111 protein-coding genes, 1 other RNA gene and 1 pseudogene are annotated in these 110817 nt (G+C 67.6%); 58 read left to right on the top strand and 55 right to left on the bottom strand.

Annotated features, from left to right (window positions below; all coding sequences use genetic code 11):
• Positions 1-57: 57 nt before the first annotated feature.
• Positions 58-1815: an ankyrin repeat domain-containing protein gene (locus tag BMZ69_RS23420; protein WP_092161338.1), complete on the bottom strand. Its 1758-nt coding sequence runs from the start codon at positions 1813-1815 to the stop codon at positions 58-60.
• A 299-nt stretch (positions 1816-2114) separates the two neighbouring features.
• Here BMZ69_RS23420 and BMZ69_RS23415 point away from each other — a divergent pair, with 299 nt between their 5' ends.
• Positions 2115-3179: a D-alanine--D-alanine ligase family protein gene (locus BMZ69_RS23415; RefSeq protein ID WP_092161337.1), complete on the top strand. Its 1065-nt coding sequence runs from the start codon at positions 2115-2117 to the stop codon at positions 3177-3179.
• A 134-nt stretch (positions 3180-3313) separates the two neighbouring features.
• On the opposite strand, the gene BMZ69_RS23410 is transcribed toward BMZ69_RS23415, so the two are convergent.
• Complete coding sequence (locus tag BMZ69_RS23410; protein ID WP_092161335.1) at positions 3314-4285, bottom strand: carbon-nitrogen hydrolase family protein; 972 nt, start codon at positions 4283-4285, stop codon at positions 3314-3316.
• Positions 4286-4401: 116 nt separating this feature from the next.
• Here BMZ69_RS23410 and BMZ69_RS23405 point away from each other — a divergent pair, with 116 nt between their 5' ends.
• The 11 genes from BMZ69_RS23405 (at position 4402) to BMZ69_RS23360 (ending at position 13904) form a co-directional block, all read left to right on the top strand.
• Positions 4402-5256, top strand: a complete 855-nt coding sequence (locus tag BMZ69_RS23405) for a LysR substrate-binding domain-containing protein (protein WP_092161334.1) — start codon at positions 4402-4404, stop codon at positions 5254-5256.
• A gap of 73 nt (positions 5257-5329) precedes the next feature.
• A non-coding RNA gene (gene ssrS, locus BMZ69_RS23400) (6S RNA) lies at positions 5330-5485 on the top strand.
• Between the two features lie 4 nt (positions 5486-5489).
• Positions 5490-6065 carry a 5-formyltetrahydrofolate cyclo-ligase gene (locus BMZ69_RS23395; RefSeq protein ID WP_092161333.1) on the top strand — a complete coding sequence of 192 codons (576 nt, stop codon included), beginning with the start codon at positions 5490-5492 and terminating at the stop codon, positions 6063-6065.
• A 179-nt stretch (positions 6066-6244) separates the two neighbouring features.
• Complete coding sequence (locus tag BMZ69_RS23390; RefSeq protein WP_092161332.1) at positions 6245-7069, top strand: TIGR00282 family metallophosphoesterase; 825 nt, start codon at positions 6245-6247, stop codon at positions 7067-7069.
• An 8-nt stretch (positions 7070-7077) separates the two neighbouring features.
• A complete protein-coding gene (locus BMZ69_RS23385) occupies positions 7078-8232 on the top strand; it encodes a benzoate/H(+) symporter BenE family transporter (protein ID WP_092161331.1) in 1155 nt (384 codons plus the stop codon).
• 2 nt (positions 8233-8234) lie between these two features.
• On the top strand, positions 8235-8882 hold the full coding sequence (locus BMZ69_RS23380) for a thiamine phosphate synthase (RefSeq protein ID WP_092161330.1): 648 nt from the start codon (positions 8235-8237) through the stop codon (positions 8880-8882).
• 139 nt (positions 8883-9021) lie between these two features.
• Positions 9022-9954: a tetratricopeptide repeat protein gene (locus BMZ69_RS23375; RefSeq protein ID WP_244543498.1), complete on the top strand. Its 933-nt coding sequence runs from the start codon at positions 9022-9024 to the stop codon at positions 9952-9954.
• An 88-nt stretch (positions 9955-10042) separates the two neighbouring features.
• Positions 10043-10831: an inositol monophosphatase family protein gene (locus BMZ69_RS23370; protein WP_092161328.1), complete on the top strand. Its 789-nt coding sequence runs from the start codon at positions 10043-10045 to the stop codon at positions 10829-10831.
• Between the two features lie 97 nt (positions 10832-10928).
• Positions 10929-11498, top strand: coding sequence for a hypothetical protein (locus BMZ69_RS31295; RefSeq protein ID WP_139219154.1), 570 nt, complete (start codon positions 10929-10931; stop codon positions 11496-11498).
• A gap of 290 nt (positions 11499-11788) precedes the next feature.
• Positions 11789-12832: a hypothetical protein gene (locus tag BMZ69_RS23365; protein WP_092161327.1), complete on the top strand. Its 1044-nt coding sequence runs from the start codon at positions 11789-11791 to the stop codon at positions 12830-12832.
• Positions 12833-12884: 52 nt separating this feature from the next.
• Positions 12885-13904 carry a peptidoglycan -binding protein gene (locus BMZ69_RS23360; protein WP_092161325.1) on the top strand — a complete coding sequence of 340 codons (1020 nt, stop codon included), beginning with the start codon at positions 12885-12887 and terminating at the stop codon, positions 13902-13904.
• Positions 13905-13928: 24 nt separating this feature from the next.
• Here the strand turns inward: BMZ69_RS23360 and BMZ69_RS23355 are convergent, their stop codons facing one another.
• Together BMZ69_RS23355 and BMZ69_RS23350 are read right to left on the bottom strand one after the other, a co-directional pair.
• Positions 13929-14321 (bottom strand): VOC family protein, encoded by a 393-nt coding sequence (locus BMZ69_RS23355; RefSeq protein WP_280142127.1) that lies wholly within the window; start codon positions 14319-14321, stop codon positions 13929-13931.
• Positions 14281-14625 carry an ArsR/SmtB family transcription factor gene (locus BMZ69_RS23350; RefSeq protein WP_092161362.1) on the bottom strand — a complete coding sequence of 115 codons (345 nt, stop codon included), beginning with the start codon at positions 14623-14625 and terminating at the stop codon, positions 14281-14283. Before BMZ69_RS23350 ends, BMZ69_RS23355 begins: the two co-directional genes overlap by 41 nt.
• Positions 14626-14770: 145 nt before the next feature.
• On the opposite strand from BMZ69_RS23350, the gene BMZ69_RS23345 reads away from it, so the two are divergent.
• On the top strand, positions 14771-15301 hold the full coding sequence (locus BMZ69_RS23345; RefSeq protein WP_092161324.1) for a dihydrofolate reductase family protein: 531 nt from the start codon (positions 14771-14773) through the stop codon (positions 15299-15301).
• 376 nt (positions 15302-15677) lie between these two features.
• Here the strand turns inward: BMZ69_RS23345 and BMZ69_RS23340 are convergent, their stop codons facing one another.
• Positions 15678-17456, bottom strand: coding sequence for an ABC transporter transmembrane domain-containing protein (locus tag BMZ69_RS23340; RefSeq protein WP_244543497.1), 1779 nt, complete (start codon positions 17454-17456; stop codon positions 15678-15680).
• 144 nt (positions 17457-17600) lie between these two features.
• Between BMZ69_RS23340 and rpmE the strand changes: the two genes are divergently transcribed.
• On the top strand, positions 17601-17834 hold the full coding sequence (rpmE, locus tag BMZ69_RS23335; RefSeq protein WP_066471911.1) for a 50S ribosomal protein L31: 234 nt from the start codon (positions 17601-17603) through the stop codon (positions 17832-17834).
• A gap of 223 nt (positions 17835-18057) precedes the next feature.
• On the opposite strand, the gene BMZ69_RS23330 is transcribed toward rpmE, so the two are convergent.
• From BMZ69_RS23330 to BMZ69_RS23320, 3 genes are all read right to left on the bottom strand, one after another.
• Positions 18058-18585: a protease adaptor protein RcdA gene (locus BMZ69_RS23330; protein WP_175506940.1), complete on the bottom strand. Its 528-nt coding sequence runs from the start codon at positions 18583-18585 to the stop codon at positions 18058-18060.
• A 363-nt stretch (positions 18586-18948) separates the two neighbouring features.
• A complete protein-coding gene (locus tag BMZ69_RS23325) occupies positions 18949-19245 on the bottom strand; it encodes a hypothetical protein (RefSeq protein ID WP_092161322.1) in 297 nt (98 codons plus the stop codon).
• Positions 19246-19544: 299 nt separating this feature from the next.
• Entirely contained in the window at positions 19545-19742 is a 198-nt protein-coding gene (locus BMZ69_RS23320; RefSeq protein WP_092161348.1) for a DUF1192 domain-containing protein, read from the bottom strand.
• A gap of 78 nt (positions 19743-19820) precedes the next feature.
• Between BMZ69_RS23320 and BMZ69_RS23315 the strand changes: the two genes are divergently transcribed.
• From BMZ69_RS23315 to BMZ69_RS23305, 3 genes are all read left to right on the top strand, one after another.
• Positions 19821-20819 carry an NAD(P)H-quinone oxidoreductase gene (locus BMZ69_RS23315; protein ID WP_092161305.1) on the top strand — a complete coding sequence of 333 codons (999 nt, stop codon included), beginning with the start codon at positions 19821-19823 and terminating at the stop codon, positions 20817-20819.
• Between the two features lie 140 nt (positions 20820-20959).
• Positions 20960-21694, top strand: coding sequence for a DUF1013 domain-containing protein (locus tag BMZ69_RS23310; RefSeq protein ID WP_092161303.1), 735 nt, complete (start codon positions 20960-20962; stop codon positions 21692-21694).
• 38 nt (positions 21695-21732) lie between these two features.
• Entirely contained in the window at positions 21733-22617 is an 885-nt protein-coding gene (locus BMZ69_RS23305) for an MBL fold metallo-hydrolase (protein ID WP_092161300.1), read from the top strand.
• A gap of 1 nt (position 22618) precedes the next feature.
• On the opposite strand, the gene BMZ69_RS23300 is transcribed toward BMZ69_RS23305, so the two are convergent.
• Positions 22619-24535, bottom strand: coding sequence for a propionyl-CoA synthetase (locus tag BMZ69_RS23300; RefSeq protein ID WP_092161298.1), 1917 nt, complete (start codon positions 24533-24535; stop codon positions 22619-22621).
• Positions 24536-24714: 179 nt separating this feature from the next.
• Here BMZ69_RS23300 and BMZ69_RS23295 point away from each other — a divergent pair, with 179 nt between their 5' ends.
• Together BMZ69_RS23295 and BMZ69_RS23290 are read left to right on the top strand one after the other, a co-directional pair.
• On the top strand, positions 24715-25473 hold the full coding sequence (locus BMZ69_RS23295; protein ID WP_092161296.1) for a sulfite exporter TauE/SafE family protein: 759 nt from the start codon (positions 24715-24717) through the stop codon (positions 25471-25473).
• Positions 25474-25535: 62 nt separating this feature from the next.
• Positions 25536-27164, top strand: a complete 1629-nt coding sequence (locus BMZ69_RS23290; protein WP_092161294.1) for an acyl-CoA synthetase — start codon at positions 25536-25538, stop codon at positions 27162-27164.
• Positions 27165-27198: 34 nt separating this feature from the next.
• Here BMZ69_RS23290 and BMZ69_RS23285 read toward each other — a convergent pair whose 3' ends face one another.
• From BMZ69_RS23285 to BMZ69_RS23250, 8 genes are all read right to left on the bottom strand, one after another.
• Positions 27199-27561 carry a DUF4180 domain-containing protein gene (locus tag BMZ69_RS23285; RefSeq protein WP_092161291.1) on the bottom strand — a complete coding sequence of 121 codons (363 nt, stop codon included), beginning with the start codon at positions 27559-27561 and terminating at the stop codon, positions 27199-27201.
• Between the two features lie 4 nt (positions 27562-27565).
• A complete protein-coding gene (locus tag BMZ69_RS23280; protein WP_092161290.1) occupies positions 27566-28435 on the bottom strand; it encodes an alpha/beta fold hydrolase in 870 nt (289 codons plus the stop codon).
• Positions 28432-28845, bottom strand: coding sequence for a helix-turn-helix domain-containing protein (locus BMZ69_RS23275; RefSeq protein WP_092161288.1), 414 nt, complete (start codon positions 28843-28845; stop codon positions 28432-28434). Before BMZ69_RS23275 ends, BMZ69_RS23280 begins: the two co-directional genes overlap by 4 nt.
• A 93-nt stretch (positions 28846-28938) precedes the next feature.
• Positions 28939-30039: an acetylornithine deacetylase gene (gene argE, locus BMZ69_RS23270; RefSeq protein WP_092161286.1), complete on the bottom strand. Its 1101-nt coding sequence runs from the start codon at positions 30037-30039 to the stop codon at positions 28939-28941.
• Positions 30040-30046: 7 nt separating this feature from the next.
• On the bottom strand, positions 30047-30994 hold the full coding sequence (locus tag BMZ69_RS23265) for a DMT family transporter (RefSeq protein WP_092161284.1): 948 nt from the start codon (positions 30992-30994) through the stop codon (positions 30047-30049).
• 8 nt (positions 30995-31002) lie between these two features.
• The gene (locus BMZ69_RS23260) at positions 31003-31722 is read right to left on the bottom strand and encodes an alanyl-tRNA editing protein (protein ID WP_092161283.1); all 720 of its coding nucleotides are present in this window, start codon (positions 31720-31722) and stop codon (positions 31003-31005) included.
• 66 nt (positions 31723-31788) lie between these two features.
• On the bottom strand, positions 31789-32634 hold the full coding sequence (locus BMZ69_RS23255; protein WP_092161282.1) for a helix-turn-helix domain-containing protein: 846 nt from the start codon (positions 32632-32634) through the stop codon (positions 31789-31791).
• A gap of 190 nt (positions 32635-32824) precedes the next feature.
• Complete coding sequence (locus BMZ69_RS23250; RefSeq protein WP_091838802.1) at positions 32825-33013, bottom strand: YdcH family protein; 189 nt, start codon at positions 33011-33013, stop codon at positions 32825-32827.
• Between the two features lie 230 nt (positions 33014-33243).
• On the opposite strand from BMZ69_RS23250, the gene BMZ69_RS23245 reads away from it, so the two are divergent.
• From BMZ69_RS23245 to BMZ69_RS23225, 5 genes are all read left to right on the top strand, one after another.
• Positions 33244-33462, top strand: a complete 219-nt coding sequence (locus BMZ69_RS23245) for a YdcH family protein (RefSeq protein ID WP_092161281.1) — start codon at positions 33244-33246, stop codon at positions 33460-33462.
• Between the two features lie 249 nt (positions 33463-33711).
• Positions 33712-34209, top strand: a complete 498-nt coding sequence (gene purE, locus BMZ69_RS23240; RefSeq protein WP_092161280.1) for a 5-(carboxyamino)imidazole ribonucleotide mutase — start codon at positions 33712-33714, stop codon at positions 34207-34209.
• Positions 34206-35306 (top strand): 5-(carboxyamino)imidazole ribonucleotide synthase, encoded by a 1101-nt coding sequence (locus tag BMZ69_RS23235; RefSeq protein ID WP_092161279.1) that lies wholly within the window; start codon positions 34206-34208, stop codon positions 35304-35306. The genes purE and BMZ69_RS23235 overlap by 4 nt, the downstream gene beginning before the upstream one ends.
• A 262-nt stretch (positions 35307-35568) precedes the next feature.
• Positions 35569-35826 carry a 30S ribosomal protein S21 gene (rpsU, locus tag BMZ69_RS23230; RefSeq protein WP_092161278.1) on the top strand — a complete coding sequence of 86 codons (258 nt, stop codon included), beginning with the start codon at positions 35569-35571 and terminating at the stop codon, positions 35824-35826.
• Positions 35827-36017: 191 nt separating this feature from the next.
• Complete coding sequence (locus BMZ69_RS23225; RefSeq protein WP_244543495.1) at positions 36018-36866, top strand: tetratricopeptide repeat protein; 849 nt, start codon at positions 36018-36020, stop codon at positions 36864-36866.
• Between the two features lie 9 nt (positions 36867-36875).
• Here the strand turns inward: BMZ69_RS23225 and BMZ69_RS23220 are convergent, their stop codons facing one another.
• The 17 genes from BMZ69_RS23220 to argH all read right to left on the bottom strand — a co-directional run bounded on the left by BMZ69_RS23220 (position 36876) and on the right by argH (position 52046).
• Complete coding sequence (locus BMZ69_RS23220) at positions 36876-37730, bottom strand: alpha/beta hydrolase (protein ID WP_092161276.1); 855 nt, start codon at positions 37728-37730, stop codon at positions 36876-36878.
• 85 nt (positions 37731-37815) lie between these two features.
• A complete protein-coding gene (locus tag BMZ69_RS23215) occupies positions 37816-39222 on the bottom strand; it encodes an NAD(P)(+) transhydrogenase (Re/Si-specific) subunit beta (protein ID WP_092161275.1) in 1407 nt (468 codons plus the stop codon).
• 5 nt (positions 39223-39227) lie between these two features.
• Positions 39228-39659 (bottom strand): NAD(P) transhydrogenase subunit alpha part 2, encoded by a 432-nt coding sequence (locus tag BMZ69_RS23210; RefSeq protein ID WP_092161274.1) that lies wholly within the window; start codon positions 39657-39659, stop codon positions 39228-39230.
• A 26-nt stretch (positions 39660-39685) separates the two neighbouring features.
• A complete protein-coding gene (locus tag BMZ69_RS23205) occupies positions 39686-40825 on the bottom strand; it encodes a Re/Si-specific NAD(P)(+) transhydrogenase subunit alpha (RefSeq protein WP_092161273.1) in 1140 nt (379 codons plus the stop codon).
• A 20-nt stretch (positions 40826-40845) separates the two neighbouring features.
• Positions 40846-41130, bottom strand: coding sequence for an aa3-type cytochrome c oxidase subunit IV (locus BMZ69_RS23200; RefSeq protein WP_092161272.1), 285 nt, complete (start codon positions 41128-41130; stop codon positions 40846-40848).
• Positions 41131-41368: 238 nt separating this feature from the next.
• Positions 41369-42733: an ABC1 kinase family protein gene (locus BMZ69_RS23195; protein ID WP_092161271.1), complete on the bottom strand. Its 1365-nt coding sequence runs from the start codon at positions 42731-42733 to the stop codon at positions 41369-41371.
• Positions 42734-42807: 74 nt separating this feature from the next.
• A complete protein-coding gene (locus tag BMZ69_RS23190; protein ID WP_092161269.1) occupies positions 42808-43704 on the bottom strand; it encodes a 3-keto-5-aminohexanoate cleavage protein in 897 nt (298 codons plus the stop codon).
• Complete coding sequence (locus BMZ69_RS23185; RefSeq protein WP_092161268.1) at positions 43701-44096, bottom strand: type II toxin-antitoxin system death-on-curing family toxin; 396 nt, start codon at positions 44094-44096, stop codon at positions 43701-43703. The genes BMZ69_RS23190 and BMZ69_RS23185 overlap by 4 nt, the downstream gene beginning before the upstream one ends.
• Entirely contained in the window at positions 44093-44317 is a 225-nt protein-coding gene (locus tag BMZ69_RS23180) for an AbrB/MazE/SpoVT family DNA-binding domain-containing protein (RefSeq protein ID WP_092161346.1), read from the bottom strand. The genes BMZ69_RS23185 and BMZ69_RS23180 overlap by 4 nt, the downstream gene beginning before the upstream one ends.
• Positions 44318-44432: 115 nt before the next feature.
• Positions 44433-45044 carry a hypothetical protein gene (locus BMZ69_RS23175; RefSeq protein ID WP_092161267.1) on the bottom strand — a complete coding sequence of 204 codons (612 nt, stop codon included), beginning with the start codon at positions 45042-45044 and terminating at the stop codon, positions 44433-44435.
• Positions 45041-46045 (bottom strand): zinc-dependent alcohol dehydrogenase, encoded by a 1005-nt coding sequence (locus BMZ69_RS23170; RefSeq protein WP_092161266.1) that lies wholly within the window; start codon positions 46043-46045, stop codon positions 45041-45043. The genes BMZ69_RS23175 and BMZ69_RS23170 overlap by 4 nt, the downstream gene beginning before the upstream one ends.
• Before the next feature lie 13 nt (positions 46046-46058).
• Positions 46059-47036: a Bug family tripartite tricarboxylate transporter substrate binding protein gene (locus BMZ69_RS23165; protein WP_092161265.1), complete on the bottom strand. Its 978-nt coding sequence runs from the start codon at positions 47034-47036 to the stop codon at positions 46059-46061.
• Positions 47037-47123: 87 nt separating this feature from the next.
• On the bottom strand, positions 47124-48014 hold the full coding sequence (locus BMZ69_RS23160) for a LysR family transcriptional regulator (RefSeq protein WP_092161264.1): 891 nt from the start codon (positions 48012-48014) through the stop codon (positions 47124-47126).
• An 81-nt stretch (positions 48015-48095) separates the two neighbouring features.
• Positions 48096-48926, bottom strand: coding sequence for an ABC transporter substrate-binding protein (locus BMZ69_RS23155; RefSeq protein ID WP_092161263.1), 831 nt, complete (start codon positions 48924-48926; stop codon positions 48096-48098).
• A 44-nt stretch (positions 48927-48970) separates the two neighbouring features.
• The gene (locus BMZ69_RS23150; RefSeq protein WP_092161345.1) at positions 48971-49735 is read right to left on the bottom strand and encodes an amino acid ABC transporter ATP-binding protein; all 765 of its coding nucleotides are present in this window, start codon (positions 49733-49735) and stop codon (positions 48971-48973) included.
• 5 nt (positions 49736-49740) lie between these two features.
• Entirely contained in the window at positions 49741-50634 is an 894-nt protein-coding gene (locus BMZ69_RS23145; protein ID WP_092161262.1) for an amino acid ABC transporter permease, read from the bottom strand.
• Complete coding sequence (gene argH / locus BMZ69_RS23140) at positions 50631-52046, bottom strand: argininosuccinate lyase (RefSeq protein WP_092161261.1); 1416 nt, start codon at positions 52044-52046, stop codon at positions 50631-50633. Before argH ends, BMZ69_RS23145 begins: the two co-directional genes overlap by 4 nt.
• Before the next feature lie 93 nt (positions 52047-52139).
• On the opposite strand from argH, the gene BMZ69_RS23135 reads away from it, so the two are divergent.
• The 3 genes from BMZ69_RS23135 (at position 52140) to BMZ69_RS23125 (ending at position 55564) form a co-directional block, all read left to right on the top strand.
• The gene (locus BMZ69_RS23135) at positions 52140-53045 is read left to right on the top strand and encodes a LysR family transcriptional regulator (protein ID WP_092161259.1); all 906 of its coding nucleotides are present in this window, start codon (positions 52140-52142) and stop codon (positions 53043-53045) included.
• 141 nt (positions 53046-53186) lie between these two features.
• Positions 53187-54599 (top strand): FAD-binding oxidoreductase, encoded by a 1413-nt coding sequence (locus tag BMZ69_RS23130; protein WP_092161344.1) that lies wholly within the window; start codon positions 53187-53189, stop codon positions 54597-54599.
• A gap of 170 nt (positions 54600-54769) precedes the next feature.
• The gene (locus BMZ69_RS23125) at positions 54770-55564 is read left to right on the top strand and encodes an IclR family transcriptional regulator (RefSeq protein WP_092161247.1); all 795 of its coding nucleotides are present in this window, start codon (positions 54770-54772) and stop codon (positions 55562-55564) included.
• Here BMZ69_RS23125 and BMZ69_RS23120 read toward each other — a convergent pair.
• Together BMZ69_RS23120 and BMZ69_RS23115 are read right to left on the bottom strand one after the other, a co-directional pair.
• Complete coding sequence (locus BMZ69_RS23120; RefSeq protein ID WP_092161242.1) at positions 55561-56433, bottom strand: beta-keto acid cleavage family enzyme; 873 nt, start codon at positions 56431-56433, stop codon at positions 55561-55563. The two genes, BMZ69_RS23125 and BMZ69_RS23120, sit on opposite strands and share 4 nt — an antisense overlap.
• A gap of 12 nt (positions 56434-56445) precedes the next feature.
• Positions 56446-57819 carry an aspartate aminotransferase family protein gene (locus BMZ69_RS23115; protein ID WP_092161241.1) on the bottom strand — a complete coding sequence of 458 codons (1374 nt, stop codon included), beginning with the start codon at positions 57817-57819 and terminating at the stop codon, positions 56446-56448.
• 134 nt (positions 57820-57953) lie between these two features.
• On the opposite strand from BMZ69_RS23115, the gene BMZ69_RS23110 reads away from it, so the two are divergent.
• The 8 genes from BMZ69_RS23110 to BMZ69_RS23075 all read left to right on the top strand — a co-directional run bounded on the left by BMZ69_RS23110 (position 57954) and on the right by BMZ69_RS23075 (position 65161).
• On the top strand, positions 57954-59108 hold the full coding sequence (locus tag BMZ69_RS23110; protein WP_244543494.1) for a CaiB/BaiF CoA transferase family protein: 1155 nt from the start codon (positions 57954-57956) through the stop codon (positions 59106-59108).
• Complete coding sequence (locus tag BMZ69_RS23105) at positions 59105-60031, top strand: SMP-30/gluconolactonase/LRE family protein (RefSeq protein ID WP_092161239.1); 927 nt, start codon at positions 59105-59107, stop codon at positions 60029-60031. The genes BMZ69_RS23110 and BMZ69_RS23105 overlap by 4 nt, the downstream gene beginning before the upstream one ends.
• Positions 60028-60939 (top strand): dihydrodipicolinate synthase family protein, encoded by a 912-nt coding sequence (locus tag BMZ69_RS23100; RefSeq protein WP_244543493.1) that lies wholly within the window; start codon positions 60028-60030, stop codon positions 60937-60939. Before BMZ69_RS23105 ends, BMZ69_RS23100 begins: the two co-directional genes overlap by 4 nt.
• A gap of 1 nt (position 60940) precedes the next feature.
• Entirely contained in the window at positions 60941-61219 is a 279-nt protein-coding gene (locus BMZ69_RS23095; protein ID WP_092161238.1) for a (2Fe-2S)-binding protein, read from the top strand.
• Positions 61216-62640, top strand: coding sequence for an FAD/NAD(P)-dependent oxidoreductase (locus BMZ69_RS23090; RefSeq protein ID WP_092161237.1), 1425 nt, complete (start codon positions 61216-61218; stop codon positions 62638-62640). Before BMZ69_RS23095 ends, BMZ69_RS23090 begins: the two co-directional genes overlap by 4 nt.
• Positions 62637-63743 (top strand): NAD(P)/FAD-dependent oxidoreductase, encoded by a 1107-nt coding sequence (locus BMZ69_RS23085; RefSeq protein ID WP_092161236.1) that lies wholly within the window; start codon positions 62637-62639, stop codon positions 63741-63743. Before BMZ69_RS23090 ends, BMZ69_RS23085 begins: the two co-directional genes overlap by 4 nt.
• A 96-nt stretch (positions 63744-63839) precedes the next feature.
• Positions 63840-64469, top strand: a complete 630-nt coding sequence (pcaG, locus tag BMZ69_RS23080) for a protocatechuate 3,4-dioxygenase subunit alpha (protein WP_092161234.1) — start codon at positions 63840-63842, stop codon at positions 64467-64469.
• A gap of 14 nt (positions 64470-64483) precedes the next feature.
• Positions 64484-65161 carry a dioxygenase family protein gene (locus BMZ69_RS23075; protein ID WP_210188078.1) on the top strand — a complete coding sequence of 226 codons (678 nt, stop codon included), beginning with the start codon at positions 64484-64486 and terminating at the stop codon, positions 65159-65161.
• Between the two features lie 51 nt (positions 65162-65212).
• Here BMZ69_RS23075 and BMZ69_RS23070 read toward each other — a convergent pair whose 3' ends face one another.
• The 8 genes from BMZ69_RS23070 to BMZ69_RS23035 all read right to left on the bottom strand — a co-directional run bounded on the left by BMZ69_RS23070 (position 65213) and on the right by BMZ69_RS23035 (position 71515).
• Entirely contained in the window at positions 65213-66328 is a 1116-nt protein-coding gene (locus BMZ69_RS23070; protein ID WP_092161233.1) for an iron-containing alcohol dehydrogenase, read from the bottom strand.
• 37 nt (positions 66329-66365) lie between these two features.
• On the bottom strand, positions 66366-67121 hold the full coding sequence (locus BMZ69_RS23065) for an SDR family NAD(P)-dependent oxidoreductase (RefSeq protein ID WP_092161232.1): 756 nt from the start codon (positions 67119-67121) through the stop codon (positions 66366-66368).
• A 79-nt stretch (positions 67122-67200) separates the two neighbouring features.
• Positions 67201-68265 carry an ABC transporter substrate-binding protein gene (locus BMZ69_RS23060; protein WP_092161231.1) on the bottom strand — a complete coding sequence of 355 codons (1065 nt, stop codon included), beginning with the start codon at positions 68263-68265 and terminating at the stop codon, positions 67201-67203.
• A gap of 14 nt (positions 68266-68279) precedes the next feature.
• A complete protein-coding gene (locus BMZ69_RS23055; protein WP_175506938.1) occupies positions 68280-68603 on the bottom strand; it encodes a hypothetical protein in 324 nt (107 codons plus the stop codon).
• Positions 68600-69358 carry an ABC transporter ATP-binding protein gene (locus BMZ69_RS23050; protein ID WP_092161230.1) on the bottom strand — a complete coding sequence of 253 codons (759 nt, stop codon included), beginning with the start codon at positions 69356-69358 and terminating at the stop codon, positions 68600-68602. Before BMZ69_RS23050 ends, BMZ69_RS23055 begins: the two co-directional genes overlap by 4 nt.
• A complete protein-coding gene (locus BMZ69_RS23045; protein ID WP_092161229.1) occupies positions 69355-70164 on the bottom strand; it encodes an ABC transporter permease in 810 nt (269 codons plus the stop codon). Before BMZ69_RS23045 ends, BMZ69_RS23050 begins: the two co-directional genes overlap by 4 nt.
• Positions 70161-70964 carry an ABC transporter permease gene (locus tag BMZ69_RS23040; protein ID WP_092161228.1) on the bottom strand — a complete coding sequence of 268 codons (804 nt, stop codon included), beginning with the start codon at positions 70962-70964 and terminating at the stop codon, positions 70161-70163. Before BMZ69_RS23040 ends, BMZ69_RS23045 begins: the two co-directional genes overlap by 4 nt.
• Positions 70965-70975: 11 nt before the next feature.
• Entirely contained in the window at positions 70976-71515 is a 540-nt protein-coding gene (locus tag BMZ69_RS23035; protein ID WP_092161227.1) for a 2,4'-dihydroxyacetophenone dioxygenase family protein, read from the bottom strand.
• 188 nt (positions 71516-71703) lie between these two features.
• On the opposite strand from BMZ69_RS23035, the gene BMZ69_RS23030 reads away from it, so the two are divergent.
• Positions 71704-72495 carry an IclR family transcriptional regulator gene (locus BMZ69_RS23030; RefSeq protein ID WP_210188077.1) on the top strand — a complete coding sequence of 264 codons (792 nt, stop codon included), beginning with the start codon at positions 71704-71706 and terminating at the stop codon, positions 72493-72495.
• A gap of 256 nt (positions 72496-72751) precedes the next feature.
• Positions 72752-72961, top strand: a complete 210-nt coding sequence (locus tag BMZ69_RS23025) for a hypothetical protein (protein ID WP_092161224.1) — start codon at positions 72752-72754, stop codon at positions 72959-72961.
• Between the two features lie 368 nt (positions 72962-73329).
• On the opposite strand, the gene BMZ69_RS23020 is transcribed toward BMZ69_RS23025, so the two are convergent.
• Positions 73330-74076 (bottom strand): SDR family oxidoreductase, encoded by a 747-nt coding sequence (locus tag BMZ69_RS23020; protein ID WP_092161222.1) that lies wholly within the window; start codon positions 74074-74076, stop codon positions 73330-73332.
• Between the two features lie 180 nt (positions 74077-74256).
• Between BMZ69_RS23020 and hemC the strand changes: the two genes are divergently transcribed.
• Positions 74257-75201, top strand: coding sequence for a hydroxymethylbilane synthase (gene hemC, locus BMZ69_RS23015; RefSeq protein WP_092161220.1), 945 nt, complete (start codon positions 74257-74259; stop codon positions 75199-75201).
• A 150-nt stretch (positions 75202-75351) separates the two neighbouring features.
• Here the strand turns inward: hemC and BMZ69_RS23010 are convergent, their stop codons facing one another.
• Positions 75352-76656 (bottom strand): aspartate aminotransferase family protein, encoded by a 1305-nt coding sequence (locus BMZ69_RS23010; RefSeq protein ID WP_092161218.1) that lies wholly within the window; start codon positions 76654-76656, stop codon positions 75352-75354.
• Between the two features lie 157 nt (positions 76657-76813).
• Between BMZ69_RS23010 and BMZ69_RS23005 the strand changes: the two genes are divergently transcribed.
• Positions 76814-77626 carry a GntR family transcriptional regulator gene (locus tag BMZ69_RS23005; RefSeq protein WP_092161217.1) on the top strand — a complete coding sequence of 271 codons (813 nt, stop codon included), beginning with the start codon at positions 76814-76816 and terminating at the stop codon, positions 77624-77626.
• Between the two features lie 25 nt (positions 77627-77651).
• On the opposite strand, the gene BMZ69_RS23000 is transcribed toward BMZ69_RS23005, so the two are convergent.
• Positions 77652-79202: an aldehyde dehydrogenase gene (locus BMZ69_RS23000; RefSeq protein ID WP_092161216.1), complete on the bottom strand. Its 1551-nt coding sequence runs from the start codon at positions 79200-79202 to the stop codon at positions 77652-77654.
• 176 nt (positions 79203-79378) lie between these two features.
• Here BMZ69_RS23000 and BMZ69_RS22995 point away from each other — a divergent pair, with 176 nt between their 5' ends.
• The 6 genes from BMZ69_RS22995 to BMZ69_RS22970 all read left to right on the top strand — a co-directional run bounded on the left by BMZ69_RS22995 (position 79379) and on the right by BMZ69_RS22970 (position 85586).
• Positions 79379-80416, top strand: coding sequence for an extracellular solute-binding protein (locus BMZ69_RS22995; RefSeq protein ID WP_175506937.1), 1038 nt, complete (start codon positions 79379-79381; stop codon positions 80414-80416).
• A 27-nt stretch (positions 80417-80443) separates the two neighbouring features.
• Positions 80444-81622: an ABC transporter permease gene (locus BMZ69_RS22990; RefSeq protein ID WP_092161214.1), complete on the top strand. Its 1179-nt coding sequence runs from the start codon at positions 80444-80446 to the stop codon at positions 81620-81622.
• 3 nt (positions 81623-81625) lie between these two features.
• Positions 81626-82471 carry an ABC transporter permease gene (locus BMZ69_RS22985; protein WP_092161213.1) on the top strand — a complete coding sequence of 282 codons (846 nt, stop codon included), beginning with the start codon at positions 81626-81628 and terminating at the stop codon, positions 82469-82471.
• An 8-nt stretch (positions 82472-82479) separates the two neighbouring features.
• Entirely contained in the window at positions 82480-83568 is a 1089-nt protein-coding gene (locus BMZ69_RS22980) for an ABC transporter ATP-binding protein (protein WP_092161211.1), read from the top strand.
• A 93-nt stretch (positions 83569-83661) separates the two neighbouring features.
• Positions 83662-84840 carry an FAD-dependent monooxygenase gene (locus BMZ69_RS22975; protein WP_175506936.1) on the top strand — a complete coding sequence of 393 codons (1179 nt, stop codon included), beginning with the start codon at positions 83662-83664 and terminating at the stop codon, positions 84838-84840.
• Positions 84841-84848: 8 nt separating this feature from the next.
• Complete coding sequence (locus tag BMZ69_RS22970) at positions 84849-85586, top strand: maleate cis-trans isomerase family protein (protein WP_092161194.1); 738 nt, start codon at positions 84849-84851, stop codon at positions 85584-85586.
• 12 nt (positions 85587-85598) lie between these two features.
• On the opposite strand, the gene BMZ69_RS22965 is transcribed toward BMZ69_RS22970, so the two are convergent.
• From BMZ69_RS22965 to acnA, 4 genes are all read right to left on the bottom strand, one after another.
• Positions 85599-85997, bottom strand: a complete 399-nt coding sequence (locus tag BMZ69_RS22965; protein ID WP_092161193.1) for a RidA family protein — start codon at positions 85995-85997, stop codon at positions 85599-85601.
• Between the two features lie 161 nt (positions 85998-86158).
• A complete protein-coding gene (locus BMZ69_RS22960; protein ID WP_092161191.1) occupies positions 86159-86890 on the bottom strand; it encodes an isochorismatase family protein in 732 nt (243 codons plus the stop codon).
• A gap of 18 nt (positions 86891-86908) precedes the next feature.
• Entirely contained in the window at positions 86909-88270 is a 1362-nt protein-coding gene (locus tag BMZ69_RS22955) for a dihydroorotase (protein WP_092161189.1), read from the bottom strand.
• Positions 88267-90975 (bottom strand): aconitate hydratase AcnA, encoded by a 2709-nt coding sequence (gene acnA / locus BMZ69_RS22950; protein WP_092161340.1) that lies wholly within the window; start codon positions 90973-90975, stop codon positions 88267-88269. Before acnA ends, BMZ69_RS22955 begins: the two co-directional genes overlap by 4 nt.
• A 241-nt stretch (positions 90976-91216) precedes the next feature.
• On the opposite strand from acnA, the gene BMZ69_RS22945 reads away from it, so the two are divergent.
• The 4 genes from BMZ69_RS22945 to BMZ69_RS22930 are packed head-to-tail and all read left to right on the top strand — an operon-like array spanning position 91217 to position 95203.
• Positions 91217-91915, top strand: a complete 699-nt coding sequence (locus BMZ69_RS22945; protein WP_092161187.1) for a GntR family transcriptional regulator — start codon at positions 91217-91219, stop codon at positions 91913-91915.
• Entirely contained in the window at positions 91912-92862 is a 951-nt protein-coding gene (locus BMZ69_RS22940) for an isocitrate lyase/PEP mutase family protein (RefSeq protein WP_092161185.1), read from the top strand. Before BMZ69_RS22945 ends, BMZ69_RS22940 begins: the two co-directional genes overlap by 4 nt.
• A 15-nt stretch (positions 92863-92877) precedes the next feature.
• Positions 92878-94260 (top strand): FAD-dependent oxidoreductase, encoded by a 1383-nt coding sequence (locus tag BMZ69_RS22935; protein WP_092161183.1) that lies wholly within the window; start codon positions 92878-92880, stop codon positions 94258-94260.
• A gap of 16 nt (positions 94261-94276) precedes the next feature.
• Entirely contained in the window at positions 94277-95203 is a 927-nt protein-coding gene (locus tag BMZ69_RS22930) for a LysR family transcriptional regulator (RefSeq protein ID WP_092161181.1), read from the top strand.
• Between the two features lie 6 nt (positions 95204-95209).
• Here BMZ69_RS22930 and BMZ69_RS22925 read toward each other — a convergent pair whose 3' ends face one another.
• From BMZ69_RS22925 to BMZ69_RS22915, 3 genes are read right to left on the bottom strand one after another with little or no spacing between them, the layout of a single operon-like run.
• Positions 95210-95929, bottom strand: a complete 720-nt coding sequence (locus BMZ69_RS22925; protein WP_092161179.1) for an SDR family NAD(P)-dependent oxidoreductase — start codon at positions 95927-95929, stop codon at positions 95210-95212.
• Positions 95922-96983 carry an LLM class flavin-dependent oxidoreductase gene (locus BMZ69_RS22920; protein ID WP_092161176.1) on the bottom strand — a complete coding sequence of 354 codons (1062 nt, stop codon included), beginning with the start codon at positions 96981-96983 and terminating at the stop codon, positions 95922-95924. Before BMZ69_RS22920 ends, BMZ69_RS22925 begins: the two co-directional genes overlap by 8 nt.
• Positions 96980-97606, bottom strand: a complete 627-nt coding sequence (locus BMZ69_RS22915) for an NADPH-dependent FMN reductase (protein WP_210188076.1) — start codon at positions 97604-97606, stop codon at positions 96980-96982. Before BMZ69_RS22915 ends, BMZ69_RS22920 begins: the two co-directional genes overlap by 4 nt.
• Before the next feature lie 423 nt (positions 97607-98029).
• On the opposite strand from BMZ69_RS22915, the gene BMZ69_RS22910 reads away from it, so the two are divergent.
• The 9 genes from BMZ69_RS22910 (at position 98030) to BMZ69_RS22870 (ending at position 110618) form a co-directional block, all read left to right on the top strand.
• The gene (locus BMZ69_RS22910; protein WP_175506935.1) at positions 98030-99013 is read left to right on the top strand and encodes a Bug family tripartite tricarboxylate transporter substrate binding protein; all 984 of its coding nucleotides are present in this window, start codon (positions 98030-98032) and stop codon (positions 99011-99013) included.
• Entirely contained in the window at positions 99010-99495 is a 486-nt protein-coding gene (locus tag BMZ69_RS22905) for a tripartite tricarboxylate transporter TctB family protein (RefSeq protein ID WP_092161170.1), read from the top strand. Before BMZ69_RS22910 ends, BMZ69_RS22905 begins: the two co-directional genes overlap by 4 nt.
• Positions 99495-100994: a tripartite tricarboxylate transporter permease gene (locus BMZ69_RS22900; protein ID WP_092161168.1), complete on the top strand. Its 1500-nt coding sequence runs from the start codon at positions 99495-99497 to the stop codon at positions 100992-100994. Before BMZ69_RS22905 ends, BMZ69_RS22900 begins: the two co-directional genes overlap by 1 nt.
• Positions 100984-101421 (top strand): nuclear transport factor 2 family protein, encoded by a 438-nt coding sequence (locus BMZ69_RS22895; RefSeq protein ID WP_092161166.1) that lies wholly within the window; start codon positions 100984-100986, stop codon positions 101419-101421. The genes BMZ69_RS22900 and BMZ69_RS22895 overlap by 11 nt, the downstream gene beginning before the upstream one ends.
• A 545-nt stretch (positions 101422-101966) precedes the next feature.
• On the top strand, positions 101967-102806 hold the full coding sequence (gene bcsN, locus BMZ69_RS22890) for a cellulose biosynthesis protein BcsN (protein ID WP_175506934.1): 840 nt from the start codon (positions 101967-101969) through the stop codon (positions 102804-102806).
• Positions 102807-102830: 24 nt separating this feature from the next.
• Positions 102831-105014 (top strand): UDP-forming cellulose synthase catalytic subunit, encoded by a 2184-nt coding sequence (bcsA, locus tag BMZ69_RS22885; RefSeq protein WP_092161162.1) that lies wholly within the window; start codon positions 102831-102833, stop codon positions 105012-105014.
• Positions 105011-107437 carry a cellulose biosynthesis cyclic di-GMP-binding regulatory protein BcsB gene (locus tag BMZ69_RS22880; RefSeq protein ID WP_092161160.1) on the top strand — a complete coding sequence of 809 codons (2427 nt, stop codon included), beginning with the start codon at positions 105011-105013 and terminating at the stop codon, positions 107435-107437. Before bcsA ends, BMZ69_RS22880 begins: the two co-directional genes overlap by 4 nt.
• Positions 107434-108453: a family 8 glycosyl hydrolase gene (locus tag BMZ69_RS22875; protein WP_244543492.1), complete on the top strand. Its 1020-nt coding sequence runs from the start codon at positions 107434-107436 to the stop codon at positions 108451-108453. The genes BMZ69_RS22880 and BMZ69_RS22875 overlap by 4 nt, the downstream gene beginning before the upstream one ends.
• On the top strand, positions 108444-110618 hold the full coding sequence (locus BMZ69_RS22870) for a tetratricopeptide repeat protein (protein ID WP_092161158.1): 2175 nt from the start codon (positions 108444-108446) through the stop codon (positions 110616-110618). Before BMZ69_RS22875 ends, BMZ69_RS22870 begins: the two co-directional genes overlap by 10 nt.
• A gap of 117 nt (positions 110619-110735) precedes the next feature.
• Here the strand turns inward: BMZ69_RS22870 and BMZ69_RS31290 are convergent.
• Positions 110736-110817: pseudogene (locus tag BMZ69_RS31290) on the bottom strand (IS5/IS1182 family transposase); the annotation flags it as partial.

Genomic DNA, 110817 nt, shown 5'->3' with positions numbered 1-110817 from the left:
GACATCTGATCCGACATGCCGATCATCCCGCTCCGATCAGGCCAACTGAATCAGCAATCAAACCTCAAAGCCAGAACCCTTTCGCAGAGAAATCCGCAAGGGGAGAAGGGACGCTTCCAGCAGCGCCGCGGCATCCAGCAGCCCCCGCTTGCGCGCAACCTGCACCGGCGTCAGTCCTTCGGCGCTGCGCTTGGCCGGATCAGCCCCTGCCGTCAGCAGGACCTCGACGAGATCGCAGGCGCTGGTGTCGTCGTCGGGGAGGCAGAACAGCGGCGCCTCGCCGGAGCGGGCCGGCGCATTGGCCAGCGCTGCATCCTCCGCGAAGAGCGCTTCCAGCCGCTCGATCTCGGCGGCCTGGCACAGGGCTTCGATGTCACGACTGCGCGAGGCCAGGTAGATCTGCGCGGCATTGGCGCCCTGATGCCGCGCCCAGCCGAGCGGGGTCGAGCCATAGCGGCGCTCGATCGGGTCGATCTCTGCGCCCGCCTCGACCAGGAGCGCGACCATCTCGATCGCATCGCTGCCTGCCGCCTCGTGCAAAGCGCGAACGCCGTCGCGGGTCTCAGCATCCAACGAGACACCGAGCCTGAGCGCGAGTGCCGCAATCTCCGGCTTGCCCTGCCGGATTGCGACGAAGAGCGGCGCCGGATCGCGCAGGAACTCGGGATTGCCGTCGAGCAAACGGCGCGCCTCGGCCTCGTCACCTCGCGCGACTGCTGCAGTGAAAGCCTCCTGCCGGCTGAGCTCGACCGGGCTCGCGCCATTGTCGAGGAGCAGGCGGACCAAATCGCTGCGGCCGTCGAGCATGGCCTGCCTGACCAGGCTCTGCTTCGAATAGGCGTTGAGCGCCTGTGCGTTGGCGCCATGAGCGAGCAGCCAGGCCGCCCGCTTCGGCTGGCGCGGCACGGCATTGCCGAGCAGATAGTCGAGCGGCGGCGCCGGCAGTTCCCGTACAGGCTCGCGCCAACGCCTGCTCTGCCCGCGCTTCTCCGTCTCGCTAAAGAGCAGATCGAGCCAGGTGACGTCGTCGGCGCCGAGCGAGGTGTTGTAGAGCGCCTGGCCGTTGAGCGGATCAGCGCCGCGGGCGATCAAGAGCCGCGCCAGCGCTTCGGCCTGCGGATGCGGCGGCTGGCTGCTTTCGCCGCCGCCGATGACGCCCGTCAACGGCGTGAAGTGATTGCTGCCGTCGCTGAAGAGCGCATTCGGATCGGCGCCATGGTCGAGCAGGAGCCGCGCGATCGCGATAGCGTTGCGTGACAGGGCCTCGTTCGGCAATCGGGTGAAGGCGAGCCGGACGAGGGGCGTCCAGCCGTCGAACTCGCTCGGCTTGTTTGCGAGTGCTGCATCCCGGCGCAGGAACGCATTGACAGCATCGAGATCATGCGCGGCGACGGCGCTGTGGATGCTGTCGCGAGCAATCTCGGGGTGGCGGTCGAGCAGGCGCTGAGCCAGCGCGCCGCGCGCCGGCCGGTCGGCCTCGTACTCGCCCCAGCTCCGCGTGCCCGGCCTGACGCCATAGCGCAGCGCCGATTTCTCCAGGAACAACGCGACGAGCGCGGCATGGCCACGCGCCGCGGCCTCGCGCGTGGCGAGTTCCTGCTTCAGGGCCGCCCAGTTGGCGAGCCCGTAATCGCGGGCGAGGGCGTGCTGGACCTCGCGCAGCTTCGGCGCGCCGGCATGGCCGGGCATCAGCTTGCGGAAGCGGGCAAGGGCCTCGGGGTCGCCGGCCTCGATCTCCTTCAGCCAACGCTTGGCCTGGCGGCGGATCGTTTCGAGATTGGAGCGAGGCGTGAGGTCGCGGGTGGGATCAGACATGGGTCTTCCTTCCGAGGAAAGCCTGATGTCCGCTCGACAGGCCGGAAGAAAGCGATGATGCGATGTCGTCGCTCAGATATGGGTGGGAGCAGGCTCCCTTGCCGCGGACTGGTGGCGCCCCATGCGCTCTAATGGCGATGAAAAGCGCATGGCGGCGGCGAAGTCAATCGCTGCCCCAGGCCCTGAGCCGATCGCGTTCAGGTCCAAACGGAAGGCGGATCGTCGCTCCGCCTTTGCAATTCCTCAATCATGCCCGACTGACGCTTTGCAGGCGAAGCGAATCGATGAGGGCAGCGGCGATGGGCGACAGGGTTCGGGTGGCGATTCTCCTCGGCGGCAAGTCCTCGGAGCACGAGGTTTCGCTGATGTCCGCCGCCAATGTGGTCAAGGCGATCGACAAGGCGAGATACGACGTCGTGCCGATCCTGATCACCAAGGCCGGCGCGTGGCGCGAGCTCGAACTGCAGAACGGCGTCCTGCCCGACCCGATCCCACAGGACGGCGCCGAGCTCTGCCTGCTGCCTGGCGGAAAGGGGTGTCTTTTGCGCCTGCAGGACGGCGCCGCGCCGCAGGCGCTGCCGAAGATCGACGTGCTCTTCCCGGTGCTGCATGGGCTCGATGGCGAAGACGGCTCGGTCCAGGGGCTGGCCCAGGTCGCCGGCATTCCGCTGGCGGGCTGCGGCATCGTCGGCTCGGCCAATGCGCTCGACAAGGACATCGCCAAGCGGCTGCTGCGCGAGGCTGGCCTCGGCGTCGCCCGCTCGCTCACCGTCCGGAGCGGCGAGACGCTGAGCTTCGAAGAGGCCAGCGCCGCGCTCGGCCTGCCGCTCTTCGTCAAGCCGGCGCGGCAGGGTTCGTCGGTCGGCGTCAGCAAGGCGACCGATGCCGGGAGCTTTGCAGCGGCCCTCGCCGAGGCGTTCCGGCACGACCGCGTCGTCCTGGTCGAGGAATTCATCGAAGGCCGCGAGATCGAGCTCAGCGTGCTGGAGCAGGCCGATGGCGAGACGATCGTCTCGCTGCCCGGCGAAATCGTCGCCGCCGCGAGCCATGGCTTCTACACCTATGAGGCCAAATATCTCGACGAGGACGGCGCCCGCGTCGAGGTGCCGGCCGAGTTGCCCGAGGAGACGATCGCCAAGCTGCAGGTGCTGGCGAAGCGCGCCTTCCATGCGCTCGGCTGCGACGGCATGGCCCGCGTCGACTTCTTCCTGCGGCCGGACGGCAGCGCGCTGGTCAACGAGATCAACACCATCCCCGGCTTCACCGACATCAGCATGTTCCCGAAGGCACTCGCCGCCAGCGGCATCGCCTATCCCGACCTGATCGACCGGGTGATCCGGCACGGGATGGCGCGGGGCGCGTGAGGCGGACTGGCGGCTGGCGCTAGAGCGTTTTCGAGCGAAGTGGACACCGGCTCGCGTGAAGAAAATGCGATAAAACAAAGACATGGAGTAGTTCCGCGATTCGGAAAATCGCGGAACTACTCTGGGACCCTGCGCTACGCCGTGGGCTGCGCCGGCGCGGGTGAAAAACTCAGCCCGCATGGTGTCGCGCGGTCGATCACCAGCCGCAGCAGATCGGGCCGCGAATAGTGTCCGGCGGCGTCGACGGCCGATTTGGCCGCCAGTACGGCCTCCATGCTGCCTTCCGCGAGCAGAATCGTCTCGCCTCGCGCCGGCCCGGCGATGACCTCGCCGCGCGGGTCGATGATGTAGCTCTCGCCGGTATGCTCATAGGTCGACAGTTCGCGATACCGGTCCGGCACGTGCTCGGTCAGCCTGATCCCGGCTGCTGCGATCACATAACAGGCAGCTTGCGACGCAAAGGCCCGTGACAACAGGAGCTGCCGCGGCCAGACGCTGTCGGGATGGGCCGGCGCCGGATCGACCTCTCGCCCGGGCCAGGCGGCGACATGCACCTGTGTTCCCTGTGCGGCGAGCGCGTAGGTCGGCAGGATGATGTTGTGCTCCCAGCAGTTCAGGCCGCTGATCCGGGCATAGGGCCGCTGATAGGCTCGCAGGCCGTGAGCATCGCCGTCGCCCCAGACGGCCCGCTCGACATGCGTCGGTTTGAGCTTGCGGTGCCGACCAAGAATCGCGCCGTCCCGGCCAATGAAGAGAAGCGTGCAATAGACGGTGCCGAGCGTCGCGGTATCGCGCTCGACGACCCCAATTACAACGTCGACCCTGCCCTTCTTCGCGGCGGTGCACAGCTTGTCCGTGGTCGGGCTCGGCACCTCGACGGCGCTGGCATGGTATTCCGCCATGGCCTGCCAGCTCAGCGGCTGGAACGTGGCGTCGACGAAGAACGGGTAGCCGGGAAGCCAGCTCTCGCCGAATGCAACGATCGTCGCACCGGCGGCTGCGGCCTCGCCGATCAGCCGGCATGCCTTGCGGGTGGCTCCGTCACGATCGAACAGCACGTGAGCGGCCTGGACCGCGGCGAGCGTGAAGCGTCCTTCGACCGGCATTGCCTTCATCCCGACAGCGGCATCTGCGCCATGGGCGGCATCATGGAAACATGCTTTGCATAAGGAAAGCTTGGAATTATTATGCAGGACATAAATGATTTTTATTCAGGCATCGCATGCCGCGAAACCTCGACATCGCGCTCCTGCGGACCTTCGACGCCATCGTCGATGCGGGCAGCATCACCGGCGCAGCGCGCCTCCTGCACCTGACGCAGGCTGCGGCGAGTCTGCAGTTGAAGCGGCTCGAAAGCGTGTTCCGCTGCCAGCTGATCGGACGCGACCGCCGGCCGCTGCGCCTGACGCCGCAGGGCGAAAGATTGCTGGCACAGGCGAGAAGGCTGCTGCGCAGCAATGACGACGTCTGGGCAGTGATGAACGCGCCGGAATTCGCAGGAGACGTCCGGTTCGGCATGCCTTCGGATCTTGTGCGCCCCTATGGCACGCCAGTTCTGCGTCGCTTCGGCCGAGCCCATCCACGCGTGCGGGTCTCGATCGTCTGCGACACGACCGGCCGCCTACTCGACATGCTCGATCGCGGCGAGATCGATCTGACCATGGCCGTCCAGACCGACTGCGCTCAGCATGGCGAGACCTTGCGGACCGATCCACTCGTTTGGGCCGGCTCGCGGGATGGCGATGCCTTCCGGCGTGATCCTTTGCCGATTGCGACGGGCGACGACACCTGCCCGCACCGTCCCGTGGCCCTCAAGGCGTTGGCCGAGGCCGGCCGCGACTGGCGTTTTATCTGCGAAGTCAGCAGCTTCGAGCCGATCTGTGCCACGGTCGAAGCCGACATGGCGGTCTCGCCCATGCTGGCCTCCACTGTGCCGGACAGCCTGCGCATTCTCGACGATGCCAGCGGCCTGCCGCGCCTCAGCGCTTTTTCGATCAATCTGTATTGCCGCAGATCGGCCATGTCCGAAGTTGCCGAGGAGCTGGCCCGTCATGTTCGCGCACAGCTTTCGGCATGATCGGCGCCGGCGCCGATCATGCCGCGCTTGAAGGCCACTGGCACTTTGCCGGCGCGTATCCTACATTGCTGCGGCGGGGCTGCCTGGTGCGTGCGAGTCATGTATTCCCGGGCCCATACGACTCCCTAGGGAGCTGTCCCTGACCGGGTCCCTGGACCCGGACACACGGCGCCCACCTACTTTGTAGGTGTCCCGGGATCGAAATCTCCACGGCCGAGGTGGCTCCGCACCCCATGACCGATACCGTCTCCCTCGTCCCCTCTCCGCGCAAGGCGGCGCTGCGAGCCGAGGCGCTGGCCCGGCGCGACACCCTCGAACTCGACGACCGCCTGCTCTGGGACGAGGCGATCGTCACCCGTGTCCTGGCGTTGCCGGTCCTCACACAGGGACCGGTCTCGGCCTATTGGCCGATGCGCTCCGAGGCCGATCCGCGCCCGGTCCTGGAAGCCCTTCACGAGCGCGGCCTGCCGCTCTGCCTGCCGGCCATCGCCGGGAAGCGCATGCATTTCCGGCGCTGGGCGCCCTGGGAGCCGATCGTGCCCGGCGGCTTCGGCACGCTGGTGCCGGCTCCCGAGCAGCCCGAGGTCAGGCCGACGATCCTGATCGTCCCGCTCGCCGCCTTCGACCGGCGCGGCTACCGCATCGGCTATGGCAAGGGCTATTACGACCGCGCCATCACCGAGCTTGAACCGGTCGCCACTGTCGGCATCGCCTATGCGGCGCAGGAGATCGCCGAAGTGCCCGCCGAGGCGCATGACCGCCGCCTGGACTGGGTGGTGACGCAGGACGAGACGATCCGCTGCGGTTGATTTCGCCGCGGCGATCACGTCATTAGCGGGCGCGCCTTTCCTTCAAGACGCAGCAGTCCCGACATGTTTTCTCAGACCGCATAATCGCACCGCGCGGCCTGGGAGCGCCGGGACGGCTGTCTTGCGCGGAGATACGAAATTACGGGCTGCGATGCGCAGCCCAAGCGTTGGATCGTGACATGCGTCTGCTCTTTCTCGGTGACATTGTCGGGCGCGCCGGCCGCCTCGCCGTCCAGGATCGTCTCCCCGCCCTGCGCGAGCGCTGGAAGCTCGACTGCGTCGTGATCAACGGCGAGAACTCGGCAGGCGGCTTCGGCATCACCGAGGCGATCTGTGACGAGACGCTGGCCGCCGGCGCCGATGTCGTCACGCTCGGCAACCATTCCTGGGACCAGCGCGAGGCGATGGTCTTCATCGAGCGCCAGCCGCGCCTGATCCGGCCGGCGAACTATCCGCCCGGCACTCCTGGCCGCGGCGCGACCGTGATCGAGGCCCGCAACGGCGCCCGCGTCCTCGTCGTCAACGTCATGGGCCGGCTGTTCATGGACGCGCTCGACGATCCCTTCGCGGCGCTGGAGCGCGAGCTCGCCGCCTGCCCGCTGGGAGATGCCGCCGACGCCGTCATCGTCGACGTCCACGCCGAGGCGACCAGCGAGAAGCTCGCCATGGCCTATTATCTCGACGGCCGCGCCAGCCTCGTCGTCGGCACCCACACCCATGTCCCGACCTCGGATACGCGCGTGTTGCCGGCCGGCACCGCCTACCAGACCGATGCCGGCATGTGCGGCGACTACGAATCGATCCTCGGCATGCAGAAGGAGGAGGCGATCCGCCGCTTCCTGCAGAAGACGCCGGGCTCGCGGCTGGAGCCGGCTCTCGGCGAGGGCACGCTGTCGGGCGTCGCGGTCGAGACCGACGACCGGACCGGCCTCGCCAAGGCGGTCTGGCCGGTACGCCTCGGTGCGACGCTCGCCGAGACCTGGCCGACCGCCTGGGATCGATAGGGCGGCCGATGTCCCAGCTCTTTTCCGCGCTCGTCGCCGTCTTCGTCGGCTACGCGGCTTCGGTCGCGGTGATCCTCTCGGCCGCGCAGGCGCTCGGCGCGACGCCGGGACAGACCGTCTCCCTGCTCGCGGGGCTCGCCATCGCCACCGGGCTGTCCAGCCTCATCCTGTCCTGGCGGCACCGCATGCCGATGATCTGCGCCTGGTCGACGCCGGGCGCGGCGCTGATCGCGGCCGTCAGCGGCGTCGATATGGCCTCGGCCGTCGGTGCCTTCCTGGCGGCGGCCGCGCTGATCATGGCGACCGCCGCCTTCCGCCCGCTCGGCGCATTGGTCGAATGCATCCCGATGAGCATCGCCTCGGCCATGCTCGCCGGCGTGATCTTCCGTTTCGTCGTCGCCGTCTTCGACGAGATGCGCCTGCAGCCGGCCTTGGTGCTGACGCTGCTCATCGTCTTCCTGCTGGCGCGATTGTGGAATCCCTTCCTCGGCGTCATCGCGGCGCTGGGCGCTGGCCTCGCGCTCGCCTTCGCCACCGGCGCCGCGACGCTGCCGGCCGGGCCCGTTGCGCTGACCCATATCGAGCTGATCGTCCCGCAGCTCGATCTCACCGCGATCATCGGCATCGGCATCCCGCTCTATCTCGTTACCATGGCGGCGCAGAACCTGCCGGGCTTTGCGGTGATGCGCGCCTCCGGCTACCAACCGCCGACGGCGTCCTGCCTGCTCGTCACCGGGTTGATCTCGTTCCTGACCGCGCCGACCGGCGCGCATATGGTCAACATGGCGGCGATCAGCGCCTCGATCTGCACCGGCGCCGACACCCATCCCGATCCGAAAGAGCGCTGGAAGGCAGGGATCTGGTATGGCTTCCTCTGGCTCGCCGTTGCGGCGACCGCCGGCGTGCTGCTGGCGCTGATCCTCGCCATGCCGAAGGCGCTGATCGTCGCGGTCGCCGGCCTCGGCCTCGTCGGCTCGCTGACCGGGGCGCTGGGGCAGGCGATGGGCAGCGACAAGGACCGCTTCGCCGCTGTCGTCACCTTCGCGGTCGCAGCCTCCAGCCTGTCGCTGTTCGGGGTCGGCTCCGCCTTCTGGAGCCTTGTCGCCGGGCTCATGGTCTTGACATTGGACCACGCTGCGGGGCGTTTGCGCAGTCGATCATGAATATGTCCGCGCCCCGCACCCGCCTGATGCTCGTCACGCCGCCGGTCTCCGATGCCGGTGCGCTCTCCTTTCGCCTGATGCAGGCCTTTGCCGGCGGCGACGTCGCCGCCGTGTTGCTGCGGCTCGCGCCCGGCGACGAGCGCAGCCTGACCGAGCGCGTGAAAGCCCTGGCTCCGCCGGTGCAGGCGCAGAACGTCGCGCTGCTGGTCGAGGCTTCGGCCCAGGTCGCCAGCCGCGGCGGCGCCGACGGCGTCCACCTGACACGCGGCGTCGAGGGAATCGCCGAGGCGCGCTCCAGCCTGAAGCAGGAGCGCATCATCGGGGCAGGGGGCCTGCGCTCGCGCCATGACGCCATGGATGTCGGCGAGGCCGGTGTCGACTACGTCATGTTCGGCGAGCCGCGGCCTGACGGTTCCTTGCCGCCGCTGCCGGCGGTGATCGAGCGAGCCTCGTGGTGGGCCGAGATCTTCGAGACGCCCTGCATCGCCTACTGCCCGGATGCGGAGTCGGTTCCGGCCCTGATCGAGACCGGGGCCGAGTTCGTCGCGCTCGGCGAGTGGGTCTTTGCCGACGGCGTCGACATCCGCGCCGCCGTGACTGCGGCCGATGCCGCGATCACGGCCCAGCACGCCCGCAGGACGGCGCGATGAGGCTCGACCTGCTCTCTCCCCCCTTGTGGGGGAGAGCTGGAGAGGGGGGTAGACAGCCGTGAGGCCGATCGCAGGCGATTCAGCGCTCGCCCAGTCCTCCCCCCAACCCTCCCCCACAAGGGGGGAGGGTTCCCGCGCCTTGCGACATTGGCCGGCGATGGTCCTCGTCGCGCTGATGCCTTCCTTCGCCCTGCCCGCCGCCGCGGCGGAGCCTGACCTCGCCTATGGCGCCTATCAGGCGGGGCATTATCGCCGCGCCCAGTCGGAAGCGCTGCAGCGGCTCGAGGCCGATCCGAAGGACGCCGCCGCAATGACGCTGCTCGGCGAGATCTATCGGCAGGGGCTCGGGGTCCGCATCGACCCGAAGGCGGCGGTCGACTGGTACCGCCTGGCAGCCGACAAGGGCGACATCAACGCGATCTTCGCCCTCGGCATGGCGATGCTGGAAGGCCGCGGCGTTCCGCGCGATGCGAAGGCGGGCGGCGCCCTGCTGGAGAGGGCGGCGGCGGCTGGCCATCCCGCCGCCAACTACAACCTCGCCATCACCTTGCTCGCGACAGGGCGGCCGCAGGACGACCAGCGCGCGATCGGCTGCCTCAGGATCGCCGCGTCCGCCGGTCTCGGCGATGCCCAGCATGCACTCGCCGTGCTCTACAAGATGGGCCGCGGCCTGCCGCAGGATGACGGCATGGCCGCCGAATGGATGGGCAAGGCGGCTGCCAACGGGCTGATCGCCGGCGAGGTCGAATACGCGATCATGCTGTTCAACGGCGACGGCGTCGCCAAGGACGAGCGGGCGGCCGCCAGGCTCTTCATCCGCGCCGCCAACAAGGGCAACGCCATCGCCCAGAACCGGCTGGCCAAGCTCTACCAGTTCGGCCGCGCCGTTCCGCCCGACCTGTCGGAGGCGGCCGCCTGGCACCTCGCCGCACGTGCGCAGGGCCTCGCCGACGCCACGCTCGACCAGGTCGTGGAGCGGCTTTCGCCCGAGCAGCGCGCCCGCGCGGCACGCCTCGCCGCCGACCGGATCGAAGCCACGGCCTTGACGACGCCGAGCCAACCGAGCAAGTGACGGCCGAACCGGTGGCCGCACGGACCACCGCCGCTCTTTGATAGTCCGCTCCGTTCTGCCGCGCGCCACCGCGCACCGAGGTTTTGACATGATCCGCTCCCCCCTGATGACCGTGATGACCGATGCCGTGATGAAGGCTTCGCGTTCGCTGAAGCGCGATTTCGGCGAGGTCGAGAACCTGCAGGTCCTCGCCAAGGGCCCGGGCGACTTCGTCTCCAAGGCCGACCACAAGGCCGAGGAGATCCTGCGCGCTTCGCTGGAGAAGGCGCGCCCAGGCTACGGCTTCGTCATGGAGGAAAGCGGCGTCGTCCAGGGCACCGACGAGAGCAATCGCTGGCATATCGACCCGCTCGACGGCACCCACAACTTCCTGCGCGGCATCCCGCACTGGAACATCTCCGTGGCGCTGGAGCGCGACAACCAGTTCATCGCCGGCGTGATCTACGACGCCGCCAAGGATGAGCTCTTCATCGCCGAGAAGGGCAAGGGCGCCTATGTCAACAACCGCCGCCTGCGCGTCTCCGGCCGGCGCGAATCGTCGGACATGCTGATCGGCATGGGCGTGCCGCATATCGGCAAGGGCGGCCACCCGCTCTTCCTCAAGGAGCTCGGCGCGGTGATGAGCCGCTTCGCCAATGTCCGCCGCATGGGTTCGGCCGCGCTCGACATCGCCTATGTCGCCGCCGGCCGCATGGACGCCTATTGGGAACGTGGCCTCAACACCTGGGATTTCGGCGCCGGCGCGGTGATGGTGCGTGAGGCGGGCGGCACCTTCGGCACGCTCGACGGCAAGCAGCCGACCTCGGCCAAGGACGTGATCTGCGGCAACGAAGCTGGCGAGCCGGCGTTGCGCGCGGCATTGAAGGCTGTGCTTTAAGCGGATCGCAACGAGTCTCTGCTCAATCCTGAGTTGCGCAGCCAGCCCGAGGAGAATTTTCCGGGCTGGCCACCTCGGATGATCGGAAGGCCCGTAAATGCTGGAGAAATTGATTGCATTCTACAGCAGAAACAACAAAAATCAGCAGTTTTATGAGTATATAACAATATTCTTTATTGTAAATCAACTTACGATAATAAGCAACCTTGCTGCTATACTTGATACTCATCCAATACCGATTTTTGACATAGCGCTTAATGCGACGCTGCTCGCTTTTGCAGTGCTCCCAATCCTGGCATCACGAAAATTGTGGGAAATCAACAGAGCCGCTCGCTTCTTGTCGTCGGCAGCGCCAGGGCGCGCCCCTAAGCGCGCGCGGACAGATCGCATTGAGAACGCGCTCCTCAAAGAGTTCGAAGCGATCAATGAGATGTCATCACAGAAAGATATGATAACACTCATAAACAGCAAAATTAATATATTAATTCAAAAATACACTGCAATTTCGTTTCTCTATATGGTTCCATTTTTCGTCATATCTTTTATTTGGCTATTAATAATACTTAATTATCACGATTCAGTATTTGAATTGATTCAGAAAGAACCATCCGCGAGTGGCAGAGAAGGGTCAAGCTGTCCGAAATCCACAGCTCGAAAACAAATTTAATGACGAATTTGCTCTGGGCTACTGTTGCGCTACAGATCGCGTCAGGACTTGCGGTAAAAGCAGCCTATAGCGACCTGCGCAACGCCGTCGAGGGGTGGCTGACGAGCGAACCGATCGAGAGCGGATCCGAAGCTATCTCGTCCTCGGCATCGCCCTGACTCACCCTCGCCTGACGGCGAATTGTCATCGCCTTGAGGAACTTGATCTGCAAAAGCCGCTTTCCTGCTTGATCCCGGCGTGGCGGGAGGCGACAGTCGCCCCCGCGACGAAACCGGATCGGATGAGCAGGCATGGCCAATGACGAGGCGGCCCCGGAGGTCCCGCCGCTGGAGCCCCCAGCGACGGCGCCCAGTCGGCCGCAGACGTTCCGCTTCTCCCGCCCGCTGCGCTATGTCCTCCGCGCGCTGGTCTTCCTCGCGCTGATCGGCTTCCTGATCTTCATCCTGCAGGACGGTCTGCGCACCGCCTTCATGACTAATCCTGGCCTCAACGGCCTGATCGTCGGCGCGCTCGCGGTCGGCGTGCTCCTGTCGCTGCGCGAGCTCTGGCGCGTCGACAGCGAGGCGCGCGCCGCGACCCGCCTCGCCGCCGACCCCGCCGGCGCGACGCTGCGGCGGGCACAGGTGATCAGCCCGCTCGCCCCCGTGTTGCCGGCGCTGGAGCAGCGCAACCTCGCTCCGAGCCAGGCGACGAGCCTGCTCGAATCGGTCGCGGTTCGGCTCGACGACGGCCGCGAGGTGCTGCGCTATCTCGCCGGACTGCTCGTCTTCCTTGGCCTGCTCGGCACCTTCTGGGGCCTGCTCGAGACCGTCTCCTCGGTCGGCAACGTCATCAAGAGCCTGCGCACCGGCGCGGAGGCCGGCGTGCTCTTCGACGAGCTCAAGGCCGGCCTCGCCGCTCCGCTCGCCGGCATGGGCCTGTCCTTCTCGTCCTCGCTGTTCGGCATCGCCGGCTCGCTGATCCTCGGCTTCCTCGACCTGCAGGTCGGCCAGAGTCAGCGCCGCTTCCGCAACGAGGTCGAGGGCTATCTTGGCACCGCCACCGCGCATTCCGCGACGCTCCCCTTGGCTATACCGCTTACGGGGCCGGCTCCGGCGGGCGATGTCGTGGTCGAGCGCCTCGACAAGCTCCAGGCCGCGATGCAGGACGGCTCCAACAACCGCGCGGCGACGCAGGCGCTGGCCAATCTGGCCGAGGGCATCCAGGGCCTCGTGCAGCACATGCGCTCCGAGCAGCAACTGATCCGCGACTGGGTCGAGGCGCAGGCGGCGCGCGAAAAGGATCTGAAGCGCCTGATCGAGCGCCTCGCCGCCGAGCGGGTGAGCGAGTCATGAGCCTGCCATGGTGCTGCGGCATCGCAGGCGCTGATCGCTGGAAAGGCTGAGCATGGCCCTGTCGCGCTCGCATCGCCGGGAAGAGGTCAATTTCTGGCCGGGCTTCGTCGACGCGCTCTCGACGATGCTGATCGGCATCGTCTTCCTGCTCTCGGTCTTCGTCCTCGGCCAGTTCTTCCTGTCGCAGGAGATCTCCGGCCGCGACACGGTGCTCGATCGGCTCAACCGCCAGATCTCCGAGCTCACAGACCTGCTCGCCCTCGAGCGTGCGACCGGCAAGGAGGCGAAGGATTCGCTCGCCTTGCTGCAGTCTTCGCTCGCCAGCGAGCAGGCCGAGCGCACCCGCGTGCAGGGCCTGCTCGACGGCGCCGCCAGCAACAATGCTGTGGGCCAGTTGGCCGACACACAGAAGGCGCTCGACGCCGAAAAACAGCTCTCCGCCAAGGCGCAAGCCACCGTCGAATTGGTCAACCAGCAGATCGTCGCCATGCGCCGCCAGCTCGCCGCGCTGGAGGAGGCGATCGCCGCCTCCGAGGCCAAGGATAAGGAATCGCAGGCGCGCATCTCCGAACTCGGCTCGCGCCTCAATGTCGCGCTGGCCCAGCGCGTGCAGGAGCTGGCACGCTACCGCTCCGACTTCTTCGGCCGCCTGCGCCAGGTGCTCGGCACTAGGCCCGACATCCGTGTCGTCGGCGACCGCTTCGTTTTCCAGTCCGAGGTGTTCTTCGATGCCGGCCAGGCCGTGCTGAAGCCGGAAGGTCGCGGCGAGCTCGACAAGCTCGGAGCGATCATCGCCGATCTCGCCCGCGAGATGCCGCCGGACCTTCCCTGGATCCTGCGCGTCGATGGCCACACCGACAACCGGCCGATCCGTTCGCCGCAATTCCCGTCGAACTGGAGCCTGTCGACGGCGCGCGCCGTCGCCGTGGTCGAGTACCTGGTCAGCAAGGGGATTCCCGCCGACCGCATCGCAGCGACCGGCTTCGGCGAGTTCCAGCCCCTCGACGTCGCCAACAATGACGACGCCTGGCGCCGCAACCGCCGCATCGAGTTCAAGATCACCGAGCGGTGAGAGAACTTTTCCTGGCGGCGCGCCTCAATGCCGCTGGGCGATCTGGATCAGGTTGCCGCAAGTGTCGTCGAACACCGCTGTCGTGACCGGGCCGAGATGGACCGGCGGCTGGGTGAAGGCGACGCCGAGCGCAGAAAGCCTCTTGTGCTCGGCATGGACATCCTCGACCCCGAAGGAGGTCGCCGGGATGCCGTCGGCGACGAGCGCGGTCTTCCACGGCTTCGCCGCCGGATGCTCGTCCGGCTCGAGCAGCAGCTCGACGCCGTCGGGATCGCCTGCTGAGGTCAGGGTGAGCCAGCGATGCTGGCCCATCGGGATGTCGTGCTTCAGCTCGAAGCCGAGAATGTCGCGGTAGAAGCGCAGCGCCTTCTCCTGGTCATCGACCAGCACGCTCGTCACGACGATCTTGATCGGCATCGCCCGTCTCCTTCTCCGGCGGCTCGGCCAGTGGCCGCATCCAGACATCCCACATCCGGCGCAGCGGCGAGCGTTCCAAGAAATGATGCTTGCTGCGCCAGCGCCATTCGGTTCGCAGCAGGCCGGCCTCCTCCAGCACCTGCAGATGCTTCGACAGCGCCTGCCGCGACAGGCTCGCCCCGTGCCAGCTGACCAGGCGGACATGCAATTCGAACAGCGTCTGGCCGTCACGCTCGGCGAGCTCGTCCAGCATGCGCCGGCGCGTCGGATCAGCCAGCGCCCGGAACAGAAGGTCGAGATCCATGGGACGTTGCTAGCACGTCGGCTCTTGTCATGCAATAATACGGTTGCATGATGAGGGCGTCGGCGTCACTGGCAGCTGATCTTGCCTCCTGTCACATCCGCGGAGCGTTAGCGCTATCCTGACGCTGCACTGGAGATTTTGCAGCATGGCGAAGCTCGTCTTCGGAATGAATCTGTCGCTGGACGGCTATGTCGACCTCCAGGCATCAGAGCCCGATACCGCGCTTTTCCGCCACTGGACTGAGCACGTGCGCTGTTTGGCCGGCAGCGTGTATGGCCGCCGCATGTACGAGACCATGCGCTATTGGGACGAAGACCGCCCCGAATGGACCAAGGAGCAGCGCGAATTCGCGGCGGCCTGGCGGCGCCTGCCAAAATGGGTGGCGTCACGCTCGCTGAAGTCGGTCGGACCGGATGTCGCGCTCGTTGCCGAAGACGTCGAAACCGTAGTCCGTGGCCTGAAAACCCGACTCACTGGGGAGATCAGCGTTTCCGGGCCGGAACTGGCGCAGAGCCTCACCGACGCGGGTCTCATCGACGAGTATCGGCTCTATCTCCACCCGATCGTGCTCGGGCGCGGCATGCCGTTCTTCGCCGGCCCACGTCCGCAGCTCCGCCTCGTCGCCGACGATCGGATCGGCAAGGACGTGATCAGGTTGACCTACGTCCCGGCCTAAAGCCTTGTCAGTCATTGCGAGCGCAGCGAAGCGATCCAGGAGGATTGAGCTGACGCGTACCACCCAGTCCTTCTAGATTGGTTCGTCGCTTTGCTCCTCGTAATGACGGGTTCGTCAGGTTGAAATCTGCTTTAAGCCCTCGTGGATTCCTCTGCGAAACCGGGAGAGGCGCAGAGAACCCCTACCCTTGCGGGGAGGGGCAGGGGTGGGGGGAAAGTCGGAGCGAATTCGCCGCAAACCAGGCCGATCCGCTTCTACAAGTCTCCGCTCGCTCAGTCGCTCGCCCCCCACCCCCCATCCCCTTCCCTCCCCACAGGGGGGAAGGGAGGAGCACATGCGAGCCGCGTTTCGCAGCGGCATCCCCGGGGAGATGAGCCTACGCCGCCTCCAGCCCGAACTGCAGCGCCGCGAGGCGCGCATAGAGCCCGCCCTTGGCGACCAGGGCGGCGTGGGTGCCCTCCTCGACCACCCGGCCGTCCTCCATCACCAGGATGCGGTCGGCGGAGAGAATGGTGGCAAGGCGGTGCGCGACGACCAGCGTGGTCCGCCCCTGCATCAACCGGTCGAGCGCGTCCTGCACGGCGCGCTCGCTCTCCGAATCGAGCGCTGAGGTCGCTTCGTCCAGCAGCAGGATCGGCGCGTCCTTCAGCACGGCCCGGGCGATGGCGAGGCGCTGGCGCTGGCCGCCCGACAAGGTGACGCCGCGCTCGCCGATGATGGTGTCGTAGCCATCGGGCAGAGCCCGGATGAAGCCGTCGGCGGCGGCGAGCTGAGCAGCGTCCTCGATCTGCGCGCGGCTCGCCCCGGGGCGGCCATAGGCGATGTTGTCGGCGACCGAAACGCCGAACACGGTCGGCTCCTGCGGCACCAGCGCGAAGCGGCTGCGCCACTCGGTCGGATCGGCCTCCGGCCCGGCGACGCCGTCGACGACGACACGCCCGGCGAAGGGGTCGTAGAAGCGCAGCGCCAATTGCAGCACCGTGCTCTTGCCGGCGCCTGACGGGCCGACCAGCGCGACCCGCTCGCCCGGTCTGATCGCAAGGTCGAGATCGGCGAGCGCGAGATTGCTTCGCCCGGGATAGCGGAAGGAGACGCCCTCGAAGGCGAGCGCGCCGACCGGCGGTGTCGGCAGCGCCTTCGGATGCGGCGGCGCGGCGATCGCCGGTTTCGTCGCGAGGATCTCACCGAGCCGTCCGGCGGCGCCGGCCGCCGCCGAGATGTCGCCATAGACCTCGGATAGCTGGCCGAGCGAGCTTGCCGCCAGCACCGCGTAGAGCACGAATTGCGACAGGCGTCCGCCGCTCATCCGCCCGGCGAAAACCTCGGTCGCGCCGACCCAGAGCACCAGCACGACGCTGGCCGAGACCAGGAAGATCGCGATGCCGGAGAGCCAGGCGCGCGAGCGCGTCGCATCGCGCGAGGCGTCATAGGCGCCGTCCGAGGCGCCCTGGAAGCGCGCTGCCGTCGCGCGCTCCGCACCGAAGGATTGCATCGTCCGGATCGCGCCGATCGCCTCGGAGGCGAAGGCGGAGGCGTCGGCGAGCCGGTCCTGCGCCGCGCGGGCGCGCTTGCGGACGCTGCGGCCGGAGAAGACCAGCGGCAGCACGACCAGCGGGATCGCGCCGATCACGATCGCCGAGAGCTGCGGGCTGGTCGCGATCATCAGCGCCAGCGCGCCGAGGAACATGATGCCGTTGCGCAGCGCGATCGAGGCGGTCGAGGCGAAGGTCGACTTGATCTGGGTGGTGTCGGCGGTCAGGCGCGAGACCAGGTCCCCGGCCCGGCTGGCATCGAAGAAGGCGGGCTCGAGCTTGGTCAGATGCGCGAAGACGTCGGCCCGCAATTGCGAGACGACGCGCTCGCCGACCGTCATCACCAGGTAGAAGCGGAACGAGCTCGCCAGCGCCAGCACGGCGACGACGCCGATCAGCAGGGCGAAATAGGAGTTGGCCAGCTGCTGCTCGCCGCCGGAGAAGCCGACATCGATGACGCGCCTGACCGCCATCGGCAGCGCCAGCGTCGCGAGCGAAGCAACGATAAGGGCGACGAGCGCGAAGGCGATCCGCTGCTTCTGGGCCATAGCATAGGGCCAGAACGAGCGCAGTGCCGTGAAATCCGGCCGCGCCTTTTGGTCTTCTTTGTTCTCGTTTGCCACGCTCACTCGTCCTGAAAAGCTTGCACCGCCGCCGCGGCTGCGCTATGGGCACCCGACTTCACGACAGGCTCATACGAATTGTTCGAAGAGCCGGCGATGTGCGCCCAGTTCCGGCCACCCGCTTTTCGAATTGAGGATTTCGCCATGAAGACCGGCATTCATCCCGACTACCACACCATCAAGGTCGTCATGACCGATGGCACCGAATACTTCACGCGTTCGACGCTGGGCAAGGAGGGTGACACCCTCAACCTCGACATCGACCCGAAGACCCACCCGGCCTGGACCGGCGGCACCCAGCACATGCTGGACCGCGGCGGCCGCGTCTCGCGCTTCAACTCGCGTTTCGGCGCGCTGGGCGCCCTCGGCAAGAAGTAATTCTTGGGTTTCGCGGCCCTTTCGGGCCTGCGAGCACGACAGAAAAGCCCGGCCTCGCGGCCGGGCTTTTTGCATTGGTGGCGACGATACGCCGCGGTCGGGCTTCTCGTCATTCTCGGGCGAAGCGAAGCGCAGACCCGAGAATCTCATGACGAAGAGGCGCTTTGAGAGCCTCATTCGGCCTGAGATGCTCGCGCCAGGCCCGAGCATCGCGCCAAGTCGATCAGCGCAGCAGGCCGAGCCGGGCCTGCAGGCTCTCGATCTGGCCTCGCACCGGATTCGCCGCGGCGGGCCGGATAGCGCCCGACATCTGCGCGTCGAGATTGCGGATGCGTTCCTGCAGGCGGATCGAGTGGCCGATCAGGTCGCGCAGGCGCTGCGGCAGGCGCGCCGCCTCGACGCTCGTCGGCTGCAGCATCGGCTCGGCGATGCGGACCTTGTTGTGCTCGTTGCGCGCCTGCTCGGCGCTCATCTCGCCCTCGGCGACGGCGCGCTGAACCAGCAGCCAGGAGGCGATCTGCATCAGCCGCGTCGTCAGGCGCATGCTCTCCGTCGCATAGGTCAGCGAGACCTCGCGCGGTAGCGCCGCCGATTCGGCTCGGCCGTCCCCGTCGAGATAGGAAGCGGTCGCCTCGACCAGCCCCATCCCCTCGCGGAACAGCTGCATGAACGCGTCCGACTTGACGAAGCCGCGCGCGAACGAGATCGCGCCGTCCTCGGCCTCGGGCCTCAGCATCGTCAGATCGGTCATCCCATGTCTCCAATCGGTACAGCGGCGTGCGATCGAGAGACGCGACGCCGAACTGGCCGGGACATCGCAAGGATAACGCCATGAGCTTGTCGGCGCCGTGGTAACGTGTCGTTAAGGTTAACGGTGCGATGGTCCGCTCCGGCGACGCCCCGCTCGGGCGGATGAACCGGGCACCAGACCAAAAAAAGAGCCGCCCCGAAGGCGGCTCGAAGGTCAACAGGGAGGCGTCAAACAGAGTGGGCAGGAGCCACTCGACATCCAGACAAACTGGATGATGCGATTCATACTTTGGAATCGTTAAGCGGCCGTTAACGCCGCCCGAAAATGCGACAAATTCGAACGATCCTGACGCAGTCGATTTCGTCAGCGCGTCACCGTCAGCTTCAGGCCGAAGCGCTCGCTGAGGAAACGCTCGCCGAGCGAATAGCGATAGGTGCCGCCGAGGCTGACACTGGGGGCGATCTCGCGCCTGATCTCGATACTGTGGCCGCCGAGCAGGGTGACCGGCGCCTGCATGATCACGACGGTCTGCGGCCAGCGGAACTGGAAGGCGGCGAGCGGCTTGCCGCCGTCCTCGCGCAGCCCGATCCGGGCGGTATCCTCTACGGCGATGGCCGGCGTGACCGCGAGCAAGGCCATGGCGAGCGCGATGAAGCGCATCGTCTTGTCTCCTATCTCAGGAGCAGGCGTGCAGCCGCGGACAGCGTCCCGCTGTCGCTCGGCCTCGTTTCCACCTGCTGTCATTGTCGGAAGCGGCCCCGGCCGAGACGTTGCGTCGGCGCGGGCGGGCGGCATTCGGCCGCCTTCTGTCCACGGCCTCAGGATAGGCGCATCGGCCCGCAATGCGAAGATGAATATCCGTTCATCTACTGGCGCATCTTGTCGCGTGGCGGGAAGGACTCAGTCGTTCCAAAATTGCCGCGGCACCCGCGACACCTGTTGACGGCCGCGATGTCGCCTCAGGCCTTCTTGAAAAAGGCGTCGGCAGCCGAGCGTGAGGCCGACTTCTTCTCACGGGCTTCCTTCAAGCGTTCGATCTCCGCTTCCAGCAGCACGATCCGTTCGCTGAGTTCGGCAACCGAGAGCTGAGACAGATCCTGCCCGATCTCATGGGCCCGCTTCGGTGCCGGGCGGTCGTCGTCGAGAAATCCAGCCATCATAGCCTCGCCTTGCATCCTCCGGACGTGCGAGCTTAATCGCAGCACAACGCCAGCACCACAGGCGAGGAGACGCCCATGACTGCCCTGCCCCAGACCATGACCGCCATCGGCTTCGAGGCCCCCGGCGGCCCGGATGTGCTGAAACCCCAGCAGCGTCCGGTGCCGCAGCCCGGCCCCGGCCAACTCCTGGCCCATGTCGCGGTCGCCGGCGTCAACCGGCCCGACGTCTTGCAGCGCATGGGCGGGTACGCTCCCCCGCCAGGCGCTTCCGACATTCCCGGCCTCGAATTCGCCGGCCGCATCGTCGCGCTTGGCGAGGGCGTCTCGCGCTATGAGGTCGGCGATCAGGTCTGCGCCCTCGTCGCCGGCGGTGGCTATGCGCAATATGCCGTGGTTCATGAAGACAACGCCCTGCCGATCCCGTCCGGACTGTCGCTTGAGGAGGCCGGCGCGCTCCCCGAGACCTTTTTCACCGTCTGGACCAATGTCTTCCAGCGCGGCGGCCTGAAAAAGGGCGAGAGCTTCATGGTGCATGGCGGCACCTCGGGCATCGGCACCACCGCGATCCAGCTCGCCAAGGCTTTTGGCGCGACCGTGCTGGCAACCGCCGGATCAGATGACAAATGCGCCGCCTGCCGCGAGCTCGGCGCCGACCACGCCGTCAACTACCGCACCGAGGATTTCGTCGCCGCGGCCAAGACCGCGACCGGCGGGCGCGGCGTCGACCTGATCCTCGACATGGTCGGCGGCGACTACATCAACCGCAATTACGAGGCCGCTGCCGAGAGCGGCCGCATCGTCCAGATCGCCTTCCTCAACGGCCCGAAGGCCGAGGTCAATTTCAGCCGCCTGATGCTGAAGCGGCTGACCCATACCGGCTCGACCCTGCGCCCGCGCACGATCGCCGAGAAGGCGGGAATCGCACGCGAGCTCGAGGAGAAGGTCTGGCCGCTATTGACCGAGGGGCGCTGCAAGCCGGTGATCCATGCCCGCTTCCCGCTGGCGCAAGCGGCACAAGCGCACGCGCTGATGGAGAGCAACGCCCACATCGGCAAGATCGTGCTGACGATCTGATCCTTCGGATTGATTGGACAGCCTTCCCGGCTTTGCCTATAAGGCGGCCCATCCTGCTCATCGTCGATGATTTGGATGACCGGCCGGGCGGCCGGTCGGCGCCTGAGAGCTATTGCCCGCGACATTCCAGGAGACGGCCCGTGTCACAAACGCCGCTGATGCCCAAGGCCACTGCGGTCTGGCTGGTCGAGAACACCTCGCTGACCTTCGAGCAGATCGCCGAGTTCTGCAAACTGCACCCGCTCGAGGTGCGCGGCATCGCCGATGGCGAGGTTGCGGCCGGCATCAAGGGCCTCGACCCGATCACCTCCGGCCAGCTTACCCGCGAGGAGCTCGAGCGCGCCGCCAAGAACCCGTCGCACCAGCTCAAGCTGGCCGAGCGCAAGGTCAAGGTGCCGGAGATCAAGCGCACCAAGGGCCCGCGCTATACCCCGGTCTCGAAGCGCCAGGACCGCCCGAATGCGATCCTCTGGCTGCTGCGCAACCACCCCGAGCTCAAGGACGCGCAGATCATCCGCCTGATCGGCACGACCAAGACGACGATCGCCCAGATTCGAGACCGCACGCACTGGAACACCCAGCAGCTGCAGCCGATCGACCCGGTCAGCCTCGGCCTGACCTCGCAGATCGACCTCGACTTCGAGGTGGCCCGCGCCGCCAAGGAGCGCCCGGCCATGGTCTTGCAGGATACCGGCTCGACCCTGCTCCCGGCCGAGGAGACCACTGCGCCGGAGCCGGCGCCGTCCTCGCAGCCCTTCGCCGACATGAGCCGGCCCAAGCGGCAGGACGAGGAGAAGATCGACGTCGATTCGGTCTTCGCCAAGCTGAAGCAGCTCAAGCGCCCGGCCGACGAGGACGACGACGGCGGCTACTGAGCCCAACTGGTCGAAAGCATGGCTGGAGGCGAGCGACGATGACAACGGACCTCGCCTTCACCGTCCTGGGCAGCGGCGCGCCGCCCGTCAGCCTGCGCCGCGCCGGCCCCGCCCATCTCGCCGAGGCCGGCGGCAGCAAGCTGCTCATCGATTGCGGTTCCGGCGTCAGCCAGCGCCTCGTCGCCGCCGGCCATGCCGGGGCGCAGATCGACGCGCTCATCGTCACCCATGAGCACTCCGACCATCTGGTCGATTTCTACCAGCTCGTCGTCTCGTCCTGGCATCAGGGCCGCAACCGCCCCTGGCGCGTGCTCGCGCCTGCGCCGGCCCTCGCCAATATGCGCGGCCAATACGAAGCCTTCGCCCGCGAGCGCGCCTTGCGCATCGCCTTCGAGAAGCGCCCGGATGCGACCGGCCTGGAGGTTCTGTTCGAAGAGCTGCGCGAAGGCCCGATCGCCGGGCTCGGCGCTCTCCGCATCGAAGCCTTCCTCGTCGACCACAAGCCGGTCGAGCCCGCCTTCGGGCTCATCCTCTCAGCCAATGGCAGCCGCATCGTCTTCTCGGGCGATACCCGCCTGACGCCCTCGCTCGAACAGGCCGCTCAGGGCTGCGACCTGCTGGTCTGCGAGGTCTTCATCGAAAGCCAGATGCCGGTCACCGCCGGCGTGCGCTCGGCGCAGACGGTCGCCTCGGTCCAGAGCTATCACATGACGCCGGCGGTGGTGGCCGGCCTGACGAGACGCGCTGGCGTCAAGACGCTGGCGCTGACCCATCTCGTCCCGCCGGGAGCCGATACTGCGGCGCTCTTCGCCGAGATCCGGGCTGGCGGCTATGCCGGGCCGCTGATCGTCGGCGAGGACCTGATGCGGCTGGAATTGCCGGCGCGACTATTGCGCTGGAACGGCGCCGCGGTGGGATTCTAAGTCAGCCCAGCCCCCTGCCCTTCAGCGCGGTGCCGATCTCGCCCAGCACGGCCGGGTCCTCGATCGTCGCCGGCATGGCGTAGTCCTCGCCGTCGGCGATCTTCTTCATCGTGGCGCGCAGGATCTTGCCCGAGCGCGTCTTCGGCAGCCGCGCCACAGTGATCGCCAGCTTGAAGGCGGCGACGGGGCCTATTCTGTCGCGCACCAGCCCGACCAGCTCCTTCTCGACCTCGGCCGGCGATTGCGTCACCCCGGCCTTCATCACGACGAAACCGCAGGGCTGCTCGCCCTTGAGCGCGTCCTTGACCCCGACCACGGCGCATTCGGCAACGGCCGGGTGCGAGGCCAGCACCTCCTCCATGCCCCCTGTCGAGAGCCGGTGGCCGGCGACATTGATGATGTCGTCGGTCCGGCCCATGATGAAGACATAGCCGTCCTCGTCGATGAAACCGGCATCCGAGGTGTTGTAGAAGCCGGGATAGGTCTCGAGATAGGCGCTGCGGAAGCGGTCATCGTCGTGCCACAGCGTCGGCAGCGCGCCGGGCGGCAGCGGCAGCTTGGCGACGATCGCGCCCATCGTCCCGGCCGGCACCGGCCTGCCGCCCTCGTCGAGGCACTGGATGTCGTAGCCCGGCAGCGGCACGCTCGGCGAGCCGTGCTTGATCGGCAGCAGGCCGAGGCCCACCGGGTTGCCGACCATGCAGGCGCCGGTCTCGGTCTGCCACCAATGGTCGACCACCGGCACCTTGAGCACGTCCTCGGCCCATTTCAGCGTATCGGGATCGGCCCGCTCGCCGGCGAGGAAGAGCGTGCGGAACTGCGAGAGATCGTAATTCTTGAGATAGGTCGCCTGCGGGTCTTCCTTGCGGATCGCCCGGAAGGCGGTCGGCGCGGTGAACATCGCCACCGCCTTGTGCTCGGCGATCACCCGCCAATAGGCGCCGGGATCGGGCGTGCCGACCGGCTTGCCCTCGTAGAGGATCGAGGTCGCGCCCTGGATCAGCGGGCCGTAGACGATGTAGCTGTGGCCGACAACCCAGCCGACATCGGAGGCGGTGAACATCACCTCGCCGGGCCGGACGTCGTAGAGCTGCGTCATGGTGGCGATCAGCATGACCATGTGCCCGCCATTGTCGCGCACCACGCCCTTGGGCCGCCCCGTCGTGCCGGAGGTGTAGAGCACATAGAGCGGGTCGGTCGCGGCGACCTCGACGCACTCGGCCTTGCGCCGGTTTGCGCGCGCGGCGGCGACGAGCGTGCGCCAGTTCTTGTCGCGGCTGACATGCATGGAGGCATCGACCTGCGGCCGCTGCAGCACGATGCAGGCATCGGGCTTGTGCTTGGCGAGATCGATCGCGGCGTCGAGCAGCGGCTTGTATTCGACCACGCGCGTCGGCTCGATGCCGCAGGTCGCGGTCATGATCAACTTCGGCGTGGCGTCGTCGATCCGGGTCGCCAGTTCCTTAGCCGCAAAGCCGCCGAACACCACCGAATGCACCGCGCCGATCCGCGCGCAGGCCAGCATCGCGAAGGCGGCTTCCGGGATCATCGGCATGTAGAGGATGACGCGGTCGCCCTTGCCGACGCCCTGGTCCTGCAGCACGGCCGCGAGGGTCGAAACCTCGTCGAGCATCTGCGCATAGGTGAAGCTCGCCTTGGTGCCGGTGACCGGGCTGTCATAGATCAGGGCCGTCTGCTCGGCCCTTCCGTCGCGGACATGCCGATCGAGCGCGTTGAAGCAGGTATTGCAGCTCGCATCCGGAAACCAGCGGCCATAGATGCCGGCCTCCGCATCGAAGATCTGCTGCGGCGGCTTGATCCACTCGATCCCCTTGGCGATCTCGGCCCAGTAAGCTTCAGGATCCCGCTGCCAGGCGGCATAGGTCTCAGCATAGCGGCTTGCATGGCTGGCAGTCATGAAAAGCGTTCCTCTTCGCCTGGTATTGGGCCTAGAGCTGAACTCAGGGCTGGCCGTCTGCGGGCCGGATTTGGCGCGGGATCGTGCCCATGTCCGCCGCTTGCGTGCAAGCACCGCGATCTCAGACTTTCAGCGCAACCGGATGGGCTGCGCTGCACATCCCGCGCATCCCCGAGGCCATGACCTTCGACCTCACCTTCTTCGCCGTCATGGTCCCGGCCGTCATCCTGATGGGGCTGTCCAAGGGCGGCTTCGCGGGCCTGAGCCTGCTCTCGCTGCCGCTGATGGCGCTGATCGTCTCGCCGGTGCAGGCGGCGGCGATCATGCTGCCGATCCTCATCATCCAGGACGTCGTCTCGGTCTGGTCCTATCGCCGCGACTTCGACCGCCGGAACCTCGCGACCCTCATCCCCGGCATGCTGCTCGGCGTGCTCGCCGGCTATCTCCTGGCGGCGAAGGTCTCCGACGCCGTCGTCGGCCTCGCCGTCGGGGTGATTTCGATCGGCTTCGCCCTGCGCCGCCTCCTCGCCGGCAAGACGGTGGCCCAGCCGGTAACGAAGGCGAACTACGCGGCCGGCACGGTCTGGGGCGCGATCTGCGGCTTCACCAGCATGATCGCCCATGCCGGCGGCCCGCCCTTCCAGATCTATGTGATGCCGCAGCGCTTGCCGCCGGCCGTCTTCGTCGGCACCGGCGCGCTGTTCTTCGCGCTGATGAACTGGATCAAGGTGCTGCCCTATTTCATCCTCGGCCAGTTCAGCCACCAGAACCTGCTGGCCTCGGCGGCGCTGGCCCCGGTGGCGATCCTCTCGACCATGGCCGGCGTCTGGCTGGTCAGGCGCGTCCCGGCCGAGCGCTTCTACACCATCATCTACTGGCTGCTGATCGCGGTCGGCCTGAAACTGGTCTTCGACGGCCTGCGTCCGCTCTTCGGCTGATTGCGGGAGGCGAAGCGCGCTTCTAGGCTGTCCGGCAACAACCGCCGGGAACGCCGAACGCCATGCCGCTCTCACCCTACGACACCGACCTCGACCGCAACCCGGCGAACTTCCAGCCGCTCTCGCCGCTGCCCTTCCTGGAGCGCGCCGCCAGCGTCTTCCCAAACCATGTCGCCGTCATCCACGGCCCGCTGAAGCGATCTTACGCCGAGCTCTACGCCCGCACCCGCCGGCTCGCCTCGGCGCTGAAACAGCACGGCATCGGCAAGAACGACACGGTCGCGGCGATGCTGCCCAATACCCCGGCCATGCTCGAATGCCATTACGGCGTGCCGATGTGCGGCGCCGTCCTCAACACGCTCAACACCCGCCTCGACGCCGCGATCATCGCCTTCTCGCTCGACCATGGCGAGGCCAAGGTGCTGATCGCCGACCGCGAGTTCTCGAAGACGGTCAAGGAGGCGCTGGCGCTCTGCAAGGTGAAGCCACTGGTCATTGACTATGACGACCCGGTCTATGACGGCCCGGGCGAGCGCCTCGGCAGCGTCGAATACGAGGATTTCCTCGCGCAGGGCGATCCCGATTTCGACTGGGTCATGCCGTCGGACGAATGGGATGCGATCGCACTTAACTACACCTCGGGCACGACGGGCGATCCCAAGGGCGTGGTCTACCATCATCGCGGTGCGAACCTGCTGGCGACCTCCAACGTGCTCACCGGCGGCATGGGTCGGCACCCGGTCTATCTCTGGACCCTGCCGATGTTCCACTGCAACGGCTGGTGCTTCCCCTGGACGATCTCGCTGCTCGCCGGCACCCATGTCTGCCTGCGTCAGGTTCGGGCCAAGGCCATGTATGACGCCCTCGCCGACCATGGCGTCAGCCATATGTGCGGCGCGCCGATCGTCATGTCGACGCTGCTCAACGCGCCCGATGCCGAGCGCCGCAGCTTCCCCCAGAAGGTCAATTTCTTCACCGCCGCCGCGCCCCCGCCGGAGGCCGTGCTCGCCGGCATGGCGCAGGCCGGCTTCAACGTCGTCCATCTCTACGGTTTGACCGAGGTCTACGGCCCCGCCGTGGTCAACGAGTGGAACGGCGCCTGGGATGCCCTGCCCGGCGGCGAGCAGGCGGCGTTGAAGGCGCGCCAGGGGGTACGCTATCCGGCGCTGGAAGGGCTCGACGTGCTCGATCCCGAAACGATGGAGCGCGTGCCGCGCGACGGCACGAGCCTCGGCGAGGTGATGTTCCGCGGCAATGTCGTGATGAAGGGCTATCTCAAGAACCCGAAATCGACCAAAGCAGCCTTCGCCGGCGGCTGGTTCCATTCCGGCGATCTCGGCGTGATGCATCCCGACGGCTACATTCAGCTCAAGGACCGCTCCAAGGACATCATCATCTCCGGTGGCGAGAACATCTCATCGATCGAGGTCGAGGATGCGCTCTACAAGCACCCGGCGGTGCAGGCCGCCGCCGTCGTCGCCCGCCCGGACGAGAAATGGGGCGAGACGCCCTGCGCCTTCGTCGAATTGAAGCCGGGGCAATCAGCCACGCAGGACGAGATCATCGCCTGGTGCAAGACGCTGCTCGCCTCGTTCAAATGCCCGCGGACCGTGGTCTTCGTCGAGGTGCCCAAGACCTCGACGGGGAAGATCCAGAAATTCAAGCTGAGGGAAATGGCGCGGGCGCTGTAGCGCCGCGCGCCATCGCCCCCGGACTGCGCCGGGATCAGTTGCGTCGGGCAGAGACCTTCGCGACCAGCTCGGCGCAGTCGGCCACGAACCAGAGGCTGCTTCCCGCATTGGCTTCGCGAACATAGTCGCGAAAGGCGCAGCTCCTGGCGGTCCATTGCGCAAGGTCGCCGATGATCGCAAGCGGCATCCGATAGTTCGCGAATTTCTGGCCGACCTCGCCGGCAAGGCCGCTCCGCAGGTCGAAAAAATCCTCGCCGAGGCGCTCGGACGGAATGGCGAGCATGTCGGCCTCCTGCGCCCAGGCCTCCGCCAGGAAGTCGTTGGCGTCGCCCGGCTTGGCCAGCACTGTTCCGGCCGAGGCGCAGATCAGGACACGGCGCCCCGCAATCTCCAGCATCGCGCTATCCATGGCGAGCCTGCCTATCAGCGAGGAAACGCAAGACTGGCTCCGACTGCCCCGGGATGAAATGCCGGGCCTGGGGCAGGAAGTCGATCTCGGCATGCGGCGCGAACGCCTGCAGCCGGCGGCGGGTCTCGTCCGAATTGATCAGTACATCCCGCCCGCCCATGATCGCCAGAATGGGCATCTTCAGCCTTGCCAGCTCGGCGTCGCTCAAGCGGGGTATCATCCCGAGGCGAAGCCGAATCGAGCGCCCGATCGCTTCCATCAGGGCGATGACGGGCTTCAGGTCCTCAGGCGGCTCGCTCAGCGCGGGTCCGAGGACGAGCTCGCGCATTCGGCGCTTTCCCCATGAGCCGAGGAGCAGCAGGGGCGCCGCCCGCAGCAGGAAGTTCTTCTGCCGGCCGATCCCGGCCGGGCAGATCAGAGCGAGGCGCTCGACGAAATCCGGCCGGCGGTTGGCATAGTCCAGCGCCAGCCAGCCGCCGAGCGAGACGCCGACCACCGCCGCCCGCGACAGGCCGAGCCCGGACATGACGTCGTCGAGCCAGAGCGCGTGCGCGTCCGAAGCCAGCGGCGGGCGAACAGGTGCGCTGAAGCCTGCCTCCCCGATCATGTCGACGGCATAGAGCCTGAAATGCTCGGCCCAGGGCATCGCATCGAGAATCCAGGCCGCGGCATTGGCCTGCGCGCCGTGGAGAAGGACGACGGGCGGCCCATCCTCCCGGCCGAACGCCAGCACGAAGGTCTCGCCCTGGTGCGTGGGCAGGCGCAATTCGCAGGCCGGCACCGGCCAGCCGTCCAGCACCTTGCGATAGAGACGCCGCACGGTCTCGGCTCCCTCGGCCGAGCGGAAGGCTTGCGTCGTCATCGCAGATTTTCCAGCTGGATCTGGGTGAGCTGGAGCAGCTGGGCGGTATCGGCCGGCGTGCCGATGATGACGACCTTCAAAAGTCTGGCCGCGTCGTCGAACGCGGTCGTCAGCTGGATCGGATTCGGCCTTGCCTGCGTGCTCATGATCGCCGTGCTCAGGAAGGTCGCGATTGTCTGCGCCCGGTCGAGATCGAGATCGCCCACTTCCAGGATCGACGTCACGCGAACGGAGTGCTTCGCGGCAGACGTGTCCACGCCGGCAAAGGCGTCCAGATCGGAGGCGATGATGCGATAGGACTTGCCGACCCGGGTCGCGCGAAGCCGGCCTTCACGAATGAAGCGGAGCACGGTCTTCGGATGCAGTCCGAGGCGCTCCGCGACCTGCTCGACGGTATGGAATACATTCATCGAAAAATCCCTATTGATCCCAATTATTCTTATATAACTCTTTTTAGGGAACAATAGAGACAAAAAGCACAGGCCACACCCGGAAAGCCAGTCTCAACGCTCGCCTGCCGCCCAACCGCCGATGCGAGCGAGAAATCGATCCGCTGCCTCCAGCCCGGCGCGCGCGATCCATTCGTCCGGCTGATGCGCCTGCGCAATCGAGCCGGGGCCGCAGACCAGAGCCGGGATACCGGCCTGCTGGAAGAAGCCGGCCTCGGTCCCGAACGGCATCGCGATCGGCGGCCACACGCCACCAAATCCGCGCACCGCCGCGACTGCCGGGCTGTCGGCCGCACAATCGAGCGGCAGCACGGACGCCAGCGGTGTCGTCTCGACACTCACACCAGGAGGTAATCCCGCCACGAAATCCTTCACCTCGGCGAGCAGGGCGCCGGCGGCAGCCTCGTCGGGCGGCCGGAACTCCCAGACGACCTCGCAGCATTCGGGAACGATGTTGATGGCGCTGCCGCCCGCGATCCTGCCGACATTGACAGTTATCGCCGTCTGACCGTCCTGCCTTCCTAGGCCTGAAAGAGCTCCGACGAATGCCGCAGCCGGCGCGATCGCACTGGCGCCGAGACGCGGGTTGCTCGAATGGGCGGCACGGCCATGAAAGACGCTGCGATAGCCATAGAAGCCGCGATGGCTGAGCCCGATGCGCATCTGCGTCGGCTCGCCGATGATGGCGAGCGCCGGACGCGGGCAATGCGCCAGCATGTCGGCGATCAGCAGCGGCACACCCAAGCAGCCGATCTCCTCGTCGTAGGACAGGGCCAGATGGATCGGCCGGCGCAGCTCGCGGGCGTGCCAGCCCGGAACGGCCGCAAGGCAGGCCGCGACGAAACCCTTCATGTCGACGGCGCCGCGGCCATGCAGACGCCCATCCCGGCTGGCGAGCACGAACGGATCGCTCGCCCAGTCCTGATCGTCGACCGGGACGACATCGGTATGCCCGGAGAGGACGATGCCACCCGGCTGATCGGGCCCGATCGTCGCCAGGATATTGGCCTTCTCGCCGGAGGCGTCGCGCGTCAGGCGGACCCGCGCCCCAGCCTGCTCGAGATAATCGGCGGCCCAATGAACCAGATCGAGGTTGGAGCGGTGCGAGGTCGTGTCGAAGGCGACGAGCCTGCGCAGGATCTCGATCGTATCCATTGTCTTCTCAGAGCCGGGACGCGCCGGGTTGCTGCGCTGGCCGCAGCCGAGAGCCCGCCCGGCTCCCGGTCGCAATGAAGAACCCGGCAAGGATCAGCGCCATGCCGACGAGGTGGAAGCCGCGGACCGGCTCTCCCAGCACCGCGACCGCGAGCAGCGCCGTGAACAGCGCCACCAGATGGAACGAGACGCCGGTGACGCTCGGCCCGAGCGTCGCCACGCAATGCCCCCAGAGGATGAAGGCGAGGAGCGAAGCGAAGACCCCGATATAGAGCACGGCTGCGACCGAGCCGGCATCTGTCGGAATGCGCGCGCCTTGCACCAGCTCGAAGGCCCAGAATGGTGCCAGGACCAGCAGGCCTGCCGCCATCGTGGCAGCCAGGAAGACGAGCGGGCTCAATGCTGCCGGCTTGCGCCGCAGCAGGATCGAATAGACCGCGTAGTTCGCGACGGCGATCAGCACGAGCAGCTCGCCGCCATCGGCCCGCAATCCCGCGAGCTGCTGCAGGTCGCCGCGCGAGACGATCCAGACCACGCCGGCGAAGGAGACCGCGATGCCGGCGAGGGTGCGGCCGGAGACGCGCTCGACCCCGAGCGCGAAGGCCGCCAGCGGCACCATTAGCGGCAAGGTCGAGTTCAGGAAGGCGACGCTGGCGGCAGGGGTCGTCTGCAGCGCCAGGTAGCCGAGCGCATTGTAACCGGCGATGCCGAAGGCGCCGCAGGCGACGATGAGGGCAAGGTGCTGCCGCAGCAGCGCCCGCTCCCGCCAGGCCTGCCGGCCGATGAAGGGCGCAAGGCAGGCCAGCGCCACGAGCCAGCGCCCGACGGCGAGCGACACCGGTGGAAAGCTCGGCCCCAGCGCGCGGCCGAGGACAAGGTTCCCGGCCCAGAACAGCGGCGGCAGCCAGAGCAGCAGGAGCGGGCGTGCCCAGAGCCCTTTCAACGGAGCGGACATGGCCGGCCTCACGCGCCGTCGAGGCCGATGCGAAGGCGCCGGTTGTGCCGGCCCTTATTGTCGATCTTCAGGATGCGCAGCGGTCGAGACGCACCGGTCGACGCCAGATGCGTGCCGCCGCAGGCCTGGCGGTCGAGCCCGGCGATCTCGACGACCCTGATCTTGCCGTCGGCCGTTGGCGGCGGCGTGACCGAGCGCGACCGGATCAGGCCGGGCTCGTCGAAGGCCTCATCCGCGCCGACATGGGTCTCGCGGACCGGCAGGTCCTGCCTGATCACATCGTTGATGGCGCCTTCGAGGCTCTTCAGCCGCTCGTTGTCGGCCTCCGGCAGATCGAAATCGATCCGCGCCGTGCCGTCCTCGTTCATCTGGACGCCGGTGACGAGCGCGCCATCGAAGCCCTGATAGACCAGCGCATTGACGATGTGCAGATCGGTATGGAGCTCGCGCATGAGCTGCCGGAACGGGCGATCGACTGCAGCGATCACGGCATCCGAGGGCGTCACCGGCTCAGCCAGCACATGCCAGATGCCGCTCCCGTCGCTCTCGAAGCCCGTGATCGCGACCTCGCCACCCGACCACTGCAACCTGCCCCTGTCGGGAAGCTGTCCGCCGCCCCCCGGATAGAACGGCGATCGCTCCAGACGGACCCGTCCCGGCTCGGCCGCCACGACCGAGGTTTCGAGCTCGAACAGCTCCGGCTCGTCCAGACAGAAATAGCGCGTCACGAAAAGACTCCTTTTCGAGGGAGTCTGGCGATCGGGCTCGGCGCGGTATTGGCGGAAATTGAGCGATCAGCGGCCGGTGCCGGCAGCACCCGCTCTTTGGTATTGCAAGGGCGTGATCCCGAAAGATCGCTTGAAATGCCTGGTCAGCGCGCTCTGGTCGTAGAAGCCGCTGGCCAGAGCCGCCTCGGCGATCGGCGCGCCGGCCTTCAGCTCGCGGATCGCCGCCTTCAAGCGGAGCTGTGTCAGATAGGCGTGAGGCGTCAGCCCGACCGTGCGCTTGAACAGTCCGATGAGCTGGAACGGGGTCATGTCGACCCAAAGCCCCATTTCGTCGAGAGACAGCCCACTTTCGGCATGCTGCGAGGCCATCCGCTTCGCCACGATCGAAACTGCCGTCTCATCGCGCGGCGCCGTCGGGATCGCACGGGCGCCGTCGCCATGGCGCGCGAAGAGCTGGCCGAAACTGGCGACGAGGAGCTCGCGCTCTTCGAGCGGGTCATGGCCATCCTCCAGGCTCCGGTGCAGTCGGGCGAAGGCCGCGATCAGGTCTGGATCGCCAAGGACATTGCGCATGAAATAGGCCGGCCGAGCGATGCCGAGATCGGCGACCACTGTCTCGATGGCGGGCTGCGTCAGATAGAATGAGCGATAGCGCCAGCGATTGCTCCAGCCCATGCGGCCGGAATGGGGCTCAGCAGGATTGAAGACGAGCAACACGCTCTCGCGGGCCTCGTCGCTGCGGCCGCGGCTCTTGAATTCGGAGCCGCCGCTTTCCGTCACGGCGACGACGAACGCATCGTGCTGATGCGGCGCGTAGTCGTGCGTGGTGAAGTCGGCGTGGAGGCAGCTGAGCCCATCGACGCCGGTCGCGTTCCAGTAACGGGTGGTGTTGCGTGGATCGACACGGGCCAACGGTGCCTCCCTCGCGGCGCGCTCGAGTCTTGCACGTTCAATGCCGCGCGTCCAAGTCCGGCCTCGCCGACGACCGGGATACTGGTGGCGAGCCCAGTCCTCGGCCTCATGAAAAACCGGCCCCTTTCGGGGCCGGTCAAGCGCGCCTTGCGCGAATTCGTCGCGGGCCGCCGCGGCCCGCCTAGTCATCTCAGTGTAACGTCGGTGCCGGCATGGTCAGCCGCACGCGCTCGATCTCATCCTTCAGCAGCAGCTTCTTCCGCTTGAGCTCTGCTACGCCAAGATCGCTCGACGAGGGACTGGCGACCGCCTGGGCGATGGCTTCCTCGAGCTGGCGATGCTTGCGTTCGAGCTCGGCGAGATGTGTCTGCAGCGACATCTGGATCCTCCTGATGAGCGTTCTAGCAAGAGAAGTCTGACACAGAGCCGGCTTCACGTCTGCGGGGCAGACGTGCACTGCACCATGAGTTTCTGTGATCCCTTCCGGGACCTTTCCCGAGGCGCATGAATGCGAGCGAGCTCACTCCGTATCAGCGGGGCGACGCCCTTGCCGGGCCGCCCGCGCCTGCGCATAGTCGGCCGCGATCGCGGCGATGATGAGACGGCTTCATGGGATTCGAATTGAGCCCGGAGGAGATCGAGGTTCTGGAAGCGGAGCTGGCGCGACTGCGCGAGGAGCATCGCGACCTCGACAGCGCCATCGATGCGCTCGAACGGCTCGGTCCGGTCAACCAGATCCAGATCCAGCGCCTGAAGAAGCGCAAGCTCTATCTGCGCGACCGCATCTCCCATCTCGAGGACCAGCTGACGCCGGACATCATCGCCTGAGTATCCTCACACTCCGAGTCGTCCCGGGCGAGCACAGCTCGACCCGGGACCCATGCCTGAGCCTTTCCGAAAGAGGTTCGGGCATGGGTCGCGGATCGGCGCCGCTGGCGCGGCTTGTCCGGGACGACTCCGAAACCGATGGAATTTCAGCGCGAAACGTGGCGCGAAGACGATTCCGCCCTTGCCTGTGACGCTGCGGCCGGTCTAGATCGCGCGCTTCCTCCCTCCTGCCGGGAAGCATCTGATCTCATGGCCGAGCCGACCCCACCCGTCGCCATCATCATGGGCAGCCAGTCCGACTGGGCGACGATGCGCCACGCCGCTGACACGCTTCGCGAGCTCGGCATCGCCTTCGACGCCCGCATCGTCTCGGCTCATCGCACCCCCGACCGGATGGTCGATTTCGCCAAGGGCGCCAAGGCGGCTGGGTTCAAGGTCATCATCGCCGGCGCCGGCGGCGCGGCACATCTGCCGGGCATGACCGCTTCGCTCACGCCCCTCCCCGTCTTCGGCGTCCCCGTGGAATCCAAGGCGCTCTCCGGCCAGGACAGCCTGCTCTCGATCGTGCAGATGCCGGGCGGCATCCCGGTCGGCACGCTCGCCATCGGCAAGGCCGGCGCGATCAACGCCGCTCTGCTCGCCGCTGCGGTCCTTGCGCTCTCCGACGAAATTCTCGCCGAACGTCTCGACGCCTGGCGCGCCAAGCTGAGCGCCGCCGTCACTGAGCGCCCGAAGGACGAGGCATGACCCGGCCCGATCCACGCGGGCTCGGCCCCGGCGCCGTTCTCGGCATCCTTGGCGGCGGGCAGCTCGCCCGGATGCTGGCGCTGGCCGCGGCCGATCTCGGCGTGCGCGTCCACATCTTCGCGCCCGAGCCCGACAGCCCGGCCTATGAGGTCGCCGCCCGCCACACCATCGGTGCCTATGAGGACGAGGCGGCGCTCGCCAGCTTCGCCGACGCCGTCGATGTCGTGACCTATGAGTTCGAGAACGTCCCGGCCGCGACCGCCGCCTTCCTCGCCGCCCGCACTCCACTGCATCCGGGAGCGCGCGCGCTGGCGGTGACGCAGGACCGCCTGACCGAAAAGCGCTTCGTCGCCGACCTCAGCCTCGCCGTGGCGCCGTTCGAACCGGTCGACTCGCTCGCCGATCTGGAGAAAGCGGTCGCCAAACTCGGCCGCCCCGCCGTGCTGAAGACGCGCCGCTTCGGCTATGACGGCAAGGGCCAGGTCAAGATCGTCGACGGCGTCGACCTCGCCGAAGCCTGGGACGAGATCGGGCATTTCCCGGCGATCCTCGAAGGCTTCGTCACCTTCGCGCGCGAGGTCTCGGTCGTCGCCGCCCGCGCCGCCGACGGCTCCTTCGCCGCCTTCGACGTCTGCGAGAACGAGCACCGCGACCACATCCTGGCGCTGACGCAGGTGCCCGCCCGGATCGACACAGCCGCGGCCGACGCCGCCATCGAGGCCGCGCGACGCATCGGCGAGGCGCTCGCCTATGTCGGCGTCTTCGCCGTCGAGTTCTTCCTGGTCGAGGGCAAGAGCGGTGAGCAGGTCGTCGTCAACGAGATCGCCCCGCGCGTCCACAATTCCGGGCATTGGACCAGCGAGGGGGCGCAGACCTCGCAGTTCCACCAGCATGTCCGCGCCGTCTGCGGCTTCCCGCTCGGCGCGACCGCACGGCGCGGCCGCGTCACCATGCAGAACCTGATCGGCGACCAGGCGAACGACTGGCGCACGCTCTTGGCCGAGCCCGGCACGCATCTGCACCTCTACGGCAAGCGCGAGGCGCGGCCCGGCCGCAAGATGGGCCACGTCACGCGCGTGCTCCCCGAGGCCGGCTGAGAAAGACTCCGGAACTATCCGGAGCATTCCTTCGAGACGCGATCTGCGATCGCTCCTCAGGATGAGGGCTGAGGAATGTCGAACCACACCTGAGCCGACCTGTCCGCTCCTCTCCAAAACCCATGTGTTTTCACGGGTTTTGCCGCGCTGCAGCGTGGACAGGCGGCAGGAATTCTGGTATCCGCACGACCTTCGCGGCGATCTTCCGAGCGGGAGGTCGCCGCCCCGATTCCGGACCACCGACAACGACGGACTAAGAGACGTGCAGGTTCTCGTTCGCGACAACAATGTCGACCAGGCGCTGCGGGCGCTGAAGAAGAAGATGCAGCGCGAGGGCATCTTCCGTGAGATGAAGCTGCGCGGCCATTACGAGAAGCCGTCCGAGAAGAAGGCGCGCGAGAAGGCCGAGGCCGTCCGCCGCGCCCGCAAGCTGATCCGCAAGAAGCTGCAGCGCGAAGGCTTGCTGCCCGCGCCGGTCAAGCCGAAGCGCCCTGAGCGTCCCGCCCGGCCGGCGGTCTGACCGCGCCAGGGACCGGCAGCCAGCCAGCGCCACACTGATATCTGTTTGCGCCTGGAGCTTCTCCGGGCGCTGTTGTTTTTGTAGGCTCATTAACCAAACTTTGTCAGGGCTTGGGCGTTTTGGAGGATGGCGGCGCACCGGGGCGGTGGCGCCGCATGGCAGGCGAGAGTTGCAAGGCGATGGATAAGAGCATGCTCACAGGCAGGAACTGGCTGATCGCGACGGGCTTGGCGCTCGCGCTCGCAGGCTGCGACACGGTGAGCATGAGCTCCGGCGCCGGCGTCGCCGAGCTCCAGACCGAGAACACGGAGGCCGCCAGCGTCAACATCGGCTCGCTCAGCGAGGTGATCAACCGCAACCCGAACGACCCGCAGGCCTACAACACGCGCGGCGCCGCCTATGCCCGCATCGGGCGCTATTCGGACGCGATCTCCGACTTCACCAAGGCGGTCCAGATCGACGCCAATTTCGCGCCGGCCTACACCAATCGCGGCCTGGCGCTGCGTCAGAGCGGGCGCAACGACGCCGCCCTGCAGGACTTCAACCGCGCCACCACCGCCAATCCGAACTACGCCCCAGCCTATATCGCCCGCGCCAATCTGCTCCGCCTGCAGGGCAACAGCCAGCAAGCGCTGGCCGACCTCAACGCCGCGATCCGCCTCAACCCGGAATCGGCCGAGGCCTTCCACGCGCGCGGGCTGGTCTATCAGAAGGAAGGCCAGCACCAGCAGGCCGTCACCGATTTCGACTCGGTGATCGACCGCAACCCCTACACCGCCCCGCCCTATATCGCCCGCGGCGAGAGCCTGAACGCGCTCGGCAAATACGACTCGGCGCTGGAAGACTTCACCGCGGCGCTCAATGTCGACAACCGCAACGCCGCCGCCTGGGCCGGCCGTGGCTTCGCCTTCGAGAAGCAGGGCAAGAAGACCGAGGCGAGCGAGGCCTATCAGCGCGCCCTCGGCCTCGACGGCAACAACCAGATCGCCCGCGCCGGCGCCGCCCGTGTGGGCGGTGGCGGCGGCATGTTCCGCCTCTGAGGCTCCCGCCTACTGCCGCGCTGCGGTCATCGTCTCGCTGCCCGTCAGCCGGTTCGCGTCCAGATCGGCGAGGAAGCGCTGTACCTCCGTGATCGAGCCGTGGGTGCGCAGATCATTGTGGTCCCCTCGGGGAAAGCTGATGAAGCGCTTCGGCGGATTGGCCAAGGCGAACAGCGCCTCGCCCTGGCTGAAAGGGATGACGCTGTCGCGCTGGCCATGCAGGATAAGCAGCGGCACCCTGACCTCGCCGATCACCAGATCGGAGCGGAACCGGTCCTTCATCAACACGCCGACCGGCACATAGGGATAGCGTAGCTGCGCCACGGAGGCGGTGGACATATAGGGCGCTTCAAGGATCACAGCCTTGATCGGCGCCTCCGCCGCCAGCTTCAGCACCACGCCGGTGCCAAGCGACTCGCCGTAGCCGACCAGTCGACCCGCGCCGAAGCGCGCTGCAGCAGCGGCATAGGCCGCTCGCGCATCCAGCGCCAGCCCATCCTCGCTCGGCGAGCCGGTCGAGCCGCCATAGCCCCGGTAGCTCACTGCAAACAGGCCGGTTCCGTCCTCGGTCAATAGCCGGAACCGCGACTGCCTTCCCCGGCTGGCGAAGTTGCCGGCATTGCCATGGAAAAACAGCAGCACCGGCTTTCCATCGCGTGGTGGTACCACCCAGGCGATCAGCTTCTCGCCATCGCTCGTGGCCAGCTCCGTCTCCTCGGCTCTGGGCAAGTTCGCGCTCGCGATCTCGGCGCGGGCCGGATTGCGAGGGTACAGCAGTTGGCGCTGCTGGACGTAGAGCAGCACCAGCGCTGCGACATAGACACTCAACGCCCCGATGGCGAGAAGCTTCAGGATCCTGCGCATCAACCGCACCTTCGGCTGCCGCCCAAAACGACAGGGCCGGCATCGAGCCGGCCCTTTGCAACGTTCCGATGACGAGCGCCCCGCCTCAGTGCGCCATCGCCTTGACGATCTCGTCGGTGACCTTCTTGGCGTCGCCGAACAGCATCATCGTGTTGGGCCGGAAGAACAATTCGTTCTCGACGCCGGCATAGCCGGCCGCCATGCCGCGCTTGATGAACAGCACGGTCTTGGCCTTCTCGACGTCGAGGATCGGCATGCCGTAGATTGGCGAGGACTTGTCGGTCTTGGCGGCCGGATTGGTCACGTCGTTGGCGCCGATGACGAAGGCGACGTCGGCCTGGCCGAATTCCGAGTTGATGTCCTCGAGCTCGAAGACCTCGTCATAGGGCACATTGGCCTCGGCCAGCAGCACGTTCATATGGCCGGGCATGCGGCCCGCCACCGGGTGGATGGCGTACTTCACCTCGACGCCCTCCTTCTTGAGGAGATCGGCCATCTCGCGCAGCGCGTGCTGCGCCTGCGCCACCGCCATGCCGTAGCCCGGCACGATCAGGACCTTGCCGGCGTTCTTCATGATGTAGGCGGCATCGTCGGGCGAGCCCTGCTTGACCGGGCGCGCCTCGACCGCACCACCGGCGCCGGCAGCGGCATCGTCGCCGCCGAAGCCGCCGAGGATGACGGAGATGAAGCTCCGGTTCATCGCCTTGCACATGATGTAGGACAGGATCGCGCCGGACGAGCCCACGAGCGCGCCGGTGATGATCAGCGCCATGTTGCCGAGCGTGAAGCCGATGCCCGCCGCCGCCCAGCCCGAATAGGAGTTCAGCATCGAGACGACGACCGGCATGTCCGCGCCGCCGATCGGAATGATCAGCAGCACGCCGAGCGCGAAGGAGACCAGCACGATCAGCCAGAAGAGGACATGGCTTTCCGTCTTCAGGAAGATCAGCAGCATCACGAAGAGCGCGACGCCGAGGCCGATATTGATGGCGTGGCGCTGCGGCAGCATGATCGGCTTGCCGCTCATGCGCCCGTCGAGCTTGAGAAAGGCGATGATCGAGCCGGTGAAGGTGATCGCGCCGATGGCGACGCCCAGTCCCATCTCGAACAGGCTGGCGCCCTTGATCTTGCCGACCTGGCCGATGCCGAAGGCCTCTGGCGCATAGAGCGCCGCCGCCGCCACCAGCACCGCGGCGAGGCCGACCAGCGAGTGGAAGAAGGCGACGAGCTGCGGCATCTGCGTCATCTGCACACGCTTGGCCATGAAGGCGCCGAAGCCGCCGCCGATGGCGATGCCGAGCAGAACGAGCAGCCAGCCGGAGAAGCCGGCCGGCGGATAGAAGATCACCGTGGTCAGCACGGCGATCGTCATGCCGATCATGCCGTAGCGATTGCCCTGGCGCGAGCTCGTCGGGTGCGACAGCCCGCGCAGGGCCATGATGAACAGGACGCCGGAGACGACGTAGAGAAGGGCGGCGAGATTGGCGGCCATGCGCGTCAGCCCTTCTTCTTGTACATGGCGAGCATCCGCTCGGTGACGAGGAAGCCGCCGAAGATGTTCACCGAGGCCAGGATCAGCGCGATGAAGCCGAAGACCTTGGCCCAGAGCGGTCCGTCGCCCATGGCGGGCGCGGCCTGGACGCCGACCGCCAGCAAGGCGCCGACGACGATGACCGAGGAGATCGCGTTGGTGACCGACATCAGCGGCGTGTGCAGCGCCGGGGTCACCGACCAGACGACGTAATAGCCGACGAAGACCGCGAGCACGAAGATGGCGAGGCGATAGACCGTCGGGTCGACGCCGGTCGCGGCGCCGGCCGCCGCAGCGGCCTGCTCGGCATATTTCTCGGCGAGTTCGGCCGCCTGTTTCGCCAATGCCGCGGCGGAGCGGGCCTGTTCGAGCGCCTGTTCGGGTGCCGGATTAGCCATGACGTGACCCTCCCCTGTGCAGTGCTTTAGGCCTTGGCCGCGAAATTCGGATGGATGACGGCGCCGCCTTTGGTCAGGCAGGTCGCCTTGACCAGCTCGTCCTCCCAGTTCACCGCGAGCTTCTTCTCGGCCTTGTCGATCAGCGTCTCGACGAAGGCGAAGAGGTTCTTGGCGTAGAGGCTGGACGAGGTCGCCGGCAGCCGGCCGGGCACGTTGAGATGGCCGACGATCTTGACGCCGTTGGCCGTGGTCACGACCTCGCCCGGCTTGGCGAGCTCGCAATTGCCGCCGCGCTCGACCGCGAGGTCGACGATCACGGAACCGGGCTTCATGCTCTCGACCATCGCCGCCGAGATCAGCTTCGGCGCCGGGCGGCCGGGGATCAGCGCGGTGGTGATGACGATGTCCTGCTTGGCGATATGGCTCGCCGTCAGCTCGGCCTGCTTGGCCTGGTATTCCTTGGACATTTCCTTGGCGTAGCCGCCGGCGGTCTGCGCCTGCTTGAACTCCTCGTCCTCGACGGCGAGGAATTTGGCGCCGAGCGACTCGACCTGTTCCTTCGTGGCGGGCCGCACGTCCGTCGCGGTGACGATCGCGCCCATGCGGCGCGCGGTCGCGATCGCCTGCAGTCCGGCGACGCCGACGCCCATGATGAAGATCTTCGCTGCCGGCACGGTGCCCGCCGCGGTCATCATCATCGGCAGCGCCCGGCCGTATTCGGCGGCGCCGTCGACCACCGCCCGATAGCCGGCGAGATTGGCCTGCGAGGACAGCACGTCCATCACCTGCGCGCGGGTGATGCGCGGCATGAACTCCATGGCGAAGGCTGAGACATTGGCCTTGGCTAGCGCCTCGACCTGCGCCTCGCTGCCATAGGGGTCCATGATCCCGACGACGAGCGCACCGGCCGGCAGGCCGGCGATCTCGCCTTCGGCCGGGCGGCGCACCTTCAGCACGATGTCGGCGCCGGCCAGCGCCTCGGCCGCGCTGCCGGCCAGCTTGGCGCCGGCCGCTTCGTACTCGCCATCCGTAATGCCGGAGGCGAGGCCCGCCCCCTTCTCCACTGCGACATCGGCTCCGAGGCCAATGAACTTGCGGACGGTTTCCGGCGTCACGGCGACGCGGGTCTCCGCCCCTTGCGTTTCGGCTGGGACAGCGATGCGCATGGAGGCCAGGCCTTTCGGGCTTAGTAGAGGAGGAGCGCGAGCAGCATCAGAACGAAGGGGACGAGCGTGGCGCGCCAGCCGATCGACGGGGCGGCGATGCCGACGCCGGTGCCGACCAGGGTCAGCAGCGTGCCGATGATGGCTGTGCCCCAGGCATGCTTGGTGCCGCCGACGGCGAGCGCCGCGACGATGGCGAGGCAAGCAAGCGTGCCGACTTCGGCGAAGTGCACGAAGCCCACATAGGTGCGCTCATGCTCCGGATAATCCATCTCCGGAATGTCGGCGGCGTGTCCGTGGTCGGCCATGAAAAAAGTCCCGAGTTCAACCCTATCCTGAAGCCCTGTACCGCACCTGAAAAGGGTCTGGCAACGGAGTGTCGGGGCGGCTGCGCCCATTTTCTGCGCAGCCGCAACATGACGCTAAGGAAAAACCGTGAACCTTGTCAATTAAATCGATTTAAACCGCGTCGCCATCAGCGCGATTTATGGCAGCAGCTCCGGCAGGGCATGTGCCGCGGCACAACTGTATTGACGATTCTGATCGTCAGGAATGCCCGAGCCCGGCTGTAGCCAGAGCTGCGGCCTGTTCGCGCCTCACGCGCTCGACACTGAAATCCTCGATCTCCTGCTCAAACAGCCGGTGGAAATTCAGCTCGGCATCGAGATGCAGGAAGACGCCCCCCAGGCCGATCGCGGCCCGGTCCATGAAGACGAACTCGCGCGGCACCGTCACCGGCCCGCGCGCCTTCAGCGCCGAATGGACCTGGAAGGCCTGCTTGCGGCCATATTCGGCCGGGCTGACGCCTTCGGCGATCCGGCGGGTGCGATCCTCCAGCAGCGGCCCGTAGATGAACCGCGCCCAGATGTTGAGGATGTCGATGAGCTCCTTCGTCAGCCCCTTGAAGCCCCAGACCTCATAGGCATGGACGACGCGGGCCTCCTCTCCAGTGAGCAGGCCGCGGTAGAGATCGACCACGCCACCGACGAAGCTCGGCGGAAAGATGCGGATGCAGCCATAGTCGAGCAGGTTGATGCCGGCCGGCGTGTCATCCTCGGAAAACACGGTGTAGTTCCCGAGATGCGGATCGCCATGGATGACGCCGTGATGGCTGAACGGCCGCCACCAGGCCCGGAACATCGCGGTCGAGATCCGGTCGCGGACCTGCTGACTCGCCTGCTTGTGGTTCAGAATCTTGTCGCCGTCGAGCCAGCCCATGGTCAGGAGCCGGCGTGTCGACAGCTCCGGCACGACATCGGGCACGCGCACCTCCGGCGTCGCCGCGAGCATCTGCCGGTAAAGCGCGACATGCTTTGCTTCGCGGCGGTAGTCGAGTTCCTCGCGGACGCGGGCGCTGATCTCCTTGGCGATCTCGCTGGTGTCGATCACTGCGCCCATGCGCCGATGCAACCCGAACAGGATCTCGAGCTGGGAGATATCGGCCTCCACGGCCGATTCCATATCGGGATATTGCAGCTTGCAGGCCAGCGGGGCGCCATCCAGCGAGGTCGCCCGGTGCACCTGCCCGAGCGAGGCCGCCGCAGCCGGCTTCAGATCGAACTCGCCGAAGCGCCCGCGCCAGTTCGCGCCGAGCTCGGCCTGCATGCGGCGCTTGACGAAGGCTGCCCCCATCGGCGGCGCCTCCGACTGCAGCTTCTGCAATTCGGCGGCGTATTCGGGCGGCACCACGTCGGGAATGGTGGCGACGAGCTGCGCCACTTTCATCAGCGGGCCCTTCAGCCCGCCGAGCGCCTTGGCCAGCGCCTCGGCATTGGTGGCGTTGCGCCCCTCCAGCCCGAACAGCTTGGTGCCGGCGATCCGCGCGGCTACCCCGCCGACATTGGCGCCGACGCGGGCATAGCGCGCCGCGCGGGCGGAAAATCGATTGGCTTCGCTATCGCGTTCGGACATCGGGACTCGCGAGGCAGTGACGGGTTGTATCCGATGTAGGCGCTCCGCCGGGGAAAGCCAGCCGACACGCTGTCTCAGGAGCGCCGTGCTTGCGGAATCGCCGCCAGGCTCGCCCTGACGTCGGCCACGCTCGCCGGCCGCCCACCGGCAGCCTCGACCTTGCGGACCATGTCGGCGATCAGCTCTGCATTGCCGCGCGTCTCGCCGAAGGGCGCATCCTCCAGCCCGGCGCGGACATGGACGCCGCGCGCGACCGCAGGGGCGATGATCTCCGAGAGGTCCACGCCCAGCCCGGCGATCATCGCCGGCGCCTGCGGCGCGCACTCGGCCAGCAGTGCGAGATGGGCTTCCAGCGCATAGGGCTTCGGCGGAAAGCCCCAGGCGAAGGCGTCGGAGAACATCAGCCGGTAGATCGGCGTCGGCATGCCGGGATAGGCGCTGGCCAATGCAGCCCCGAGCCGGGTGAAGCCGGGCTCGTAGATCGCATAGCTCGGATGGATCCTGTGCTTCTCAGCCACCGCCATCCCCTCGCGGATATGCTCGCCGGGATTCTGGTAGATGAAGCCGGCCTCGCCTACTGGGATGCCGGCGAAGGTCGTCCAGTTGCACGAACCGGGATCGAGCACGCCCCATTCGACCAGGCCGCGCTTGGCGAGTTCCTCCAGATGCGTGTAGCGGCCCGAGCCGATCATGTCGCCAGCGTAAGCAGAGCCCAGGATCGGGATGGTCGGATAGACGATCGCATCGACCTTGGCCCTGATGCCTTCGATCGCCTGTGCATAGAGCTCCCAGTCGTCGCGCTGGCGGCCGGTCTCGAGATCGTAGACATGCAGATGAACGATGGCCGCGCCGGCCTCGACCGCGGCGATCCCGTCCGCGATGATGTCGGGGATCGCGATCGGGATGCCGGGCTGGCGCTCCTTGCCCCAAGGGCCGTTGATCGCGGCCTCGATCCAGATCGGGGTTTTCATGCAGGCGCATCCTTCGGCCAGTTGTCGCGGATCCAGCGCGTCAGACCCTCCTCCTCGACCTCGCCGGCGGCGAGCGCGAGGATGATCGCGGCGGCGTCGGCTTCCGGCACGATGAAGTCGACATCGTTGATGAAGAGGAATGCATAGAGAGCCAGCAGCGCGGTGCGCTTGTTGCCGTCGATGAAGGGATGGTTCTTTGCCAGCCCGAAGGCATAGGCCGCGGCCAGCTCTGGCAGCTCAGCGCCTTCATAAGCCCATTTGTTGATCGGTCGCTCCAGAGCAGAGGCCAGCATGCCGGCGTCGCGCAAGCCAGCGCCGCCGCCATGGATAGCGAGCTGCTCGTCGTGGATCGCGATGATGACCTCCTCCGAAAGCCAGGAGGGCTCGATCATTTGGCCAGCTCGGCCAGAGCGTTATGATAAATCTTCATGCCGCGGCGGGCCGCAGCCATGGCCCTGTCGAAATCGGGCGTCTGCTTCACAGCCTTGAAGCCATTGTTCGGCTGCTCGACCACCGTCAGCTTGTCGCCTTCCGCCAGCTTCAATCGCGCCAGCAATTCCTTCGGCAGGATGATGCCGACCGAATTGCCGATCTTGCGGACCTGCAGAACCATGGCCTGCTCGCCGGCAGGCTTTTCGGGCTTGTTCATGGCGGGCTCCTTGAACGGCGTTATACAAACCGTATAACACAGCTTCAGCCACTGCGCAGCTCGGAGCGAACCGGTAGGGTCAGGGAAAGCTCTCGATCCGCTCATAGATCAGGCCGGAGCCGGGAGCAGACAGAGCCTCGGCCTGCACTGCATCCCGCATGGCCTCGGCCATTGCCTGCGCAACATCGGGAGCGTCAGCGAAAACAAGTGCGACAGCCTCCTGCGGCATGCTTGCCTGCCCCATGATCGGGTGCCCGCCGGCATCGGGTGCGGTCCTGCCGAGCCTAGCCCTTGCCCTCGCAGTGAGCCCCTCAGCCACTGGTCCAGCACTCGCGTCCGGCATCCGAATCATGACGAGAAATCGGCCATGCGGACGGTCCGCGCCAGCCAGCGCGCGGCAGGCGAGCCGCAGCGGATTGCGCAGGGAAGGACGCATCGCCAGCGTGACCGCATCAGGCTGCTCGGCGAGCTGGCGATACTCCGGCGAATCGAGCACCGCGATATCGGCGAGATCATAGACCGTGAGATAGTCCGGCGAGCCGTCCCCGACGGCCTGATAGCGCGTGGCGCGCAGGATGCCCGGCACCGTCAGCCGCTGCGGCACATGATGGGCGCCATGCCAACGCTCATAGGCCTCGCGCTGCGCCGGATCGATGTCGTTGGCGAAGATCAGGAAGGCGCTGCTGTTCATGGCTGCAGCATCACCTTGATCGCGGTGCGGCTGCGCATCAGCGCGAAGCCCTCAAGCGCCTTGCTCAGCGGCAGGCGATGGCTGATCAGCTTGCGAAAGCGCTCGGGCTCGTCTGTGATCGCTGCGACGACCTCACTCCAGCGCGCCACCGGCGCGCGATAGGAGCCGACGACGCTCTGCTCCAGCCGCACCATCGCCGTCAGGTCGAAGCTGGCCGGCTTGGCATGGATGCCGCAAATCACGAGAGTGCCGCCGGACGCGAGCAAACGCTGCGCCGTGCTCGCGACCTCGGGCACGCCGGTCGCTTCGAAGATCACGTCGAAGCCGGCAGGCGCCAGCGGCTCATCGCCTGCAAGTGCATCCCTGGTATCGGCGAAGCCGAGTGCGCGGGCGCAGGCGAGCCTCGCCGCATCGTCGCGCCCGGCAATCGTCAGAGCCGCGGCTCCCCCCCGCTCGGCGAAGAGTGCGACGCCGAGCCCGATCGGTCCGGGGCCGAGCACGAGCACGCGCTTGCCTTCGACCGTGCCGGCGCGCGCCACGGCCTGCGCCGCGACGGTCATCGGTTCGGTCAGCGCCGCGAGTTCCGCATCGAGCCCCTCTGGCACGGCGACGCAATTGCGCGCCGGCACGCTCGCTAGCCGGGCAAAGCCACCATCGCGGCGGATGCCGATACCGGTTCGCGCGGTGCAGCCATCCTCGCCGCACTGCCGGCAGCCTTCGCAGCGTCCGCAGGTCACCGATGGCCTGACCACCACGCGCCGTCTGAGCCACTCGGGCGATCCGCGCTCGACCGTGCCGGCGAATTCATGGCCGAGCGTAACCGGCATGGCGCTCGCCATCGCCTCATAGCCCGCCGTCCAGTCGGCGATGTGCAGATCGGTGCCGCAGATGCCGGCGGCCTCGACCCGGATCAGCACCTCGTCGTTCCGGTCGATGCCCGGGGCCTCGACGTCATGACAGACGAGCCCCGGCTCCGGAGCGACCTTGCGGATGGCGAGCATTGTCACGGTCCGACTAGTCGACCTTGACGCCGGCGTCCTTGACGACCTTGCCCCAGATCTCGCTCTCGCGCTTGAGGAAGCCGTCGAAGTCGAAGCCCACCGCTGCCGGGATCGAGCCGCTGGCCGCGAGCTTGCGCTGCAATTCGGCATCGCCGAGCGCCGTCGCCAGCGCGGCGCGCAGCTTCTCCGTCACCGCGGGCGGTGTACCCCTCGGCGCCATCAGCCCGACCCAGGCCGAGACGTCGAAATCGGCATAGCCCTGCTCGGCAACGGTCGGCACCTTCGGCAGCAAGCCGGCGCGCTCGCTGGTGGTGACGCCGAGCGCCTTCAGCGAGCCGCCCTCGACCTGCCCGGCGACCGCGGCCAGTGTCGCGAAGGTGACGTCGAGAGATCCACCCGCGACATCGGCAAGCGAGGGCCCTTCGCCGCGATAGGGCACGTGCTGCATCTTGCTGCCGGTGCGCATGGCGAAGAGCTCGCCGGCGAGATGAGCGACCGTGCCTGTGCCACCCGAGGCGAACAGGACAGGCTCGGGCCGTTTCTTCGCCAGCGCCTCCAGATCCTTCATCGTATTTACAGGCGAGTTCGGCCGGGTCACCACCACGAAGGGCAGCTTGGCCATCAGCCCGACCGGAACAAGGTCGCTGCGCCAGTCGAACGGCATGCTCGTCCGCAGCGCCGGGTTGATCACCATCGTCGTCGGCGCCGCAAGCAGCATGTAGCCGTCGGGATCGGCCTTGGTCACGGCCTGCGTGCCGGTCATCGTCGCGCCGCCGCCGCGATTGTCGATGATGACGCGCTGGCCGAGGATGTTGCTGAGCGATTCAGCGATCAGACGCGCGGTGACGTCGACGCCGCCGCCGGCCGCGAAGGTGACGATCAGGGTGACGGGCTTGGCGGGATAGGATTGCGCAAGCGCCGGGCAGGCCAGCATGGCCACCATGCCGGACAGGACGAACCGCCGGCTCACGGACGGTTGACGCTTCTGCATGCTGCAATCCTCCCTGGATTTTTCTGCGCGCACTCAAACGGAGCCGGCCCGCCGTTTCAAGCGACGTTGCATGCGGCAGCTATAGCCTCAAGGCATAGATCCCGCCTGCAGCTCATCCTTCAGGCACTGCTCAAACTGCTCGGTCACCTCGCCACGCGCGGCGAGTGGGCGGTGCAGATAGGCTTCGTAACGCCGGCTGGTCGGCACGGGCAGGCAGCGCAGACGCGCCATGTCGGCGGCACGCGCCGTGAACTCGTCGACGATGCAGACGCCGATTCCGGCCTCGACCAGAGCGACCGCCGTTTCGGCGAAGCGCACCAGATGCGTCCGCGCCGGCCTCAAGCCATGATCGGAGAGGATGCCGGCTGCCATGTCGCCATGAACGGAGCGCGGCTGGAAGACGACCCAGGCCTGGTCGGCAAGGCTGGCGAGATCGGCCTCGCCCGAGGGCACTTCCATGGCGGCAGGTGTCAGCAATACCGGCCGGCCACTGCCGACGGCCGTGCTGACCACCTCGTGATGCATGATGGGAAACAACGTCACCGCCGCATCGGCCGACCCATCCAGCAGATAGGGCAGCACCTGGCTGACCGTCAGGATGTCGAGCTGCAATGAGACCGCCGGCATGCGCGCGACCAGCCGCGCCAGCGCCGCAGGGACCAGGCCGCGGCCAATGCTGGGCGAGGCGCCGCAGCGGAAGACCGAGCGCTCCGGCAGCGCCGCCTGCGCAGCGCGCTCGACGGCCGAGCGCATCTGCTCGAAGGCGCGGTCGATCTCGGCGAGGAAGCGCGCCGCCTCCTGCGTCGGCGTCAAGCGACCGCGGACCCGGTTGAACAGCCTGGCGCCGAGCTGATCCTCCATGCGCAGGATCATCCGCGTCACCGTCGGCTGCGCGATGCGCAACTCTCGCGCGGCGCCGGCAAGGCTGCCGGCCGCCATCACCGCCCTGAACACCTCGATCTGGCGGAAGGTCAGCACGCTATCCTCGCGAGGCGCGCCGGCGAGGAAGCCGCCGGTCTCGACGGCAGCGAAGCCGCCGAGGCCGGCAGGGTCAAGCGATCACTCGCCCTTGTTGACCGAGATCGGCTTCAGCGCGTTGCTCGGCTGAACATACTTGGCGATCAGCGCGTCATAGGTGCCGTTCGCTTGCAGCCGCTCGAGCGCGCCCTTGACCGCGTCGCGCAGCTGGCCGCCCTCGGCCGTCTTCGGGAACGGGATGCCGGTCAGCGAACGGGTGAAGGGCTCGCCGAGCGGGATATAAGTGTTCGGCTCGAGCTTCTGGAAATGGCTCATCGTCTCGCTGCCCTGGACGCCGCCCTGCAGGCGCTGCGTCTTGAGCTGGGTGCGGGCGTCGACCGAGCCTTCCGTGCCGACCACGGTGATCGCCGGCTTGCCCTTGGCGACGCAATTGGCCTCGCTCCACTCGCCGATCTGCTTCGGCCAGTTCGTCGAGCGGCTGGCGCCGACGCTCTTGCCGCAGAGATCCTCGACCGACTTGATCGTCGAGGCGAAGGCGGTGACCGTGTAGAACTGGGCGCCCGAGACCATGTAGTCGACGAAGTCGACGGTCTCGCGCCGGGCCGGCAGGTCGCTCATCCCGGCCATCACCATGTCGACGCGGCCGGTGGTCAGCGAGGGCAGCATCTGGGCGAAGGCGGTGTCCTGCCACTCGGCCTTGACGCCGAGTTCCTTGGCGATGGCTTCGCCGAGCTCGTAGTCGAAGCCGGCCATCTGGTTGGTCGCCGGGTCCTTGTAGACGATCGGCGCATAGTTCGGCTGGGTCGCGATGACGATCTTGCCGGCGGTCTTGATCCGGTCCGGCAGGGCCTGGGCCTGGGCGGCGAGCGCGGTGCCGGCGAGCAGCGCGGCGGCGAGCGAAAGGCGAAGCATGGTGATCTCCCTCTTGTCTTTGCTTGGGTTCACTGGGTCTCGGGTCACTTGAGGACGGCGGCGATGAAGTCGCGGGTGCGGGCTTGGCTCGGCGCGACCAGCACCTGCCGCGGCGGCCCCTGCTCGACGATCTCGCCCTTGTCCATGAAGACGACGTCGCTTGCGACCTCGCGGGCGAAGCCGAGCTCATGGGTGACGACGATCATGGTCATGCCGGAGGCGGCAAGGTCGCGCATCACGTTCAGCACTTCGCCGACGAGCTCCGGGTCGAGCGCCGAGGTCGGCTCGTCGAAGAGCATGACCTGCGGCTTCATCGCCAGCGCGCGGGCGATCGCGATGCGCTGCTGCTGGCCGCCCGAAAGCTCGATCGGATAGGAATCGCGCTTCTCGGAAAGGCCGACGCGCTCGAGCAGCGCCATGGCCTCGGCGACGATCTCGCGCCGCGGCCGCTTCAGCACCGTGAGCGGCCCCTCGATGATGTTCTGCAACACCGTCATGTGGTTGAACAGGTTGAAGCGCTGGAAGACCATGCCGGTCTTGAGGCGCTGGCGCGCGATCTCGGCGTCGCTGAGCTCGTGCAGCTCGTTGCCGATGCGGCGATAGCCGATCAGTTCGCCGGCGACGGTGATCGCGCCGGCGTCGATCTTCTCGAGCTGGTTGATGCAGCGCAGCAGCGTCGACTTGCCCGAGCCGGACGGACCGATGATGCATTGCACGGCGCCCGGCAGGACCGAGAGCGAGACATTGTTCAGCGCCTTCAGCGGGCCGAACTGCTTGGTGACACTGGCGGCGACGACGATCGGGGACAGGGAAGTCACGCTGCGGCCTCCTCGGCGATCTCAGGCTTGGCGCGGCGCTCACCCCGGCCCTTCGAGAACGCGCGTTCGAGGAAGAACTGCCCGATCTGCAAGAGAGTGACGACGAGCAGGTACCAGCCGGCCGCGACGATCAGCAATTCGATCACTCTTGCATTGGCATAATAGACGTTCTGCGCATTGCGCAGGATCTCCGAGAACTGGATGACGCTGGCGACCGAGGTCAGCTTGACCATGCTGATCACCTCGTTGCCGACCGGCGGGATGATCACGCGCATCGCCTGCGGCAGCACGATCCGGCGCAAGGTCGTCAGCCGCGTCATGCCGATCGCCTTGGCGGCCTCGGTCTGGCCGAGATCGACCGAGAGGATGCCGGAGCGGACGACCTCGGCGGTATAGGCGCCCTGGTTCATGCCGAGGCCGAGCAGCGTCGCCATGAACGGGCCGATGATGTCGATGGTGCGCCACTCGACCACGCCGGGAATGCCGATCGTCGGGAAGACCAGCGCCAGGTTGAACCAGAGCAGCAATTGCAGCAGCAGCGGCGTGCCGCGGAAGAACCAGATATAGAACAGCGCGACGCCGCGCAGCACCGGGTTCGGCGACATGTACATGATCGCGAAGACCACGCCGAGCACGATGCCGAGCCCCATGGCGCAGACGGTCATGATCAGCGTGTTGATGAGACCGGCGAGGATGGCCGGCGCGGTGAAGAACTGCGCCACCACCGGCCAGGCGATCTGCCCCTGCGCGAAAGCTTTCACGATCCAGGCGAGCACGAACAGGATCGCCGCCGCGGCGACCCAGCGCCCGTAGAAGCGCTTGGGCACGATGGTCAGGCCGGCGAGCTCGGCGAGGCCGCGATCCGGCATGGTCTGGGTTGCACTGCTCATGCCGCGCGCTCCCTCGTCCATTGCGCGAAGCCGGAGAGCCAGCCGCGGAAGCGGCCGATCTGCTCGGCGACCCTCGCTGGCGCCGTGCCGCCATGGCCGCTGCGCGCCGCCACCGCCGCATCGAGCGTCAGCACCCTGAGGACGCTCTCGTCGAGGCGCGGATCGATCGCGCGCAATTCCACCGGCTCCAGCCCCTCGAGCTCGCGGCCCATCTCCTCGCAATAGCGCACCAGCGCGCCGCTGATCTCGTGCGCCTCGGCGAAGGGCACGCCCTTGCGGGCGAGATGATCGGCAACTTCGGTCGCGAGCGCAAAGCCGGCGCCGGCCTGCGCCCGCATCACCTCGGGCCTGGCTTCCATCGTCTCGATCAGCCCGGCGAACGCCGGCAGCACTTCGCCGAGCACGTCGACCGCATCGAAGGCGGCGCGCTTGTCCTCGGCGAGGTCGCGGTTATAGGCGAGCGGCAGGCCTTTCAGCGCGCCGAGCATGGCGACGAGATCGCCGGTCAGGCGCGCCGCCCGGCCGCGGGAGATCTCGGCGATGTCCGGGTTCTTCTTCTGCGGCATGATCGAGGAACCGGTCGCGAAGGCATCGTCGAGCACGACCCAGCCGAACTGACGCGAGGTCCAGAGCGTGACCTCCTCGGCCAACCGCGACAGATTGGTCGCCAGCATCGCCGCGACGAACAGGAACTCCGCGACATGGTCGCGCGCCCCGACGGCGTCGACCGAGTTCTCGCAGGGGCCGTCATAGCCGAGCGCCCTGGCGCTGAGCTCCGGCGTCAGCGCGATTGCCGAGCCGGCGAGCGCCGCCGCGCCCAGTGGCGAGAGCGAGGAACGCTTCTCCCAGTCCTGCAGGCGGCTGGCGTCACGCGACAGCGCCTGGCCATGCGCCATCAGCCAGTGGCCGAAAGTCACGGGCTGGGCGCTCTGCAGATGGGTGAAGCCCGGGCAGACCGAGGCCGCATGCCGCTCGGCCTGGCCGGCGATCGCCTCGAGCAGTTCGGCGAGCATCGCGCCGATCGTCCGCGCCTCGGCGCGCAGATAGAGCTTGAGATTGTTCGCCGCCTGGTCGTTGCGCGAGCGTCCGGCCCTGAGCTTGGCCCCGGTCGCGCCAATGCGGGCGGTCAGCACACGCTCGATGAAGGTATGGACGTCCTCGTCGCTTTCGTCAGGGGCGAGCGTCCCGGCGGCGAGGTCGGCAGCAATCGCCTCGAGCGCTGCGACGATGGTCCTGAACTCGTCCTGGCTCAGCAGTCCGGCGCGCTCCAGCTCGGCCGCATGGGCCTTGCCGCCGGCGATGTCCTGCGGCGCGAGGCGGGCATGGGCGCCGGCCGCGCTCGACAGCTTCATCATGCGCGGATCGGGCGACTTGCGGAAACGGCCGCCCCATAGGCGCGCATTATGGTTCATGATGCTCTCCCCTTGCCTGAAACACTGCCCTCTTGACCGCGCAACCGGCAAACGAAACGATCTCCTCCGGGGTAGTCGCTGAGGGAATATCTATTGGCCGGCCGCAATCTCCCGCCGTCGACCACGGCGCTCCGGGTCTTTCTCGCCGTCGCCCGCCTCGGCTCGACGGCGAAGGCGGCCGGCGAGGTGCACCTGACCCAGAGCGCCGTCTCCAAGCAGATCCAGGCGCTGGAGGAGCATCTCGGCACGGAGCTGTTCGAGCGCAGCCCGGCCGGCCTGAAGCCGACCGAGGCCGGCACGATCTACCGCCCCTATGCCGAGGCGGCGATCGAGCAGATGGAGCGCGGCGCCCGCCGTCTCGCCGAGCGCGCCGCGATCGGCCGGCCGATCCGCCTGCACATGATCGCCATTGCCGGTGAGCGCTGGCTGATGGAGCGCTTTCCCGAATTCGCCCAGGCCCATCCCGAGATCGACGTCCAGTTCACCAATTTCGTCAGCGAGAACGAGATCGAGGAGGCCGATCTGGAGATCGTCCACGGCTTCGGCCCTTGGCCGGACCGCGAGTCGCACTACCTGTTCGGGCGCCAGGTCGCGTTGGTTGCCGCGCCTTCGGCGCTGGAGCGACTGGGCGGTTTCAATCGCGCCGCCGACATCCAGAAGATGACGCTGCTGCAGCATTTCCAGATGCCGGCCTTCTGGGCCGAGTTCACCGAGGCGCACGGCCTGCGCGGCGCGGTGCCCGCCCACACCGTGCGCTACGGCTATTACTCCGTGATCATCCGCGCCGCCGTCGCCGGGCTCGGCGTCGCGCTCGCGCCGCGCTGCTATGTCGCCGAGGAACTGGCCTCGGGCGCGCTGGTCAATCCGCTCGGCCTCAGCTTCGACAGCGCCACCGGCTGCTGGCTGACCGTCACACCGCAGAGCGAGCGCAGCCCGGCCCTCGACGCGCTGGTCGCCTGGCTCTGCGAGGAAGGGCGCCGCTTCGACGCAGCGGGTTGAGGCTCGGGCTTGGAGGCGGCCGGATCGCGCACTTCCCCTGGCGATGCAGAGCGCTCATGCTGCTACCGCCGTGGCCAAGGGCGACATCACGGTCGAGATTGCCTTATGAGCATGCCGGAAACGCCGGAAGTCGAGGACAGAATGAACGTTCCTGCCGCCACGTCGCAGACCACCCGGTATCCTGCCCTCGACGATCTCACCGCCTCCTTGCGGGATCTCCTCGGCCCGCGCTGCTCGACCTCGGACAGCGAGCGCGAGCATCACGGCCATGGCGAGTCCTATCACCCGACCAAGGCGCCCGACGTCGTCTGCTATCCGCAGACCACCGAAGAGGTCAGCAGCATCGTCAAGCTCTGCCATCAGGCGAAGGTGCCGGTCATCCCGTTCGGCGCCGGCACCTCGCTCGAAGGCCATGTCGTCGCGCTGCATGGCGGTGTCTGCATCGACCTTTCGCGCATGAACGCGATCACCGCCGTCAATGCCGAGGATCTCGACTGCACGGTCGAAGCCGGCGTCACCCGCAAGCAGCTCAACGAGCATCTGCGCGATACCGGCCTGTTCTTCCCGGTCGATCCCGGCGCCGACGCCACCCTCGGCGGCATGACCGCGACGCGCGCCTCGGGCACCAATGCGGTGCGCTACGGCACGATGAAGGACAATGTGCTGGCGCTCACCGTCGTGCTCGCCGACGGCACCGTCCTGAAGACCGGCGGGCGCGCCCGCAAATCCTCGGCCGGTTACGATCTGACCCGCCTGTTCGTCGGTTCCGAGGGCACGCTCGGCGTCATCACCGAGGTCACACTTCGCCTCTACGGCATCCCCGAGGCGAGCTCGGTCGCGGTCTGCTCCTTCCCGGACATCGCCAGCGCCGTCAATTGCGCCATCGAGACGATCCAGTGCGGCATCCAGGTCGCCCGCGTCGAACTGCTCGACGAGACCTGCATGCGCGCTATCAACCGCCACAACAATCTGAGCTATCCCGAGACGGTCGCGCTCTTCCTCGAATTCCACGGCACGGAGGCGGCCGTGGTCTCGCAGGCCGAAACCGTGCAGATGCTCGCGGAAGGCCATGGCGGCGAGGGCTGGCGCTTTGCCACCAGCGCCGAGGAGCGCAACAGGCTCTGGCAGGCAAGGCACAACATGCATTACGCGCTGCTCGCCTTGCGTCCCGGCGCCAGCAGCTGGGGCACCGACACCTGCGTGCCGATCTCCCAGCTCGCCGCCTGCATCACCGAGATCAAGGAGCACGCCAAGGATGCGCCCTTCCCGGTCACGGCGCTCGGCCATGTCGGCGACGGAAATTTCCACATGGGCTTCCTGATCAGAATGGATTCGCCCGAGGAGATCCGCGAGGCCGAGCGGCTGAACGGCCTGCTGGTCAACCGCGCCATCGAGCTCGGCGGGACCTGCACCGGCGAGCACGGCGTCGGCTACGGCAAGGCGAAGTTCCTGCGCAAGGAGCACGGCGACGCCGCCGTCGACGTGATGCGCACGCTGAAGGCGAGTCTCGATCCTGACAACATCATGAACCCGGGGAAAGTGCTGCCGGCCTGAAGGATGTGCGCAACGCGACAACCCCTCCCCCTTGTGGGGAGGGGAAGGGGTGGGGGGCGCAAAGTCGAAGCGTATTCGCAGGCCACATGCCCCTCGCCCGTACGTGACCGCAGCGCACAACTGTTTTACATGCAAATGGAACGGTGACCCCTGAGGCGGATAGGCAGCGTATGGACGACGCGGCGGATGCGGAAACGCAGCACAAGAACCACGCGGTCTATTTCGTGCCCGGCCTGCATCGCGGCCTGCGTGTCCTCGAGATCGTCGCGGCGGCGCGCCGGCCGCTGAGCATCACCGAGATCGCCTCGGAGCTCGGCCTGACGCGCTCTTCGGTCTTCCGTCTGATCTATACGCTCCGCCATATGGGCTTCCTCGAGGAGGAGCAGTCGAAGCAGTTCGCGCTCGGGCCGCGCGTCCTCAATATCGGCTTCGCTTTCCTGGCCTCGAAGGACATCATCGAGATCGCCCGCCCCGAATTGGAAGCGCTGCGCGACGAGACCCTGGTCTCGGCGCACCTCGCGATCCGCGACGAGCGCGACGTGCTCTATCTCAGCTGCGTGCAGACCCGCTCGGGCTTCCTCAGCAACATGAATGTCGGCTCGCGCGTGCCGGCCTATGCCTCGCCGATGGGCTGGCTGCTGCTCGCCGGCCTGCCGCAAGCGGAGCTGGAAGAGCTCTTCCGCAAGGAACGCTTCGTGCCGCTGACCAGCCAGACGCCGACCTCGACACAAGAGCTGATCGCCACGGTCGAGGCGGCGGCCGCGCGCGGCCATGTCGTCAGCCGCGGCGTGATGGAGGCGGCCGGCAGCTCGATCTCCGCCCCGATCATCGACCGGCGCGGCGCGGTCGTCGCCGCGATCGACATCTCCGGCCCGGACTCCGCCTTCGACCTCGACCAGATCGAAGGCCGCTACCTCGCCGCGGTCAGGGCCGCGGCCAAGCGGATCTCCGAACGGCTGGGCTAAAGGCCGAGGATCGCCCGCGCCTCGGCCGGCGTCGCCAGCGCGCCGCCCAAATTCTCGACGATCGTACCAGCCTTCTCGACCAGCTCGGCATTGTCGCGCGCCAGCACGCCCTTGCGGATGTAGACATTGTCTTCCAGCCCGACCCGGACATGGCCACCGAGCAGGAAAGCCTGCGCCAAGAGCGGGAATTCGTGCCGGCCGATGCCGAAGGCCGCCCAGATGCAGTCCGGCGGCAGCTGCGACGCGAAATAGACCAGCGTCTGCGGGTTCGGGATCGCGCCATAGCGCACCCCGAGCACGAGCTGGATCAGCAGCGGATTGCGCAGGACGCCATCCGCCTGCAGCGCCTTGGCGAGCTGCAAATCGCCACCGTCGAACAGCTCGAGCTCGGGCAGGACGCCGGCGGCATAGATGCGCCGCGCCATCTCGGTGACGTTGCGCGGCGTGTTGATCACCACCGCGGTCCCTGAGAACATCGTGTTGAGGTCGAGCGTGCAGATCTCCGGCTTCAGCGCCTCGACATGCGCGACGCGCCGCTCCGGCGTGGTCAACGTCGTGCCCGGCGCCGCGATCTTGGGATCGTCGATCCCCGGCACGAAGCGCCCGCCCTCCCCGGTCGAAAGATTGAGGATGACATCCGAGCCGGATTGCCGGATGCGGTCGACGATCTCGCTGAAGAGGGCAAGCTCCATGCTGCCCCTGGTCGTGGCAGGATCGCGGGCATGGAGATGCACCACCGCCGCGCCGGCCTTGCCGGCCTCGATGGCGGCGGCGGCGATCTCGGCCGGCGTCACCGGCAGGCCGGGATGCTGCTCGCGCAGCGTCAGATTGCCGGTGACGGCGCAGGTCAGGATGGTCTTGCGCGACAAGGCAATGGCTCCTCAGGCGGCACTGCGGGCGGCGGGCAGGGTCGCGGCCAGCGCCGCCCCGAGCGTCTCGACGATCTCGTCGACATGGCCGGCATCGATGGTGAAGGGCGGTGCCAGCAGGACATGGTCGCCATTGACGCCGTCGGCCGTGCCGCTCGACGGATAGCAGATCAGGCCGAGGCTCTGCGCCGTCTGCTTGATCCTGGCGGCGAGCCCATCCTTCGCTGCGAAGGGCTGCTTGCTGTCGCGGTCTGCGACGAGTTCGAGCGACTGCAGCAGGCCCCTGCCCCGGATGTCGCCGACATGCGGATGCTGGCCGAAGGCCTCGCCCAGCCGGCGCGACAGCAGCGCGCCCATAAGCCGGACATTGTCGAGCAGACCCTCCTCCTCGATCGTCTCGATCACCGCGATCGAGGCGGCGCAGGCGACGGCATGGCTCATATAGGTGTGGCCATTGGCGAGCAGGCCGGAGCCTGCCTCGATCGCCCCGGCGACGCGCTCGCTCGCCATGGTCGCGGCGATCGGCTGGTAGCCGGCCCCCAGCCCCTTGGCGATGGTGATGATATCCGGCCGCACGCCCTCCTGCGCGCTGACGAACATCGCCCCGGCCCGGCCCATGCCGCACATCACCTCGTCGGCGATGAAGAGGACACCATGCCGGTCACAGATCTCGCGGATGCGGGCAAAATAGCCGGGAACGGCGGTGGCGCTGCCAAGCGTCGCCCCGACGATCGGCTCGGCGATGAAGGCGGCGACGCTCTCCGCGCCGAGGCGCTGGATCTCGGCATCGAGCTCGTCAGCGACGCGCAGGCCATAGGCCTCTTCCGTCTCGCCCGCGCCTTGGTCGCGATAGGCGTAGCAGGGCGAAATCTGCGAGGCCTCGATCAGGATCGGCTGGTACAGCGCCCGCCGCCCGGCATGGCCGCCGACCGCGAGCGCCCCCAGCGTGTTGCCGTGATAGCTCATCCGCCGCGAGATGAACCGGTGGCGCTCGGGCTGGCCGATCTCGACGAAATATTGCCGCGCCAGCTTCAGCGCCGCCTCCATCGCCTCCGAGCCGCTGCCGACGAAGGCGACGCGGCCTTGCCCGAAGCCGGCCGGGGCGCGCTCGACCAGCATCTGCGCCAATCGCTCGCTCGGCTCATTCGTGAAGAAGGAGGTGTGGGCGTATTCAAGCTTGCCGAGCTGCGCGATGATCGCCGCGGTGACGCGCGGATGGCCATGGCCGAGGCAGGACACAGCCGCACCGCCGCTGGCGTCGAGATAGCGCCTGCCGTCGGCATCGACGAGGTGGACGCCGTCTCCCTTGAGAGCGAGCTGCGGCGTGCTGCGGAGGTTGCGATGAAGGACCGCGGACGCGTTCGCCCAAGGGCTTGGTTGTGACATGGCATTCCCCGCAACCAGAAGAATTCTGTTGATATGCAAAACACATTTTCGTATGAGAAACAAGAACGGAGTGGCCGAGCTTGAGCCCGCGATCTTTGAGCCCATCACGGCAACGTCCCTTTCACGGCATTCGGGTGCTCGACCTCACCCATGTGCTCGCTGGCCCGTTCTGCGCCTATCAGCTCGCTCTGCTCGGCGCCGACGTCGTCAAGATCGAGCCGCCGCAAATGCCGGACACGGCGCGCGGACGCGGGCCGGACGACGCGCTCAATGCCGCCGGCCTCGGCATCAATTATCTCGTCCAGGGCTCGAACAAGCGCTCGCTGGCGCTCGACCTCGCCAGCGAGGACGGCCGGGCGATCCTGCTCGATCTCGTCGATGGGGCCGACGTGCTCGTCGAGAATTATCGCGCCGGCGCGCTGGATGCTCTCGGACTTGGGCCGCAGACGCTCTGCGCCCGCAACCCCCGGCTGATCCATTGCTCGATCACCGGCTTCGCCCGCGGCCATGAGCGCGAGGCGGTCAACGCCTATGACAACGTCATCCAGGCCGCCTCGGGCGTGATGGCGCGCACCACCGGGCGCTCGGGCGAGCCGGTGAAGTCGGGCGCCTCCTTTATCGACTACGCCACCGGTTATGCCGCCGCCTTCGCGATCTCGGCCGGGCTGTTCCAGCGCCAGGCCAGCGGCAAGGGCCAGATCATCGACTGCGCGATGTTCGACACCGCGCTGACCCTGATGGCGCCGGAAGCCGCCGCCGCACTCTATGAAGGCCCCGTACAGCCACGCCCGAAGGAAGCCGGGCTCGGCACCTATGAGACGGCCGACGGCCTGCTGATGCTCGGCGCCTTCAATGTCAGGCAGAACAGGCGGCTCTGGGAGGCGCTCGGCCGCCCCGACTTCGCCGCGCTCGATAGCTGGCCGGCGCTCTGGGGCGCCGCGCAGGCGATGCGCGAGGCGCTTGTCCCGATCATGCTGACCCGCACCGCGGCCCAGTGGGAGGGCTGGCTACACGCGATCGGCATCCCGGCCGAGCGCGTCCGCACGCTCGACGAGGCTGCCCGCATGCAGCATCTGCGCGAGCGTGGCTTCTTCCACAGGCTCGACGCCGCGCTGCCGGGCGCAGCCTCCGTCGCGGTGCCGCTCGCCCCCTTCACCTATGCCGCCGCCGGCCCGGCGATCGACCGGCCTCCGCCAAAACTCGGCGAGCACAGCGCTGAAATCCTCGCCGAGACCGGGCGCTCGCCGGCCGAGGTCGAAGCCCTGAAAGCGCGGGGCGTGATCGCATGATCGCCGCCGCCTTTCCCCGGCACGAGGCCGCGCTGTTCACCCGCCTGCCCGAAGCCCTGCACTGGACCGGCGAGCCGACCGAGTGGGTCCGCATCACGCGGCCGGGCCAGCGCCTGCACTCCTTCCTGGAAGGCGCATGCTTCGACGCGGAGGGCAACCTCTGGCTCGTCGACGTGCCTTATGGCCGTCTGTTCAGGATCGCGCCGGGCGGCAGCTGGCAACTCGCCTTCCAATATGACGGCGAGCCCCACGGCTTACGCCCGCGCGGCGACGGGACCTGGCTGATCGTCGACTACCGCCATGGCCTGCTCGCCTTCGACCCCGCCGCGAACACCGTGACGACGCTGTGCGCGCGAGTGAACACCGAGCCCTTCCGCGGCCTCAGCGATCTCACCATCGCGCCCAATGGCGATGTCTGGTTCACCGATTCCGGCCGTACCAGCCTGTCGGACCCAACTGGGCGGGTCTACCGCTTGCGCCAGGGCCAGACGAAGCCCGAGCTGATCCTGGCGAACGTGCCCTATCCCAACGGCATCGCGCTCTCGCCGGACGGCAAGCTCGTCTATCTCGCCGCGACGCGCGCCAATGCCATCTGGCGCTTCATGGCGGAGGCGCCCGATCCGGCCTGGCCGATGGTCGGCACCTTCCTCCAGCTCTCCGGGGGCCTCGGCCCGGACGGGCTCGCAGTCGACACCTCGGGGCGGCTCGCCATCGCCCAGGCGCAGGCGGGACGGCTCTATCTCGTCGATGCGCTCGGCGATCCCGTGGCGGTGGTGCACACGCCGGGCGGGCTCTGGACGACCTCCTGCGCCTTCTCGCCGGACCAGAAGTCGCTCTTCATCGTCGAGGCGCAGACCGGCAGCGTCTTCCGAATTTCCATGGCCACGCTTCTTGCGGGCTCCGCTTCAGGACATCGCTCATGACCATGCTGACGAAGGACACGCTCAAGGGCTTCGTGCCGGCCATCGTCACGCCCTTCGATGCGCGCGGCGAGATCATGGCGGACGCGTTCGCCGACATCGTCGAGCACCTGATCGGCATCGGCGCACAGGGCATCTGCGTCGCCGGCGACAATGGCGAGAGCTGGGCGCTCGACCGCGACGAGCGGGCCCGCCTGACCCGCATCGCCGTCGACCGCAGCGCCGGGCGCGTGCCGGTGATGATGGGCTGCACCGCCCCTGGCTCACGGCAGACGATCCAGTATGCGCAGGCCGCGCGCGACGCCGGCGCCAGCGGCATCCTGGTGATGCCGCAGACCTATGTGCTGAAGGCGACGCGCGAGGAATTGCTGCGGCGCTTCGAGCTGCTCGGCAAGGCGGTCGATATGCCGATCTTGCTCTACAACTCGCCGCGCCGCGCGGTGATCGAGCTCTCGATCGACGATGTCGAGGCGATCACGGGCGTCGCCCCGGTCGTCGGCATCAAGGAATCCAATCGCGACATCGGCCATCTCACCCGGCTGATCAGCCGCATGGGCGACAGGATCGCGGTGATGGTCGGCCCAGCCTATTACATCCTGATCGGCAGCGCCCTCGGCGCGCCCGGCTTCATCGCGACCGGGCCCGAACTGCTTGGCAGGACCGCCGGAAAGCTGATGGAGATCGGCCGAAGGGCGCCCGATGCCGACTATGTCGATGCCCACAACAAGCTGACCATCGTCTACGAGACGCTGATGTCGCTCGGCACCTGGCCCTCCTCCCTCAAGGCGGCGCTCAATCTGCAGGGCCTGCCGGCCGGCGTGCCGCGCGATCCGCTGCTGCCGCTCGGCGAGGCCCAGCTCGACAAGCTCCGCGCCACGCTGGGTGAGCTCGGCCTGCTGCCCGGCCGCTGAGATGGCGGGCGACCTGCGCATCGGCTCCGCCTGGACGCGAACGGTCAGCTTCCGCTTCGACGGCGAGACGCTGACCGCGCGGGAAGGCGAGACGCTCGCCGCGGCGCTCTATGCGCAGGGGCGGCGGACGCTGCGCATCAGCCGCGACGATAGCGGCCCGCGCGGCGCCTTCTGCTTCATGGGCGTCTGCCAGGAATGCGTCGTCTCGATCGACGGCCGGCTGACCGAAGCCTGCCGCACGCCGGTGCATAACGGGCTGGTCGTGGAGAGCGTGCGGTGAGCGATTACGATCTCATCCTGCTCGGCGCAGGTCCCGCCGGCGCCGCCGCGGCGATCAAGGCCCGCAGTCTTGGTCTGTCCGTCGGCGTGATCGACGAAGCATCGGCAGCCGGCGGCCAGGTCTATCGCACGCCCTCCCCGGCGCTGACGGCAACGCAGCCCGATGCTGACCGGGCGAAGGGCGATGCGTTGCGGGCGAAGCTCGCCGCCAGCGGCGCCGTGCTCTACGCCAACCACCGTGTCTGGTCGCTGAGGCCAGGCTTCTCCGTCATCGCGATCGGACCCGACGGCCCGCTGACGCTCGAAGCGCCCAATCTCATCGTCGCCGCCGGCGCGGTCGAGCGGCATATCCCCGTCACCGGCTGGACCTTGCCCGGCGTGATCGGGCTCGCCGGAGCAACCATCCTGCTCAAGGCCCATGGCGTGCTGCCGGGGCGCCGCGTCGTCGTCGCCGGCTCCGGTCCCCTGCTTCTGCTCGTCGCGAGCAAGATCGTCGCTGCGGGCGGCGAGGTCGCCGCCGTCGTCGATGCCGCGCCGCGCGCAAGCTGGCTCGCCAGGGCCGGCAGCATGCTGGCGCGGCCCGATCTCATAACCAAAGGTGCGAATTGGCTGCTCGCGCTGCTGAAGGCGCGGGTTCCGATCCATTCCGGCACCGCGATCCGCGCGATCCACGGAACGGACGGCGTCGAATCCGTCACCATCGGCCCCGTCGATCGCGACTGGCGGCCGGTTGGCGATGCCGAGCGGACGCTCGCTGCCGACGCCGTCTGCCTGGGTTTCGGGCTGTTGCCGTCGACCGACGTTACGCGGCTGCTCGGCGCCGAGCATCGATATAAGCCGGAGCTGGGCGGCTGGATTCCGGCCGTGGATGCCTCGCTCCAAACCTCAGTGCCCGGCCTCTTCGTTGCTGGCGATGGCGCCGGCGTGCGCGGCGCCGATGCCGCCCCGCTTTCGGGCGAGCTCGCCGCGCTCGGTGTCGCCCGCCGGCTCGGGCGCGGCGGCGGCGGCGGCAGCGCAGGCGAGGCAGCGCAGACGGAAGCCAACTGGCACAAATCCGGCCGTTTCGGCGCGGCGATGTCGGCGCTCGCCATGCCGCCACCCGGCGCTGCAGCAATGATCGACCCTGACGCGACCGTCTGCCGCTGCGAAGGCCTAACCCGTGCGATGCTTGACGCCGCGATTGCGGCCGGCGCTCGCACCCTCGCCGACCTCAAGGCGACGACGCGTTGCGGTATGGGTCCCTGCGGCGGCCGTGTCTGTGGCGAGGCGGCGGCGATGCTGATCGCCGCCGCGACCGGCTGGGATCGCGAGGCGATCGGCCAGCCCAGCGCCCGTCCGCCCTTGCGCCCGGTGCCGCTCGCCGCGATCACCGGCGCGTTCGACTATGACGAACTGCCCATCCCCGCTCCGGCCCCGCTATGAGCGCGCTCTACGACCTCGCCGTCATCGGCGGCGGCATATTGGGCAGCGCTGCCGCCTGCCGCGCCGCGGAAGGTGGCATGCGCACGATCGTCATCGAGCAGCAGACGCTCGGCAGCGGCGCCTCGGGCGTCAATGCCGGCACGCTTTCGCTGCAGATCAAGCGCGTCAGGCTGATGCCCTATGCGATCAAGGGCCATGAACTCTGGGAAAAGGCCGGCGAGCGCGTCGGCTTCCACAAGACCGGCGGCATCACTCTCGCCTTCAATCAGCGCGAGGCCGATCTCCTGCACGAGCGCATGGCGCTGAAGCGCGAGGCCGGCGCGCCGATCGAATTGATCACGCCGGCGCGGGTCGCAGAGCTCGAACCCAATCTGTCGCGCAAGGTCGTCGCCGCGAGTTGGTGCGCCGAGGACGGTTACGCCAATGCCAGCCTATCCGGAGCCTATTACCGCACCCTGCTCGAAGCCGCCGGCGTCGACATCCGCGAGCGGACGCCCGTTACGGCGATCGACCGCAGCGGCAGCGCTTTCGAGCTCGCGACACCGGCGGGCCCCGTCCGCGCAACCCGACTGCTGCTCGCCTGCGGCGCCTGGCTCCGAAGCGCGGGCGCGATGATCGGGCTCGACCTGCCGGTCCGCGCCCGCGTCAACACCGTCTCGGTCACCGAACGCGGCCCGGCCCTCGTCGGCACAGTCGTCGGCCACGCCACCGGCCTGCTCACCTTGAAGCAGAAGCCGAACGGCAGCATCCTGATCGGCGGCGGCTGGCAGGGCACGGGCTCGCCGGATGAAGGCCGCAGCTCGGTCGATCCCGCGACGCTGCTGCCGAATCTGCGGCTCGCCATGTTCGCCGTGCCCGGCCTCGATCGTTTCCGCGTAGTACGCTCCTGGACCGGCTTCGAAGCCAATGTGCCGGACTTCTTTCCCCTCGCCGGTGCGGCGCCCGGCATCGACAATGCCTTCCTGCTCGGCTGCGTCCGCGGCGGCTACACGATCGGCCCCTATATCGGCGCGCTGATGGGCGACCTCATCCTCGGCCGCGAGCCGGAGCTGCCGCTCTTCGATCCCGGTCGCTTTGCAACGGGGGCTTCGGCGGCCGCCTGATCCTCGCGCTACGTTGATCAAACAAAGTTTTGTATATAAACGAAACTAAATCAGGGAGGATGGCATGCCGCAGAGATCGTCGATCGAGATCGCGCAATGAACGCTGCGCCCGCCACCACCAACCGGCTCGCGCCGCTCGCCGAGGACACGGTCGGTCCTTACTACCCCTATTCCTTCATCGACGGCGACCGCAGCGACCTGACGCGCCTGCATTACGGGCTGAGCGTCGGGCCGCAGGGGCAGCAGATCGTCCTGCGCGGCCGCCTGCTCGACAGCGACGGCGCCATCGTCGACGACGCGCTGGTCGAGTTCTGGCAGGCCAACGCTGCCGGCATCCTGCGCACGCCGGACAATGACGGCCATCCCCTGCTCGACCCCTTCTTCGACGGCTTCGGCCGGCTGATCACCACGACCGAGCCCTTCGCCTTCAGGACGATCAAGCCCGGCGCGCTCCCTGCAGAGGGTGGCATGGCGGCGCGCGCGCCGCATATCACCATGACGATGTTCTCCGACGGGATTACCCGGCTGGTCACGCAGGTCTTCTTCGACGACGAGCCGGAGGCGAACGCACAGGACCCGCTGCTCGCGAGTCTGCCGGTGGAGCTGCGCGAGCGTCTGGTCGCCAGGCGGGTCGAGGCGCCGGCGGACGGCCCTGCCGTCTACGAGATCGCGATCGTGATGCGTGGCCCGGGCGAGACGCCCTTCTTCGACGACCTTTCGAGCTGAGCGGAGGCGAAGCGATGTCCCTGATCATCGACCGCGGCCGCCTGATGCTGCCGGGCCCGACCGACGGCGCCGCCGAACGACGCGTGCCGAGCGAGCGCCTGCACCTGATCCCGGAAGCGGCGCGGCGCAGCTTCGTGCCCTGGGTCACCGACCTGCCCGGCCTCAAGCTCGGCGAGAACGACCTGACCCGGATCGCGCCCGGCCGGCCGCAGGCCGAAGGCGAGGTGATCGAGATCTCCGGCCATGTCCTCGACGAATTCGGCCGCCCGGTCCGCAACACGCTGGTCGAGGTCTGGAACGCCAACACATGGGGGCGCTACACCCATGTGAAGGACCCGGTGCGCGAGCGGCTCGACCCGAACTTCCTCGGCTTCGGCCGGACCATCACCGATGACGCCGGCCGCTACCGCTTCCGCACCATCATGCCCGGCTCCTATCTGGCGCGGCCGGACATCGACCGCTGGCGCCCGGCCCATGTCCATGTCTCGATCCGCGGCGGCTCGGCGCGGCTGATCGCCCAGATGTATTTCGCGGGCGATCCGCATCTCGCCCGCGACCCGATGTTCATCCTGCTCGGCGAGGCGCAAGCCCGCCATTTCGGCAACCGCGTCGGACAGGGCCCCAACGGCGAAGCGCTCTACCGCTGGGACATCGTCATCGGCGGGCGTAACGCCGCCTATTTCGAGAGCTGATCCCGCATTCTCTCTTGGAGCGCGCTTGCAGGAGCGCGCTCCAGCGAGCGTTCACATCACGCTGTCGAGGATCTCTGCATAATCCGCGGCGCTCAACGGCTTGGGGTTGGTCTGGTGGCTGTGGTCGGCCAGCGCCCGCTCGCAGATCCAGTCGAACATCGCCCGGGTCACGCCGAGTTCCGACAAGGTCGCGGGCAGGCCGAGCTCGCGGTTGAGGCGCTCCAGCGCAGCGGCGAGATCGCTCACCCCGGCCACTCCCTGCAAGCGCGCGATCTTGGCGGGCGCGGCATCGGCGTTCCAGCGCAAGACGGGCGGCATCAGGATCGCGTTCAGCGTGCCGTGATGCAGCTTCAGCGACTTGATGCCGCCCAGCGCATGGCTCAGCGCATGGACCGCGCCCAGCCCTTTCTGGAAGGTCATGCCGCCCTGCAGCGCGCCCATCATCAATTCGCTGCGGGCCTCCGCGTCGGCGCCGTTGGCGAAGGCCTTCGGCAGGGCCGCCCAGATGCGCGCGAAGCCGTCGACCGCGATCGCTTCGGCCGGCGGATTATAGCGCGGCGAGAGATAGGTCTCGATGCAGTGCGACAGTGCGTCCAGACCGGTCGCGGCGGTGAGGAAAGGCGGCAGGCCGAGCGTCAGATCGGGGTCGCAGATGGCGCGCTTGGGAATGAGATGGGGGCTGATGAAGCCGAGCTTGCGCTCGTCGTCGAGCGTGATCAGCGCGGCGCGGCCGACCTCCGAGCCTGTGCCCGCCGTCGTCGGAATGGCGATCAGGGGCGCGACCGCCGCGGTGATGCGCGGAATGCCGCCGAGAATGCCGGCATAGTGCGCGAGCTCGCCGGGATGCGTCGCCAGCAGTGCGACGCCCTTGGCGAGGTCGATCGGCGAACCGCCGCCGAAGGCGACGACGCCGTCGCAGCCCTTCTCGCGATAGAGCGCCAGCGCCTGCTGGACCCCGCTCTCGGTCGGATTGGTCGGCACGTCCAGAAAGGTCGGGACATCTTTGCCTATGAGTGACGTCACGCGCTCGAGCAGCCCGGTCGAGGCGATGCCATGGTCACTGACGAGCAGCGGGCGCGAGATGCCCAGATCCTGCATCGCGCCCGGCAGCGAGGCCAGGGCGCCCGCGCCGAAATGGATGGTGGTGAGATAGCTGATGATGTGCATCTTGCTTCCAGTTCGCTTGTTCAGTGCCGAATGTCGATCAGCCGGCGAGATAGCCGCCATCGATCGGCAGGATCACCCCGGTGACGAAGGATGCGGCCGGTGATGCCAGGAACAGGGCTCCGCCGACGATGTCGTCGGGCTGTCCCCAGCGCTTCAGCGCGGTCCGGGACAGGATCGGGCCGCTGCGCTCGGGATCGCTCCGGAGCGCTTCGGTCAGGGGCGTGGCGATCCAGCCCGGGGCGATCGCGTTGACGCGGATGCCGTCGGACGCATAGGCGATCGCCAGCGACTTCGTCATCTGGCCGATGCCGCCCTTGCTGGCCGAGTAGCCGGGAACCAGGCCGCCGCCCTGAAAGGTCAGCATCGAGGCGAGGTTGATGATCGCGCCCTGCCCGGTCCTGGCCAGGAGCGGCCGCGCCGCGGCGCAGACCCGCATCGAGCCGGTCAGGTTGACGTCGATTACCGCGGCAAAGACCTCGGGATCGAGCTCGTCGCCGCGCCGGATGATCCCGGCGCAATTGACCACGACGTCCAGCGTGGCGAAAGACGACAGCAACGCCGTGACCGCGCCGCCATCGCGAACGTCCAGCAGGCGATGCTCGACACCGGACACCCTGCGCCCGGTGGCTGCCTCGACCTCCGCCTGCGTCGCGCCCGTCGCCAAGACACGCGCGCCCGCCCCGGCGAAGCCCGCCGCGATGGCGGCGCCGATGCCGGAGGTGCCGCCGGTGACCAACACCTGCCGCTCGGCGAAGAACGGGCGGGCCCATTGCGGATCGGGGGAAATCGTCATGCGGTTCTCGACCGTTTCTTGTCCGCGCCGGCGGCGCGAGTGGTTACCCTGCCGCCCGAAGGAGCGGCAGGGCCATTGGTCAGTTCTTCGGCGTGAAGACGTAGCCATCGCCGATCATCGCCGCCTCGGGAATCTTCGGCAGATCGGAGAACAGCTCGGGCTTGGTCTTCATCACGTCGACGATATAGCTCGCATTCATGTGCTTGTTCACGTCGAAGGTCTTGTCGATGAAGCCGAGGCGGTTGAGCGTCGCGACGGCGCTGTGCAGCGCGGCGTAGTTGTTCGCCGACAGCCGGCGGTCGGCCTGCTGGATGTTGAAGGCCATCGCCTTCTCCGCGACGGCCGGATCGAGGCCGGGAATCCAGCGGGTGGCGGTTTGGGCAGCGTCCTTGGGATTGGCGCGCATCCACTTGTCGGCCTCCGACAGCCCGGCCAGGAACTTCTTGATCGTCTCACCGTTCTTCGCGACCCAGGCGCGTAGGCCGACATTGAAGCCGATATAGGAGATGTGGTTGCCGCCGCGAACGACCTGATAGGCGCCGGGGACGTCCTTCTGGGCGACGATCGGCCACGGGTCCCAACCGACGAAGGCGTCGATGCCCTTCGACAGCAGCGCGACCGTCATGTCGGGCGGCGGGGTGTTGACCAGCTGGACGTCGGCGACCTTGAGCCCGGCGGCCTCGATCAGCGCCAGGATGTAGAGATGGTTGATCGTGCCGAACGAGGCGGCGATCTTCTTGCCCTTGATCGTCGAGAGGTCGCCGGCCTTGATGCCGGAGCCGTCGCGCGCGACCAGCGCCACCGTGGTGTCGGAGCCGAGCTGGGCGGCGTTGCCGCTATAGTTGCCGAGCGCGACCAGATCCATGCCGCGCACCACGGCGCCGATCATCGGCACGCCGACCTGCACCGTGTCGACCTGGCCGGCCTGCAGCGCGTTGAGCGCATCGACGCCGGTCGCGAAGGGATTGGCGATGGTGACGTCCAGCCCGTTTTTCTCGAAGAAGCCCTGCTCGAGCGCGATCGCCAGGCCGAGCTGGTCGATGCCCGAGACCATGCCGGCCTTGAGCTTGACGAGTTCCTGCGCGCTCGCGGCGAACGGTATCGCGAGCGCCAACCCGACGGCCAATGCAAGTCGTCTGATCATCTTTCTCCTCCTCCCTATGTGAGCGGCTCCACCTTCGAGACCCAGAAGGGCCTCGCCAGTGTTTTCAGTTCCGCCCTGTTGACCCCGCGCACCTGCACGGAATTTCCTTTTGTCCCCGAGACCCGTCCGATCTGCTGGAACTTCTGGATGTGGAAGCGTTCCGGCGGGAACGGCAGCGTGACGAGGGCGTTAAGACGGCTGCCCTGCTCGGGGAACCCCGCTGCGATCTTTCCGGCCGCGGCCAGGCTGAGCCAGGCCTGCCAGCCGATGAGCGCCACGATCACGGCGGCGACGATCCTGCCGCGGGTCGACGTGATCGCCTCCCGGAGCACGCTCATGCCGAGCGCACCAATTGCAGGACCTGGTTCGACAGGGCCTTGAAGCCGTCGTCCTCGACCAGCCTGGTCCAGGAGCGCGGACGCGCGAGCGGCACCGCGACCTCCGCCAGCACATGGCCTTTCGAGAGCACGACCACCCGGTTGGCGAGGAAGACCGCTTCGGAGACGTCGTGGGTGATGAACACTACGGTGGGCCGCCGCTCCTCCCAGATCCGCGTCAGCTCCTCCTGCAAGGTCATCCGCGTCTGGGCGTCGACGCTGGCGAAAGGCTCGTCCATCAGGAGCACATCCGGGTTGTTGGCGAGCGCGCGGACCACGCCGACGCGCTGCTGCATGCCTCCGGACAATTCGTTCGGATAACGTTCGGCCGCATGCGAAAGCCCGGCGAGCGCGAGATACTCGTCCGCGATCCTGGCGCGCTCCGCCTTGCCGACGCCGCGCATCTTCGGTCCGAAGGTCACATTCTCCGCCACCGTCTTCCACGGGAACAGCGCGTGCGACTGGAAGACCACGCCCCGGTCCGGCCCGGGACCCTTGACCTGATGGCCATCGACCAGGATGCGCCCGCCCGAGATCGGCACGAAGCCGGCGATCATGTTGAGGATCGTCGACTTGCCGCAGCCGGACGGTCCGACGACCGCGACGAAATCGCCCTCGCCGACCTGCAGCGACACGTCCTTGATCGCGGTGAACTGCGTGCCCCTGTAGGGGTCGAAATAGGTCTTGGACAGGTTCTCCAGGACGAGGCTCTTCATGTCGTCACCAATCCCCAGCGCTGTCCCGTCGCCCGCTCGATCGGCGCGAGGAGCCAGCTATCGACGATGTACCAGAGCACTCCGAGCACGATCATGCCGACGACGATCTCTTCGACCGACCCGGCCCGCCGCGCATCGAACATCAGAAAGCCGATCCCGCTGGTGCCGACGATGATCTCGGCGGCGATCAGAGCGCGCCAGCCATAGCCGAGCCCGTTGCGCAAGCCGGTTATGATGTTCGGCAGGGCGCCGGGCAGCATCACCTCGAACAGGATGCGCGTGCGCGAGGCGCCCAAGCTCTGCGCGGCCCGGCGCAGCTCTGGCTTGACGGTGCGGATGCCGAGGACGGTGTTCAGCACCACCGGGAACAGCACGGTGTAGACGATGACGAAGGTCATCGTCGTCAAGCCGAAGCCGAACCAGACGAGCAGGATCGGCAGCCAGGCGATGTCGCCGATGGCCTGGAAGAACAGCAGGATCGGCCAGCTGATCTCATAGGCCCTGCGGTTGAGGCCGATGAACACGCCCAGGGGAATGGCGATCGCCATGCCGGCCGCGGCGCCGACGGCCAGGCGCGCCAGGCTGTCGGCGAGATAGTCGGTCAGGATGCCCTTGTAGAGCAGGGCCCAGCCCTTGCTCAGCACGTCGAGCGGCCCGGGCAGGAAGGCGCGCGGGAACACGCCCAGCGAGACGATCAGGGACCAGAGCGCGATCAGCGGGAGGAAGGGCACGAAGGCGGCGAGAGCCGGCCAGCGCACCGTCCAGCGCATGTAATAGCCCCAGAGGAGTTGGAGCGGAGCGATCATGACTGGACCAGCCCCCAGCGTTCGACCGTCGCGCGTTCGAGTGGCGCGAGCAGGAAGCGGTCGAGGACGAGCCAGATCACGCCGATGACGATCATCGCGAAGACGATGACTTCGGTCCGGTAGAAGTCGCGGGCGAGAAACAGCATGTAGCCGAGGCCGACATTGGTGGCGATCATCTCGGCCGCGATCAGCCCGCGCCAGGCGAAGCCCATCCCCGTGCGGATCCCGGTGACGATATTGGGCAGCGCGCCGGGTAATAGGACCTGCGTCAGCATCTGCCAGCGATTGGCGCCGAGCGCGGCGGCGGCATGGCGCAGCGGCATCGGGATCGTCGAGACGCCCATCAGCGTGTTGTAGGCGACGACGAAGAAGACCGCGTTGAAGATGACGAAGGTGATCGCCCCGAAGCCGTAGCCGAACCACAGCGTCGCGATCGGAATCCAGGCGATGCCGGCCAGCACGGAGAAGAACCGGAACAGCGGGGTCAGAAAGGCCGAGACGCCCTTGCTCACGCCCATCGCAATGCCGAGCGGCACGGCGGTCAGGATCGCTATCACCGTGCCGACCGTGACGCGCCACAGGCTCGCCCCGACATGCGCGACCAGCGTGCCGTCGACGATCGTGCTCCAGCCGGCCCGCAAGACCGTCGGCACGCTCGGGAAGACACGCGGATCGACGGCGAAGACGGTGACGACAGCCTGCCAGAGCACGACCAGCGCCAGCAGCGGCGCGATGAACTTCACCGCGGCCAGCGTGCGCCTGTAGGGCAACGGCGAGAAGCTGACGGCCTCGTCAGTCATAGCTGGCTCTGCTAGCGGATGAACTGATCGATGAAATCGGCGCCCAGGCCGTTCCTCGCGTAGTGCGCACGGCATTTGTCGATGCGGGTGAACACGTCGTCATAGCCGACGGTGTTGCCGTCCGGGTCGACATAGATCATGGCGCCGTTCACCTGGAACAGCGTGATCATCTCCTCGACATGCGCGTCGACGACGAGGGTGTGGGTTTCGCCGGGCGCCTCGTAGACATAGCCGCCCTCGCGGGCGACCCAGTCATGTTCGAGATAGCGCCACTCGCCTTTCAGCACGAAGCCGTGGACAGGCAGCGGGTGGCGATGGCGCGAGAGCACGCCGGATTTGCGAACCTTGAGCAGGTTCATCCAGTAGCCGCGCGAGGCGCACATCAGCAGCGGCCGGAACCAGACGTTCTCCTCGACCGGCACCCAGACGCGCTCGTCGGTCGGGATCGCATCGGGGATCACCAGCTCCGGCGGGGATTCAAGCGGCTGCGGCTTCCTGTACGGAATCCATTTTTCGTCCGCAGCGGCGCCGGCCTGCGTCGAGTTCGTCATGTTTTCCTCCCGAATCCGCCTTTTCGTCCCGGTTGCGGACCTCCTTGGCGAAGCCTAAGCAGGGCAGCATGAGACGAAGGCCGATTGCGTGTTTGACCACTATGTGGTCACATTGCCCACATTATCGATAGGAGAGAGTTTGCTTGTCAAGCTCGGTCGAAGGAATGTCCGCCGTGGACACGGGGTCGTTGGATACACAGGCGGAGCCGGCGCGCTCGCAGGTTCAGGGCACCGCGTCTTTCGGGAAGTTCATGGTCGTGCTGCAGGCGATCGCCGACGCGCCGGGCAAGCTGGATATCGCCAGGCTCGCCAAGCTCCTGCCCTATCCGCGCGGCACGCTGTACCGGATCGTGACAGCACTGCTCGCCGAAGGGCTCATCGCCGAAAGTCTCGACAACGGGACCTACCAGCTCGGCCACCGGTTGATTCACCTGGCCTCGAAGAGCTGGGAGACCTCCGATCTTCGCTCGGTGGCGCGCGAGCATATCGAAGCCCTGCGCAATGCGACGGAGGAGACCGTGCATCTCGCCGTCCCGAGCGGCGACGGCATGGTCTATATCGACAAGCTCGAAAGCCCCCGTACCGTCGGCATGATGTCGCGGATCGGCATGCGCGTCGAAATGCACTCGACATCCGTGGGCAAGGCCTATCTCGCGGCGCTGCCGGCGGAGCAGTGCCGCGCCCTGATCGAGCGGCTGGCCATGCAGCCGCGCACGCGCAACACCATCACCGATGCCGATGCGCTGAACGCCGACATCCAGAAGACGCGGGCGCGCGGCTACTCCTATGACAATGAGGAGAACGAGTCCGACATCCGCTGCTTCGGCGGCGTGATCCTCGACCGCTCGGGGCGTCCGGTCGGGGCGGTCAGCCTGAGCATCCCGCTCTATCGCTACGACGAGGCGCGCGCCGGGATCTTCATCGAGAAGGTCCGGGACACCGTGAAGGCGATCTCAGCCTCTCTCGCCACCATCCTGTGACACGGACCCGGCAAGCCTCGCCAGTGCCCTGCCAATCCATTCCCACTCTGCCAACCACAAAATGGCCTGATCGCCCACCATATGGACAGACGATCGAGCCAATGGAGCTGTGCTTTCCTTCGAGACAGTGGATCGCGGCAGGCATCCGGCGCGACGATCGCATCGAGCAAGCGCCTGATCGCGCTCCGTGCGAGAAAGATCAAATTATCGCCTCATGCGCCTGCTCGACTGACGCACTCGGAAAGGAGGGGCAAACATGCGCATTGTACTCGCGGTCATCGCCATAGCTCTCGCCGGCTGCGGCGGGAGCAACCAGCCCAGCGGTGTCGCCCGGAATCTGACGGTCGGCACCGAACAATGCTCGAAATTCAAATGGGGCACTGCCGAGATGGCCGCTTGTCTCGACCGCGCCGCGGAACAGCAATCGGCGACCGTGGCTAGCCCGAAGGATGCCGACAGCAGCTGATCTCACGGGGTTTTTGATTTTGTTCCATGCGCGCACGTCATCCCGCATCCGCTCAGAAAACTTGTGCAGCGCAGCAATAGTTCATATCTAATCCGTGCCGAAGCAACCTCCCACGTTTCGAAAGGAGCGATCCATGCTGGAACGGCACGAGTGTGAGTGTGCGCTCGAGACAGAGCACGACCACGAAGACAACCACGAAGCGCAGCAGCAGGACGTCGCTGAGACGTTCTCTCCGCGCGACCACCAGGCCGGCTTCTGGAGCTAGCCGATCGAGACCGGGCGGAGGGCCTGAAGCCCTCCGCCACCAAATTGCCCCCTGCCGATCACCCCGACATTCCGCGCCTGCACAGGCGAATCGGCGCTCCAAGCTAGAAATGCGCGAGATAGCCGCCATCGACCGGCAGTGTCACACCGGTGATGAACGACGCCTCCGGCGAGCACAGGAACACGACCGCGCCGACCAGCTCCTTCGGCACGCCCCAGCGTCCGAGCGAGGTGCGATGCGACAAGCGTTCGGCGATGCCGGGGTCCGCGACCAGGGCTGAATTGGCTTCCGTCGCGAAGAATCCCGGTGCAACGGCGTTGACGGTGATGGCGCGGTGGCCGAGTTCGGCGGCGAGCGCCTTGGTCAGCGCATCGAGCCCGCCCTTGGTTGCGATATAGCCGGGATCGCCTGCCCGGGCGATCGGTCCGGCGATCGAGGTGATGTTCACGATCCGCCCGCCATCGGGCATGTGCGGGGCCAGCTGCCGCACCAGATCGAACGGCGCGACGAGATTGACCTCCAGCAAAGCCCGCAAGGCGGCGCGGTCGAGCTGATCGAGCGGGCGACGGTCGCGCACACCGGCATTGTTGACGAGGATGTCGACGCTCCCCCGTTCCTCCACGAGCTTGCGGCAGGCAGCTGCGGTCGAAGCCTCGTCGGCCAGATCGGCAACGAGCGTGGAGACGCTGGCGCCATCGGCGGCCAGAGCATGCATCGCTTCATCCAGCTCGGCGGGCTTGCGCCCATGCAGCACGACATGCGCACCGCGCCCTGCGAGCCCACGGGCGATCTCGAGGCCGAGCCCCTTGCCTGCCCCGGTGACCAAGGCGGTCTTACCTGCCAGTTTCATGCGCAGCCCTCGATCTCGCGAAGCTGAGTCTCGTCAGCCGATCCAAACGCTTTTCAAGCGCTCCGCCAACAGCTCCCGTTGGCCTGAAAGCCGGCAATGTGCCGCACTTTCGCTCCGGGATCGCAGCTGCTAGACGGAGGCCCAATCGCGCGTGCACGGCGCAAACAGGTTACAGATATTATGCTTCTTCGCGTTGGCACCCGCCGCAGCCCCCTTGCCATGACGCAAACCAACTTTGTAATTGGTTCAATTCAGGCGTTGCACCCGCATATCGAGTTCGAAATTTGCCCGATCTCGACGGTCGCCGACCGTGACAGGGTCTCTGAGTTTCATCAGTTCGGCATGATCGGCGTCTTCACCACCGAGCATGAGGAGCAATTGCTCCGCAAGGACGTCGACTTCGTCGTCCACTCCCTCAAGGATCTGCCGACCGTGCTTCGGGATGGCCTGACGCTGGCCTCGGTGCCGAAGCGCGAGGATGCTCGCGACGTCCTCTGCGGTTCGACGCTCGAAGGATTGCGGGAGGGCGCCAGGGTCGGGACCGGATCGCTGCGCCGCCGCGCGCAGATCCTGAGCCTGCGGCCCGACGTCACCGTCGTCCCGATCCGCGGCAATATCGGCCCGCGGCTCGCCAAGATCGAAGGGGACGACGCGCTCGATGCGGTCATCCTCGCCCATGCCGGGCTGGAGCGCCTCGGCCTCGGCAGCAAGACCTCGGAATTCCTCGACCCCGTCGCGTTCCCTTATGCCGTGGGCCAGGGTGCGCTGGGCATCGAGGCGCGCAGCGAGGATGCCGAGCTGGTCGAAATCCTGCGCTCGATCGAGTGCAAGCAGACCCGGGCCGAGGTCGATGCCGAGCGCGAGATGATGCATACGCTCGGCGCCGGCTGCAGCCTGCCCGTCGGCGCCGTCTGCAACTGGCAGAACGAGCGCCTGAGCCTGCAGGCCCAGATCACCTCGCTCGACGGCCATGAGCGGGTCGTGGCGTCTCAGGATGAGCACGGTGACCAGGCGCGCGAGCTCGGCCTTGCCGTCGCCGAGACCCTGAAGGTCCGCGGCGGCGAGAAGATCCTGCAGTCGAGCTACCGGGAATTCTGCAGCCACTTCAAGATGCTGCAGGCCTGAGGCAGCGGCGCAGCCCGCCCTCTCTCCTGGGAGGACGATCGCCTTTCTCAACCCTCATCCTTCGAGACGCGGACTGACGTCCGCTCCTCAGGATGAGGGCTCAAAAAAGTGCATATGCGATCGCCTGCCCACAAGGGGGGTTGCGTCGCCTCAGGCTGCCGTCGATTGCGCCATCGTCTCCATCGCAACCGCGATCGCAGTCTCGGTCGCCGCGATATCAGCCTCGCTATGCGCCGATGAAAGATAGCAGAGGCCGCGCGGCAGGGTCATCACCCCCTGCCTGAGCAGCGCGCCGGTGAACAGCAGCGTCTTGTCCTTGTCGACCTTCGCCGTGTCGCGCAGCGTCTCGACCGGGGCCGTGGCGGAGAATATCTGCAAGGCCGCCCCGACCTCGCGCGCCCGGATCGGAGCGTTACGGCGGGCGGCCTGATCGTTCAGGAACCGGCACAGCCGCGCCGCGAATCCGTCCATGCGCGGGTAGATCTCGCCGCGCTCGGTCTGCAGCACCTTGAGACAGGCGATGGCGGCCGCGACCGAAAGCGGGTTGCCGTTGAAGGTGCCGCGATGCATCAGCCGCCCGCTCGACAGGACCTCCATCGCCGCGCGGCTGCCCGAGACGGCGCTGATCGGCAGGCCGGCGCCGAGCGCCTTGCCAAGCACGCTGAGATCGGGAGTCACGCCATAGCGTTCCTGCGCGCCGCCGAGGGCGAGGCGGAAGCCGGTGATCACCTCGTCGAAGATCAGCAGCGCTCCGCAGCGCTGCGTTGCCGTCCGCAGCCGCTCCAGGAAGCCGGCGGGCGGCTCGAAGCAGCCGCCATTGATCGCGGCAGGCTCGACGATGACGGCGGCGAAGCTGGAATCGAGCACAGCCTCGACCTGCTCGGCATCGCCCCAGTCCAGCAGCGTCACGCTCTGGGCCGCCTGCGGGTCCTGGCCGAGCGCCGAGGCGCCGTCCTGCCCGATCGCATTGCCGACATGGATGCCGTCGGCCCAGCCATGATAATTGGCCCGGAACTTCACGATCTTGACGCGGCCGGTCGCGGCGCGCGCGACGCGCAGAGCGAGCTGGATCGCCTCGGTGCCGGTGCTGACGAAGCTCGTCTGCTCAGCTGACGGTACGCAGGCCGCGATCAGCTCCGCCAGCTCGGCCTCGCCGCGATGCACGCTCGCTGTCCTCAGGCCATGGCTCAGCTCGTTCTGGATGGCCGCGATCACGGAGGCGGGCGTATGGCCGAGGATCAGCGGGCCGTAACCGAGTGCGTAGTCGATGAAGCGGTTGCCGTCGACGTCGACGACATGGGCCCCCTCGCCGCGCTCGACCGCGATCGCCACCGGATTCTGCGTCGCGCGCGGAGTCGAGGAGACGCCATAAGCGAGATGGGACAGCGCGCCCTTGCGATGCGCATAGGAGCCGGCGAAGCGCTGGCGGTCTGCGGCGTCGAGGCTGTCTTTCATCGCTCGTCTCACATAGGCGTCAATTGGGCGTCAAAACACGCCAATAAGTATCAATGATATAAACATAATACAACATACTTCCGCGCGTAGTGGCCCAATTGGTATTCCAGACCATACATGCTAGCGATTCCCCACGACGAATCCGGAAAGGCAATCCATGGCGAGACCGCAGACGAGCACGGCGGCGGAGCGGCCTTCGTCGGAGCGGGACGTCATTCCGCTCTATCACCGCGTCTACGTCATCCTGCTCCAGAAGATCATGGACGGCTCCTATCCGGCCGGCACGCCGATCCCGAGCGAAGACGATCTGGCCGAGACCTTCAGCGTGTCGCGGGTCACCATCCGCAAGGCGATGGAGCGGCTGGAGCGCGAGGGGCGCGTCCTGCGCCAGCGCGGGCGCGGCACCTTCCCCCTGGCGCCGACCGAGGAAGCCGGCAGCCCGTCGAGCCAATTGCTCAACAACCAGATCTCGCTCGCACGCAAGACCAAGATCGCTTTGCTGACCTACGAGTTCGTGCGGCCCTCGCCCTTGCTCGCGCAGACCTTCGACGTCGCCGAGGGCGCCGAGCTGCTGCGGATCGCCCGTGTCCGCAGCGATGAGCGGTCTCCGATCTCGCACACGATCTGCTATCTTCCCGCCGACCTCGCCCCCCTGGTGCCGCGGACCGCGATCTCCTCGCTGCCGGTCTCCGCGACGCTCGCCGCGGCCGGCGTCGAGCTTGCACGCTTCGAGGAGCGCATCACGGCCGTGCTCGCCGATTCCGACGTCTCGCCGCATCTCGACATCGCGATTGGGACGCCGCTCGTCGCGATGACCCGTCACGTCCGTGACGCGGACGGACGCCTGGTCGAGCTGCTGCAGGCGCGCTACCGGCCCGATCGCTACGAGTACCGCGTCGAATACTCGATCGACGGCGAGAATCTCGGCACGCCCTGGAAGGCGATGATCACCGACAGCGGCTCCTCCTGAGGAGTGCCGCTGCCGGCCTGGCGCGTCAGCGCCGGATGAACGGGTTCGGGATGTCCGTCGCCGTCGAGATCCAGACGCTCTTGGTCTCCATGTATTCCCTGATGCCGGCGATGCCGCCCTCGCGGCCGACGCCGCTCATCTTGAAGCCGCCGAAGGGCGAGGTCGTGCTGGTCGAACGGTAGTTGTTGACCCAGACCGTGCCGGCGCGGACGCGGTTCGCCATGGTCAGCGCCCGGCGCATCGACTGCGTCCAGATGCCGGCGGCAAGGCCGAACTGCGTGTCGTTGGCGATGCGGACCGCCTCGTCCTCGTCCTTGAAGCGGATCACCGAAAGCACCGGGCCGAACACCTCCTCCTGGGCGATGCGCATGCTGTTCTTCACATCGACGAAGATGGTCGGCTTGAAGAACAGCCCCTTCGGGTAGCCCGGCACCGAAGCCGGCTCGCCGCCGGCGACGAGCTTCGCGCCCTCGGACTTGGCGATCTCGACATAGGACTTGATCTTCTCGAGCTGCGGCCGGGTCGAGATCGGCGCGACCTGCGTCGCCGGATCGGAGGGATGGCCGAACCTGACATCGGCGATGAAGGCCTTAAGCTGCTCGACGAAGGCATCGTGGATCGTGTCCTGCACCAGCAGGCGCGAGCCGGCGACGCAGGTCTGGCCCGAGGCCGCGAAGATGCCGGCGACGGCGCCCTTCACCGCCTCGTCGAGCTCGGCGTCGTCGAAGATGATGTTCGGCGACTTGCCGCCGAGCTCCAGCGTCACCCGCTTCATGTGGCGGGCAGCCTTCTCGTTGATCATCCGCCCGGCCTCGGGACCACCGGTGAAGGCGATGCGCTCGACCAGAGGATGGCTGATCAGCGCGTCGCCGACCTCGGCGCCATAGCCGGTGATGACGTTGACGACGCCCTTGGGGAAGCCGGCCGCCTCGACCAGCTTGACGAATTCGAGCAGCGAGGCCGAGGTGAACTCCGACGGCTTCAGCACGACGGTGCAGCCGGCGGCCAGAGCCGGCGCCAGCTTCAGGCTGGTCAGCGGCAGCGGCGAGTTCCACGGCATGATGCAGGCAACGACGCCGATCGGCTCGGGCTTGGTGTAGTTGAACACGCCGGGCTTGTCGGTCGGGATCACCGTGCCTTCAATCTTATCGGCCAGCCCGCCATAGTAGTAATAATAGTTCGCCATGTAGCGCATCTGCATCGAGAGCTCGGCGAAGAGCTTGCCGTTGTCGCGCATCTCGACCCGCGCCAACCAGTCGGCGTTCTCGGTGATGAGGTCGCCGAGCTTGCGCATCAGCGCGCCGCGGCCCGAGGCCGACAGGGCCGGCCAGGCCCCTTCCGAGAAGGCGCGATGCGCCGCCGTGACCGCCAGCTCGACGTCGGCGCCATCGCCGCGCGCCACCCAGGCCCAGTCCTCGCCGGTCACCGGATCGGAGGTCTCGAGCCAAGCATTGCTCGCCGGATCGACGAAGGCGCCATCGATGTAATGCTGATAGCGATAGCGCTGGTCCGGATCCTGCTGGGTCGGGCGGATCGCGGGCGAGATCGGATCGAGCGAGAGCGTGGCTGCGGTCATCGGAGGTCCCTGGAGAGCACGGCGTCGGGTTGCCGTTGACAGATATGTATCATCATCATATCAAAAATACCAATACGCTTGTCACGTGGGTGGCAGGCGGCTTGACGTGGCAGCTGGGCTGCCGTCGATGGCCGTCGAAACCCGGGCTTGATATCCATAAGAACGAGGGGATGAGCATGAAGACGACGAGATTTGCCTGCGCGGGGCTGTTCGCGCTCGGACTGGCCGCGGCAGCGGCTCCTGCCCAGGCACGCGACCTGATGGTCGTCGGCTTCGGCGGCGGCTTCCAGGACAATGCCCGCAAGCACCTGTTCCAGGGCTATGCAACCGAGAAAGGCGTGAAGGTCGCCGACGACGTCTACAACGGCGAGATGGCCAAGATCTATTCGATGGTGAAGTCGAACGACGTCACCTACGACGTGATCATGGTCGAGGCGCCCGAGCTCGCCCGCGGCTGCGAGGACGGCGTCTTCGAGAAGCTCGACTGGAGCGTCATCGACCAGAAGAAGTTCATTCCCGGCGGCACCACCGCCTGCGGCGCCGGCGCCGTCGGCTGGGGCGTCAGCCTGTTCTACGACCAGGCCCGTACCGCGACCGGCCCGGCGAACTATGCCGAACTCTGGGACGTCCAGAAGTTCCCCGGGAAGCGCTCGCTGCGTTCCGGCGCCAAGATGACGCTTGAGATCGCCCTGCTCGCCGACGGCGTGCCGGCTGCCGATGTCTACAAGGTGCTGGCCACAGCAGACGGGCAGAAGCGCGCCTTCGCCAAGCTCGACCAGATCAAGCCGCATGTCGTCTGGTGGAAGTCGGGCACGCAGCCGCTGCAGCTCATCGGCTCGGGCGAGGCCGCCTATGCGGTCGGCTATGTCGGGCGCACGATCCGCGCCAACGAAGGCGGCGCCAAATACCCGGTGCAGTGGAACACGCTGCTGTTCTCGTTCGACTACTGGACGGTGGTGCGCAACTCGCCGAACAAGGCCGAGGGCATGAAGCTGATCAGCTACATGACCGACGAGAAGCCGCTGACCAGCCTGGCGCAGGACTGGGCGGTGTCGCCGGCCAACGCGGCCGTCGCCAACAACCCCGAGATCATCAAGAAGAACCCCGGCATGGTCGCCAACCACGCCAAGGAAGGGCTCTTCATCAACACCGAGTTCTGGGTCGAGCACGGTGAGGATCTCGAGGCCCGCTTCAACGCCTGGCTGGCCAAGTAAGCCGCCACGCGGGCACGGGGGCTCGGCATGTCAAGACGGAACCTGCTGGCGGCGGCGCTGATCGCGCCCCTCCTGCTCCTGGTCACGCTGAGTTTCCTCGTTCCGCTCGGGGCGACGCTCTATCGGGCGGTCGACGATTCCGAGTTCTCGACCACCCTGCCCCGCACCGCCGCCTTGCTGCGCGCCTGGGACGGCAAAGACCTGCCGCCCGACGAGGCCTTCGCCGCCATCGTCGAGGAATTGCGCGCCGCGCAGCAGAACCAGGAGGCCGGGGCCGTCCTCAGCCGCCTGAACTTCGAGGAGACCGGCCTGCGCAGCCTGTTGCTGCAGGCCGCCCGTGCCTCGGCGCGATTGGCTCCGCCGGTGAAAGACAGCCTGATCGCGCTCAATCCACGCTGGGGCGAGCCCGAGCTCTGGCGCCTGTTCAAGCGCGCGACCGGCCCCTGGACCTCGCTCTATCTGCTGCGCTCGCTCGATATGCGCCCGACCGACAAGGGCATCGTCCATGCCGGTTCCGAGGACGCGGTCTTCCTGCCGCTGTTCTGGCGCACCTTCGAGATCAGCCTGATCGTCACGGTGATCTGCGCGCTGCTGGCCTATCCGGTCGCCTATACCCTCTCGATCCTGCCGCAGGGCTGGGCCAATGCCGGGATGATGCTGGTGCTGATCCCGTTCTGGACCTCGATCCTGGTCCGGACGACGGCCTGGTTCATCATCCTGCAGCGCGAGGGGCCGATCAACGCGCTGCTGATGGCCTTCGACATCGTCAACCAGCCGCTGACGATGATCTTCACCCGCTTTGCCGTCTATCTCGCCATGGTCCATGTGCTGCTGCCCTTCGCCATCCTGCCGCTCTACGGCGTGATGAAGGGGATCAAGCCGGACTATATGCGCGCCGCCGCCTCGCTTGGCGCGCCGGGCTGGCGCCGCTTCCTGCGCATCTATTTGCCGCTGACCATGCCAGGCGTCGCCGCGGGATCGCTGATGGTGTTCATGCTCTCGGTCGGCTTCTACATCACGCCGGCCCTGGTCGGCGGCTCAGGCGACCAGATGGTCAGCTACTTCATCGCCTTCTTCACCAACACCTCGGTGAACTGGGGCATGGCGGCCGCGCTGGCGACGCTGCTGATGGTCATGACCGCGCTGCTCGTCATCGTCGCGCGGCTGATCGTGCCCGGCTTCCGCTCCGGCAATGTGAAGGTCTGAGCGATGGCAGGCACCGCCTCCCCCTCCCCAGCGCGCAAGCTCTCGGCCGGACGCCTCGCCCTCGCGCTCGTCACGGCCCTGATCCTGCTCTTCCTGGTGGCGCCGATCGTCGTCGTCTTCCCGCTCTCGCTCTCCTCGGGCGAACTGCTGGTGCTGCCGACGCCGGGCTATTCGCTGCGCTGGTACGAGGACTTCTTCACCTCGAGCCGCTGGCTCAGCGCCACCTGGAACAGCTTCGTCGTGGGCATCGCCACCATGATCCTGGCGACGCTGCTGGGCACGCTCGCCGCCTTCGGCATCTTCCTCGGTCGCTTCCCCGGCAAGGCGCTGCTGCTCGCGATCCTGTCGCTGCCGATGGTGACGCCGGTCATCGTCACCGCGATCGCCATGTATTTCTCGCTGTCGCTCGTCGGCCTCGGCTCGACCCTGACCGGCCTGATCCTCGCCCATACCGTGCTGTCGGTGCCCTTCGTGCTGCTGACGGTGCTCGCTTCGCTGCAGACCTTCGACCCGAACCTGCTGCGCGCCGCCGCCAGCCTCGGCGCCAATCCGGCCATCGCCTTCCGCCGCGTCGTACTGCCGCTGATCGCGCCGGGCGTGGCGACGGGGGCGCTCTTCGCCTTCGCCACCTCCTTCGACGAATTGATCGTGGCGCTGTTCATCGCCAGCCCCGGCCAGTTCACCTTGCCGCGCCAGATGTATGCCGGCCTGCGCGAGTTCCTGAGCCCGACCATCGCCGCCGCCGCCGTGCTGCTGATCCTCTTCTCTGTGCTGCTGCTGGCCCTGAACGAATTCATCCGCAAGCGCGCGCAGGCTCGCGGGGCCTCCCCTTCCGGCCCGACCGCATGAGTATTGGCATGAGCGACCCCATCATCGTCTTCGACAAGGTCACCAAGAGCTATGACGGCGCGACGCAGGTCGTGAAGTCGCTCGACTTCGCCGTCGAGCGCGGCGAGTTCGTCACGCTGCTCGGCCCCTCCGGCTCAGGCAAGACCACGACGCTGATGATGCTGGCCGGCTTCGAGGACCCGTCCGGCGGCACCATCACCTTCGACGGCCGCCCGCTGAACAACGTCCCCGCGCATCGGCGCGGTATCGGCGTGGTCTTCCAGAACTACGCGCTGTTCCCGCATATGAGCGTCGCCGCCAACCTCTCCTTCCCGATGGAGATGCAGGGCGTCGGCCGGGCCGAGCGCGAGGAAAGGGTTCGCGGCGCGCTCGACATGGTCAAGCTCGGCCATCTCGCCGACCGGCGCCCGACCCAGCTCTCCGGCGGACAGCAGCAGCGCGTCGCGCTCGCCCGCGCTCTGGTCTTCCGGCCCAAGCTCGTGCTGATGGACGAGCCGCTCGGCGCGCTCGACAAGCAATTGCGCGAGCACATGCAGCTCGAGATCAAGCACATCCACGAGCGGCTCGGCGTCACCGTCGTCTATGTCACCCATGATCAGGGCGAGGCGCTGACCATGTCGAACCGCGTCGCCGTCTTCCATCACGGCCGCATCCAACAGCTCGCGCCGCCGACGCATATCTACGAGAAGCCGGCCAACGCCTTCGTCGCCTCCTTCATCGGCGAGAACAACAGGCTCGACGGCACCATCGCCGCCCGCGACGGCGCCCAGTGCCGGCTGCGTCTCTCCGATGGCAGCGAGGTCCGCGCCATGGCCGGCACCGACCTGCCGGTCGGCGCACAAGCCGTATTGGCGCTGCGTCCCGAAAAGGTCCTGATCGGCCCGGCCGCCGCCGGCGAGAACCGCTTCGACGCGTTGATCGAGGAGCTCGTCTATTACGGCGATCACACCCGCCTGCGCCTGCGCCTCGGCGGCTCCGACAGCTTCACCGCCCGCCTGACCTTCCGGGACGGCCTGCCCGCCTTGCAGCGCGGCGACCTCATTCCGGTCGGCTGGGCAACGGCGAACTGCCTCGCCCTCGGCCCCGAAGAGACCTGACGACCACTCCCGGTCGCTCTTGCCAAAACATATTAAGTAGCATACTTAATACAAATAGATGCGCGGCGCATGGCGCCGCTGCGGAGGACGCCCATGACCACCAGCCTGACAACGCAAGTGATCGTAGCCGGCGCCGGCCCCGTCGGCCTCGTCGCGGCCCTGATCCTTGTCAGAGCGGGCGTCGACGTCGTCGTGCTCGAAAAGCGCGCCGCCCTCACCGCCGCCTCCAAGGCTTCGACCTTCCACCCGGCGACGCTGGAGATCCTCGACGAGCTCGGCGTGCTCACGCCGATGCTGGCCGAGGGCGAGATCGTAAAGCGCATCCAGTACCGCACGCCGAACGGCGCCTTCGCCGAGTTCGTCCTTGCCGATCTGTCCGAGCGCACCCCCTTCCCCTTCCGGCTGCATCTGGAGCAGGCGCGCCTGACGCCGCTGCTGCTGGCTAAGATCGAGGCACATCCCAATGCCCGCGTGCTGTTCGGCACGGGCTTCGAGGCGCTGACGCAGGATGGGAACGGCGTCTCCGTCACCGCCGATCGCGACGGGCAGAAGCTGACCATCGCCGCCGACTATCTGCTCGGCACCGACGGCGCCCGCAGCACCGTGCGCGAGGCGCTCGGCATCGCCTTCGACGGCATGGTCTATCCGCACAAGGTCCTGCGCGTGATGACCTCTGACGATCTCGAGGCGGTGCTGCCGGGGATCGCGCCGATCACCTATCTGCACAATGGCGGCAAATCCCTGAGCTTCCTCAAGATGCCGGATTGCTGGCGCATCATCATCCGCGTGCCGGGCGATGTGCCGGACGAGACCGCGCTGCAGGACGGCTGGTTCGCCGACCGCATCCGCGAGGTCATGCCGAGCTGGACCACGCCGCCGACCGTGCTCGGCCGCGACGTCTACGGCGCCAGCCGCCGCGTCGCCTCGCATTACCATGTCGGGCGCGCCTTCCTCGCCGGCGATGGCGCCCATGTCACCAACACGCGCGGCGGCATGAACATGAATTGCGGCATCCACGACGCTAAGGCGCTCGCCGAAGCGATGATCCGCGCTCTGCGCGAGCATCGGCCGGAACTCGTCGTCGCGGCCGCGGCCGAGCGCAAGCGCATCGCCGAGGAGATGCTGATCCCGCGCACCGACCGCAATGTCGCTGGCGGCGAGGACTGGCTGCAGAAGGTGCGCGAGCTCGCCGCCTCGCGCAGCAGCGCCATCGACTATCTCGCCGCTGCCGCGATGCTCGACATGCTCGAGCGCCCCGCCCGCGCCGCCTGAGGGACACCATGGATCTCGCTGAACTCGCCACGCAGCCCGCTCTGGGCGTGCTCGTCCCGCCGGCCAACCCAACTGTCGAGCCGGAGATGAACCGGCTGATCTCCACTGGCGCCCGGCTCTACGCCACGCGCCTGCCGGTGATGCCGGACACCACGCTGGAACAGCGCAACCGCGCCTATATCGCCTCCTATGAGCCGGCGCTGAAGACCTTCGGCAGCCTGAAGCTTGATGCCGCGACCGTCGCGCTCACCGGGCCGAGCTATCGGCTCGGCGCCGGCGAGGACGATGCCCTGGCGGCCAGGCTCACGGCCGCGGCCGGCTTTCCGGTCGAGACCGCGAGCGGCGCGATCCGCCATGCGCTGACAGCGATCGGCGCCAGGCGCATCTGCCTGTTCTCGCCCTATCCGGCCTGGCTGACCGAGGAGGCCGCCGGCTACTGGACCGGCGCCGGCTTCTGCGTCGCGCAGGTGGTCAAGGTCTCCGAGACCTTCCGCGCCTATGAATTGACAGCGGAGGAGGTCGAGGAGGCCCTGCGCCAGGTCGAGACCGCTGGCATCGACGCCATCGTCATGAGCGGCACCGGCATGATCACCTTGCCGGCCATGCTGGGGCGCGCTGACAACTCGGCCCCGCCGCTGCTCTCGTCCAATCTCTGCTGCGCCTGGTGGATGATGAAGCAGGCCGGCGTGAAGCCCGGCGCGCTGTTCACGCGAGCCTGTTCCCGCTTGAGCGCGACGCTGGGCTGAGCTAGCCCCGCCTCAGCCGCCACGCCGATGGGCGACGCACTTGATCTCGACCAAGAGGCCGGGATGGGCGAGCTCGGAAACGCCGACCCGCGTCCAGGCATAGCCCTCGCGCGGGACGAGGCGGTTCTTGACCTCGCGGAACACGTCCATGTGGCGCGCCATCCCGACATGGTAGGTGGTGACATCGACCATGTCGGCGAAGCTGCAGCCGGCCGCCTCCAGCACGATCCGGACATTCTCCCAGGCGGCGGCAAACTGCTCCGCCGGGTCCTCGATCACCTCAAGATCGGGCGTGCGGCCAACCTGGCCCACGACATAGACGATCTCGCCGACGCGCACGGCCGGCGCATAGCCGGCCCGCTCGACGATGGCGCGCATCGAGTCAGGGACGATGATCTCGCGATCGGCCATGGCTTCCTTCCTCTGCAGCGATCGACAGAAGCTCTAGTCATCCCGGGCGACCGAAGGGAGACCCGGGATCCATGCCTGAACCTCTTTCGAAAAGGCTCAGGAATGGATCCCGGATCTCCGCTACGCTGCGTCCGGGATGACTCGCAATATTCGAGGAAGCCTCAGCCCTGCACACCGGTCGGCAGGTCGTCGCGGACGGCAAGGCCGCCGAGATAGTCCTTCACCTCGGCCGAGGAGATCACGTCGGCATATTTGCAGTTGAGGTCGAACAGGTTGATCGCATGGCTCGCCTGGAAACGGTCGAACGCCGTCTCCTCCGGGATCACCACCTTGAAATTATAGGAATAGGCGTCGACCGCCGTCGCGCGCAGGCAGCCCGAGGTGGTGCAGCCGGTCAGGATCAGCGTGTCGACGTCGAAGAAGTTGAGATGGCTCATGAAGATCGTGCCGAAGAAGCAGGACGGCTTGCGCTTGCCGATGCGGATGTCCTGCGGACGCGGCGCCAGCGGCGCGACGGTCTGCGTCGCATGCGTGCCTTCTGTCGAGGTCTTCTCGGCGCCGCGATGGTTCTTGCCGACCTGCACGCCGGAATCGATCATGTCCGGCCGGCGGGCGCTCTCGGTATAGAAGACCGGGATGTTCTTCTCGCGCGCCAGCTCCAGCAGCGGCACGATGTGCTCGACCGCCGCCCAGGCCTCGGGGCCGCAATGGGTGCGGTACTGCTTCAGGCCCTCCAGGATGTCCTCCGGCTTGTCGCCGCAGAAATTGTACTGGACGTCGATGATGAACAGGGCCGGACGCTTGCCGAAGCCGCCGCGCTTGCCATAGCCGGCCTGCGCATAGACCTGCTTGTCGCGCTCGGTCAGGAAATCGTCCCAGATTCGCTTGGTCATCGTCTTCAGCCTTCAGTCTCAGGAGCGGTGCAGATAGCGGCCGGCCGGCGTCGCGCGGGCATCGGGATCGACGGCGCCGTTGCTGGCGATGATCCGGCCGCGCAGGATGGTGCGCACAGGCGCGCCCTTGAAGCGCATGCCCTCGTAGGGCGAGTAGTCGGAGTGCGATTCCTGCGTCGCCGGATCGACCAGGACTTCTCTGTCCGGATCGACGACGACGAGGTCGGCGTCCAAGCCGACAGCGATGCCGCCCTTGTTCGGGATCGAATAGAGTCTGGCGACATTGGCGCTGGTCGCGGCGGCGATCTGCTCGATCGGCAGCCCGCGCTTGTGCACGCCCTCATGGATCAGGACCGGCAGCAGCGTGCCGATGCCGGGGAAGCCGGCGCTCGCCTTCCAGATGTCCGGCCCCTTGGTCTCGCGCTTGCGCGGCACATGGTCGGAGCCGATGGTCGAGATCGTGCCGTCGCGCACGCCCTCCCACAGCGCCTCGACATCGTTCTCGGATCGCAGCGGCGGGTTGACCTTGCCGAGGAAGCTGATCGGCGACTGGCTGGTCAGCGAAAGGTAATGGCTGCAGGTCTCGACATGGATCGGCGCGCGGCCGGGCCGCTTCGCCCGGCGCACGATCTCCAGGCTCTCGGCGCTCGACATGTGCACGATATTGACCGGGCACTGCGCCTTCTCCCCGAAATAGATCACGCGGAAGACGTTCTCGGCCTCGAGGAAGCCGGGGCTCTGCTCGTCCCAGACGGGCAGGTCGTTGCGGCCGGCTTCCTTCAGCGGCTCGCGGAAGACCGGGATGACCTCGACATTCTCGCAGTGGACGCCGACGACGCCGCCCTTGATGCGCGCGCCCTGCAGCAGCGCCCGGTAGAGCAGCCCGTCATCGATCTCGGTGAAGCCCTTCGCGGCGCCCGAGGCGCCCTTGTACATCAGGTAGACCTTGATCGAGGTCACGCCGAAACGCTCGGCGCATTCCGGCAGCGTCTCGATATGGAGCTTGCTGGTGACGCCGAAATGGAAGCCGAAATCGATCAGCGACTGGCTCTCGCCGCGCTCCTTCCACGGCCCGGTCGACTGGCGCAGGTCGTTGGAGCGGTGGAAGGTCATCATCCCGGTGACGCCGCCGATGGCGGCCGAGCGCGATTCCGTCTCGAAATCGGTCTCGTTCGAGCCGAAGCCGATATGGGTATGCGGGTCGATCAGCCCCGGCATCACCCATTTGCCGCGGCAGTCGATGACCTCTTTGGCGCTCGCCTGCTCGCCCGGCGCCAGCAGCGCCGCGATGCGCCCGTCCTTGACCGCGACCGAGCCGGTGCGGACCCAGACGCCCGGGAAGACGATCTCGCCTCCCGCCAGCAAGAGATCGAAACTCATGGATGCTCCGTCGTGACCAGAGCCGGCGCCTCGCGCCGGGTGAAGAAGGCGAGGACCTCGGCCATGATGCCGCCGGCCCGCAGGCAGGCGCGCTCGCTCCGGGTCGAGACGTCAGCCGTAACTGTGAAACGGATCGACCCTGCAGCACCGGTGGCAGTGACCGTTGCCGAGCCGGTGCCGTCGATCGCCGCGACGAGCCCCTCGATATCGAAGCTCTCGCTGCCGTCGAGCCCGAGCTGACGCCAGCCTTCGCCTTCGGCAAAGCGCAGCGGCACCACGCCCATGCCGATCAGGTTGGAGCGGTGGATGCGCTCATAGCTCTCGGCAATGACGGCGCGCACGCCGAGCAGGGCCGAGCCCTTGGCGGCCCAGTCGCGGCTGGAGCCCATGCCATAGTCTTTGCCGCCGAGCACGATCAGCGGCACGCCGCGCTCGCCATAGGCGCTCGCCGCCTCGTGGACGGAGACGACCTCGCCGTCCGGCTGGAGCTGCGTCCAGCCGCCCTCGCGGCCGGGCACCATCTGGTTCTTGATGCGCAGATTGGCGAAGGTCGCGCGCGCCATCACCTCATGATTGCAGCGCCGGCCGACATAGGTATTGAACGCCTTCGGCTCGATGCCAAGCCCGATCAGATAGCGCCCCGCCGGGCTGTCGACCGGGATCTCGCCGCTCGGCGAGATGTGGTCGGTGGTCAGCGAGTCGCTATAGGCGCCGAGCACGCGCGCGCCATGCAGGGCGTCCGGCACGCCCTCGCGCGCGCGTTCGCGAGCGAGCTCCAGGAAGGGCGGCTCGACCAGATAGCTCGATTGCGGGTTCCAGCCGAAGCGCAGGCCAGTCGGGGCGGAAAGCTCGTCCCAGAGCAGACCCGAAGGCGTGTCGCCATAGACCTCGCGGAACAGGCGCGCATCGCCGGCACGGGCGGCGAGCGTGGCGATCTCCTCTTCGTCCGGCCAGAGATCGGCGAGGCGGATCGGCTTCTGCGCGTCCACCCCGTTGAGCGGCTCGCTTTCGAGATCGATGTCGATCCGCCCGGCCAGCGCGAAGGCGACCACCAGCGGCGGCGACATGATGTAGTTGGCCCGCACCTGACGATGGATGCGGCCCTCGAAATTGCGGTTGCCCGAGAGCGCGGCGGCAGCGACCAGCCCGCCCGCATCGATCGCCTGCGCCATCACCTGCAGCAGCGGACCCGACTTGCCGCCGCAGGTGGTGCAGCCATAGCCGACCACGCCGAAGCCTAGCCGCTCCAGCGGCACCAGCAGGCCGAGCTCGTCGAGATAGCGCGTCACCACGCGCGAGCCCGGCGCCAGCGAGGTCTTGACCCAGTCAGGAACGTTGAGCCCGGCAGCCACCGCATTGCGCGCCAGCAGCCCAGCGGCGATCATCACGGCCGGGTTGGAGGTGTTGGTGCAGGCGGTGATCGCCGCGATCGCCAGTGCGCCATGCCGAAGCTCTGCCGAGCCGGCAGACGTCGTCACTGGAACTGCCGCGCTCGGATCGCAGGCGAAACCGCCCTCCGCCAGCGGCTGCGGCAGTCGGCTCGCGAAATCCGCCGCGACGGCAGATAGATCGAGCCGGTCCTGCGGACGGCGCGGCCCGGCGACGCTGCGGCCGACCCTGGCAAGGTCGACCTCGACGATGCGGGAATAGTCCGGGTCGGGCAGGCCAGGCTCGCGGAACAGGGCATTGGCCCGCGCATAGGCCTCGACGAAGGCGGCCTGCTCCGGCGAGCGTGTGCGGGAGAGATAGGCGATCGTCTGCGCGTCGATCGGGAAGAAGCCGGCGGTCGCCCCGTATTCCGGCGCCATATTGGCGAGCGTCGCCCGGGATGGCACCGACAAAGTCGCCGCGCCCGGCCCGAAATACTCGATCACGGTCGCGACCACGCGCTCGCGCCGCAACCGCTCGGTCACGGTGAGGACGAGGTCGGTGGTGGTGGCGCCCGGCGGCAGCGCCCCGATGAGCCTGACGCCGACGAATTCCGGCACCGGGAAGACATAAGGTTGCCCGAGCATCGCCGCCTGCGCCTCGATGCCGCCGACGCCCCAGCCGAGCACGCCGATGCCGTTGATCATCGGCGTGTGGGAATCGCCGCCGATGACGAAGTCCGGACAGGCGATCTCGCCGAGCGGCGTCGCGACCCGCGTGACGACGGGAGCGATGTGCTCCAGATTGACCTGATGGATGATGCCGGTGCCCGGCGGATAGACGCGGACGGAGCGAAAGGCCTGCTGCGCCCATTTCAGGAAGCTGTAGCGCTCGCCATTGCGCTCGAATTCGCGCGCCATATTGCGCGCCATTGCATCGGGCGTGGCCGAGACGTCGACCTGCAGGGAGTGGTCGACGATGACGTCGACGGGAATGCGCGGCTCGACGCTGGCGGGATCGCAGCCGGCCTTGGCGACGGCATCGCGCAGCGAGGCGAGATCGAGCAGCACCGGCAAGCCGCTGGAATCGGGCAGGATGACGCGGCCGACAGTCAGCGGCACGCCGACGCCGTGGTTGTCGCGCCAATGCAGCATCGCCGCGACAGCATCCGCGCCGATATTGGGATCGCAGAGCCGGCCGCGCTCGAGATTCTCGACGAAGACGCGACAGGCATAGGGCAGCGTGGCCAGGGCGACACCGGCGCGCTCGGCCGCACCGGCGACCGAGACGTAAGCTCCGGCCGCAGCATCGATCGCCAAAGTATCATCGGACGTCATGACGCCGGCCATTCCGCGGCTCGCATCGTTCAACACCCCGGGAAAATGCGAGTCGGGTCGATTAATGTCAACACTTTCAGAAAAGTATTTTTCTGAAGACATTTCAATTCCCGACCGGCCGGCAGCCAAATCAGGGCCGCAGCATAGGCAGCTGCGACCGTGCGAAGCCCCGCCAGCCGCGCTCCAGCAAGCACCCCTCAAAACTGTTGACACATTTTCAACCCGCTTCTAACGTCCTGGCATGGACCTGCAGGACGCGGCAACCGGCGAACGACGCCCCGAGACGCTCGGCGAAGAGATCTTCGGCCGCATCCTCGAACTGATCTACAGCACCGAGCTCGCCCCCGGGATGGTCGTCAACGAATCCGTGCTGGCAACACGCTTCGGCGTCAGCCGCGGCCCGGTCCGCGAGGCGATTCGTCGCCTCCAGGGCATTCAGCTCGTCTCGCGTGAGCCCTTCCTGCGGGCCCGCGTCGTCTCGCTGTCAGCGCAGGCAATCCTGGAACTCTTCCAGATGCGCGAGGCACTCGAAGGCTATGCCTGCCGCCTCGCCGCCCAGCAGATGAGCGAGGCTGAGATCGACGCCCTGATCGCCGATCTCGAAGCCGCCCATTCCGGCCACCAGCCGGAAGGCGCGCGCTTCGACTTCCATGAGCGGGTCGTGCGCGCCAGCGGCAACAGCCGCATCATCGACAGCCTCTGCGGCGATCTCTACCACCTGCTGCGCATCTACCGGCGCATTTCCGGCGCCGTGCCGGAGCGCAAGGAACTCGCCTTCACCGAGCACTGGCAGATCCTGCGCGCCATCAGGATGCGCGACGGCGCACTCGCCGAATCCCTGATGCGCTCGCATGTCGAGCGCGCCGGCCGCCATGTGCTGGCCCAGGTTCCCGAAACCTCATCCACGGACGCCGCCGATGCGGAGAAACGAGCATCATGATCGCCAGACGCGAGATTTCGGCTCCGGCCGCCTTCCGGGCCCTGCTCAATTCCGGCGAGTTCCTGGTTTCGCCCGGTGTCTATGACGGCTACAGCGCCCGCTTGGTCGAGGCCGCCGGCTTCAAGAGCGCCTGCACCAGCGGCGCCGCCATCGCCAATGCGATCCTCGGCGTCGAGGATCTCGGCATGATGGGCCTCAACGAGAACGTCAATCACTGCCGCCAGCTCGCCCGCTCGATCGCGATCCCGCTGACCTGCGACGCCGACAATGGCTACGGCAACCCGATGAACGTGCACTACACCGTGCAGATGTTCGAGGAGGCCGGCGTCGCCGGCGTCAACCTGGAAGACCAGGTCAGCCCGAAACGCTGCGGCCACATGCCGGGCAAGGAGGTCGTCTCCAGGGAGGAGATGGTCAAGAAGATCGAGGCCGCATGCCTCGCCCGCCGCGACGACGACTTCGTCATCATCGCCCGCACCGACGCCCTCGCCGTCGAGGGCATCGACGCGACGCTGGAGCGCATCCGCGCCTATGTCTCCGCCGGCGCCGACGCGATCTTCCCCGACGCTGTCAAGACCGAGGACCAGATCGCCCGCGTCGTCGAGGCGGCCGGCGGCAAGCCGGTCTCGATCAATATGGGCTTCGGCATCCGCCCGCGCCCGACCACGCCGCTGATCCCGTTGCCGCGCCTCAAGGAGCTCGGCGTGCGCCGCATCAGCCTGCCGCGCATGCTGCCGGCCGCCGCGATCAAGGCGATGCAGGAAGCGCTCTCGGTGATGCGCGGCGTGATGGAGACCGGCATCCCGGCCGACCGCTCCGACCTGCTGGTCGGCATCGAGGAGATCTGGAACCTGATGGGCTTCCCGGCCATGCAGGCGTTGGAGAAGCAGCTCCTCACCACCGACCATTACGAGACCAAGTACAAGGCGACGGCGAAGGCCTCCTGAAGCGGGGCGGGCCTGATGTCCGCCGAGCCCGATCTCGCAGTCGACGTCCTGGTGATCGGCGCCGGCGGCTGCGGCCTCGTCGCCGCCCTCGCCGCGCATGAGGCCGGGGCCGAGGTCGCGATCGTCGAGAAGCTGCCGCGCCTCGCCGGCAACACCATGCTGTCGAGCGGCTCGATCCCCGCCGCCGGCACCCGCTTCCAGGCCGCGGCCGGCATCGCCGACGACCCCGCCCGCTTCGCCGCCGATCTGCGCCGCACCGCCGGCCCGCACGAGGCCGAGGCGCTGGTCGATCGCCTCGCCGACATCTCGGCGCCGATGGTCGAATGGCTTGCCGATACCATCGGCCTGCCGATCGAATTGATAGGCGCCTATCGCCATGTCGGGCACAGCGTCAACCGTCTCCACGCCGTGCCATCGCGCCGCGGTGCGGACCTGATGCAGGGGCTCTGGCAGACAGCGGAGGAACGCGGCGTCCCGGTGGCGCTGGCGACCCCTGCAATCGAACTTATCGTCGAAGACGGCGCCGTCCGCGGCGCGCGGGTCCGGACGCAAGGCAGCGAGGAGAGCCTGATCGCGGCCAAGGCCGTAATCCTCGCCTGCAACGGCTTCGGCCATGACCGGGACCTCATCGCCCGCTACGCGCCCGACATCGCCGGAGCCGAATATTTCGGCGCGCTCGGCAGCGATGGCGAGGCGTTGCGCTGGGGCGAGGCGCTTGGTGCGCGCCTTGCCAATATGGGCGCCTATCAGGCTCATTCCGCGATCGCCCAGCCGCATGGCGAGCTCGTCACCTGGACGGTCGTCGAGAAGGGCGGCGTCATCGTCGACGAGACCGGCCGGCGCTTCGCCGACGAGACCCTCGGCTATTCGGCCTTCGCCGCGCCGGCGCTGGCACGCGGCGGCCGCCTGTTCGCGATCTATGACAGCCGCATCCGCGACGCGACCGCCGCCGGCCAGCCGGATTTCGGCGTGCTCGTCGCCCATGGTGGCGCGCCCGATTTCGCCGATGCCACCGCGCTCGCCACTGCGTGCCGCCTGCCGCCGGATACGCTCGGAGAGACGCTCGCGCTAACGGCCGGTGCAGCCCGGGGCGACCGGCCGGATAGATTCGGCCGCAAGGCCTGGGGCACGGGGCCGCTGCAGGCGCCGTTCGTCGCGACACGGATCGCACCGGCGCTGTTCCACACCCAGGGCGGCCTGCTGGTCGACGAGGAGGCGCGCGTGTTGCGCACGGATGGCGGCGTCGTTCCGGGCCTCTATGCCGGCGGCGGGGCCGCAGCGGGTATCAGCGGGCAGGCAGGCGGCGCCGGCTATGCCTCCGGCAACGGCCTGCTCGCCGCGCTAGGTCTCGGCTTCATCGCCGGGCGGGCGGCGGCTCGCCTGACGCGAACCGCCTAGAGGGAGGGCGTGGCCGATGGATCTCCGGGCGCTGCGCTATTTCCGGACCGTCGCCGAATGCGGCAGCTTCAGCCGCGCCTCGGAGATGCTGCGCATTTCCCAGCCGGCGGTCAGCCGCACCATCCGCGAGTTGGAAGGCGAGCTCGGCAAGGAGCTGCTCGAACGCGGCCGCGACGGTGCCCGCCTGACCGAGTCCGGCCGCATCCTGTTCGAGCACTCCGCCCAGCTCCTGCGTCAGGTCGAGCAGGCCGCGAACGACGTCCGCCGCGGCGCCACCGCCCTGACCGGCCGCCTCACCATCGGCATGCCGCCGGGCGTCGGCCATCTGCTGGCTCCTCCCCTGCTCGCCCGCTTCAGCGCCGAGCACGAGCAGGTCGAGGTCAAGATCGTCGGCGGCTTCTCCAGCCAGCTCCGCGACATGCTGGCCCGCCGCCAGCTCGACCTCGCCTTCGCTCATGACCCACTGCCGCAGCGCGGCCTCAAGGTCACGCCCTTGTTGCGCGAGGAGGTCTTCGTCGTCGGGCTTCCAGGCAGCCTTGGCGAGGGCACCGGCGGCTTGCCCTCGGCCGAGATCGTCAAGCTGCCGCTGATCCTGCCGAGCCGGCCCAACGCCTCGCGCCGGCTCCTCGACGCCTGGGCCGCGCGCGAGGGCCTGTGGATCGACGCCCGCTACGAGGTCGACGACCACGTCATCACCAGCGGACTGATCAAGCGCGGCCTCGGCGTCAGCCTGATGACCCGCGCCACCCTCGCCGCGGGCATGCTCGCCGGCGAGATCGACATCCGCCCGATCGCGCCGCGGGCCTATTGGCCGCTGGCACTGGCCGAACTCGACCTGCCCTCACCTTCCGGTATTGCCGCCGAATTCGCCCGCATCGCACTCGGGATCGTGCGGGAGATGACGGAACAGGGGCGCTGGCCCGGCGCGATCGGCCCGGAATAAACCGATCTATCCCGGCGCCACCAGCGAGGCCCCGCCGCAGACATAGAGCGTCTGACCGGTGATCGCCCCGGCCTCCGGCGCCAGCAGGCACTGCACGAGATAGGCGACCTCATCCGCCGCGATCAGCCGCCCGATCGGTAGTGAGACGGCAGGCGCCTCGCCCCGGCCGGGGTCGCGCAGCATCGGCGTTTCGGTCGCCGCCGGCGCCACGACATTGACCGTGATGCCACGCGGCGCGAGCTCCAGCGCGAGACTCCGGGCAAGCCCGTGCAGCGCCGCCTTGGTCGCGGCATAAGCGCCCCGCCCCGGCCGGCCGAGCGCGCCGCGACTCGACAGCAGCACGATACGCCCGCGAGCATCGGGCAACACCGGCGCGAGCGCGCGCAGGATGGCGATGGCGGCGCCGACATGCAGTCGCCAGAGCGTATCGACATCCTCGTCACGGATTTCCGCGATACGCCCGGTCCGCATCACCCCGGCGCAGTGCACGAAGGCGTCCGGCCGTTCCGCCAGGATCTCCGGCAGGACGCTCGCCAGCGCGGTGGCATCGAGCAGATCGAGCGGGATCGTGCGAAGGCCGGCAGCCTCCGCTTCTGACGGCGCCGGCTGGCGATCGATGCCGGTGACGCGCCAGCCCGTCGCGAGCAGGCGCTGCACCAGCGCCAGGCCGATCCCGGATGAGCTGCCGGTGATCAGGGCATGGCGGGACGTTGCCGCCTCAGCCATGGGCCGGCTCCGGTTCCAACTGCAGCGCACCGGCATCGATCACCAGCCGCTCGCGCAGCAGCGGGACGACCTTTTCGGCGAAGCTGGCGAGCCCCTCGGCCATCGGGTGGAAGCGCAGCATCAGGCAGTCGACGCCGATGCGCGAATAGGTCTCGGTCCGTTGCGCCAGCAGCTCCGGCGTGCCGACGAGACCGGCGCCGAGACCGCGCGCCGCCACGGCGGCGATGCGGCTGCGCTTGCCGTAGTCCAGCATCTCCTGCGCCTGGGCGTGGGCCTCATCCAGCGTGTCGGCGCAGATCACATGCGCGCTGAGCCCGATCCCGAGTTCGCGGCCATGGCCGGCGGCGAGCGCCTTCATCTCGGCGATCTCCTGGGTCATCACCGCCAGATTGTCGTCATAGAGCCGATAGTCGGGCACGTAATCGGCGAACCAGACATCGCAGCTTTCCGCCACCAGCGCCTTACCCTCGGGCGAGCGGCTGGCGGCGTAGATCGGCGGCGGCGCGCGGCGCGCCTTCAAGGGCAGGCTCGCCTTGTCCACGGTGTAGTAGCGGCCGCTGAACGAGAACGCCTCTTGCGTCCACAGGCCGCGCAGCACCCGGACGAATTCGCCGAGGCGCGCGGCGCGATCGGCGCTGCTTTCCAGCCAGCCGCCATTGCCGAACAGGTTCAATTCGTCCGGCCACCAGCCATTGACCAGGTTGATGGCGAAGCGCCCGCCGCTGATCCGGTCGAGCGAGGCGCCCATCTTGGCCACCGCCTGCGGCGTGACGATGCCGGGATGGGCCGCGACCATCAGCTCCATCCGCCGGGTCCGCTGTGACAGCGCCGAGGCCATCACCCAGGATTCGAGATCCGGCCCGAGCCAGCGCTCGGCGATCAGCGAGATCGAGAACCCCGCCTCCTCGGCCTGCTGCAGGATGCGCGCGGCGAATTCGAAGGAGGTGTCGGACGCGCCTCCGGCACCGGCCGTGCCGAGCTCGGCGATCGCACGCTCCATCTCGGCTTCGGCGCGGATGGTGTGGGGCAAGGGCGCCCAGATTCCCAGTCTCATGGCGTGGTCCCGGTCGACGTGAAACTCACGGCGCGCTGCACTGACGCCAGGCCGACGAGTGCCGACGCTTGCGATTGGGTGAAGGCAAGCACTTGCTTGCCGACGCGGCCGAGATCAGCTGCGACCGCAGGATCGCTGCAGGTTCCGCCTGCGAACAGGCCGGGCACGGTGCGGATCGTCGCGCCATAGGGCGTCGGCCAGCCGCGCAGGGCATGCGCGATCGTCCGCAGCGTCGCCAAAGTCTGCCCCGCCGCCTGCCAGCCGGCGGCGCAGGCGATCAGCCCGATAGGCACCCCGTCGAGATACGGCCGCGCCTCCCCCGCTAGCTCCTCGGCATAGTCGAGCGCGTTCTTGATCAGGCCGGAGACGCTGCCGTGATAGGCCGGGCTCGCGATGATCAGCCCGTCGCAATGCATCAGCGCCGAGACCAGTGCGGCAGCTCCGTCATCGCGGCTCGTGATACCCGGCTGATAAAGCGGCAGCAGCAGGTCGCGTCCGGCGAAGACGCGAACCTCCGCCTTGCCCCGCATCGGCTCCAGCGCCTGGCGCAAGGCGAGCTCGGTCGAGGACTGCTCACGGGGCGTGCCGCCGATACCGACGATCAGCGGCTTGACGGTGGGCATTCTCGTGGGAGGGGAGTTGGCCAGCATGGTCTCCGCTCGAACAGGACAGGTCCGCATCACGAAACCGGTTCGGCGAGCCGGCGTCCAAGGCCGTTTGATCATCGCCCCATAAGCGGATTGCATGCAGCCTCTGGCAAATACTGTTGACACTAATGGGGATCAGCTCCGCATCTCTCCCATGCGCGCATCCGTGGACCGCCCCGACTCCAGCGAGTCTTACTCACGCAGCAACGTCAGGTCGCGGCTTCCCTTGTCAGCGGCAACTTGGCCGGCTGCCTTGTGGGACACATGCCGAAATATGCGTCAGGCTGTCTCTCAAGAAGTGTTGACATTTTCTTGCATACAGCAAAGGCTCAAACATCGCGCTTGGCCAAGGCATTGCCCGCCGGGCGCCGATCAGGGCGGAACGAGGGAAGAAGACCGATGAGCGGGATGGACGAAACGGGGATCAGGAGGCGCGCCCTCCTCGGCGGGTTGGCGGCGACGGCCGGGCTCGGCCTGGCGAGCCGGGCAGCCTGGGCCTTTCCGACGCAGCCGATCACCTTCGTCGTGCCTTATGCACCCGGCTCGACCGACCAGTTCGCCCGCGCCTTCGGCACCGAGATGGAGAAGATCCTCGGCAAGAACGTGCTGGTCGAGACCAGGCCCGGCGCCGGCGGGACGATCGGCGCGAACTATGTCGCCAAATCGGCCAAGCCCGACGGCCACACCTTGCTGTTCTCGACCTCGGCGCCGCTCTCGGTCGCGCCGCACCAGAACCAGCTTCCCTACGCGGTCTCGGACCTGCGGCCGGTCGCCCGCGTCGGCCTCGGGCCCAACGTCATGGGCGCCCGTGTCGGCGCGCCCTTCAACGACGTGAAGAGCCTCGTCGCCTATGCCAAGGCCAACCCGGAGAAGGTCACCTTCGGCAGCGCCGGCACCGGCGGCGGCACCCATCTCTCGGGCGAGGCCTTTGCGCTGGCCGCCGACATCAAGCTGACCCATGTGCCCTTCCCCGGCGCGACGCCGGCCGTGGCCGCGACCGTCGGCGGCACCATCGACCTCGCGCTCGGCTTCGCGCAGTCGATCGTGCCGCAGGCCAAGGGCGGACGCATGGTCGCGATCGCCCAGTTCGGCAAGACGCGCGCCAAGATCCTGCCGGACGTACCGACCTTCGCCGAATCCGGCGTCGACCTCGCGCTCTCGCCGCTGGTCGGCATCTGGGCACCGAAAGCGACGCCCGATGCGGTCGTGCAGCAGCTCGCCGCCGCGATCGAGAAGGCCGCGACCGGCCCGGCCGTCGTCGCCTTCGCGCAGAGCACGATGACCGAGGTCGAGTTCGCCGGCCCCGACGTCTTCAGCCGCGAGATCGCCGAGGAAAGCGCGATGATGAAGCCGCTGCTCGTCAAGCTCGGCTTGGCCAAGTGACCGGAAAACCCAGCGGCCTGACCGAGACCCTGCGACCGCGCCTCGGCGCGGTCGCAGGCGTTCTTTGCGGCCTGATCGGAACCCTCGCCTCGCTGCAGCTGCCGCTCGGCACGAGCCGGCTGCTCGGCCCCGGCGCGGTGCCGCTGCTGCTCTCGCTGGCGATGACCGGCCTGAGCCTCGCTTTGTTCGTCAAGCCGGGCGCGGAAGAGGCCGATGCGGATGAGGAGGATGGCGGCCTGCACGGCGCGGCCATGGTCGCGCTCGTCGCACTGATGATCGGCGCCTTCGCGCTGCTGCTAACGCGGCTCGGCTTCATCGTCAGCGCCACCGCGCTGATGTACGGCCTCTACGCCATCGGCGAGGAGAAACTGGTCTCGGCCAAAGCCCTTCTCCGGGCCGTGCTGACCGCGCTCGCCGCCTATCTGCTCTTCGTCGTCGCGCTCTCGGTCAACATGCCGGCCGGCACGCTCTGGGGTTACTGATGGAAGGCTTGCTCGGAGGGTTCATCGTCGCCCTCAAGCCGATGAACCTGGTCTTCTGCTTTTCCGGCGCGCTGATCGGCACGCTGATCGGCGTCCTGCCCGGGCTCGGGCCGACGGCTGCGATCGCGATGCTCTTGCCGCTGACCATCGGGCTCGACCCGGTCTCGGCGATCATCATGATCGCCGGCATCTATTACGGCGCCAGCTATGGCGGCTCGACCACGGCGATCCTCGTCAAGATCCCGGGCGAGGCCCAGAGCGTCGTCACCTGCCTCGACGGCTACAAGATGGCGCAGCAGGGCCGCGCCGGCGCCGCCATCGCCATCGCCGCGATCGGCTCCTTCGTCGCCGGCACGGTCGGCGCCCTCGCCATCGGCCTGATCAGCATGCCGCTGGTCGAGTTCGCCATCCGCTTCGGCCCGGCAGAGAACCTGTCGCTGCTGCTGCTCGGCTTCATCGTCATCCTGGTCCTGGCCAAGGGCAACGTCGTCAAATCGCTGATCATGATCGCGGCCGGCCTGCTGCTCAGCATGGTCGGGCAGGACGTCATCACCGGCCAGCCGCGCTTCACCCTCGGCATCCCCGAGCTCACCGACGGCTTCGGCGTCGTCGTGGTCGCGATGGGCATCTTCGGCCTCGGCGAGGTCTTCGAGAATGTCGAGAAGTTCCGCACCCGCTCGATGCAGGCGGTGCCCGTCGGCAGCCTGATGCCGACCAGGGAGGACTGGAAGCGCTCGGCCATGCCGATCGCGCGCGGCTCGGTGCTCGGCTTCCTGATCGGCCTCTTGCCGGGCGGCGGGGCGACGCTCGCCTCCTTCATCTCCTATGGCGTCGAGAAGAAGTTCACCAAGCATCCCGAGCAGTTCGGCAACGGCGCGGTCGAGGGCGTCGCCGGGCCGGAAGCCGCCAACAATGCCGGCGCGGCCGGCTCCTTCATCCCGCTGCTCGCGCTCGGCCTGCCCGGCAACCCCGTCACCGCCCTGCTGCTCGGGGCGCTGATCGTCCACAACGTCACGCCCGGCCCGCTGATGATCCAGGAGCGGCCCGAGATCTTCTGGGGCGTGATCGCCTCGATGTATGTCGGCAACGTCATGCTGGTGCTGCTCAACCTGCCGCTGATCGGCATCTGGGTGCAGCTGCTGAAGGTGCCCTATCGCGCGCTCTATGCCGCGCTGATCCTGTTCATGATCATCGGTGCCTATTCGCTCAACAACAATCCGGTCGAGGTGCTGCTCCTCTTGCTGTTCGGCGTGCTCGGCTACGGCCTGCGCAAGCTGCGCTTCGACACGGCGCCGCTGATCCTCGCCTTCGTGCTCGGCGGGCCGATCGAGTTCAACCTGCGCCAGACCATGATGCTGGCGCGCGATCCGCTCGACTACCTGATGGGCCGGCCGATCGCCCTGACCATCCTGGCTTTCGGCCTGCTGCTGATCGTGCTGCCGATGTTCTCGAAGGTGCGGCAGAAGCTGATGGTGGCGAGGGCGGTCAATGAGCTCTGAGGCGATCCTCTCGCCCGCCCTCGCAGCCGAGTGTCATGACGGGCCGAAAGCCCTCGCGCTTCGCTATCTCGCCGCCATGGAGCAACGCGACCTCGACGCCGCCCGCAGCCTCGTCTCCGAGGATGCTGTCTTCGTCTTCCCCGGCGGCGCGAGGCGCAGCGATGTCTCGGCGATCGTCGCCGGCTCGTCCGGCCGCTATCGCAGCATCGCCAAGCACATCGAGCGCTGTGACCTCTGCCAGCGCGCGGACGGCACCGTGGTCGTCTACGTCCTCGGCAGCCTCTACGGCCAGTGGCCCGATGGCAGCGCCTTCTCCGGCATCCGCTTCGTCGACCGCTTCGAGATCGCCGGCGGCCTGATCGCGCGCCAGGAGGTCTGGAACGACAGCGGCGAGATACGGCTGGCGATGCAGGCCGGCAGGCCCTGACAAGCGCCGCCACGGCACGAGCCTCCGGCGACAGCCCGATCCCATCCCGCCTTTCGCGCGTCTGCGCTTACCTGTCCTCGTCCGCGACACCGCCGCCATGCCGGGTCGATCCGCCGTCACGGAACCCTTGACGGGACCGGGCGTCTTGGCAGTCGGACTTCGCTGGGAGCGCCGGGCGTCCGGCTGCTCGCCGAACATGGTCTTCGAGAGATCGCCATCGCCGCAGCAGCTCATTCGTTGAGTTTCGCCCGTGCGGCCGACAGCGATCTTCTTTGACGGCGAAAGATGCCGGCAGCGGAATAAGTCCGTCCCGTGGTTGGAACAACCGCGCGAATCATTTGTATTGGGCGCGGCGCTTCGCGTGAAAATTGGGACGTGCGCGTGCTCGTGGACGTAAGCGTCCGTTAACCCGCATTAACCAATGGTCAAGACATGACGATGCTGCACCGAGATCGGCACGTTTGGCGATGAGTCCTCGGAAACGCGCTCATCCGATGCTCCTTGCCCTCCCCCGCATTCCGTCCAGGCGTGCGGCACGGTTCGCCATGGCGGCCTTGCTGGGGCTCTCCGGCGCCGGCTGTGGCGAGAGCAGGCTCGCAAGCGACGAGCTCGTCACGGCATCCCGCGCGACCTCGGTATCCCCGGCCCGCGCGCTCGCCCTGCTCCCGCCGGGCAGCATCCCGGTCATCGGAGTGACCCAGCGCAATTACGACAATGCCGTCTCACAAGTCATTTCGCTGGCGACGCGCGGCCGCACCCCCGGGGAGAATGCCATCGACATCGCCTTTTTCACCGCGGCCGATCTGCCCGACAGCGCCGCTGTCGCAGGCAATCTGCTGAAGCTGCCGGGAATCGAGGACCACGACGTCGCGCGGGAGATGGAGGACCGCCTGCCGGGCGTCGTCATGATGCCGTCGGCTGTCTTCGTCCAGAACAAATACGGCCCGTTCGGCTACGCCTTCGGCCGCGGCATCGGCGGCGAAGCCTGCCTCTATGCCTGGCAGCGCATCGCCGACGGCGACAGCATCTTCCGGCCGAAATCGGGCGCGGTCTCGGTCCGCATCCGCGTCTGCGATCCCACGGCCACCGAGGCGACGCTGCTGCGTCTGGCCTATGACTATTCGCTCAACGCCTCCTTGCGGCGGCCGGGCTGGAATCCGATCGGCGAGGCGCCGCCACCCGCGCCCGAGCTCGGCAAGGCCGGCGCGCCGATCTATCCGCTGCCGCAGGCCTCGTCCCCGGACGCATCCGCTCCGCAGCGTATCGTGCGCTCGCGGCCGAGCCGGGCCCCGCGAGGTGAAGCCGAGCCCGCCCCTGACCTGCCGGCGATCCCGGACAGACCTTTGGAGGGATATCCCACCGTTCCACCGCCGCCCCGCCCCTGAGGCAACCGACCTTTCAGCGAACCGATGCGAACCGCGAGCTACGTCATCTTCTGGGCCTTCGCCACCGCCGTGGTCGTCGCGCTCATCACGCTGCCGATCAGTCTGCAGGCGCATCTGATCGCGGGGACGATCGTCGTCGGCGCGATGATCCTGCTCAAGTTCCTGCGGCCCTACGGGGTCTGGCGGCTGATCGCGCTCGGCCTGGGGACTGCGATCGTGCTGCGTTATGTCTACTGGCGCACGACGAGCACGCTGCCGCCAGTCAACCAGCTCGAGGATTTCATACCCGGCCTGATCCTCTATCTGGCCGAGCTCTACAATATCGGCATGCTGTTCCTCAGCCTGTTCGTCGTGGCGATGCCGCTGCCACGGCGCAAGAGCGCACCTCCGCTCCCGGCGGAGGCGCCGACCGTGGATGTCTTCGTGCCCACATACAACGAGGAGCCCGAGCTCCTGGCGACGACGCTCTCGGCGGCGCTCGCCATGGACTATCCGGCCGGCCGTCTCACCGTCCATCTGCTCGACGACGGCGGCACCGACGAGAAGTGCAACGCCGACAACTTCGTCGCCGCCAGCGCGGCGCGGGAACGACGAACGCAATTGCAGGCGCTGTGCGCGGGGCTCGGCTGCACCTATCTGACGCGCGAGCGCAACATCAGCGCCAAGGCCGGCAACCTCAATAATGGGCTGGCCAATTCCAGCGGCGACCTCATCGTCGTCTTCGACGCCGATCATGCACCGGCGCGCACTTTCCTCACCGAGACGATCGGCTATTTCGGCCAGGACCCGAAGCTCTTCCTGGTCCAGACGCCGCACTTCTTCATCAATCCCGACCCGCTGGAGCGCAACCTCAAGACCTTCAAGGCGATGCCGTCCGAGAACGAGATGTTCTACGGCATCATCCAGCGTGGCCTCGACAAGTGGAATGCCTCCTTCTTCTGCGGCTCGGCCGCGGTGCTGCGGCGCACCGCCCTGCAGACGACGAACGGCTTCTCCGGTCGCAGCATCACCGAGGATGCCGAGACCGCGATCACTCTGCACGCCACCGGCTGGAACAGCGTCTATGTCGACAAGCCGCTGATCGCCGGGCTCCAGCCTGCCACCTTCGCGAGCTTCATCGGCCAGCGCTCGCGCTGGGCCCAGGGGATGATGCAGATCCTGATCTATCATCGCCCGATGCTCAAAAGCGGCCTCTCGCTGCCGCAGCGCCTGTGCTACTCGTCCTCGGCCCTGTTCTGGCTGTTCCCCTTCGTGCGCCTGACCTTCCTGGTCGCGCCGCTGTTCTATCTCTTCTTCGGACTGGAGATCTTCACCGCCTCGGGCCCCGAGTTCATCGCCTACGTCTTCAGCTACATGGTGGTGAACCTGATGATGCAGAACTATCTCTACGGCCGCTATCGCTGGCCGTGGATCTCGGAACTCTACGAGTTCATCCAATCGGTCTATCTGCTGCCGGCGGTGATCTCGGTCCTCGTCAACCCCGGCAAGCCGACCTTCAAGGTCACCGCCAAGAGCGAAGAGCTGGGGACACGCCGCATCTCCGAGCTCGGCCTGCCCTTCTTCATCATCTTCGCGGTACTGACGCTCGGCGTTGTCGCCACCTACTGGCGCACCATCACCCAGCCCTACAACGCCGACACGACCCTGGTGGTCGGGCTCTGGAACATCCTCAACCTGCTGATGGCGGGCTGCGCGCTCGGCGTGGTCTCGGAGCGGCCGGAAGGGCGAGGCGCCCGGCGTTTCCCGGTGAAGCGCCGCGGGCAGATCAGCATCGACGGCCGCACCGCGCCGATCGTCACCGAGAACGTCTCCGTCGACGGCGTCGCCATCCGGGTTCTGTCGAAGGGCTTCGACACATTGCCCGTAGGCAGCCGCGGCGAGGTCTCGTTCGAGACCACCATCGCGATGCCGCGCGATGCGCTGCCGGTACGCGTCGCGCGGTCGGCATCCGATCAGAAGGGGCTGGTGCTCGGCTGCCAGTACGAACCCAGCGATCCCGTGCACAGCCGCATCATCGCCGATCTCGCCTTCTCGGACGCCGCGATCTGGAGCGACTTCCAGAAGGCGCGGCGCCAGAACATGGGTGTCGTCTATGGCACCCTGCGGTTCCTGCGCATAGCCGTGTTCCAGACCAGCCGCGGCCTGTCCTATTTCTTCGGCCTCTATCGCTTTGCTCGTTCCAACGCCGCGCGGAGAGCAGCGGAATGAGCGCGCGTTTCCTGCCTATCCTCGCCGCAGCGGCACTCCTTCCGATGAGCGGTCTGCGGGCGCAGGAAGCCCAGCCGCGCGAGCCGGCGCCGTTCATGATCGCGCCGCCGGCCCAGCAGCCGACGGCCCCTGGTCCGGCCGAGCGCAAGCCTGCCGAGCCCGCACCTGCAACGCCCGCCATTCCTGCCAGCTTCGCCTTCAAGCCGCTGCTGCCCGCCGCCCGCGTCACGCTCGAAGGCGAGAGCGATACGCGCAGCTGGGCCTTCTACCTGACCCAGGACGAGGCGGGTGCCGACCTCAATCTCGACATTGCCTTCCAGAATGCGCTGGTCGTGATGCCGGAGGCCTCGCGTCTCACCGTGCGCATCAATGGCGAACGCATCATGGAGTCGCCGATCGCCTCTTCCGACAGCCTGAGGCGGAACTCCACCGCGATCCGCAAAGGGCTGCTCAGAGCCGGCCAGAACACGATCCGCTTCGAGGCCGTGCAGCGCCACCGCACCGACTGCACCGTCGCCTCCACCTATGAGTTGTGGACCCGTATCGACGGCGCCGGTACCCGCCTCAGCTTCAAGAACCCGGCACAGCAATCGCGGCTGCGCAGCATCGACGACCTTCCTGCCGTCGGCGCCGACGAGAGCGGGCAGACGACGATCCACATCGTCGCGCCGGGCGCAGCGAGCGCCGTTGCCGCCAACAGCATTCTTGCCGTTGCGCAAGGCGTCGCGCTGCGCGGCCGCTACAGCCAGACGACGGTTCGGATTTCAGAGCGGCTGCCGGACAGGATCCGTCCGGGCATGCTCACCGTCCTGCTCGGGACGGGCAAGGAGTTGCGCGATCTCATCGGCACATTGCCGGCAGAGGCCGGCACCGGGAGCTTCATCGGCTTCGCCGCGCATCCGAAGTTCGGACCCGCTGCCCTGCTCGTCACCGGAGAGACCTGGCAGGACCTCGAGGCGATCATCGCCAAGCTCCTGACCGGGCCGGTTTCGCGGCCGACCAACATCAACCGCAAGACGATGGGCACGGCGAGCTGGCATGTCCCCGATGCGCCGTTCATCTCCGACAGCCAGGTGCTGCGCTTCTCGGAACTCGGCATTCCAACCCAGGAATCCTCGGGACGGCGCATGCGCGTGCGCGCCGTCGTCGCCATGCCGGGTGACTTCTACGCCAACGCCTATGGCGAAGCGACGCTCTATCTCGACGGCGCCTATTCCGAAATCCTCCCCGGCGACAGCCATATCGAGATCTTCGTCAACGGCAATGTCGCGGCGACCGTGCCGCTCAACACGACGAGCGGCGGCCTCTTCCAGCAAACCCCGATCACGATACCGCTCCGGCATTTCCGTCCCGGGATCAACGAGATCTGGTTCGAGGCCGTCACGCCGGCCAAATCCGATCTCGCCTGCGGGCCGGGTGCGACGCTGCCGGGGAAGAACCGCTTTGCCCTCTTCGACACCACGGCATTGGCGATCCCGAACTTCGCCAAGATCGGCGTCAGCCCCAATCTCGCCGCCGTAGCGGGGACCGGCTTTCCGTATTCGATCACCTCACAGATCGCCCTGCTCGTCGGCCGCCTGGACATTCCCAATCTGAGCGCCGCGGCAACGCTGCTCGCACGGCTCGCGCAGCGCGCCGACCGGCCGCTCCCGGTCGATGTGATCGGCAGCGCCGCCGCCATCGGCAGCCGTCCCGCTTTGATCGTCGGCGCCGCCGGCCAGATGCCCGCGGGATTGCTGCCGCGCGTCGGCATCGCCGACACTGTCCGCAGCACCTGGCCGCAGCGCGCGGATGCGGTCGTCATCGTTCCGGAAACCGAGGGCACGGCGGTGTTCGATGCGGTGATCAACCGCTTCCAGGGCCGGCAGACGACGCCGGAGGATTCCGGCGGGGTCGCGCCGAGCACCGAGGCGGTCCGCGATCGTTGGCGCGGCTCGTTCGGTGGCCTCTTCGCACGCTATTTCATCAGCCTCGACCGATGGCTGCAGCGCACCTTCGACCTCTCCTTCGCCCAGCTGCGCACGCCCTCGCGCGCGCCCTCGCTCTATGAGCCGGCGGAGGGAGCCGAGCTGATCGCCGCCCAGGCGAGCGACCCCGACACGCGGCAGGTCTGGACCGCCTTCGTCGTGCGCCAGGAGGAGGCGCTCGAGAAAAACCTGGACAGGCTCGTCACGCCCGGCAACTGGGCCGGGATGGCCGGCAAGCTCACCGCTTTCCGCAGCGGGCAGGACAATCACGTCCTCTCGGCGGACAGCACCGCCTTCGTCATGACCCGGCCGTTCAGCCTGGCCAATATGCGCCTCGTCCTCGCCAATTGGATGTCGAGTAATATCGGCATCTACGCGCTGACATTGCTGGCAGCCTGCATCGGCCTCGGCATTGGCACCTTCCTCATGCTCCGGCGTTTGGGGAGGCATTCGTGAAGCGCTTCCTCATGACCCTGGCCATGACCGTTCTCGGCTTCACCCCGGCCACTTCAGCGACTCTGCCGGCCGGCGCTTGGGACCTCTACCGGCAGAAATTCGTCACCGCCGAGGGGCGCGTCGTCGACGACGCCAATGGCGGCATCAGCCATAGCGAGAGCCAGGGCTATGGGCTGCTGCTGGCCTGTCTTGCCGGAGATCGCGGCAGCTTCGCCAGCATCCTGTCCTTCACCAGGACCGAGCTGCTCATCCGCGACGACGGCCTCGCGGCCTGGCGCTGGGACCCGAAGGCGACGCCTCGCGTCACCGACATCAACAATGCCAGTGACGGAGACATCCTGATCGCCGACGCCCTCGCCTGCGCCGGGGCACGCTGGTCGATGCCGGCCTACACCACCGCGGCCCGCCAGATCGCTCGCTCGCTGGCCAAGACCGCTCTGGTGAAGCGCGGCAGCGAAACCTGGCTGATGCCCGCTGCGAAAGGCTTTTCCGAGACGGAACGGCCGGATGGCCCGGTGATCAATCCGTCCTACTGGGTGTTCGAGGCTTTCCCGACCCTCTCGCGTCTCACCAACGACCAGAGCTGGATGCAGGTGCAGGCGACCGGGCTGAAGCTGCTCGACGACCTCGCCAGGCGCAAGGCTCTCGCCCCCGATTGGCTCTCGCTCAAGGGCGAGCCGAAACCGGCCGAGGGTTTCCCACCCCAGTTCGCCTATAATGCCCTGCGCATCCCGCTCTATCTCCTGCGGGCCGGCCTCGCCGACAGGCAGCGGCTCGAGCCGTTCCACCGGGCCTGGGCCAACGGTACGGCGGTGGTCGACGTGGCCACCGGCAAGGCGGTCGAGCCGCTGCCGGAGCCCGGCTATCGCATCCTGGCCGCCGCCATGGCTTGCGCGCTCGATCGCACACCTGTCCCGGCCGAGCTGAAGACGTTTCAGCCGACGCTCTACTACCCGTCGACCCTGCACCTGCTAGCCCTCTCGATGCTGAGCGAGAGGTATCCGCAATGCATGTGAAATCCGCTCTGATCGCCGTGGCGGTCTCCAGTGCCGCATTTTACACCATCGGCCGCTATGGCAGCGAGATCCGCTGGCCCGAGGCGCCGAGCCCGGCCGTGCAGCAGGCCCTGGCTCAGTCCGAGAAATCACCGGAGCCGGCGCAGCCTGCCATGCCGGAGCTTGCACAGGCCGAAACCGAGTTCGCCCAGGCCCCGGCTGCACCGGGCCGCCCTGCAGCGCCCGCGCCACAGAGAGTAGACGAGACGGCACTGCGCTATTTCGCCAGTCAGGGCGACACACGCCGCTTCGAGGCGGAGCTGGCGCGTCTGCGCGCGCTCTACCCCGAATGGAAGCCGCCGACCGATCTGAACACGCCCCCGCCAGCCGGCGACCCCGAGCTGGAGCGGATGTGGAAGCTGTTCGCCGACGGCAAGTTCGGCGAAGTGCGTGCCGCGATCGCCCAGCGCAGCAGCGCCGATCCGAACTGGCAGGTTCCCGTCGATCTCGTCGCGCAGCTCGACCGGGTCGAAGCCGGCCAGCGCCTGATCAATGCCTCCAATGCCAAGCAGTGGGAGCAGGTGATCCGCATCGGCACCGAGACACCGGCACTGCTCACCTGTGCCAATGTCGACGCGCTCTGGCGGGTGGCCGAGGCCTTCGTCCAGACCAAGGCGCCCGAGCGGGCGCGCGACGCCTACGCCTATGTCCTGACCAATTGCACCAATCCGGCCGAGCGGCTCGGCACCATGCAAAAGGCGTTGGCCGACCTGCCTGAGGCATCGATCGGCCAGCTGCTGGGACAGGAGCGGCAGAACGAGTTCGCGAGCATCCGCGACGAGATCGCGCGGCGCCGTATCGGCAAGGCGGCCGAGGATCCCAGCTTGACCGCGACGCCGGAGGACCTCCGGCGCATCGAGGCGCTCGCCAACGCGGTGACGACGCCGGACGATGCGATCCTGCTCGGCTTCTACACCTTCCATCATGGCGAACCGGCCAAAGCCGTGACCTGGTTCCAGACTGCCCTGGCGCGCAATGGCGGCGCCAAGGCGGCGGAGGGAGCGGTGCTCGCGCTCGGCGCAACCCAGAAATACGAGGAAGCCGAAACGCTCGGCGCGCAATGGCTCGGCGCAAGCCCGGCAAATCGCAAGGCCTATCTCGACGTCGCGACCGCGCTGATCACGCAGGAGCCGGCACCGCGGCTCGAACGCGCCGTGATCGAGCGCATCGCCAAGACCGTCGGCGTCGACCGCTATGCCCCTGGAGGCGCCGGCCTCGGCTGGTATGCCTACAATTCCGGGCAGATCGCCGCGGCGGAGACCTGGTTCGAGACCGCCCTCACCTGGGATCGCGGCTATGAGCCGGCCGCCTATGGGCTCGCTCTGGTGCACCAGCGCCTGCGCGACCAGGCAGGCTTGCGCGCCATCATCGCCGAATGGCGCAGCCGCTCGCCGCGTATCGCCGACCTGCTGAACCCGGCGCGCAGGCGCGTCGATACACGCGAAGCGCGCCCCCTGCCCGATGCCAGCCCGGCTGATCGGCCGGTGCCAACGCCGGCCCCTGCCGAGCTAGCATCGCGCCGTGCCGTTCGCGCCGAGCCCGCGCCACGAACGAGCTACGAAGACGACGTCCCGGCCATGGTGGCGACGCGCCGTCCGGCGCCCGAGCGCCCGCGAAGCGGCTCCTGCGGTTCAGGTGCAGGCGGAGCCGCAGCGCTCCAGCGCGGCTGGTGCCTGCTTAACCTCAGGCGTCCCGCGGCCGCCGCTGCCGCGTTCGATGCGGCGCTCCGCAGCGGCAATGCGCAGGTCGCGGCCGATGCCGCCGCCGGCAAGGCCTATGCGAAAATCCAGCAGGGGCTGACGGCAGAGGCGAGCGCCGCAGCCGCAGCCGCGAAGCTGCCGCCGGCCCGTCAGAGGGAACTCCAATCCCTGCTGCTGTCCGAGCGCTTCTATGCCCAGTATGACGCCAAGGACTACAATGGCGCGCTGATCACGCTCGGCGAGCGCGCGCGCTTTGCCTCCGAAACCACCGATCTGATGCTGATGCGCGGCTGGTCCTACTTCAATCTCGGCCGCTACGACGATGCCAGCCAGATCTTCGAGGCGCTCTACAAGGCGAACAGGTCACCGCAGGCGCTGTCGGGACTGACCGCCATTCGCGATGTCACCCAGCGCAACCGGTCCTGAGGCTAGAGCAATTCCGCAATTCTTCAAATCGCGGAAATGTTCTAGGTCCTTGTTTTATCGCATTTTCTTCACGCGAACCGGTGTCCACTTCGCTCGAAAATGCTCTATGGTCGAGACTCAACGCAGCCAGTAGGCGACGAGAGCGGCGAGGCAGAGCGAGGCCAGATAGTTCCTGGCGAGCTTGTCGTAGCGGGTCGCG

Origin of the sequence: Allobosea sp. CRIB-10, assembly GCF_900112185.1 — a bacterium.
Taxonomy (GTDB): Bacteria; Pseudomonadota; Alphaproteobacteria; order Rhizobiales; family Beijerinckiaceae; genus Allobosea.
Note: the sequence above shows the minus strand (reverse complement) of the source record. Positions and strands in the feature narration are given on the sequence as shown.

Bases quoted from the DNA above. Each gene is read 5' to 3' on its own strand.
- BMZ69_RS23320 (WP_092161348.1), bottom strand. From the start codon at position 19,742: ATGGCTGGATTTCTCGACGACGACCGCCCGGCACCGAAGCGGGCCCAT.
- BMZ69_RS22990 (WP_092161214.1), top strand. From the start codon at position 80,444: ATGTCAAGACGGAACCTGCTGGCGGCGGCGCTGATCGCGCCCCTCCTG.
- argH (WP_092161261.1), bottom strand. From the start codon at position 52,046: ATGAACCATAATGCGCGCCTATGGGGCGGCCGTTTCCGCAAGTCGCCC.
- BMZ69_RS23205 (WP_092161273.1), bottom strand. From the start codon at position 40,825: ATGCGCATCGCTGTCCCAGCCGAAACGCAAGGGGCGGAGACCCGCGTC.
- BMZ69_RS23195 (WP_092161271.1), bottom strand. From the start codon at position 42,733: ATGTCCGAACGCGATAGCGAAGCCAATCGATTTTCCGCCCGCGCGGCG.
- BMZ69_RS22930 (WP_092161181.1), top strand. From the start codon at position 94,277: ATGGATCTCCGGGCGCTGCGCTATTTCCGGACCGTCGCCGAATGCGGC.
- BMZ69_RS23095 (WP_092161238.1), top strand. From the start codon at position 60,941: ATGGCGGGCGACCTGCGCATCGGCTCCGCCTGGACGCGAACGGTCAGC.
- BMZ69_RS23385 (WP_092161331.1), top strand. From the start codon at position 7,078: ATGTCCCAGCTCTTTTCCGCGCTCGTCGCCGTCTTCGTCGGCTACGCG.
- BMZ69_RS22995 (WP_175506937.1), top strand. From the start codon at position 79,379: ATGAAGACGACGAGATTTGCCTGCGCGGGGCTGTTCGCGCTCGGACTG.
- BMZ69_RS23025 (WP_092161224.1), top strand. From the start codon at position 72,752: ATGCGCATTGTACTCGCGGTCATCGCCATAGCTCTCGCCGGCTGCGGC.
- BMZ69_RS23055 (WP_175506938.1), bottom strand. From the start codon at position 68,603: ATGAGCGTGCTCCGGGAGGCGATCACGTCGACCCGCGGCAGGATCGTC.
- BMZ69_RS23145 (WP_092161262.1), bottom strand. From the start codon at position 50,634: ATGAGCAGTGCAACCCAGACCATGCCGGATCGCGGCCTCGCCGAGCTC.
- BMZ69_RS23005 (WP_092161217.1), top strand. From the start codon at position 76,814: ATGGCGAGACCGCAGACGAGCACGGCGGCGGAGCGGCCTTCGTCGGAG.
- BMZ69_RS23360 (WP_092161325.1), top strand. From the start codon at position 12,885: ATGGCCCTGTCGCGCTCGCATCGCCGGGAAGAGGTCAATTTCTGGCCG.
- BMZ69_RS23265 (WP_092161284.1), bottom strand. From the start codon at position 30,994: ATGTCCGCTCCGTTGAAAGGGCTCTGGGCACGCCCGCTCCTGCTGCTC.
- BMZ69_RS23365 (WP_092161327.1), top strand. From the start codon at position 11,789: ATGGCCAATGACGAGGCGGCCCCGGAGGTCCCGCCGCTGGAGCCCCCA.
- BMZ69_RS23130 (WP_092161344.1), top strand. From the start codon at position 53,187: ATGAACGTTCCTGCCGCCACGTCGCAGACCACCCGGTATCCTGCCCTC.
- BMZ69_RS22880 (WP_092161160.1), top strand. From the start codon at position 105,011: ATGAGCGCGCGTTTCCTGCCTATCCTCGCCGCAGCGGCACTCCTTCCG.
- BMZ69_RS23380 (WP_092161330.1), top strand. From the start codon at position 8,235: ATGTCCGCGCCCCGCACCCGCCTGATGCTCGTCACGCCGCCGGTCTCC.
- BMZ69_RS22910 (WP_175506935.1), top strand. From the start codon at position 98,030: ATGAGCGGGATGGACGAAACGGGGATCAGGAGGCGCGCCCTCCTCGGC.
- BMZ69_RS22965 (WP_092161193.1), bottom strand. From the start codon at position 85,997: ATGGCCGATCGCGAGATCATCGTCCCTGACTCGATGCGCGCCATCGTC.
- BMZ69_RS23300 (WP_092161298.1), bottom strand. From the start codon at position 24,535: ATGACTGCCAGCCATGCAAGCCGCTATGCTGAGACCTATGCCGCCTGG.
- BMZ69_RS23020 (WP_092161222.1), bottom strand. From the start codon at position 74,076: ATGAAACTGGCAGGTAAGACCGCCTTGGTCACCGGGGCAGGCAAGGGG.
- BMZ69_RS22900 (WP_092161168.1), top strand. From the start codon at position 99,495: ATGGAAGGCTTGCTCGGAGGGTTCATCGTCGCCCTCAAGCCGATGAAC.
- BMZ69_RS23275 (WP_092161288.1), bottom strand. From the start codon at position 28,845: ATGAATGTATTCCATACCGTCGAGCAGGTCGCGGAGCGCCTCGGACTG.
- BMZ69_RS23180 (WP_092161346.1), bottom strand. From the start codon at position 44,317: ATGGTTCTGCAGGTCCGCAAGATCGGCAATTCGGTCGGCATCATCCTG.
- BMZ69_RS22935 (WP_092161183.1), top strand. From the start codon at position 92,878: ATGTCCGCCGAGCCCGATCTCGCAGTCGACGTCCTGGTGATCGGCGCC.
- BMZ69_RS23115 (WP_092161241.1), bottom strand. From the start codon at position 57,819: ATGTCACAACCAAGCCCTTGGGCGAACGCGTCCGCGGTCCTTCATCGC.
- BMZ69_RS23085 (WP_092161236.1), top strand. From the start codon at position 62,637: ATGAGCGCGCTCTACGACCTCGCCGTCATCGGCGGCGGCATATTGGGC.
- BMZ69_RS23415 (WP_092161337.1), top strand. From the start codon at position 2,115: ATGGGCGACAGGGTTCGGGTGGCGATTCTCCTCGGCGGCAAGTCCTCG.
- argE (WP_092161286.1), bottom strand. From the start codon at position 30,039: ATGGATACGATCGAGATCCTGCGCAGGCTCGTCGCCTTCGACACGACC.
- BMZ69_RS23395 (WP_092161333.1), top strand. From the start codon at position 5,490: ATGACCGATACCGTCTCCCTCGTCCCCTCTCCGCGCAAGGCGGCGCTG.
- BMZ69_RS22940 (WP_092161185.1), top strand. From the start codon at position 91,912: ATGATCGCCAGACGCGAGATTTCGGCTCCGGCCGCCTTCCGGGCCCTG.
- BMZ69_RS23420 (WP_092161338.1), bottom strand. From the start codon at position 1,815: ATGTCTGATCCCACCCGCGACCTCACGCCTCGCTCCAATCTCGAAACG.
- BMZ69_RS23035 (WP_092161227.1), bottom strand. From the start codon at position 71,515: ATGACGAACTCGACGCAGGCCGGCGCCGCTGCGGACGAAAAATGGATT.
- BMZ69_RS23190 (WP_092161269.1), bottom strand. From the start codon at position 43,704: ATGAAAACCCCGATCTGGATCGAGGCCGCGATCAACGGCCCTTGGGGC.
- BMZ69_RS22970 (WP_092161194.1), top strand. From the start codon at position 84,849: ATGGATCTCGCTGAACTCGCCACGCAGCCCGCTCTGGGCGTGCTCGTC.
- BMZ69_RS23065 (WP_092161232.1), bottom strand. From the start codon at position 67,121: ATGACGATTTCCCCCGATCCGCAATGGGCCCGCCCGTTCTTCGCCGAG.
- BMZ69_RS23280 (WP_092161290.1), bottom strand. From the start codon at position 28,435: ATGACGACGCAAGCCTTCCGCTCGGCCGAGGGAGCCGAGACCGTGCGG.
- BMZ69_RS31295 (WP_139219154.1), top strand. From the start codon at position 10,929: ATGCTGGAGAAATTGATTGCATTCTACAGCAGAAACAACAAAAATCAG.
- BMZ69_RS23325 (WP_092161322.1), bottom strand. From the start codon at position 19,245: ATGCGCTTCATCGCGCTCGCCATGGCCTTGCTCGCGGTCACGCCGGCC.
- BMZ69_RS22980 (WP_092161211.1), top strand. From the start codon at position 82,480: ATGAGCGACCCCATCATCGTCTTCGACAAGGTCACCAAGAGCTATGAC.
- BMZ69_RS23045 (WP_092161229.1), bottom strand. From the start codon at position 70,164: ATGATCGCTCCGCTCCAACTCCTCTGGGGCTATTACATGCGCTGGACG.
- BMZ69_RS23060 (WP_092161231.1), bottom strand. From the start codon at position 68,265: ATGATCAGACGACTTGCATTGGCCGTCGGGTTGGCGCTCGCGATACCG.
- BMZ69_RS23295 (WP_092161296.1), top strand. From the start codon at position 24,715: ATGACCTTCGACCTCACCTTCTTCGCCGTCATGGTCCCGGCCGTCATC.
- purE (WP_092161280.1), top strand. From the start codon at position 33,712: ATGGCCGAGCCGACCCCACCCGTCGCCATCATCATGGGCAGCCAGTCC.
- BMZ69_RS23155 (WP_092161263.1), bottom strand. From the start codon at position 48,926: ATGCTTCGCCTTTCGCTCGCCGCCGCGCTGCTCGCCGGCACCGCGCTC.
- BMZ69_RS23250 (WP_091838802.1), bottom strand. From the start codon at position 33,013: ATGTCGCTGCAGACACATCTCGCCGAGCTCGAACGCAAGCATCGCCAG.
- rpmE (WP_066471911.1), top strand. From the start codon at position 17,601: ATGAAGACCGGCATTCATCCCGACTACCACACCATCAAGGTCGTCATG.
- BMZ69_RS23000 (WP_092161216.1), bottom strand. From the start codon at position 79,202: ATGACCGCAGCCACGCTCTCGCTCGATCCGATCTCGCCCGCGATCCGC.
- BMZ69_RS23040 (WP_092161228.1), bottom strand. From the start codon at position 70,964: ATGACTGACGAGGCCGTCAGCTTCTCGCCGTTGCCCTACAGGCGCACG.
- BMZ69_RS23220 (WP_092161276.1), bottom strand. From the start codon at position 37,730: ATGCGCAGGATCCTGAAGCTTCTCGCCATCGGGGCGTTGAGTGTCTAT.
- BMZ69_RS22975 (WP_175506936.1), top strand. From the start codon at position 83,662: ATGACCACCAGCCTGACAACGCAAGTGATCGTAGCCGGCGCCGGCCCC.
- BMZ69_RS23165 (WP_092161265.1), bottom strand. From the start codon at position 47,036: ATGCAGAAGCGTCAACCGTCCGTGAGCCGGCGGTTCGTCCTGTCCGGC.
- BMZ69_RS23410 (WP_092161335.1), bottom strand. From the start codon at position 4,285: ATGCCGGTCGAAGGACGCTTCACGCTCGCCGCGGTCCAGGCCGCTCAC.
- BMZ69_RS23235 (WP_092161279.1), top strand. From the start codon at position 34,206: ATGACCCGGCCCGATCCACGCGGGCTCGGCCCCGGCGCCGTTCTCGGC.
- BMZ69_RS22985 (WP_092161213.1), top strand. From the start codon at position 81,626: ATGGCAGGCACCGCCTCCCCCTCCCCAGCGCGCAAGCTCTCGGCCGGA.
- BMZ69_RS23315 (WP_092161305.1), top strand. From the start codon at position 19,821: ATGACTGCCCTGCCCCAGACCATGACCGCCATCGGCTTCGAGGCCCCC.
- bcsA (WP_092161162.1), top strand. From the start codon at position 102,831: ATGCGAACCGCGAGCTACGTCATCTTCTGGGCCTTCGCCACCGCCGTG.
- BMZ69_RS23075 (WP_210188078.1), top strand. From the start codon at position 64,484: ATGTCCCTGATCATCGACCGCGGCCGCCTGATGCTGCCGGGCCCGACC.
- pcaG (WP_092161234.1), top strand. From the start codon at position 63,840: ATGAACGCTGCGCCCGCCACCACCAACCGGCTCGCGCCGCTCGCCGAG.
- BMZ69_RS23105 (WP_092161239.1), top strand. From the start codon at position 59,105: ATGATCGCCGCCGCCTTTCCCCGGCACGAGGCCGCGCTGTTCACCCGC.
- acnA (WP_092161340.1), bottom strand. From the start codon at position 90,975: ATGACGTCCGATGATACTTTGGCGATCGATGCTGCGGCCGGAGCTTAC.
- BMZ69_RS23370 (WP_092161328.1), top strand. From the start codon at position 10,043: ATGATCCGCTCCCCCCTGATGACCGTGATGACCGATGCCGTGATGAAG.
- BMZ69_RS23225 (WP_244543495.1), top strand. From the start codon at position 36,018: ATGCTCACAGGCAGGAACTGGCTGATCGCGACGGGCTTGGCGCTCGCG.
- BMZ69_RS23345 (WP_092161324.1), top strand. From the start codon at position 14,771: ATGGCGAAGCTCGTCTTCGGAATGAATCTGTCGCTGGACGGCTATGTC.
- BMZ69_RS22945 (WP_092161187.1), top strand. From the start codon at position 91,217: ATGGACCTGCAGGACGCGGCAACCGGCGAACGACGCCCCGAGACGCTC.
- BMZ69_RS22960 (WP_092161191.1), bottom strand. From the start codon at position 86,890: ATGACCAAGCGAATCTGGGACGATTTCCTGACCGAGCGCGACAAGCAG.
- BMZ69_RS23185 (WP_092161268.1), bottom strand. From the start codon at position 44,096: ATGATCGAGCCCTCCTGGCTTTCGGAGGAGGTCATCATCGCGATCCAC.
- BMZ69_RS23285 (WP_092161291.1), bottom strand. From the start codon at position 27,561: ATGCTGGAGATTGCGGGGCGCCGTGTCCTGATCTGCGCCTCGGCCGGA.
- BMZ69_RS22920 (WP_092161176.1), bottom strand. From the start codon at position 96,983: ATGAGACTGGGAATCTGGGCGCCCTTGCCCCACACCATCCGCGCCGAA.
- BMZ69_RS23100 (WP_244543493.1), top strand. From the start codon at position 60,028: ATGACCATGCTGACGAAGGACACGCTCAAGGGCTTCGTGCCGGCCATC.
- BMZ69_RS22925 (WP_092161179.1), bottom strand. From the start codon at position 95,929: ATGGCTGAGGCGGCAACGTCCCGCCATGCCCTGATCACCGGCAGCTCA.
- BMZ69_RS23200 (WP_092161272.1), bottom strand. From the start codon at position 41,130: ATGGCCGACCACGGACACGCCGCCGACATTCCGGAGATGGATTATCCG.
- BMZ69_RS23330 (WP_175506940.1), bottom strand. From the start codon at position 18,585: ATGACCGATCTGACGATGCTGAGGCCCGAGGCCGAGGACGGCGCGATC.
- BMZ69_RS23010 (WP_092161218.1), bottom strand. From the start codon at position 76,656: ATGAAAGACAGCCTCGACGCCGCAGACCGCCAGCGCTTCGCCGGCTCC.
- BMZ69_RS23245 (WP_092161281.1), top strand. From the start codon at position 33,244: ATGGGATTCGAATTGAGCCCGGAGGAGATCGAGGTTCTGGAAGCGGAG.
- BMZ69_RS22915 (WP_210188076.1), bottom strand. From the start codon at position 97,606: ATGCCCACCGTCAAGCCGCTGATCGTCGGTATCGGCGGCACGCCCCGT.
- hemC (WP_092161220.1), top strand. From the start codon at position 74,257: ATGCTTCTTCGCGTTGGCACCCGCCGCAGCCCCCTTGCCATGACGCAA.
- BMZ69_RS23290 (WP_092161294.1), top strand. From the start codon at position 25,536: ATGCCGCTCTCACCCTACGACACCGACCTCGACCGCAACCCGGCGAAC.
- BMZ69_RS23390 (WP_092161332.1), top strand. From the start codon at position 6,245: ATGCGTCTGCTCTTTCTCGGTGACATTGTCGGGCGCGCCGGCCGCCTC.
- BMZ69_RS22895 (WP_092161166.1), top strand. From the start codon at position 100,984: ATGAGCTCTGAGGCGATCCTCTCGCCCGCCCTCGCAGCCGAGTGTCAT.
- BMZ69_RS23305 (WP_092161300.1), top strand. From the start codon at position 21,733: ATGACAACGGACCTCGCCTTCACCGTCCTGGGCAGCGGCGCGCCGCCC.
- BMZ69_RS23125 (WP_092161247.1), top strand. From the start codon at position 54,770: ATGGACGACGCGGCGGATGCGGAAACGCAGCACAAGAACCACGCGGTC.
- BMZ69_RS23170 (WP_092161266.1), bottom strand. From the start codon at position 46,045: ATGCTCGCCATCCGCAAGGTCGCTCCGGAGCCGGGGCTCGTCTGTCAT.
- BMZ69_RS22955 (WP_092161189.1), bottom strand. From the start codon at position 88,270: ATGAGTTTCGATCTCTTGCTGGCGGGAGGCGAGATCGTCTTCCCGGGC.
- BMZ69_RS23210 (WP_092161274.1), bottom strand. From the start codon at position 39,659: ATGGCTAATCCGGCACCCGAACAGGCGCTCGAACAGGCCCGCTCCGCC.
- BMZ69_RS23215 (WP_092161275.1), bottom strand. From the start codon at position 39,222: ATGGCCGCCAATCTCGCCGCCCTTCTCTACGTCGTCTCCGGCGTCCTG.
- BMZ69_RS23070 (WP_092161233.1), bottom strand. From the start codon at position 66,328: ATGCACATCATCAGCTATCTCACCACCATCCATTTCGGCGCGGGCGCC.
- BMZ69_RS23175 (WP_092161267.1), bottom strand. From the start codon at position 45,044: ATGAACAGCAGCGCCTTCCTGATCTTCGCCAACGACATCGATCCGGCG.
- BMZ69_RS23405 (WP_092161334.1), top strand. From the start codon at position 4,402: ATGCCGCGAAACCTCGACATCGCGCTCCTGCGGACCTTCGACGCCATC.
- bcsN (WP_175506934.1), top strand. From the start codon at position 101,967: ATGGCGGCCTTGCTGGGGCTCTCCGGCGCCGGCTGTGGCGAGAGCAGG.
- BMZ69_RS23355 (WP_280142127.1), bottom strand. From the start codon at position 14,321: ATGCCGATCAAGATCGTCGTGACGAGCGTGCTGGTCGATGACCAGGAG.
- BMZ69_RS23350 (WP_092161362.1), bottom strand. From the start codon at position 14,625: ATGGATCTCGACCTTCTGTTCCGGGCGCTGGCTGATCCGACGCGCCGG.
- BMZ69_RS22870 (WP_092161158.1), top strand. From the start codon at position 108,444: ATGCATGTGAAATCCGCTCTGATCGCCGTGGCGGTCTCCAGTGCCGCA.
- BMZ69_RS23050 (WP_092161230.1), bottom strand. From the start codon at position 69,358: ATGAAGAGCCTCGTCCTGGAGAACCTGTCCAAGACCTATTTCGACCCC.